Raw genomic sequence first — 113,284 nt, forward strand, 5'->3', positions numbered from 1 at the left:
ACTATTGGGAGCGCTAGGTATTCCGCTGCAAAAACCTGAAATGCCAGCGCACCTAAAAGCCTGGGCCGAAGCAGAGGACCGCCATATCGAAGCAGTCCTGCCAGTTAGATCTTAATATTTCGCAATACCTTATCGGCCTTTTCGAATTCCTCAGGGGCTACATAAATGCGGTCAATGATACGAGTGCCTTCGTAGCGGCGGAAGATTTCGGTCGATTGATTGATCGGAGTCGGGTGGCTCCAAGGATCCAATTGGTCGACGACGAAGATTTGCGAAGCGCGCTCTTCCGGAGAAGCCGTGTGGTATTTGGATAGACGTGCGTGGGAACTCGCCCAGATAACTTCCAGGCCTTCTTTTTCCAAAGCTTTCTTAACCAGCTCAGGACGATCGGATTCAGTTGTATTATGCTGCTCCAACAAAACCTTGAACGGACGACGTTGCGCGATTCTTTGAGCCCATGGATTGTTCGCAGAGCGCAAGTGTTCGTGCAGACGGTAGTCATTGTACAGGGTGTACTCGTCAATATTGCCGGGCAATTGGAATGTGCAATCAGGGGAAGTCAGATAACGATTCAGCATCTCTTCATAGATGATGCTCTTATGATGTCCGTAAACCATCAAATGCATGTGGTGGCGAGAAATCAAAAAGTCATCGAATGAATACAAGGCGCGGCGATTGATGGCTAGGTAAAGTTTATCTTCCACACGGTGGAAGGTCATGTTCTGAATCAGCCAGTGCGAGTCGATCTTGCCGTAGTTGGTGCCACAGAAATAAGAGTCACGCTCCAGATAGTCCATGCGATCGGCATCAAGTTCACTCGAAACCAATTGAGACAGAATCGGACGGAAGTCGACACCGTTATCGATAAAGAAATCATCAGGGCAGTGCAGGGCCTTATCAATCAGGCAGGCAATGTAAATCGGCGCGATATCAGGAAAGTTTTTTTCAATCGTGCTGGAGATATTGGAATCAGTAACATACTTAATCGTATAGTCCTCGTGATTCGCACGGCGATTCTTATACATCACTGTGTGCGCAGTATCTGCGTACTTAAGCTCTTCATCATAGAGTTTGATTTTAAGTTCAGAAAGTTGAGGCATCACAGTTTCAGTTGTGTGAGAAAGCGGACCGTGGCCCACATCGTGTAGCAAAGCTGCCAAGCGAACAGTCTGGCGGAAGCGTGCTTTCACCGTAGGTTTTGAAAAAGGATAAATGCGGAAGATGGAATCAAAAACTCTTCCCACCAAATGCGCGACACCCACAGAGTGCAGATAGCGATTGTGAGTCGCGCCAGGAAAACTCATCTCAGAGAATCCTAATTGTTTGATGGCGCGAAGGCGTTGGTATTCAGCAGTATCCAAGATAGCGACTTCAGGCTCTGCATAATAAATAGAACCGTGAATAGGATCCCGAATCTCCACAAAAACCTCCGCGAATAGTGCAGACATATATATGTGGGCTAAAAAAGGGGGTGTCAATCAACCCAAATCGCCTTGTTTTTGGGGTCCGGTGTCGACACTAGCTGTAGCCATGAGACGTTTTTGCGGTTCTAGATATAGGTCCGGGGTTACATTGATATGTAGTAATTTCAACAAGTTACGCCGCGTCGAAGTTGGTTCAGTCCTGTTCTTTAGGCCAGAAATGCATTTTTTTGAGACGTATCACTTTAGGAATTTTGAGACACACCGATCAGTAAGGGGAGAAATGAACTACCCAACGGCACCAGTAAGGGGCCTCGAGTTTCAAGGATCGAAACTCGGTAAATCTTCAAGGAGGAGGAATTATGGGTTTGAGAATTAACACGAACACAGCTTCGTTGAATGCACAGAGAGTTCTGTGGGGCACGAAGATCGGTCTTGATAAGAGCATGGAAAAGCTTGCTTCAGGATTCCGAATCAATAGAGCAGGCGACGATGCCGCCGGTCTAGCGATCTCTGAGAATTTAAAAGCTCAGGTTCGCGGTCTTAAACAAGCATCACGAAATGCTCAAGACGGTATCTCTCTAGTCCAAGTGGCAGAGGGTTCGATGAATGAGATCTCTGGGATCTTGATTCGTCTAAGAGAACTGTCTGTACAAGCAGCTTCTGACACGGTCGGACCGACTGAGCGTCAGTTCCTGAATGTGGAGTATGATCAATTGGTATCTGAGATCGATCGTATCGCAGAAGGTACAGAGTTCAACGGAACTCAACTTTTGGCGGGTGTCGGTTCCATCTTGGACTTCCAAGTAGGTACTAGAAATAATCCTGAAATCGACCGTATCTCTTTCGATGCTTCCAAAGCTGACGCAAACTCTGCGGCACTTGGTGTAAACTTGACGTCAGTAGCTGATAAAGCTTCTGCGCAAAATGCACTGGCAGCAATCGATACAGCAATCGTCAGCGTATCCGCGATGAGAGCAGACTTCGGTGCGATCCAAAATCGTCTACAATCAACTGTTTCGAATATCCAAGTTTCAGTTGAGAATATGTCAGCCGCTAACTCTCGTATCAGAGATGTGGATGTAGCTGAAGAGACATCTGAAATGACTAGAAATAATATCTTGTTGCAAGCAGGTACTAGCGTACTGGCACAAGCGAACCAACAAGCTAATACAGCACTTGGACTCTTGAACAAATCTTTCTCATAAGTTTGACGAGCTCTGACAGCAATGTCGGAGCCTGGACTCAGACCTAAGAAAAGATTCCGGTTCCCGATCTTATCTTCAATGATCAGATCACCCTCAAGAGAATCACCACTGCGGTGGTGGTTCCGAGTGTATACAAGCCCGAAGCTCTATTTATGAGCTGATAATTGATCTCTGTTTCCTGCGACGTGGCCCCACAGAAATGTGGGGTACCACATTTCTCGAGAATTGAAATTCGAGAATGGAAAATGGATTTGGTGCGGGGAGTTTTAACTCCTGGATTTTTTGATGACGGAGCAATCTGCTGCCGTGATTTTTAGCGACTTTCTTGTCGTGTCTTTTACGTTCTCTCGTGTGCTTTGCACACTCGTTTTTTGAAAAAATAGTTTTAAAAGAAAATAAAAAAATCGGAAGAAACTGGACTCGAGATGTTTCATTAGTTTTCCGATAAGTTAAGCGTCAGCTTCTATCGCAAGCAGACAATTTATTAATTTAACAGACGCACGGATCGCGTCTTATGCCAATGGATGGCACTACTTCACGGAGGAAGAAACATGATACACGGAGGATAGAATGGGATTAAGAATTGGTACAAACGTGTCAGCATTGAATGCACAAAAAAACCTCTACATGACACGAATTAACGCAGATAAATCAATGGCGAGATTGGCATCCGGTCAAAGGATCAATCAAGCTGCTGACGATGCCGCGGGACTTGCGATTTCAGAAAATTTAAAAGGCCAAATTCGTGGTCTGCGCCAGGCGAACAGAAATGCCAACGATGGTATCTCTCTAGTACAGGTGGCAGAAGGTAGCTTGAATGAAGTTTCTAACATGCTTATCCGCTTGAGAGAGTTGGGTGTGCAGGCAGCTTCTGACACTATCGGTGAAACAGAAAGAAAGTTCCTGGATGTTGAGTATCAACAATTGAAGTCCGAGATTCAGCGTGTAACTGAGTCGACGAAATTCAACGGATACGAACTTCTGAACGGAACAGGCGGAATGATCGATATTCAAGTTGGTGTTAACAATGATCCATTCCAGGATCGTATTAGCTTCAACGCCGGTGCGGCGAACTCCTCACTGGACTCCTTGGGTTTGACGGCAGAGTCTGTTGGCACCAAAGAGGGCGCTCAAACGAGCTTGAGCTTGATCGATAACGCTTTGACTTCGGTGAATGCGATTCGTGCGAACTTCGGTGCGCTACAAAATCGTCTGGTATCAACATCCAATAACTTGTTGATCGCAGATGAAAACTTGTCAGCAGCGAACTCGCGAATCAGAGACACTGACGTCGCGGCAGAGACCTCTGAAATGACAAGAAATAACATCTTGTTGCAAGCAGGTGTGTCTGTACTAGGCCAAGCCAATCAGTCCCAGAATCTGGCACTGAAGCTTTTGGGCTAATAACGCAAAGATTAAGAATGCGAAGCGTTCAACCCCCGGTGGTTAATTCCATTCGGGGGTTTGTTTTTTATTTCAATTGATTTTCAAGTCGCTGGAATCAGCCAATTCAGTGAATTTGTGGTTGCCTCACGTCCCCAAAACTGAAATATCGAGCCATGAACAAAATTGCGATCTTTTTGCTTAGCTGCCTGACTTCTTTTTCAGCCTTTGCGACCTGGGATTTGAACGATGTTTCCTACCTGTTTCCATTGCCGCGCAAGGTAGGGCAGGATCAATTGCTTAACATTAAATCCGTGGGTGTCGGGGGGGCAATCCTTCCGGTTCGCTTCATGGATACGATTCCGCCACTTTCTCCGGTAATGACTCCTGATCAAACCAACGATGCCTTGCGAGTGATCGCGATGCGTATCGATCCATGTTTTCCACTGCCAACTCCGATGAGCTGCCAACGTCAACTGCGTTTGGTGTGGCAACCTTTGGAAGAGGGACGCTTCAAGGCGCAAACTGTGGATGCTGCTTTGCACTCCTTCTACGTTTTGACCGATGAAGAATTTATTGCGCTTCTAAATGACCTGCAGAATTGGAAATACAAGTATCAGGTAAATACCACGGGCTTGCCTTTGCAAGTTCATCCGGTCTGGGCGCATACACAGGATAATGCTCCATCAATTGCTGATATGAATGCTATCATTCTGAAATATGCCGGATTCAAAAATTTAAGCAGAGTGACTGCGATGGTGTTGCGTGGTGCAGGGGACATGTGGGCATTCGGTGGCTTCGATGTTAAGAACGGCAAGCTGCAAATGTTCCGAATTCAACGCACCGATCGCATGGCACAGGCATTTATTAATCGTGCTGTTCCTGCAGATCACTTCGATCAGGGTATGATTTCGCCGGCACCAGCGGGCGACGATTCCATGAATAAGATCGTGGTTAACTCCGCAAACCTTCAGACAGGGAATGAAGAACTTATCCGTAAAGAAGTCTTGGCGGCATATCGCATAGAAAACCCCAAGAACTTTCATGCTGAAAATATGGACTGTGTGAGTTGCCACGTGGCTCAGCCTGCACGTGAGTGGGCTTTGCGTAAGCGTTCCGATATCAACTATACAGACCTATTTCAGGCAGCCGCTTATCAAAATGCCAAATACAATATGCAAAACGTCACTCCGATCCTGGCGCACACTCAAAACATCAGGGCTTTCGGATACTTTATTGAAAACGTGGCAATCAGCCAGCGTGTGATTAATGAGTCTGCGGAAGTGGCAGACGTCATTAATAAATTTGTGTCTGCTCAACGGTAACTATCAGTTTTATTTTATTCTACATGGACAGGCGGCAGAAATGCCGCCTTTTTCATGTCTTTCATCCTCATCGAGTTCATCGACTTGCGTCCTCGTCCTATCTAGTTCCGAATAAGAGTTACCAAAAAAGTAACTTCCAATTACGGAACATCCAACTAAGGAAAAAGGAGAGATTCATGAAGAAGCTGCTCGTTATTATGGCTGTGGGCTTGGCCGGCGTTTGGGCGAATGCGGAAACGACAGAAATGACACCAATGAATGGTGACATGTCTATGCAAGGCAATCGCACATGGGTGTGCGGTATGCATTTTAAAGGAACTTCAAAAGGTTTCAAAGTTATCGCAGGTAAGTTTAAAACAACTGCGTATGGTACTTTGAAATGCACAAGTTTCAAGGGCACTAAATGGAGCCGTCCTGTGAAAATCACTATGGGCGCGAAATGCTTCGGACCACAAGTGGGCCTTGGCTGGTTGAAATTCAAAGGCATCGGTACAGAGATCAGCTTGTTCAATGCAGATCCAGACGTAATCCTGGGTAAATATCTTGCTGTAAATGGTGATGCTGCGGTGATCATCGGTGCGGGTACATTCCGTGCAGTGAAAGTCGGCTGGCCACAATTGGCTATGAATATGGCTATCAAATTGGATAAAGGCTTCGGTGCGACCGTAGGTCTTGATCACCTTTACATCTCCGAAAACGGTGGTGAAGTGATCGAACCTCCAACTCCGAACTAAGAGTTTGAGATAATAGAAATAAAAAGAGGATCTGAAAACAGATCCTCTTTTTTTATTCCGAGATGGCTTCGGTGATATTTTCCCAAAGAACAGGATTCAGCAGCTCCGAACCAATCATCAGGACAGGTTCAGCATCTTTGGCTTTACCCCGTTTGGCTTCCGTTGGCAGATGGCCGGTTCCCCCATTGTCATTCAACCAGGAGCGACGCACGGACAGGGAATTTGATACGAAAATATGACCAAAACGCTCCAGCTCTTTTTTGTTGGCGCGACCGTACTCGAAGCTGGATAGAACCGCATAGGAATCATTTGATTCAATCAACTCCAGTTTTTGGAAGCCCAATTCGTTGAGGTATTTGAACTTCTGGCGTCCCGGTGACTTGGAGGTGAAAATTACATCCAGATTTCCGGATAGAAAGTTGGCCTCCAATTCGTTGAGATCAAAAATATCCAGAGTGATCTTTTTAACTCCCACTTGTTCAAAACACTGGCGGCAGGTATTCATGGCAAAATCAGAAAGGCCTTCCAAGGTGCCAATATGAAGTTCACCAACCATTTGGTTGTTGCTGATCCCTTGCATTTCGGTTTCAAGTCTGCGGATGGATTTCTCAAAGATCTCTGACAGTTGAAAGGCCACAGCTGTCCAGCCGGATTTGCGTTTCGCAGAACGGTCCAACAGGACGATCTTCAGTTCATCTTCGATTTTGGCGATGATGCGTGAAAGCTGGGGCTGGCTTAGGCCCACGTGCAAAGCAGCAGCTGAAAGATTTTTAAAGTTTACTGCTTTGGCCAGAATACTCATTTCATAATAAATTTGCTGCATCATTATACCTAGGGCTTCTTAATGTAGTTAATAAAAGCGACGAAACTGGTTCCTATCGCAAGCCCAAAACCGATGAAGCTCATTGTGGGGATACCCGCAATGTGGTTCTCAGTCGGGTGCACAGAGATATAAGCTGAGCTTAAGATAAGCGAAGAAATAATCACTCCCAGGAAAAGCAGGTTGAATGAAGACTCGACGGACTTTTTCAGGTCAGTCAATTCAGCCACTTTCAATCTGAAGGAATGATCAGGACTGTTGATTTTGCGGAAGTAAAAGTTCAGTTGTCTTGGCAGGGCGTTCAGGAAGCTGCGCGACTCGCGGGCTATCTGAGACATTTCATCCATGACTCGTGCCGGGCCCAATTGGGTTTTTGCCAGCTCGCCAGCAAAAGATAACGAATATTGAAGAAAGTCGAAATCTTTATGCAACTTTCTGCCGATGCCTTCAATCGATACGATGGATTTGAAAAACAACATAAGCTCGACCGGAACATTGATGTGGTGTCGGGCCGCTATTCCGGATGATCTAAGTAGCAATTTACCCAGGTTTACATTCTTAAGTGTCAGGCCGTAATAAGGCGCAATCAGTTCGCGCAATTCCTTGGCAAACAGATCCACGTTCACGCGGTCCGAGAATGGCGCAAGGTCCACGTACTCGAATGCCAGGCGTTCATAGTCTTCAGTGGATAGAGCCAATAGCATATTGGCGATCGCAGTCTGAGTGCGTTTGTTAAGGCGTCCGACCACACCAAAATCAATCAGGCCAATGTTGTTATCATTTAGAATAAAGAAGTTTCCGGCGTGCAGATCTCCGTGGAACAAGCCATCGGTGAAGACCATGCGCAGATAGGCCTGTAAAGCACGCTTAATCACTTCGTGGGAATCCACGCCTTCCCGAATTGTGCTTTCAGCACTTAAAGGCATTCCTGGAAGGGCTTCCATGATCAAAACGCGTTCCGTGGACAGATCCAGATACACCTTGGGGATTTTGATCGTGGAATCGTTCTTAAAGTTTTCCTGAAAGCGGCGAATGTTGTTGGCTTCGACGATAAAGTCCGTCTCTAGTTCCAGGGTTTTAAAATACTCTTGAACAATGGCCTGAGGATTGAAGGGACGACTTTCAGGAACATAGGTTTCCAGCAGTTCTGACAAAAGATACAGGACATTCAAGTCATCATTGATGGTTTGGATGATACCAGGGCGTTGAACCTTGATGACAACATCCTCGCCGGTGACCAGGCGGGCACGGTGGACCTGGGCAATGCTGGCGGATCCCAGAGGCTCAGGATTAATGCTCGCAAAGATACGATAAAGAGACTCACCGAATTCGTCCTTAAGAACTCCTTCGACGATTTCAAAGCTTATGGGTTGAACCCGGTCATGCAGTTTTTCAAATTCGTTGGTATATGGTTCGGGAACCAGATCAGGACGAGTGGCAAGGAGTTGGCCCAACTTTACGAATGTGGGCCCCAGTTCTTCAAAGCTCATCCGCATTCGCTCAGGCATAGAGTAAGACTCTATGTCTGAGGATGCATTCAGACGCTCAATGACGAACTTACCTAGTTTTACCTTTTCCGCGACCTTGTGAAACCCGTGTCTTGCGAACACCCCCACGATCGTTCGAAGTCTCGCCGCGTTTTTTAGCGTCTTTCCGATTTGGCTTCCGGTCTTTAAGGCTGTCACTGTTCTTCTCCGAGTATTCGTCATTGTCGCGAATTTTGCTTTGCTCTGCAAATTGCAGTTTTTTGCTTAGCTTGGGTTTATCTTCGGAATCCTGCCCTTGAGTTTTGCGGAATTCTGAAGGCCCCAGGATCATACGCAGCAAGTTTTCGTCAGGTCCTTTGCTGCGTTCTTCTCCTTCTGGTCGGAATTGGAAAGCCTTTTGGGCTTTCTGTACTTTTTCTTCCTGACCTTTTTGTTCAGAACGTTTATCGCCAAAGAATCTGGATTTTTGATTTGGATTTCGTTCTTCACGTTGTGCAGGTTTGGGGCCTCGCTCTTCATGACGACGACTTTTTTGGTCTTTACGTCCTTGGCGATCCTCTTTAAGGCTGTAGGACTTCTCATTGGGGCTGGAGCGACGATCGTTCGAACGGCGATCATTGCCGCGACGACGTTCCTCGCCCTGCCACTCTTTAGGCTCTTCTTTTTTGCGCAGACGATTCAAATACTTTTCAGCGGAGCGGGCTGCTGGGGATTTCTTGTCACCCGTTTCGTCATCGATGTCTTCGTCCATTTCGTCATTGATTTCCATGCCGGCTTTAACGAAATTGATCTGACCTAATTCAGGATCTGCTGCTGCAACCTGAATTCTGATGCTGTCACCGATATTAAAAGACATGCCAGAGCGTCTTGCTGTCAGGCGAAGATTCTCTTCGTCGAATTCCCATTTATCGTGGCCCAAATCGTCCAAGCGAACCAAGCCATCAATATCGTACTCACGCAAAAGAACGAAGATACCGAATTTTGCAACAGAGCTGATCATGCCATCAAATTCCTGACCCAGGAATTTCTCCATGAAGCGGGCTTTCTTGATGGATTGAACCTGGCGTTCCGCTTTGGTTGAGCGTTGCTCGGCAGCTGAAAGAATTGTCCCGGCACTTGCCAAATCATCTTCACTTATCAGGCGGTATTGATTGGATTTCACCACTTGAGTCTTTAGAAGGCGGTGAATGATCAAATCCGGATAACGACGAATTGGAGATGTGAAGTGGGCATAGTATTCAAAGCCCAAACCAAAGTGTCCTACATTGTTCGGACTATATTTTGCCTGACTCATTGATCTTAGAGTCAGGATATTTAGAATCTGTGCTTCTGGACGATTCTCAAACTCTTCCAAGGCTTTGGTTAAACGCTTTTGCAGTTTTCCCTGGCCCAGTTTGGTTTTTCCACCAAAGGTCGCCATGTACTTCTCTAAAGTGCGGATCGCCATTTCATTCGGTGGTTCATGGATACGATAAAGAGCAGGAACAGTTTTACCGTGCAGGAATTTTGCCACGGCCACGTTTGCCGCCAACATCATTTCTTCGATAAGTCTGTGGGCGAAAAGGCGTTCAGATCTTTGGATATCGATGGGCACACCGGCGCCGTCAATCACAAGTTCCGTCTCTGGAATTTCCAGATCCAAGGAACCTTCTTTAAAGCGTTTTGCCATAAGAATTTTTGCGAGGTCAGCCAAGCGCAGAATTCCATCTTTTACGTGATCGAACTTTTCTGCACCATTGCCGTCGATAACTTCCTGGGCTTCGCCATACGTTACGCGGGCTTTTGATTCCATGACAGCTTCATAGAAATCAGAGCGAGTCATCTCTCCGGTAAAGTCGAACTGCATTTCGGCCACCATACACAAGCGTGGCACATGAGGATTTAAGGAGCACAGTCCATTACTAAGAACTTCCGGAAGCATTGGAACAACGAAATTAGGGAAGTAAACAGAAGTTCCACGCTCGTAAGCATCACGGTCAATCGGGGAGCCGACTTGAACGTAGTGACTGACGTCCGCGATAGCGACATAAAGAAGGAATCCCTCTGGGTTGGTCTCCACATAGACGGCGTCATCGAAATCCTTCGCGGTGGCTCCGTCGATTGTGATCAGAGACATCTCACGAAGGTCTTTGCGGCCTTTGTAGTCTTTCTCGTCAGGGACTTCTTTGTAGTGCTTGGCCTGTTCAAGGGTTTCTGCGGAAAAATCCTGGGGGATTCCCGAGGACAGGATAACGCGTTTAATGTCAGTCAAAGGATCCAAAGCGTTGCCGATGACAGAAGTAACTTTTCCTGTGAACGACTTTCCATCCTCTGGGTAACTGATGACTTCTGCGGCGACAAGTTCCTTGTCCTTCGCATTCATTGAATCTTCGATTTTGATTTTTAAATCCTGGCCCCAGCCTTTGCCCTCATCGCGCAAAATTCCCAATCGGTCATTCAGGCGATAGAATCTGCCGACAAAGGTTTTTGTGCCACGTTGAACGACGCGAATGACTTCTCCACGAAAGCGTTCGCCACCTTTTTCTGGATAGACTTCGACCGTGACTTTGTCATTGGTCATTACGCCTTCCATGGAATTACGAGGGATGTAGACGTCAGGATGTTCTTTGTCTTCTGGGATGAAGAATCCGAAGCCATCTGGATGTCTTTTAATTGTGCCGGTGAGGATTTTCTTTTTTTGCGTGCTCAAGGTTGCTTCCTTTTACTAGGAACATGTTAGCACACTTGATCACGATGTAAAAAAAAAGGGACCCGAAGGTCCCTTTTTGACTTAGAAGCTTGCAAGCGCTCCCAAAGTTAACATGTGGGCGTATTTTGTGGGATTATTGTCAGAATCTTTGAAGGCCTGCTCATCCGCTTCATCTGCACGGAATTCAACGTAGGCATTGAAGTTTTCACTTAAACCGATTTTGTCTGAAAGAGTCAGGGAATTCACCTTGTCAGCGCCATTGTAAACACCAGCCAAGCCACCTTCGGACATATGCATTGCTCCACGGATCATTTCATAACGAGCGGACAATGTATTATTCCAAAGTTTATAGCTGATGAGGCCAATCGTTGAGTCACTCCAGCCACTCGTACCCAAGTCTGTGGAATATGTTTTTGAGTCGTAGGTTACAGCCGCCAAAAGATTTTCAGTGATTCTGTAAGAAGCCCAAACATTGGAAGCCGCATTTTGAACACGGTCATTGGCTGCAGTACCAGCGTCTTTACCGAAGTAGTAAGCCGCGAACCATTGAAGGTCACCCATAGTTCCATTCGCAGATAATTCAGTGGTCTTTGTCGGCGTATAGTCATCGCCATACATATTATAGTTGGACTGATTGTAAGTGCTTAGGGTTGCCGTTAATAGATCGTTTACGATGTACTTTGCGCGCAAACCTTCGCCATAACCCGGTGTGATTCCTTGGAATCCAATGGAGTATCCATAAAAGATATTTTCGGATCTTAAGACTGATTCATATCCCATAGTGGTCATGAAGCGACCGGCCCCAATATAAAGATTAGGGAGAGGTTTGTAGTAGATCTCCACTTGATCCAAGATGCCGAAATTGTTTTTGCTGGAAGAGCCTGGAGCTGATTCGTAGCTGATTGGATTGAAAACCAAACGAGCCAGCACGGAAAGCTTGTCTGTTTCCTTTTTTGCCAGAATTTGCGTGGTGTTCAGTCTATATGTACCGTCTTGAGCAGCCCCGGAAAACGGAACTTCTGTGCCACCGGCCACCGTTGGATTACCGCCGGTTGAATTGTATGTGTAGTCAAAAGCAATCTCACCGTTCACCGTAATTCCACCAATATCCGCTGCAAATACAGAAGAAGAGGTGAGAAGTGTTAAAGCCGCTATTTTGATAATACGCACTGTTGTCTCCTTGAAAATTGAATCCTTTATATTGGATTTGTTTACTTGTGGTTTGTCATTTACGGGCTTCATCCTAGGACTATGGTCTAGGTGTGTAATGTAAAATGAAAGTCAAACTCGACCATGATCCAGTCAGATGACAGTAAATTCGCTGTTGCGTCAATTAATGTGATTATGAGCGCAAAATCGCGTCGCATTTTTTGTGGATAACCTCAATTTCAGAGGGGAGTTGAGGAAAATATCAGGATCAATTTGTCTGCACAAAATTCGCTGCTGTCGCGGTTTTCATCGGCGAGTGGATGGATTTTTACTTCGTCTTTATATAAAGGAAACATAAAAATATTTGCGCGGATTTTTTCGCGAGGTCTAGCTAAGCAATTGCTCCACTTTTTAGTTCGCGGGATGTTTCCCGGCATTTTTGTTGTTGATCTTGCCGAAGGTCCTAATTAGCCTTTTTGTATAAAGATAAAACTTTTAAACGAATTGAAAGTTCATTTTGCAACGAAACGAAAGGATGCATCTATGAAAAAATTTTTGATGATCGCAGCTACTCTTGCAGCTAGCTCCGCATTCGCAGGCGTAAAATTGGAAGTACGTTCCGATTACGTTAACACAGCAGACTACTCAGCGGCAGATGGCGCTAACGTAGCGGGTAAATCTCTATTTACACCAAACGTAGCACGTCTTTACTTGAACGGTAACGTAGGTGAGGCAGTTGTTGAATCTGCTTGGAACCTTCGTGCATTCTCACCAGTTCTAGTTGGTGCAGACCTTTACAAAGTTATGACTGTAGATCAATTCGTTGATCATCTTTGGGCTGGTAAAGCTATGGGTCAATTCATGTTCAAAGCTGGTAAGCTTGAAGTGAACACTGGTGGTTTTGAGCGTCAAAAAAACCTTCACGGTGATACTTACCTAGTTTCTTTGGCTAACAACGGTGCTGGCGGTAACGTTTCTGCAGCTACTGCAGACGCAGCTTTGATCGCTAACCCAGAGAACTCTTCTGGTATCTCTGCTGCATACAGCATCGCTGAAAACCATAAATTGGAAGCGCAAGTAACTAACCAAACAAATTCAGTAACTGTTGATGGTGGTGTTGCTTCTACAGACAAACGCCACAACATGGGCTTGAACTACCTTGGTTCTTTCATGGATAAAATGTTGGTTCTTAACCTGAACTACACTTCTGGCGCTGGCGATGTTACTGGTACTGGTCACGCTCAAGAATTCATGGCTGCTTCACTTCGTGTTGCTCCAATGGCTGACTTGACGATCGATCTTGAGTACTTCGGTAACAAAGACAAAGCGACTACTGCAACTACAACTGCTGAAAACAAAACGAACTCTACTATCATTGAAGCTCGTTACAACATGAACGGTTGGGTTCCAGTTCTTAAGTACGAAATGTCTGAAAACAAAGCTGATGGCGCTGCTTCTAATAACAGCTTCAAACGCGATGCTTTCGCAGTTGCTCTTGAGTACGTACCTAAAGCTGACGAAGCTTTCCGTTACCACGTAGCATACTCTTCTTCAAAAGATAAAGACTACGGTGTTGCTACTGGCGACTCTAAAAAAGACATGATCGTAGTTGGTTTCAAATACACTGGCGACATGGCTAAGTAATTTGATTCTCACAAGCTGAGATCATAAAAAAAGCCCAGGGCTACCTGGGCTTTTTTGCGTTTACAGATCGGAAAAAGATCTATTTAGCAGATTGAATGCTGACTTCAAGGATGCGAGAAACCTCATCAGCGAACTTTTTATCGAACTTCTTGGTCAAAACAGCCAAGTCCGCTTCTGCAGCAAAGATAGCCTGACCACGGCTGACGATCTCTTTACCCACGCGAACTTCGTCAAGCTCAGAACCGTGTTCTTTAAGAGTAGTGATTTGATCACGAATTTTATCCAACGCTTTAACGCGAAGCATATCTTCTTCTGCGGCTTCGGTTTTACCGAAAGCAATTTCATTCATAGTGTCTTCAAAAGCCATGTTTTCCTCAGCAGCGGACCATTTTCCTTCGGCCATTTCCAAATCGGCAGAGGTTGCCATCGCTTTCACGGAACCCAAAACCATAACGATAGCCATCACAAGCATTACTCTCTTTTTCATAAATTCTCCCTTTAGGCGTATAAACCCACTGTTATAGTTGCTAGAGCCGTGCCTATACGGGAAGAAATACGGTGAATTTGAAGCGGCAGAGAATAGACAGGAGCCATTTTCTGGCTCCTGATAGAGTGGACTTGTCTCATTTTGAGATTAAGTTAAGTGCTTATTTTAAATGATAAATCTTGTGACTAGCTCACTTGACGTAGGCTTTCAGAGTGTCGAGTTCTGATGGTCAAGCTGCTCTCTGATTTAGTGGAACTGCCTTTGATTGCAGTAACGAGAGTCTGAATCACGTGAGCCAATGACTCCGCCTGAGCAGCCAGTTCTTCGGATGAAGCAGCAGCTTCTTCTGAGGAGGCTGCATTGATCTGAGTTGTTTGATCCAATTGATTCAAAGCCTTGGAGATTTGCGTAACCCCATTGGATTGTTCTGTACTTGCAGAGGCAATTTCCTGATTTATTTCGGAAACTTTTTTAACCGCAATCAGGATTTCAGCAAGAACATCGGCACTTCGGTCAGCCTGAGTATTACTCTGGCTGATGCGATCCACACTTGAGCGAATCAGGTCGCCGATATCTTTGGCGGCAGTTGCGCTTCGTTGTGATAAGGCGCGAACGGCTTCAGCAACCACAGCAAAACCTTTACCTTGTTCTCCCGCTCTTGCCGCCTCTACAGCTGCGTTTAGGGCCAGCAGGTTGGTTTGAAAGGCAATATCGTCAATGACGTTGATGATCTCAGACATTTTCTTCGAATCGGCTGCGATTCGAGTCATGGAATCAGATAGAGACTTCATCTCTGCTTCACCACGTCTAGCCAGGTCGCTGGTGTCTCCGGAAAATTTGGCAGCAGAATCCGCGTTGACTGAGTTTTGCTTGATCATAGAGGAAAGCTCTTCGATTGTGGCAACAGACTCCTCAAGGGAGGCAGCCTGCTCCGTTGTTGATTGGGAAAGTTCTGTGGCGGCAGTTGCAATCTGTCCTGATGCACCTGACACCTCCTTAGAGGCAGTGGAGAGGCTGTCTATAACCGCATTGATGGATCTACTCAGGCCCGCCAAGATCAAGCCACCAACTATACTTCCCAGAAGAATGGCACTGAGGCTGACCAAAATCATAACCAAGCGTGCCTCTTTATAGCTTTCCTCCATTTTTTCAACTTCGTGTTGCATCTGGCCTTCGTTGCGATCCACAGTGGAATCAATTATTTTTTCCCCGGAATGGCGTAGAGCTTTATTTTCAGTAACACTGATTTTTTCGGCATGATCCGCGTTGCCCGCTTGAACGTGATTGCGGATTGATTGGATGTTCGTCCACCAAGTTTCATAGATCTGTTTGAATTTACCCAGCTCCTCCTGCCCAGCGGGTGTGGAGATAGCATGAAGCTGATCCATGGCTTCCTCCATCTGGTCATGACGCTGTTTCATCAATGTGTCTACTGTAGAGCGGCCGTGATCGTCGTTGGACAGGATGTAGTTCTTTTCGTTGATCAATTGAATATAGAAAAGTGAGCGGATGTCCTTGACCATTGATACACGAGCGCTTTTTTCGCGCACAAGAATCTCAATAACATCATTCATCTTTTGCAGGTTGATTAGACCGATTGTAGCGATTGCTATGGATGAACCTGCCAACAGGGACATCACCAGGATCATCTTAAAATTCAAGCTTCTATTTTTCACCGAAACCTCATCAATTTTGTGTTTATTCGGTTTCAAGAGCAAAAACTTTATTAAGACGTGGAAATAATGCGGTTGGATTTCATCAAGATTTCTTGATGTCGAAGGGTCTATTTTGGTGTGAAATGCTGATTAATAAATGTGAAACGAAAAGGCCACGATTTCCGTGGCCTTCGAGGTGTTCCTATTTTTTTTCAGTTTTGCTGTCCGCTGGAATTGCGTAGTAGTCCGGCATCACGAAGTCCGGTGTGAATGGATACTTATAAGACTTATATGCCCCAATCTTAGGTCTGCCTGCTTTGGCGTAAGCATCATCCCATAAGTTCGCAAGCAACAGGGCTCCGCGGGCCATATCGGTGACGACAACGGGTTTCATTTTTTTGAAGGCAACACTTGCAGGTTTTCTTTCCGCACGAGTTTTGATTTCCATTCCGTGTTCTTTTTTAAGAACAGAAGGTTTTGTTACCGGATCCATCTTAAGAATTTTTGGAATCTCTGTATTTGAAATGATTGATAGAGCTTTCATCTTGTCGACGACCGTTGCTGGCTTCAAGAACGAAGGGTTCTTCATGGCACGAGCTTCTTTCAGGACCAACCAGTCAAGATCGCCATCGAATTCACCAACAACCGCATCTTCATAGTACGCGTGAATTCCACCATGTCCTGCCGCCCAGCCATCATAGTCAGCTGTCGTATGGAAAGGCTGGGAGATGTCGCCCACAAAGTGGCCCATCAATCCCATATCCACAATCATTTGGTATGCCAGCTTGTTGTAAGGAAGATTTTCGTCCTGCTCTTCTTTGAAGTTTGCTGGAGGTTTTGCCGCCGCAAAGTCTTTGTTTAAAGCAGCGATGCGATTTACGAACTGATCCGCTCTCCACCATGCAGAACCGAATTCCGTTGGAATGTCCTTGATGGTTGTGCCGTCATTTTTGAATTTGTTTTCTTTCCCGGTGTATTCAGTAATAATTTTTTTATAGTCTGAAGGGATGTCAGCCACTTTAAGACCGATGACTTCGATATCGATAAAGTGTGCGGGATTTCCATGCTTGTTGGCTTCGCCACCCAGGCTCTTCCAATAAAAGTCAGGAATGTTGCACAGATGACCCATCATTTGCGGTTTGTTGCGAAGATATTCTTTCAATCCTTCGTCTTTAACCAAGAAGACAGCAGCACGGCAGATAGCATCGTGGCCGCGGCCTCCCCAGGCAAATGCTGTGGATGATAACAAGAGCAATGGCAGGACAAGCTTCAACATGATGACTCCTTATTATTAAAGTTCGCGGCCCAGGGCCTTCGGAGAGCGACTGGCTCCCATAAATCCCGCAAGCGCAACGATAGTAACGATATATGGTAAAATTTGAATGAACTGAACGGGGATGGCAACTCCACCAACATGAACGCCCTGCAGGCGAATTTGAATGGCATCAGCGAAGGCAAACAACAAGCACGCAAAGAAGGCCGGCAATGGTTTCCATTTACCGAAAATCAACGCCGCCAGAGCCATAAATCCGCGACCACCAGACATCATCGGAGAGTAGGCCGATGCCAGGAATAAAGACAGACTCGCGCCACCCCAAGCAGCAAAGGCGCCGCTTAACGCAACCGCAGCCCAACGAACTTTGCGCACGCTGACCCCGGCGGCCATCAATGCATCCGGATTTTCACCGGCAAAAAGCAACCACAGGCCTGAGCGCGTTTTCTTAAGCCAGAATGCAAGTGCCGCAACCAGAAGGAAGGCCATCACCAAAGGCTCATAATTGAAGCGGTCATCAACCGGAAGCGGAGGCGTGGATCCGGTGGAATTAAAAAGGATTTTAGTGGCAAATGGAATCACACCCATCACCAAAAGATTGAAGGCCATACCTGTAACGATTTGATCGGCTTTCAATTCAATCACGAACAAGGCATAGAGTGCGCCGATAATCAGACCGGCAATCATGGCGGCTCCCCAGCCCAACCAAGCAGAAGAACTGGAGGTAGCAACGACGGACCCCGTAAAGGCGCCGATCAACATGAAACTTTCAAGCGCAACGTTCACAACTCCGGAGCGTTCGCTCATCATGCCACCCATAGAGGCAAAGATCAGTGGTGTCGCCAGACGAAGAGTGGCCAACAGCAGGGCAAAGATCATGAAAAATGTTTCCATTAGTCCTTCTTCCTTTGGCGGCGAACGCGGTATTCCCAATAGGCGCTGGCTGCGACACCCAATATGATAAATGCCTGGATGATGCGCGAGAAGTCGCGGGTGATTGTGGAAGTTTCAAGATCCAGGTCAGAGGCTCCCTTGTGAAGGGCGCCCATCAAAAAGCCGGCTGCGATCACACCAATGGGATTGTTAGCGGCAAGTAAAGCCACGGCGATTCCAATAAATCCATAATCAGGAGAAAAGCCCACACGGTACTGACCTGCGCTGCCGATAACTTCAGAAAGTGCGACAAATCCAGCACAGGCTCCGGCCAGTGCCATAGCGATAATTTGCATGCGCTTTGCCGAAATACCCGAACGTTGTGCTGCTTCGGGATTTGAGCCCACCGCCCGCAACTCGAAGCCCCACGTGGTTTTCCAGAGAAAAATCCACATCAAAACTGCCAAAATAATCGCAACCACCAAAGAGGCGTTGGCGGGGGTGTCAGGGAAAAGTCGAGCTACCAAATCATAGTCTTTAAACAAGTAATTTGAAGAGACCATGGCCGTTTCAGGATTTTGGGAGTTCGGATTTGGAATCACTTTCAGAGCGAACCAGCTGGCAAGACCTGCAGCAATAAAGTTCATCATGATTGTGATGATGACCTCGTGGGAACCGCGCAATGCTTTTAGGATACCAACGACCCAACCCCAAAAAGCACCTACTGCCAAGGCGCCCAGGAAGGCGACCAGTGGAGCGACAGGAAATGGAACGTTAGGAAAGAAAACACCGATAGCGGCAGCCGTGACGGCAGCCATGGTCAGCTGTCCTTCAGCACCGATATTAAACATCCCGGCGTGAAATCCGATAGCCACAGAAAGTCCGCAGAAAATCATCGGAGTCGCGTAAGACAAAGTCATACCAAAATCGTACATGGATCCAAAGGCACTCTTCATGAGGATCATGAAAATATTAAATGGATTTTCCCCGGCAAGCAGGGTCAAAAGCAAGGCGGTAACAAGTCCAATTAAAAATCCCAGAATGCGTTTCAATGCCCACCTCCCATTGCAGCTCCGATTTTGATTTCATCAAATTCATTGCGCGGGAATTCCGCAATCAGGCGACCTTTGTATAAAACTAAAATACGATCAGAAAGAGCCATTAATTCATCCAACTCGGAAGAAATCAGAAGGACGCCCGCACCGGCATCACGTGCCGCACGGATTTCATTATGAATAAATTCAATTGCACCAATATCCACGCCCCGCGTGGGTTGTGCGGCAATGACGGCTTGTGGTTGCTGCAGGAGCGCGCGGGCCACAACCAGCTTTTGTTGGTTTCCACCAGAGAAACGGGAAAATTCCAGATTCTCGTTGCGGGGACGAACATCATATTGCTCCATAGCCAAACGAGTGGCTTGAATGATGTCCTTCATTTTTAAAAAGACACCATGGGCGAATTTGGCGGTTCGCTGTTGACCCAAAAGATAGTTTTCAAAGGCAGGTCTGGTCGGCAAAACTCCAAAACGGAGGCGATCCTCCGGGAAAGATCCAACCTTGCCGTGGACTTGAACCTGACCCGAAATGTGTTTTTTTGAAAAGGCATGATGATCCAACAAAGCGCGAATCATGATATCTTGTCCATTGCCTTCAACGCCGGCAATGCCAACCACTTCGCGAGTATGAACCGTCAGATTCATGTTCTCCACTTTATGATTGCCCAATTGGGCGGATAGATTTTTTATTTCAATGACCGGCTTGGGATCAATCGAAGTGCCGCGCTCAACCGGATTTTGCAGTCGGCGGCCTACCATCATTTCCGCAAGATCAGCGATGGAGGTTTCAGCTGTTTTACGGCTGCCAATGACTTTACCAGCGCGAAAGACCGTCACTTCATCAGTAATGGCCATCACTTCCTTAAGTTTGTGTGTGATAATAAGAATAGTTTTGCCCTCAGCCTTTAGCTGGCGCAGATTCTTGAAGAAATCCTGCACCTCTTGCGGAGTCAAAACTGCTGTTGGTTCATCCAGAATCAGAATTTCTGAATCCTGCGAAAGAATTTTTAGAATTTCCACGCGCTGTTGGGCGCCTACGGAAAGTTCCTCGACTGTAGCATTCAAATCAACGTCAAAGCCATAACGGGCAGCAACGTCATTGAGTTTCTTTAATTGTTCCACACGCGGAAGCAATGAAAACGGCCCGCCATCTTGTTGCAGTAAAATATTGTCCAAAGCCGTCAGTGGTTCCGCCAGCATGAAGTGCTGGTGAACCATTCCGATCTTGGCTTTCATGGCATCAATGGAGGAGTGGAAGTGTTGGGTGGTGCCATGAACCAGAAACTCCCCATCAGTGGGAGTGTAAAGACCAAAAAGGATTTTCATGGCAGTGGATTTGCCGGCGCCGTTTTCGCCCACGATCCCGTGGATCGTGCCTGCTGTTACTTTGAAGGAGATATCTGCATTGGCGACACAGTCGCCGAATATTTTAGAGACACCTCGAAATTCAACAGCAGGGACTTGATTCATGGCGTTTACTTCTTCTTATAGTAATCTGGAACTTGAATCTGGCCGGCGATGATTTTCTTTTTGATATCGTCGACTTTCTTTTTCATTTCCGGAGTTATCAGTTTTTCGTTGTACTTATCCAGGGTGTAATCCACGCCGGAGTTTTTCAATCCAAAGCGGGCTATTTCCCCTTTGAACTTACCATCCTTTGTTTCCTTGATGGTTTCATATACAGCTACATCAACTGCTTTCATCATGGAAGTCAGGATTGTGCCAGGTTTCATCCAATTTTGGTTGGAGTCGACACCGATCGCGAATTTCTTCTTTTCTTCCGCAGCGTCAAATACTCCAGTGTTGGAAGCGCCTGCTGCGACAAAGATCACATCGACACCTTTGCCATATTGAGCGAGTGCCAGCTCTTTTGATTTGGCCGGATTGTTCCAGGCCTCGCCAGTAACGCCGACATAGTTCTCGGAGATTTTGATTTTTGGATTGATGAATTTTGCACCAGCGTCGTAACCCATCGCAAAGCGGCGGATCAGCGGAATATCCATGCCGCCGACGAAACCAACAGAGCCGGATTTGGAAGCCATTGCTGCCAATGCACCAACCAGGAAGGATCCTTCGTGTTCTTCAAACATCAAAGAGCGAACGTTTGCGGCAGTGACTTCGCCGTCAACGATGGCGAATTTAATTTTGGGAAATTGTGCGGAAACTTTTTTAACAGCATCAGTTTGTGCAAAACCAACACCGATAATCAGATCATAGTTTTTGCGAGCAAAGTTGCGGTGAAGATTTTCAATTGCGTTGGTGTCAGTTGCCTCAACGTATTTCAATTCAATCTTCAAATCTTTTTCGGCTTTGGTTGCGCCCATGTAGGCAGCGGAGTTGAAGGACTTGTCGTCTTTTCCACCTTTATCAAGGACTAGACCGACTTTAATGTTCGCGAATGCAGTGGTGCTGATTGACAGAAGAAGCAGCGTAACGAAAAACTTTTTTGTCATTTGATGATTCCTTCACACGCGCATAATTTCATGCGACTGCGCATTTAATAAGCGTTTGATTTCACAAATTTTTTAAGATTTTTTGTCGGGCTGAAAGTACGAGGCCGTAGAGTGTGAGTCAAGGCAAATCATTTCAATTACCTAATGGTCAACTCTTACAAGTCGGTTATGTCATAATTTCAATTAGGCTCTTGTTTTATACCAGTTTAGGATGGCCTAAACGTTAACAAACAACTCAGAAAAAGCACGGAGGACTAAGAGCATGGAATCGCAAACGATACTCAACGGCGGAGTTAACTCCCTAGGTTTTATGGGCCAACAGAACTTGAACATCCCAACAACTTCGAATGTCCCTTACGAAGTAATTCACCTCAAAGAAGAGGAGATGATCTTTAAGGAAGGGGATACTCCAAAAGGATTGTACTATGTGCAATCAGGATGTGTGAAAGTTGTCGTAAATCGTTCTCACGCACGAGGACGCACAACGACAAATGAATATGTGACAAAACTTGTTTCCCCTGGAGAATACTTTGGCTACAAAGCCTTGGTAAAAGGTGGCGTTGCAACATGCCATGCAAAAGCAGTGAAATCGACGGTCTTGTGGTTGTATCCACGTGAGTTGATTCAAGTTGCTATGGCACAAGCTTCACCGATGGTTAAATTGCTATTGAACCAATCTGTAAACGATTTGGAATCTTTCGAGAACACAAGCCAATTGCATTATTTGGCTTCAGTTCAAGAGCGCATCGCTTACCAATTGGTGATTTTGGCAGACCGCTTCGGCACACAAACTCCAAATGGCATTTCTTTGAATCTAAAACTGACACGCAATGAATTTGCTCAGTTGGCCAGCACAATTAATGAATCATTGTCCCGCCATCTGACGGAGTTCAAAAACGAAGGTTTGATTGATTTGAACGGCAAAGAAATCATCATTAAAAACCGCGATGGTTTGATGAGACGTTCAGGTAATTTTTAATACCTTCTCTTCAAAAAATTGAGAACAAGCGAAAGGCCGGTCTTAGGATCGGCCTTTTTGCTTGACGCGGCGAGCCCCCAAAAGGTACGCCGTACCTATGGAACCTATTGGGTATATTGAGAGTTGTTTTAAGGATAAGTTCGGCACTCCGCGCCAGCCTGGCTTGGTGAAGAGTGCGTGGGCAAAGTTGAAGATTCGTGCGGATCTTCAGCCGGAAGAAGCACTTCAAGGGCTCGAGGGTTTCAGTCATGTTTGGTTAGTGTGGGTGTTTCACCAGAACAAGGTGGCTCGCTATCACGCTAAAGTTCATCCGCCACGCATGGGTGGCAAGAGCATCGGTCTTTTCGCCACGCGCACTCCACATCGTCCTAATCCCATTGGCTTATCGTTGGTGGAGCTGGTGAAAGTCGAAAAAGACGGCATTATCGTTTCGGGTGCGGATCTTGTTGATGGCACGCCGATTTTGGATATCAAACCTTATTTGCCAGAGATCGAATCGATCCCGAATGCCCGAACAGGATGGACTTCAGAGGTTGTTAAAGATCCAATCCAGGTGGAGTTCACTGAGCACGCGTCAAAGATTTTAGCTCAGTGGCAAAAACAAAATCCTGATAAAAAACTGCAGGAAATCATAGAGGACACTTTGAAGTTGGATCCTCGCCCTGTGGTCTATCGTGGATATGAGGGAGATGAGGGCTCTCCGTACCGTAATAAGCATGCTGTGCGCTTGTTTGATGGGGATATTCACTTTGAGTTTGAGAACGCCACATTGGTTAGAGTTCTCGATATTCTTTTTACGCATAATTAGTTGCTGTTGCCTTTGGATTCAGCAACTTGGTATTGTCCCCTCAAGCTGAACACACTAAAGCCAATCCAAAGGGGATGATTATGAGAACGATCGAAACCAGCTCTCACGCAGAGAACAGTACACTTCGCAAAGTTCCAACATTGAGTCTTGCAAGTTATACGCAAGGTTCTGGATCCGACAAGGCCCGCTTCATCGATCAATTGTTTACCGGCCTTAAAGAATACGGTTTTATCATCCTTAAAGATCACAACGTTAATGCTGCTGATTTACATAAAGCTTACGAGTTGCTTGAAAAGTTCTATGCACTTCCTGAAGAAGTTAAAAAGTCTTACATCTCGCCAACAGCTGGTTTCCAACGTGGTTACACGCCGTTTGGCAAAGAACATGCGAAAGACTCTCCAGTTATGGATCTTAAAGAGTTCTGGCATGTCGGCCGTGAGCTGGCGCCAGCAAATGCTTTGAAATCCATTTACCCTGATAATATCTGGCCAGATAAAGAAATTCCTGAATTCAAAGATCACTTCCTGAAGTTGTTCGCAGCTTTGGAAGTGGCGGGTGATGTGATGTTGGAAGCTTTGACGATGCCTCTAGAGGTGGACAAGGATTTCTTTGCTCGCATGACGAAAGACGGAAATTCAATTCTGCGTCTTTTGCACTATCCACCGATCCCAGAAGGTGTTGATCCTCGTTGTGTGCGCGCAGCCGCTCATGAAGATATTAACTTCATCACAATTTTGCCTGCGGCAACAGCTTCAGGTCTTCAGTTGAAGGATCGTGATGGCACTTGGTTGGATATTGATTCTGAGCCGGACACTTTGATTGTGGACGTTGGTGATATGTTGGCACGTTTATCAAATGACGTTTTGCCTTCGACCACCCACCGTGTGATCAATCCACAAGACGGTACAAACTCCCATCGTTATTCGATGCCGTTCTTTATGCATCCTCATCCAGATGCAATGCTAAGTTGCCTGCCATCTTGCAAAGGTGCTGGGGCCAAGTATCCAGACATCACTGGGCAGGATTTCTTGATGCAGCGTCTTCGTGAGATTGGTTTGATCAAGTAGAGTTCATTGACCTGGCTCAGAGATAAACCGATAGTTAAGGAATGATGAATTCAAAACAAAAAATCATTGTTCCTATTATCGTTGTTCTGGGTCTGGCTGCATTCAGTCTTTTCATCTTAAAGCAAAGAGCGGGTCACGTGGGGCATTTTCCTGAGGATATGCCACCGATTGATTCCAATGCGGGAGTTTCCACTTCCGGTTTCATGCCGACATCCATGGAAAATCCGGATCGCTATGCAGCTTTGAATAAGAATATCAAAGCTATGGGTGAGTGCCTGGATATGAAGGTTCAGGAATTGTCTCCGCAGGATGATTTTAACTTCGAGATCATCGGTAAGTTGATTGCCCCGGACATGGGTAAAGTCATCAACATGCAAACTAAATGGACTTCCGTGGATTACAAAATGAAAGATGGCGAAACTCGCAGAGTCTTTGTTGAGTACGCCGGGGATTCCAATGCACCGGAGGCAGAGCCGGTTAAAACGGTTCATCACTATGTGATGTTGGTTTCGGGGAAAGTGCGAGATTTGCGATTGCCGCAGGAGCTTGAGCAAAATCCAAAAGAGTCTGATATTCAAAAAATTTATGAAAATACATACCTGCTGAAAACCTCCAGAGCGCTGTTGATCACCTATGAAAACGGTGACGAATTGAACTATGTGGAGCAAAACGGCAAAGCGTATTCGATTGTGGTCAGCCACCTTGGAAAATACTTCCGCTGTAAAGACGCGGACTCTGCGCAGATGTCCTGCTCTTGCAACTAGACCGAACTTGCAAAGTTGAGAAATAAAAAAAGGCTTCCAGTTACGGAAGCCTTTTTTATTTCTCTTTTTTCGTTCGAATTCCTATTGGAATCTGGTTAGAGCGTCTTTCAGGGAATCCAATTGTACTTTGGATTGAGAAAGTAAAGCGCGGTCTGCTGCGATGACATCTTCATCGGCGTTCGCCACGAATTTTTCATTCGACAATTTGCCGCTCAGGATTGAGATGTCCTTGTTCAGTTTTTCAATCGACTTGTTGATACGTTTGATCTCTTCATCGAAATCAACCAAACCTTCAAGTGGGATGATCACTTTCACGTTGGCATCTTTAACTGCCACCGGAGCCACAGCACACTTCATCAAGTTGCCTTCTGCTCCAATATCCATGTTTTCCAAGCGACCCATCGTCATAAGTGCCGTGCGGTTGCCGTTCAGGATCTTTTGAACCTGATCGTTTGCAGCGCCCAAACGTACATTTAGTTTGATTGCCGGACTGATGCGGTTTTCCCCACGGATATTACGCATAGCTGTGATCACTTCTTTCACGATATCAACTTCAAAGGCTGCTTCGTTGGAAGCCAGTGCCAGGAACTCTTTATCGTTACGAGTGTTCGGATATTGATCCACGATACAAGCTTCTGATTTGATCGGAAGCTTTTGGTAGATCTCCTCAGAGATAAATGGAGTGAACGGGTGAAGCAGACGCATGATGCGGTTTAGAACCTGCGCGATCACAAGCTGTGTCGCCGCCTTTTCTTCCGCGTTGTTACCATTCATGATTGGTTTCGTGAACTCGATATACCAGTCACAGAATTGGTTCCAGATGAACTGATACAAAGCTGTGGCCGCGTCAGAGAATCTTTCCTGCTCCATCGCTTCTTCAACTTCTTTTGTCACTTCAGCAAGCTTGGTGATGATCCATTTGTCGAAAACGCTAAGATGAGCTTTGTTTGGTAAAGCTTTTACGCCTTCCGCAGGAACTTTAAAATCAGAAAGATTGGAAAGAGCGAAACGAGCCGCATTCCAAACCTTGTTCATAAAGTTACGGTAGCCTTCAAGGCGTTGCTCGCTGAATTTAAAGTCTTTACCCGAGAACAAGTGAGCCGCGAATGAGAAGCGCAGGGCATCGGCACCGTGCTTTTCAATCATTTCAACCGGATCAATGGAGTTCCCCAAAGACTTGGACATCTTGCGGCCTTGAGAGTCACGAACCAAGCCGTGGATGTAAACCGTTCTGAACGGCACATCACGTTTGAATTCCAGACCCATCATGATCATACGGGCAACCCAGAAAAAGATGATGTCATGGCCCGTAACAAGGTAGCTGGTTGGGTAGAACGTTTTCAAGGTCTCAGTTTCATTTGGCCAACCCATTGTGGAGAACGGCCAAAGAGCAGAGGAGAACCATGTATCCAAAACGTCGTCGTCCTGGTGAAGATCGTGCTTACCGCACTTTTCACAAGCGGTGATGTCAGTTTCAGAAACATTTTGATGGTTACAGGAGTTGCAATACCAAACCGGAATACGGTGACCCCACCACAATTGGCGAGAGATACACCAGTCTTCGATGTTGTTCAGCCAGTGAAGGTAAACTTTTGTCCAAGACTCGGGCTCAAAACGGATAGTTCCGCTTTCAACCACGCGTTTCGCCGGAACAGCCAGTTGTTCCATTTTTACGAACCATTGTTCAGACAAGAAAGGCTCAACCACTGCGCCAGAGCGCGAGCAGTGACCCACGGAGTGAACGTGTGGCTCTTCTTTAACCAAAAGATTCAGGTTTTTCAGATCTTCGACAACTTTTTTGCGAGCATCTGCAACCTTAAGGCCGGCATACGGTCCCGCGTTTTCGTTCATCTCAGCTTTTCTGGTCAGAAGATTGATGAACTCAAGGTGGTGAGACTTGCCGATTTTGTAGTCGTTAAAGTCGTGGGCAGGAGTGATTTTAACCACGCCAGAACCAAACGCTTTATCAACGTAAGTGTCAGCGATGATTTTAATTTTTCTGTTGATCAACGGAATGACAACATTTTTGCCGATCAAGTGCTTGTAGCGCTCATCTTCTGGATGCACGCAAACGGCGGTATCGCCCAACATTGTTTCCGGACGAGTGGTCGCAACCGTCAGGAAGCCGGAACCATCTTCAAGAGGATAGTTGATGTGATAAAGCGCGCCCTTAACCTGTTTGTGTTCAACTTCAAGGTCGGAAATCGCAGTTTCAAGAGGACCTGACCAGTTCACCAGACGTTGACCACGGTAGATCAAACCTTTTTGGTGAAGAGTCACGAATACTTTGCGAACGGCTTTGGAAACGCCTTCGTCCAATGTGAATACAGCGCGATCCCAGTCACAGGAATCACCCAAGCGACGCATTTGAGAGTAAATGCGATTGCCGTATTGGTGCTTCCAGTCCCAAACTTTTTCCACGAATTTTTCGCGGCCCAGGTCGTGACGGGTAACTCCACCTTCTTTTTTCAGTTCACGCTCAACCACGGATTGTGTGGCGATACCGGCGTGATCTGTTCCTGGCAACCACATGGTGTTGAAGCCGTTCATTCTTTTCCAGCGGATAAGAATATCCTGGATTGTGTGATCCAGGGCGTGACCCATGTGCAGGAAGCCTGTGACGTTTGGTGGAGGCAATATAATTGAAAATGGAGGTTTGGTGGATTGATCCTGTGCTTTGAAATAGCCGGAGTTTTCCCACCATTGGTAAGTTCTGTTTTCTACATCTGCGGGATTGTAGCGATCTGATAATTGTTCTGACATTTAGTTACCCCAAGAGAGAGATTTTTAACCGTTTGAGTCTATCAGAATCAAGCTGTTTAGGGTAGATCCAGCTCCGCCAAAAACCGGCTGGCACCTTTTGGGTCTGCGGTGCGTTATCGGTGGGGTAAAAAGAAGGGAGGCTTCTTGGGGCCTCCCTCGATAAAAGTCGGTTCTGGAGCCAAAACCAGCCGCAAAACCGGCTGGCGCCTTTTGGCAATTTTATGACTATTTCAAGAAGTCAGCGTTCCAACGAGCGCCCACTGTGATTTGGTCAACTTTTGGATCGTTACCACCAGCGGCCAACTCTTCAGTCGTGTTGCTGTAGGCGATGTGGTAGCGGAAGTTTGTATCAACGATCGGTTTGTACTCAAGAACTGCGCCGTAGCCCATGAACTTGTTAGTGCCGTTGTTGGCAGCAGTTGCACTTGTTTCAACTTTCTCTTCAGAAGCGATAACTTCAAGACGCGGAGTCCATTGCTCCCAGCCTGTGAATGCCACTTTACCGATGATTGAGTAGATGGAGTCTTTCGCGCCATCTGCGTCTCTTTCATAAGCGGAATTTGTGTAGTCAACACCAGCCAAAACCATACCGCCGAAGTTGTAAGTCACGCCCGCAGAGTAAAGAGTGTACTTGTCATCAGTCGAAGGAACATAACCAGTACCCATGTGGTAAGAAGCCATGATTCTTAGATTTTTATCCATGAACAAACCTTTATAGATCAAACCTTCCATCATCGCGTTTGAATCCGCTTGTGCTGGAGCGATTGGAGTGCTTCCTGTTGGAGCGGCTACAGATGAGTTTGGTGTTTTGAAAACAACCAAGGAAAGATTTTGATCAGGCGTCATATTAAGGATCGCCTTTGCACCCATTACGTATAGTAGTGAGCTTGTGCTTAGGTATTCGCCGTTCAAGTTACCGTTAGGACCGGTCTTAGTGTACGCTTGAGAAGTAAGGTACAAATCAGCGCCGGAAGTTTGGCTCTCGATCGCGCCGTACTCAGAACCCAATTTACCAACTTGCAAAGAGAACATGTCGCCCATTTTATGAGTCAGGTAAGCGAACTCAAGTGCGGTTTGAGAGTTGTCGCCCGCGCCAGTCGTTTGCGTGCCATTTTTATTGTAGGCAGCACGTAGGCGGAAAGAAAGATCTTCAGTTGCTTTGCCTTGGTAGTCCAAGCGAACTGTTTTGAAATAGAACTGGCTTCCGTCTTTTTGTGTGGAGTCTTCGTACGTTTTAGAATCATAGTCCGCACGAGCGTCGAAGTTGATCGAACCTGCATTTGCAGCAGATACAGCTGTTGTTGTTGCCAAAGCGGCTAGTAAAAACTTTTTCATTAAATGTCCTTCTATAAAAGTTTTTGGTTAATGTTCTTTTTATCCTTGAACGATTTAATGATGCTATAGACTTAGGCCGAGGCCAACAACGGATTCCTATAATTTGTGATTTGACGGTGCTTTGCGCGATTACATTCTGACGAAATCATGACGAAGTGCTGACGGGAAATAAAAAAAGGGGGATTTTTAATCCCCCATTAATTCTTACTGCTGAGCTTTTTCTTTTTCGAGGCCGCTAAGCCCATCGCGAACTGTGTATACGTTATTGAAGCCTTTGGACTCCAGAGTTTGTACAAAAGGTGCATATTTGGATCCATCCTGATCAATGATCACGATGGGGTAGTGCGCTGGAAGTTTTCTATCGCTGATTGCTTTGGCAACCTCATCCGGGGTTCCCGTAACCTGGCAGTTATCCAGATGCAGCCCTTCGATGTGGCCATATTGTGATTTCAGCTCAACGCCAAGGTTGACCAGAATCATGGGGATTCTTCCTTTGATCAGGTTGTTGAATTGGAAATATCCAAGTTGTGTGTATTCCATAGTTAACCTACTCGTGCGTGATCCGGGATCAGCTTGAAATTAATAAGAATGATTGCCAGGGCGACAAAAGCCAGTCCACCGGAAACCCAAAATGGTGCTGTCATCGCGACACTTCCATAAAGTGCGCCGCCCACTGCCGGACCGATGATGCGACCTAATGAAGCCATGCTTTGAGTGACTCCCATTGCGGCACCTTGCTCCTTAGAGTCAGTCAGTAAACTGATACTGCCCAGGATGGACGGATTTGATAGTCCGTTACCCAGGGAAAGCAAAGTCATCGCAATACACATTCCAAACAAAGTGTCGGAGATAGCAATCGTCGTAAGACCGACGGCAAAGCAGATAAGACCCACGCGCAGAACCTGGCGTTCACCATACTTAGGCAGCATACGACGTACCAAGAAGCCTTGAGTGAAGATAATAATCACACCGATATAGGCAAAACCGAAACTCACTTGTTTGATCGTCCATTGGAATTTGTCACCCATGAATAAAATCAAAGTGGCTTCCATTCCCGACATCGCCAGTGAGGAAAGCAAGAACACCGTCATCAGTGCTCCCACAGTTTTGATGTTCAGATAGTGCCACATAACAGAGAAACGCTTTTTCTTAGCAGCGGATTCACTTTTCTCTGATAAAGATTCTTTTAGGAACTTGATGCCGAATAGGAAGTTCGCAAAACACAAGGCGGCAACCCAGTAAAATGAGAATGAAGTATCAAAGTGTGGAGCTGGATTGATGTGATTGCCCCAAACAGCCAGCAAGCCACCCAGAGCCGGGCCCACGACGAAGCCAAGTCCGAATGCTGCGCCAATCAAGGCCATGCCTTTGGAGCGCTCATGTTTTGGAGTGATGTCTGAAATGTATGCGGAAGCGGTGGAGAGGCTTGCACCAAAGAAGCCGGCAAGAATGCGCGCAACGAACAACCACTCAAGGCTGCGAGCCCAGGCAAACATGATGTACGAAAGACCTTCGCCAAAAAGGCAGAATAAAAGAATCGGTCTGCGCCCCATGCGATCGCTTAGTTTTCCCCAGAAAGGTGAAAATAAAAATTGCATCAAAGAATAAACTGAAAGCAGCAATCCTGTTTGCAGGGCAGTCGCTCCGAAGTTTTTGCTTAGAAGTGGAATAATCGGAATAACTACACCAAAGCCCACAAGGTAAAGGAAAACGGTGAAAAAGATGATTGCGAGCTGTGATTTGTTTGCTGTGCTGGTCATGAGCTTGTTATTATTAGGAACTTATGAAAATGGCAAATAATCTTCAGTGTTTGAGTGCGTTCTTGGTGACTTTGTTGATGGCGGGATCCGTGGCAAATGCCCTGGATAACTACAAGGAATTCCGCCGGGACCGCTGGGATTTTGAGTTGGGCACCAATTTCTTTTATTCAACTGCCAATTACGAAACCTTTGGTGACGGCAGTAGTAACCTAACCAGTGGAAACCATTACCAACTTTTGGATGTGGATTTCAGCACCCGTTATATGCCTTCCAGAACCTGGTCGGTTTTTGGTTCTGGAACATTCAGTTCAGCAGAAAGCAAAAACTCCGTCGCAACGCGCACGAATACGAGCTTTTCAGATGTGATGGGGGGCTTTGATTTTCTTGCCTATGACGGAATTGTGCAGCTCGTGCCAGAGTTCGGGATTTTGGTTCCACTGCAGGAGGTTGATCCTGCCGGAGATGATGCTCTAAATTCGGAGGGTGTTTTCGAGCTTTGGGGGCGTTTGATAGCGCAAAAAGACTTTGGATCTGCGCGAATTTACGGATGGGCGGGATTTGACTACCGCGCCGACGGAAGATCTTCTTTGGTGCCTTGGGGAGGTGGTTTGCAGCTAAAAGCAAATGCCTTCAAATTTGGTGGAGAGATCCTTGGTAGTCAGTCAGTGACTGATGATACCGACACCAGCAAACAATATGTTCGCAATGCTTATCTTCAAAACGTAAACGCTGGCTCATATAAGTTCTATTCAGTAAATCCTTCTTCGATTGATACACTTTTTTACGCGACATGGATGGTGAGTTCGAAGTGGACGATGCAGGTCAACGGTGGAACGACTATTGCGGGAGAGAACGCAGCGGCGGGATATCACGTGGGTGGATTTATTCGTTATAGCTTTGATATGTCAGAGGGCTACCATCAAGAGTCGTATCCGCTGTATAACACTCCTCCTTCTTCTCCAGCAACCACGGCTCCCTCAGGGAAATCGAATATGTACAATCGTTCTGACTCTGAAATCAGCACGCCCAATACGCGTCAGTTTCGTGAGGCGACGGATGATGGCGTGGATCAAAGTCAATTCAAGCCACGCCCTACAAAAAAGAAAAAGAAATCCAACGTGAATATTCAAGAGCAATTGGATCGTACGGAGTTCGAAGTGGAGTTAAAGCGCGGAGGCAACTAGCTTCTCGGCGTCATCTTTGCTGATGCCGGTTATCTCCACAACTTTGTGGCGACCAGTTTCGCCCTTTACGAGGGAAATATTTCGTTTTGCGACTTTGAATAATTTTGCCAGGTAGTTGATAAGTTCCGCATTGGCTTCGCCATCAACAGGCGGGGCGGAGACTTTAATTTTCAGCTCACCATTGTGGTTGCCGACGACTTGATTCTTGGAGGACTTGGGTTGAATAAAAAGGTGGAGTCTGACTCCACCTTTAATTTCCTCTATCACAGACGGGACTATTCAGCGGATAGCGGGGATACGTTCGTTGAACGATTGCCACCGTTATTGCCAACAGTCGTGTTGTTCGTAAAGGTTTGGTTTTGCAAATGCATTTGCGGCATGTATTTTTCGCCTTGTTCAAGCAAAGAAAGATGAGCTTGTGCCAATGCTTTCAAGTTTGCCTCAAACTGCATGCGCGCACGTTTTAGCTCGTTCACCTCTTGATACATTTTCTTCAAAGAATCACGGGAATCACGAGTGATGATTTCCGCCTTTTGATTGGCGTCTGCCGTGATAAGTTTGGCTTCGCGTTCTGCATCCTGGCGCAAGCGGTCTGCCATCTGAGTTGCAGTTGCAATCGTGTCTTTAAGAACTTGATCACGTTCTTTGTATTCCATCAGGGAAAGTTCTTTTTCGCGAAGTGCTTCTTTAAGTGAATTGCGATCCTGAATCAGGGCTTCCATTTGCGCGGCGACCTGTTGGAGGAAATCCATAACCTCATCAGTGTCGAGACCCATCATTTTTTTACCAAATGATTTATGAGCTATATCAATGGGTGTGATCTTCATTTTGTTCCTCCTTGAACGCTATGAGATTAAGGATAAAAGTCGTTATAGGGACCCGGCAAGGTTATTTGATCTCCCGGGCCATTTCTTTGTTTCTCATCGCCGCTTTTTCAAAGCTGATGCGGAGAGCGCGTTCAATTTCGAGCTCTCTCATGGACTGAAGTCCAGCTGCTGTGACGCCTTTTTTTGAAGTCACGCGAGCCTGAAGGTCCTCAACATTTTCACGGGCTTGTGCTGCCAGCAGGGAAGCTCCCACAAATGTCTCAATGGTCATCACGCGTGCTTCTTCAAGAGAGAAGCCGTGTTCCTCGATCCAATCCTGCCAGTACATCATCATTTCAAATACGAATCCTGTTCCGCTGGAGCAGGAAATCATCAGAGCTTCGAATTGATCCTCGTCGCTCACTTTGATCACGCGACCCAGTGGAGTGAAAAGATCTTCCACAGTGCTGTCGAGTGCATTGTCATCGTCATCATTCAGGAGATAGCCAATGACTCCGCGGCCGATCACTGAAGGAGTGTTCGGCATCACGCGTGCAAGGCGAGCACCGTTAATGAAGCGCTCCAGTTTTTCCATGCGCACACCAGCGGCCACACTGACGACGATTTTATGTTCGTCAAAGGCTCTGCCGACCGGCTCCAAAGCTGTCAGTAAATCCTGAGGCTTAACGGCCAGAATGATGATGTCACAAGAATCGATAAGTTCTTCGTTATTAGAGAGGGAATTGATTTTAAACTGTTCAACCAGTTTGACCAGTTTTCCTTCTGATCTGTTGGTAGCGTAAATATTTTTAGCAGGTATTCCGCCTTCGATAAGGCCTTTGATCATGGCTTGCGCCATATTGCCTGCACCCAGAAATCCGATTTTTTGAGTTTTGAGAAGTGGGTTCATAGAATCATCCTACCTTTAGCAAAGGCGTTCGCCAAATGAATTCATCCACTATGTCAGACTCCGCAGGGGGAGCTTTCGGTTAATCCCGGGCGCCAAAAAGAATTGTGCCCAAGCGAACCAGGGTGGCGCCTTCCTGGATGGCCACTTTGTAGTCGTTGCTGGTGCCCATGGAGAGTGTTTTTAGCGGGTGTCTTTCGGTATCAGTTGCTTTGGCAAGATTCCCTTGCAGTTCCTTGAGCTCGATAAAGTAACGACGCACCTCTTCGCCACTTTCAGTCAGGGGTGGCATGGTCATCAGGCCATCGATGGTAAGGTGGGGCAGCTGGCAGATCTCAGCCCATCTTTGAATGACGGTTTGCTTGTCAAAGCCAGTTTTGCTTTCTTCGTGCGCCAGGTTTACCTGAATCAGAATTCTTTGGGTCACATTCTTGGCTTCACATTGGCGATTGAGTGTTTGTGCCAGTTCCAGTGAGTCCACGGAGTGAATCAGGTGGAATTGACCAACCACGTGTTTGGCTTTGTTTTTCTGAAGGTGTCCGATGAGGTGCCACTCAATATCTGTCAGATCCTTCAATTGCTCTTTTTTGTCCAACGCCTCTTGAACGTAGTTTTCTCCAAAGCGGCGCTGGCCCTGATTGTAAAGATCGCGGATCTTTGCAACGGGTTGAAGTTTTGAAACCGCGAGAATTTTGTCGGCGCCGATCTCGGCACGGATTTCTTGAAAGCTCATGATTCAAAACCTAACAACCTTTATTCAAAACATCCACCGATGGCGCAATGCCGCGTCGTTAATTCATTGAAATTCACAAAATAAATACCATCGCTACTTTTTTATTGACGGGGGTTGGGGGTGCTCCTATAACATGTTTCATGTATAGCTCCTCCCGAATGGCGACATACAAATCTCACGACCCTCGGCTGCGTCTTTTGAGGCAGTTCGGGGGCGCGCTTTTAAAGAATAGCAATGCAAAATCAGCGAGGCCCATCAGCACCAAACACGCGATGCATGTGGTTCTTTGTTCTTCGCAAGCGGTGGGCGATTTTTCTTTCAGAAATTCCAGAAATTGGAAGCGAATCACAGAAATTCTGGTTCAGCAGGCGCAAAAGTATCGTGTGGAATTGCACGAGCAGGTCAATGGCGGCGATCAGCTGCAGATTTTGATCAAAGTTAAAAGCCGGGATTCATTCAATGGTTTTATCAGAGCCATCAGTGGGATGATTTCAATGGCGGTCACCGGTGCCGCAAAGACACGGGCTTTGAAAACAAAGTTTTGGAGCTATCGTCCGTGGAGTCGGGTAGTGCGATTGGTTCGCGGCTACCGAATTCAAGTGGATGAGGTTGTGCAGCAGTATGTTTTTGAATTGCGAACAGCGAAGCCCCGCAGGGCTCCAGCCTGATTCTTGCTAAATTTGTGCGAGCAGGTTTTTAACCATTTGCACGGGAAGTCCCACGACGTTGTCGAAGGGGCCTTTATATTTTTCTACAAATTTTCCACCCAAACCCTGAATGCCATAGGCACCCGCCTTGTCCATGGGCTCGCCGGTTTCAATGTAGGTCCAGATTTCCTGGTCCGTCAGATTCCTGAAATAAACTATTGTCGTTTCAATTTGAGACAGTTCTTTCCCTGTTGCCGAGTCGATGATGCAAACTCCGGTCTGGACTTCGTGAGAGTTTCCAGACAATCGTCGGAGCATATTATAGGCATCTTGTTTGTCAGATGGCTTTCCTTGCAATTCACCGGCAACGATAACTTCGGTGTCGGCGGAAATGAGAGTAAACTCCTGTTCTTTACTGGACTTTAGGTGAGCAAATGCCGCTCTCGCCTTACGTCTGGCAATGTCCAAAATTTGCTCGCTGGCATTCAGGTTTTTGTCAGGAATTTCCGATACTTTAACTGATGCTACGTCGAATGAAAAACCAGCTTCTTGAAGCAGTTGTTTTCGGCGTGGGGACTCGGAAGCCAGTATCAATGTTTTCATGAGTCTGAATTAAACACAAAGAGGCCAAAATGGGAAGCGCAGAGTTAATGCTGATTTTGGGTCTGCTCCTAGCAGGAGTAGCGGTCTTCCTATTCGTGAATTCCATCTTTGCCAGCAACGCAGACAAGCAGCAGTTGTCCTGGGCGAATAACGACGAACCGGCAAAATCGAAAAATCCGATTATTAACTTTTCACGTCCCTTGGTGCATCAGTTCACTTTGCAGCACGCATTAAGAATTCGCAGTGAAGGCTATCGCAAGAAAGTTCGCAGGTACATCAAGACCTCCGGATTGTCGCAGGAGCTGAACGAGGACGAGTTCATTGGTTTGCAGCTTTTGTGGGGCGTGATGTTCCCGATTTTCCTTTTGATCATGAACTTCTCACTGCAACTGGGGCTTTCGTGGTACATGTGTGTGGGTGTGGGGTTGATTGGTTTTTATCTTCCGCAAATTCACTCAACCGGTGAAAAGAAAAAACGTGAGTTGTCTGTTCGCGCTGATTTGCCATTCTTCATTGATCTGTTGGCATTGTCGGTTGAGGCCGGTCTGGACTTTTTCTCGGCGATTCAAAAAATCGTGGATAAGGCTCAGGGAACAAAAAGCGTGCTGGCGGATGAGTTCTCGATTGTTTTGAAAGATATTAAAATCGGTTCTTCAAAAACTCAGGCTCTGAAGGAGATGAGTGAGCGTCTGGACATGAACGAGATTACAAGTTTTGTTGCCGTGTTGATCGATGCCGAGGCGACGGGGGCCAGTATTTCGCAGGTTCTGAAGGATCAGTCAGAACAAATGCGTATGGAGCGCTTTGTGCGCGCGGAAAAGGCCGGTGCGAAAGCATCTCAGGCGATTCTGATCCCTTTGATGTTATTTATTTTGCCAGCCGTGTTCATTATGGTTTTTGGACCGGTTGCGATTTCATTTATGTATGGGCCGAAGTAATGATGAAGAAGCTTGAGAACGCCACAACCAAAGCCACACTGATTCCGAATCTGGAAGTCGCAGACACGTTCCAGACTCGTGGTGTGGGTTTATTGGGTCGCAGTTCTTTGGCGGAAGATCAGGCATTGTGGATTCTTAGATGCAATAGCATCCATACATTTTTCATGAAGTTCGCAATTGATTGCGTATTTGTGGATAAGAAAATGAAAGTAAAAGCCGTGCGCAGAAATATTAAGCCATGGAGATTGGTGCTTCCGGTATGGGGAGCAAGCTCAGTGGTGGAGATGGCTTCAGGGGTTAGCAGCAAGTTGAATATCAACGTGGGAGATCAACTCAATGTGGGCGCTTAGAATTTTGTCCGGCCCGCAAGCCGGAGGCATTTTAGAGCTTAAGATGGGCCGAAATCTGGTCGGTCGGGCTCCGCAATGTGATGTCAAAATCACCAGCCCTGGTGTTTCCAAAGAACACAGTGAAATCGTTGTTTACAGCGACAAGATTGTCGTCACGGATTTGAAATCAAGTAATGGTACATATTTAAACGGTGTGCGTATGCAGACCGGTTTGATGCGTTTGGGTGATAAGCTGGGCATTCATGATGTTCTGGTGGATATCATTCCAGCGCCGGAAAAACGTCCTCAAGCGCCAGCGCAAACTCCCATGATGGCTCAAGCCGGTTATGGAATTCCGCAAAATATGCCGGGAATGCCTCAGCCAATGGGGATGCCGCAACCTATGATGGGTGCGGATATGAATGGAGCTCCTCCAGAGGCGGCACCAGCTTATAATGCAGGTGGTGTGAAGGCTCTTTGGGATAAGTTCCTGGATTATTTGGATCGTGTGGCTTTGCCGGGTGTCTATAAAATTCCAACTTACCTGGAATTCCGCATGGTATTGCTGGGTTTCGTGGTGATCTTTATCTTTGTGACGACTTTGCTGGCGATGATTCCGATGGTGCAAATCACCAGAGCAAGTATCATCACCGAAAGTAAGCGTCGTGCGGCGTCCATTGCCAGAACTTTGGCAACTATCAATCAAGCGGCACTTTTGCAAAACAGCTATTCCTCATTGACCACCAATCAAGCGGAGTCAGAGGACGGCGTAACCCAGGTTCTGATTGTTCAACAATCTGATGGAATGATTCTGGCTCCGGCATCGCGTGCCGGTACCACTCCTGATTTGCCTTTCGTGCATCAGGCCCGCCGTGAGATGCGACCGGAAGCGGTTGAGGTGGATTCCTCCACTATTGGGGCAAGTTTCCCGATCGGTTTGTTTGATCCAAGCACAGGTGAGCAATCGGTGAAGGCCCATGCAATTGTTCTTTACGACATTGGCAGTATGGCTTTCGATGATGGCCGTGCGATCAGTTTATTCATGCAAACTCTGGTGATTGCAACTCTGGTTGGATTGGTATTGTTCTTCTTTATGTACAAGTTGGTAGAGTACCCGCTGGTCACATTGAATCAACAGCTCGATGCCGCGATGAGAGACAAGAACGACAATACCAGTGTGGATTTCATCTTTCCGCCGCTTCAGGCGTTAATTGGAAATATCAACAGTCTTTTGACCCGCTATATTCATGGTGAGGGCGGAGCTGAGGCCGGTGGCATCGGTGGCTTCGTCAATAAAGATGGTGAGGCTGAGAACCTTGTTCAGTTGATCGGCTTTCCTTCAATTGCGATTTATAAAGACGGTCGTATTATGGCGGGAAGTCCTTCATTCAGCCAGATTGCGCGCACCGAGGTTTCGGCCTTGGTTGGCCAGCAGTATCAGGCAATTCCGGATGTGGCTTTACAGCAGAATCTGACAGATCTGATGGCCAGAACCCGTGAAAATCCTCGTGTGATTCAAACAGATCAACTTGAATTCAATGGACACCCTTGTGTGCTGAGTTGTCAGGCCATGTCTTCGCAACCGCAGGAAGTGGATTACTTTGTAATCACGATTTCTCCTGCTGAGGGAGGTTCCTGATGGGGGCGGCTCCTAAAGTGAAAGACACATTGAAGTTTGATATCGAGGTTATAAAAGGACCGCACAGCGGTCTTCGTCTGTCATTTACCGGTGGTGCTGCCAAGATTGGCCGTGGCCCGGAGAATGATATCGTATTGGCGAATGATCCGCGTATCAGTCGTCAGCACGCGGAAATTCGTCAGCGTGGAAACGAATTCCTGATCGTCAACTTAAGTCAAAAGAACTTCGTCATGTTGAATGGCGAAAGCGTTCAGTCCGAAATCCTGAATAAGGGTTCGGTGATTCAAGTGGGTGATTCTGAAATCCGCTTTACACCAGAAGCTGCAGTGGTGGAGCCGGTAATTCCGGCGATGCCTTCAGTTCCCGATGTGCCGCCAGTTCCGGTTTTGAAACCAATGGCGCCACAAGGAATTCCAAATATGCCAGCGGCCGGTCGCCCACAAGTGCCGACAGGTCATGTGCGCCCGCAAATGCCAATGGGGCAACCTCAACCAGGTGCGAATCAGTATCGTCAGGCACGACCGGCGGCCGGGGCTGCAGGTGGTGGATTGCTGTCAAACCCACGTGTGCGCTTCTATGCCATTGTTGCAGTTCTTGGATTGGTTGCGTGGTTCCTGCTTTCACCTTCCAAAAAAGGTGCGGCAAAAGATCCGAATGCATTCAGATCATCTGCAATCAGTATGCAGGATGTATCTGACGCTGAAAAACGCACGGAAGAACTACGAGCCATCAAAAAAGAAAAGTATGATTCAGTTCAATACAAACGTGCTCAGGAAAACTTCATCCGTGGTTTCCGTGATTTCCAGCAAGGGCAGTATGCAAGAGCCCGCGAGTCTTTCCAGGTGGTTCTGAATCTGGATCCGGAAAATGAACTGGCAAAACGCTACTATCATCTTTCCAAGATCAAGTTTGATGAACTGGTTAAGTTTAACCTTATCCAGGGTGCACGCTATAGAGAAAAGAAGAACTGGCGCATGTGTCAGTCCAACTATTCCAATGTGATTACGATGTTACAAAGTCGCCGCGATGACCCAAGTTACAAAGAGGCCAAGCAGTTTTATGAGGAATGCACTTTGAATCTGGAAGGAGGACGACTCTAGTATGGCACATCTGATAGTTCGCCTTCGTGGTAAGACAGTTTATAATATGCCTTTGGAAGACGGCCGCTCCTATGTGGCAGGTCGTAAGGAAGACTGCGATATCGTATTGCAGCCGGAAAAAGGCATTTCCAGAGAGCATTTTAAAATTTCCTCTGAAAATGGCCAATGGACTTTGCAGGTTGTTTCACGTTATGGCGAAGTGATGGTCAATGGTGAGCCGGTTCAGCAAATTTCGTTGGATCACGGTTTTAATTTCACAATTCCACCTTATGAATTTGATTTCCTGAGCTCATCTGCCAATGTGCAACCCGCAGTTGTAGATGTGAACCCTGCACCGGCTCCGGAGGCAAGTTACTTGCCAGCGGTTCAGGGTGAAATGGGTGCGGAGAAAACCATTGTGGGTGCGGCTCCGACAGCGGCATTCATTAAGATCGTGGATGCATCAGGTGACGCCAAAGAACTTATCCGTTTGGATGAGGGAGATTCTTGGATTGCAGGTCGCGATGCCTCTTGTAATATTCAAATCAAAGATCAACGGGTCAGTCGTCGTCAATTTGAGCTGCGCAGGAATGGCAATCAGTATCAAATCATCGATCTGGGCAGTGTGAACGGAACTCTTTTGAACGGAAATCCGATTTCTTCCACTGACATGACGGCGATTCGCAGCGGTGATGCGATCACGGTGTTGGATAACTATCTGTACTTTGAGCTGCATGATGCTCACTTCCAGAGCCGTTTGGATATGGTGAAGGTGGCACCGCCGAATCCGCTGGTGCAAATGAACCAAAATGCGGTTCCTGCCGGTTACGATCAGGGCTACGGTATTGCGCCTTATCAGCAACAGGGCGGAGTTCCGATGCAGTATCAGCCGCAGTATGGCCAAATGCCAGGACCTGTGGCACCGCCGCCCGAAGGAAAAGGCAAATTTGATTTTCAAAAGCATCGTCCAAAAATTATTGGTGGTGCGGTCGCCGTGTTATTGGTGGCTTATCTGTTCAGCGGAGGCGAGAAGAAAACTGATGGGCCTAAATCCGCTGGTACGGTGGTGGCTCCGGGTTCCCCGCAAGAAGTGTTTAACAAGTTAAAGCCCGAGCAACAGGCCTTGGTTCGCCAAAGATATAAAGATGCCAAGAATCTTTATATGCAGGGTAAATATCAACTCGCGCAGGATGAAATCGTAAAGATTCACGAGATGGTGCCGGACTACGAGGACACCAAGGAAATTCAACGTCTTGCCAAAGAGGCCATCTACATCAAGCAGATGAGCGATCGTGAGGAAGAGCGGGAAAGAGCCAAAGCTGAGGCTGAGGCGAAAATTCAGAATCAGGTTGCTGTCTGCCAAAAGAAAATCACTCCAAACAGCACCATGGATGAACTGGATGAATGTTTATCCAGTGTGATGCAGTTCAATCCGGATCATCCTAAGATCATGGATTTGAAAACTCAAGTCGAGGTGATCACCACCAATCGTGAAGCGCAAAAGGCGCAAAGAGCTGAGTATCAGGCGCAAGTGGCCCGTTTGAAGGCTATTTATGATAAAGCACAGTCGATACATAAGAGCTCTCAAAAGCCACTGGATATCATCGAGGCTTATGAAAAAGTTTTGTCGTCAAGACTTCCGGATCCCAACAGCTATAAAGCGCAGGCGACCCGTAGCATTGCTTCGATTCGCAGTCAGATGAATTCAAAAACAGCGGCTCTGCAGGGAGAGGCTGAAAAACTTTATCAGGCAGGCAATTTGAAGGGGGCCATTCTGGCTCTTAGAAAAGCCAAGGGGATTGATCCGGAAAATCCAGAGTTGCCAGAGAAAATTGATCGTCGTGTGACAGAATTGCGCAAGCAAATGATGACCCTGTATCAAGAGGGTATTCTGGAGGAAAGCTTCGGTAACGTCGATGGCGGTGAATCCAAAGCTGGTGCCAAGGATAAGTGGAAGAAGATTTTGGAGCTGGATATTCCTGATGGTGAATACTACCGTAAGGCTCATATTAAATTGAAAAAATATGGAGCGCTGTAAATGAAGCTTCAAGAGCGGTCCTATAGTGGAAAAATCCTGCGTCCTAAACCCCTGATTCACGTTGAAGAGGATGGGTCACTCATTGTGGTGGTCACATCCTGGGGACAGCCTGAACATGGCGAAAGAGCGCTGAACGAAGTGGTTAAGTATGTCAGTGCCGCAAAAGCCGACGTTGAAGTGACTTCGCCATTTGAGTTTCTGACTTGTATCAGTGATGAAGCCAACTACGTTCGTACAGCTTTGATGATTGCAAACGATGCTCTTTATCGCGGCGAGAACCGCAAAGAGTACGCATCAGGCGTCGAGGTTTTGGCGTTGTTCAAACGCGGCTCCCAGGTTGCCTGGGCGCAAGTGGGGGCACCCAGTATTTTTGTGCAAAGATCGAATCAGCGTTTGCAGCCTTTAAGTATCGCCACGGATCTTGCGTCTGAGTTGCGCGATCGCGAAGCCTTGCCGCCATTGCCGGCCCAGCTTTTGGGGCTGGATCCAACGTGCAACATACAAACGGGTCATACCCATGTTGCCGAGGGTGATAAATTGGTTTTATTTGCAGGTACTTCCGTCGCAACGGCGTTGTGGGGATTGAACTCTTACGAAACCGATTTGAATCTTCTGACCCACGCCATGGTTCAGGAAGAGCCCGAGTTGCCGTTTTGGATGGGCATGATCGCAGTTTAGTTGTCTTCCTTGTCAATTGTCGTCATTGATTTGTAAACCTGAGTGCGAATTTTCGCATTTTCAGGAAGGTGTAAAGCCAGTTCGGCACGAGACGGTGCGTAGAGATTTTCCCGTGACGTATCCCAGATTAATCCCAAAGCGATGTTGTTGCGCTGAATTTCCTGATCGAGCATATAGTTCTTAAATGAACGCTCGAATTTTTTGCGTTGGGTATCCTTGGCCAGTCCACGCACATCGGCACGCAGCCAGTCGACCAAATCCAGGAACAAAGGATCATTGCAATTTTTCATACGAGTCGCATCCACTTCTTTGGAAGTGAGCAGTTCGATGCAGGGATCTGACGTCTTTGGATTCTTGGCATTAAGATTCTTTTCGCCGACATACTGCCAGACGCTTACGCCATTTTTTATTCCCAGGTTCTTCAGGGTTTCCCAGTCTCTTTGGTTCAGGGAGACTTGCGCAGTCCAATTTAAAATATTCAGATTTTTATAAGCGTGGTTGTTGCCCAGTCGTTTTAAATCACGCAACAGGAACGGCTCCTGATCCGGGCGAGTCCAGCGGTTATAGGGAATGGATAACTTGGCCAGCCACTCCGAGTTCAAAGGCGTGTAGGCGGGGAATTGGTTCTTTTTGATCAGGCTTTGCAGGCGGTTTGTCGTGGGTAAAAGACTTTGCTGTAACAGTGGCAGAGGTGTCGCCTCCATGCGGTCCACCAGAGTATTGTAAAGCTTCGGAACTTCATCGTTGATGTAAAGAACGTGTTGAGAAATGACTGCGACCCGCAAAGGACCGGCATTGCGCCACAGAGCCCACGCGGACTCTATGGGAAAAGGACGATCCTCTGACCAATTGGCTTCGGGGCTTTTTAGTACACCCGTTAAAGAGTGAACCGGGAAGTCACCACCGTCATTTTCGACCACACTCTCGCCAAGGAGTTCAAACAGTGTCTTGCCGACATCAGCCAAAGTGACGTTTTGATCGGCTTTCCAATAGATGGGTTCGTCGCCCTTTTTCTTTTTTTGCGCAGGCTTGATTAAAAGGGCCACTTGAGTGTTTTCAGAATTCAGATTCAAGGTCGGGAAGTCACGACGATCCCGGCGGTCGCCGTTGTTGTGGCCACTCAAGCCAACCAGAATCACGGTGGTGTTTTCCCACCGGCGAGCGGACTTGATCTGTGTGATCAGCTCATAAAGGCTTTCATCAAACTCATCCACTTGGGACTCAAAGCTCAGATTTCTGGTTTCGCCAAGCTCCGTGGTTGTGACGGTATTGGTAAATTGCAAATCGGGAGCATAAAGGACACTGAAGTACGGTTCGTTGCCCACGTCGTGACGGAGCCACTGCATAAAGTTTTCGGCGCTCTTCTTAAAGGGGCGGTAAAGACTTGAAAATCCCGGGGTGATGCTGTCATCAAAAAGTTCGAAGCCCTGATTTAGTCCGGAGCGTCGAAATATCGGAGCTCCTCCGGTAAAGAAACTGGTGCGGTAATTTTGATAAACAGCAGCTTCGGATGCCAGTTCAATTTCGGCGGCCAAGCCGGGCCCCCCATTGTGTCGCACCTTGTGCTGATACGGGTAAAGACCTGTCAGGATGGAGCCGAGTGCAGGGGTGCTAAGGGTGGAGGTTGTAAATGCGTGGGTAAAACGGACCGACTCGTTGCAAAGCAATTGAAAGCCAGACTTAGTACCTGCGTGTCCATCGCTCGAGCAATTGACATCAGACACAGCAAAATTATCTGCAGCGATAACGAGGATTGAACTCTTGTCACTTGATTGGCAACCAATCTGGACCAAGCTCAATACGCACAGTGTGAAAGCTAAAATGATTCTCTGCATATCTTGACCGTATGACATTGATCTAGAGATAATGGATCAATAATTTTTGCTAGTCAAAGTTTTGAAAGGACATCTCGATGCTTGCAGAGAAAGTTTTTGGAGTTGCACATTTAGCCGATCAGGTTGTGTTGTGGTTATTGTTGGTTCTGAGCATTCTAAGTATCGGAATGATTTTGGAAAGATTCTTTGCGTTAAGAAAAGTGAACTCAGAGTCACAACGTGTTCGCGCTAAAATTAAATTGGCGATTCAAAGCAATAGCGTTGAAGACATTGAAGACCTGGCGAAAGATCCGGACTCTTTGGAGGGTCGTGCTGCAGGACAGGCAATGAAACATTTGCGCGCAACTGGCAGCAAAGGTTTGGAAGAGATCTTTAACACATTCGCACTGACAGAGCGCCCGGATTTGGAAAGATATCTGAACTTCCTGGCTACTTTGGGTTCGAACGCTCCGTACATTGGATTGTTCGGTACGGTTCTGGGTATCATGAAAGCGTTCAACGACCTGGCAACAGCACCGGAAGCAGGTCAGCAAACGGTAATGGCAGGTATCTCCATGGCCTTGGTCGCTACGGCGGCAGGTCTTTTCGTGGCGATTCCGGCAGTTATTGCTTACAACTACTACAGCAAACAAGTGCGTGGCATCTTCAACTCTCTTGAGAGTGTGAAAGAGCTGACTCTTGCTTATGCTAAGAAAAAAGGTATCTAAACCATGGCAATGAAGAATGGGGAAAACAACGAAGCCATAGCGGACATTAACGTTGTCCCATTGGTGGATATCATCCTGGTGGTTCTGATCATCTTCATGGTGACAGCGCCCATGTTCATCAAGCCGTCAATTAACGTGAATCTACCAAAGGCAGCCAGCGGGGACCAAACAGCACCAAGTAAACTGAATATTTCCCTGACAGCAGATGGTCGAATTAATCTGAACGGAGCTTTCGTCGACGAAGCCACGGTTAAAGCCAAGGCGATGGAAGAAGTGACTAAGAATACAGAAGTTCAGGCCATTATTTCAGCGGATAAAGATGTGCCTCACGGTAAAGTGGTCGGACTACTGGACATCGTCAAAGGTGCCGGGGTTAAAAAGTTCGCAATCAGTATTGATAAAAAATAGTCTCAATTTGAAGACCCTCCACAACGGAGGGTCTTTTCTTTTCAGCTCTGGCTGCGGTTCTTGGCGGGACTTACGCCGAAAAATTCAAAATTTTTTCCGCCTCAGTTTCGCTCTTAAAACTTCCATTGCCCACCAATTGTAATTCAACAGATTTTTCCCGACCTACGAGGGGGAGTTTGCACTGTTTCTCAAATTGATACGGCTAAAGTCCTGCTACGGAACTCCGATCAAGGAAGCATGTTTAAACGTGCTGCCTCTGAAGTTCAATTTATTGCAATTACATTCGTCCTGGTTTTACTCCTGGGGGTACGTACATTTGCAAGTTTGACAGAAGAGGATGCTGCCGTTCAAGACGAGCAGCAGGTTGCAACAACTGTCATTGCTAAAGAAACCAATCGTCGTCCCGCTTCAATTCCTGCGACGACTGTGGCTCCACAAAAAATCGGTTCTTCCCTGCATGAGTCCGCTGACGTGGATTTGAATTGCAAAGGTAAGACAGGTCAACTTGAAGTGAACGCTGGTTATATTCAATTCAAAGGCAAAAACTGCACGACCGGTGTAAGCGTTGGACAGATTCAAATCGTTAACAAGAGCAACGGCTATACAGCATCTGTATTTGATCGTGGTTCTGATCGTTACCAAACAGATTTGATTCAGTTGCAACCTGGTCAGAACGAAATTGCCATCCGCTATGAAAAAGCCGGTCGCAAGGTCGAAGAAATCATTCGCATCAGCTCGACCAAGATTTAATTCATCATTTCCTTTTTAAGATATTCTTCGCAAAATAAAAGAACCACCAATAGAGGATCTTTTATGCGCGTGTTTTTGCTCGCCTTCGCCGTTTTGCTTGTTCAATGTACTTCCGTAAACAGGGAAGCAGAATCCATCAAGCGCTCCGCGGCCTCATCTCGCATGGTTTTGGATAAAAGTGGTTACCTTTATGATCCAACGGACAGATCTTGTGATGGTTTTCCGCGCTTGATGGTGGAGACTATGCCCGGAACATGTCTGGGGATGGTGATACCACGTGATCGTGCATTGGATCCGGCAACCAACAAAGGTTTCATCAAGCCGCGCACTATTTTGCAAATTGCCAATTCAAATCAATTTCTGGTTGTGGATATGGGAGGCTGGGGGCCAAAGAATGGTCGTCTGTTCTTGTTGAAACCTGGTTCCGGCGGCACTTATCAAATCACGTTGTTGAAAGCGGGTTTGGATAATCCTCACGGATTGAGATTGGGGCCGGATGGATTCTTTTATATCGGCGAGAAAAATCAAATTTCAAAATTTCAGTTTAATCAGGGAAAACTAATAAATTGGAGACTGGTGTTTTCCAATCTGGATCGAAAAACTGGTTACATGCACCCACTGTCGCAATTCGTTTTTGATCCGCGAAACGGAGACATGTATATCAATTCAGGCTCACCAAGTGATCACTGCACCGTTGAGGGTACTGGCGAATACAAGTACTGCAGCGAAGTCGAGGCTGAGGGTAATGGCGCTATCTACCGAATTCCTGCAACCAAACTAAGAAATCTGCCGCCAGAAGGTATTGAAAACTATGAAGTGACAGCTGCGGGACTTCGCAACTCCATGGCAATGGCGATTTCGAATGCAGGATTCCTGGTGCAGGGTGAAAACGGCCGGGACTTTCCGGAGTTGGAAGAACCCTATGAAGAGATCAATGTCATAGATTTGGAAAGCGGCACGACCGGGAATTACGGATGGCCGTATTGCTATAACTTTCACGCGACCTCTCCAGAGTGGGAGTTCCCGGAAAACAGCAAGCTTCCGATTCACAAACAGTTTCGCAAGCCCATCAACTGTGCACTCAAAGATGCGAGGGGAATGGGAGAGTATCGTGCGCCGTACATTCTGATGCCTCCGCATGTGGCTCCTCTGCATATGGACTACTATCGTGGTGGCATGTTCAGTGATTTGATCGGCGGAAAACTATTGGTCACCTGGCATGGTTACCAACCAATGGGACAAAGAATTGTGGCCTATACGGTGGATGAAAAAGGTTTGCCGGTATTGGAATCACAGACCAAGGCGTCCTATCAGTTCAATCAACCGGGTGCCTGTCCTATTTCCAAACCATTTCAACCCCGAGGTGGTATGGAACGACATTCTTCATACGTGGAAGTGATTTCCAAATGGAATGAAGTGAAGGGTGTACGTCCCAAGGGTGCTCCGGTGGCATTCACCGAAGCCAGTGACGGATCGCTTTGGATCGTGGAAGATCGCGAAAGTCGCACCATTGTCAGATTGGCCAGAACAAATTCAGCAAACTATCGCGAGCCTTGTGATCGCTCCACAGTGGTGTTTGATCCTCAGGTGCAAATGCTTGCATGGAGATCGGCGATTAAAAACAATCCGGAACTGGACAAAGGCTATCGTGCCGTTCAGACTCAGCTAATCCAAAACAACTGCCTGGGTTGTCACGGCAATCTGCAAGCAGATGATGTGGCCAAGGATCGATTCAGCAACCTGGATTTCCTGGTTAAAAATGGATGGATTGTTCCTCAGGATCTGGAGCGCAGTAAGTTGTACGGTTCGATTGCTCGACTGGAAGGTTACACGCCGATGCCACCCTTGGATAAACCCCAGTTTTTTGGCACACCGGAAGGGGAGCGTTTGAATGCCTTGGTCTCCAAGTGGATTGGTGGTTTGCCCAAGGATGTTGATTCCAGCTATGCCAAATTCACTTCAAAAGATAAGCGCAATATTCGCCTTCAACCATCCACCAAAGCAAAAGCTTGTGGGCAGTTGAATCCTGGAGATATTGTGTTTATTGATCCAAGACCAGGAAAAGTAATTTCCCAGGATGGCTACCAGTGGAGGCGAGTCTATCTTGTGCCTGCGCACTCTCGCCTGTTTAAGGATGCGTGCCCCGCACCTGAAGTCGGCGTGTACTACATCGCCCAATAAGAATAGCTCAGTAAGAAAGAATTTATGATCAAGGCTCTTCGACAACCGCAACTGCAACGACTTTGGCTGGGGCAGGCGTTTTCATCCATTGGTGATGAGATATACCGGGTCGGCTTGACGTGGTTTGCTGTCAGTTTGATGGGAGCAAACACCGGTTATCTGGCGGCAGGCCAGACGGCTTCGTTGATGTTGCTAAGTTTTATTGGTGGCAAGTGGGCGGATCGTTGGAATCCCCATCAAACAATGATCCGGGTAGATCTGGTGCGCATGGTGATCGTGCTCATTCCTGTTTTCGTTTCTTTTTTTATTCCGGTGCCTCTGTCGCTGTTGATTGTGATGGCTTTGATATTGTCTTCATTAAGCGCTTTCTTTGATCCCGCGACCCAAGCGATGATTCCGATTTTGGCAAAAGATTTTGAAACAATGCAATCCACGAATGGCTTGATGGCAACGACAATTCGCGGAGCACGCATGGTGGGGCCTGCTGTCGTGGGTTTGCTTGCGGCAATCGTTCCGATGATTCATTTTTTTACGATCGATGCTTTTACATTTTTGATCTCGGCAGTTTCCATTTGGTCTTTGAAGAAATACCTGCCGGAAAACATCGTACAGCCCAAGGGCCGAATTGGTTTTGGTGATGCCATTATGGCGGGATTTAAGTTGATCGAAGGACATGTCGGCATGAGATATGTTTTTGTTTCGCGCGCTCTCACTGCAGGAGCCTGGAATTTGGCGGTGATTGTCGGGTTTGCATTGTTAATCCATGAAATCACCGGTGGCGATGCTCGAATGTTTGGTTTGGTCATGGCAACTTATGGTGTGGGAAATTTATTGGGGGCGGTGTATTTCGGCAATCTAAAACGGGCGGGACATCGTTTGTTGTGGTTGATGTATTTGGGTTATGTGTTGTGGGGAGTTGGAGTTGTATGGATTGGCTTGGCTCCCACCGTAACTTGGATTGCAGTGGCTTCAATCTACACTGGTTTTTTGGGGCCGATGAATGACTTGGCTTTTATTGATCTCATGCAAAGAAAGTTTCAGGTCGCTGATTTAACCAAGGTGTTTCGTTTACGCATGGCTTTGGAATCCTTTGGAACATTGTTGTGCACTTTGGCTTCACCGTGGCTGATTAAAATGACTTCTGTTCGGGCCGTTATTTTGGCTTGCGGAGTTTTGTGGATTGTATGCGGCGGAATAGGGTTGTTGCTCAAATCAACTCGCGCTACGACTCAAACAACATAATCTCTGAAATTTTACACAATATTTGAACTGGCTGATTTGCATTACATGAGCTAATTCATTGGGTTGATGCATGCGGCTAGAGTAGTATCATTTAAATTGATCTTGCTCATTTGAGCCTTTAAGTTGAGCACGAATGATTACAGAAGGATTCTTGAACTTGGTGGACTTAAAAAAGCGCTCGGACATTCACTATGCTCGAAAAATTTGGCATATGTCTGCCGTTTTCGCCATGTTTTTGGCCTTCGTTTATTTGCCAGAAAAGGTTTCTTTGACACTTCTGGTTGTTGCTTGGATCTTGTTCGTTCCTTTTGATTTCTTGCGCCATCGTTATCCCGCGCTGAACGATATTGCAGTTCATGCTTTCAAGCCCATTATGCGCCAAAGCGAAGTAAAAAAACTCGCAGGTACGACTTTTTTACTTACTGGTGTTCTGATTGTTTACGTTATTTTTCCGCGTCCCATCGTTGCTTTGACGTTATTGTTCTTGGCTTTTGCAGATCCAATCGCCAGCTATTTTGGCATCTTGTACGGTAAGGACAAAATCTTTGGGCACAAGTCCATTCAAGGCTTTATGGCAGCATTCTTCGTCTGCATGGGTCTTACATTAGTATTCTTGTTATATCACAACTATCTAACGGATCGCGTGATTGTGATCAGTTTGCTTGCGGGCCTTGTTGGCGCATTTGCAGAGCTGATCCCCGTTGGAAAGCTTGATGACAACCTGACGCTGCCGTTGATGAGCGCCGTGGGTCTTTCCATCCTCTTTTATTTCTTTGGATTTTTCGCCAATGTCGGATAAAACCGATACATGGCAAATGAACACACAGCACATCATCCCAATCTAGATACAGAAGAGGCACGCGCACAACGCCTGCACATGTATATTTATATTCTTCCTAACTTGATGACGACCGGAAACCTGTTCTCAGGCTTCTTCGCTGTTATTCAATCCATCAACGGGAACTATCTATGGGCCGCATACGCAATCGTCGTAGCTGCAGTATTTGACCAGTTGGATGGCCGCTTGGCGCGTTTGACTCGTTCAACTAGTAAGTTCGGTGCGGAATACGATTCACTTTGTGACCTGGTTAGCTTCGGTATGGCTCCGGGTGTATTGTTGTTCTTGTGGGCGTTGCAACCATTCGGTCGCTTGGGCTGGGTTGCCTGCTTCTTGTTCGTGGCCTGCGGAGCACTTCGCTTGGCGCGTTTCAACGTTCAGGCGAACGTGGTCGAGAAAAACTATTTCCAAGGTCTGCCAATTCCAATGGCGGCTGGTATCGTGGCTTCTTCAGTTCTGGCATTTAAAGATCTGGAGTTGGAGGCCATGGGGAACTACGGTTTGCTGGTGATGACAATCTTGTTGGCGCTGGTGATGGTTTCCAATTTCCGTTTCCGCAGCTTTAAAGACTTGGATTTGAAAGAGCGTCTGCCATTCCGTTATTTGATTTTGGGTGTCGGCGTTCTGGTAGTTGTAGCACTTCGTCCAGAAGTGATGCTGTTTGTTCTGTTCATGAGCTACGCAGCTCTTGGTGCAGTCTTCGGTGTTTTCAAACTGGGCAAAAACATCCGCAAGATCAAGCCTTCGGTATATGCTCCAGGGCAGGTTCATGAGAGCGACTTGGTCTATGAAGAAGATGAGGAAGAGACCAAGAAAGATGAAAAGAAAACTTAAAGTCGGTGTCGTCGGCGCGACCGGTATGGTCGGCCAAACTTTTATGACTCTTCTGGAAGAGCGCGCATTCCCTATCGCGGAACTGCGCCCTTTCGCATCTGAAAATTCCCTTGGAAAAAAGATCGAATTGCAAGGTCAGCAATGGCCCGTGCAAGTATTGAAAGACGGTTGTTTTGACGGTCTGGATCTGGTTTTCTTTTCATCCGGTGATGATATCTCTGCCGAGTGGGCTCCGAAAGCTGTTCAAGCCGGGGCATTCGCGGTTGATAATTCCGCGGCCTTCCGTATGGATCCAAACACAGTTTTGATCGTTCCTGAAGTGAACGGTCACTTGGTAAATAAAGACTCCAAACCACAAGTTATCGCAAATCCCAACTGTTCCACTATTCAATTGGTGGTGGCTTTGAAGCCACTTGCTGAAAAATTCGGTTTGGATGAGGTGCGCGTTAGCACTTATCAAGCAGTGAGTGGTGCCGGGCAGGGTGGATATGATGAGTTGATGGAGCAAACCTCCAAGCATTCTCATGATAAGCACGAACCAAAAACATTCCCTCACACGATTTTGTTCAATTGTATTCCGCAAATTGGTTCTTTCAATGATCAGGGCTTCTGCAGTGAGGAAGTGAAAATCATGAAGGAGACGCGCAAGATTTTGGGATTGCCTCAGTTGAAGGTATCCGCTTTCACAGTGCGTATTCCTGCATTGAATGCTCACAGTGAATCTGTTTGGGTGACTTTGAAAAAAGATGCAACCCGCGAAGCGGTGACCGAGGCGTTGGTTTCCCATCCTGGAATTGTTGTTCAGGATGATCCTAAGCGCAGTATTTACCCGCTGGCGCGCGAAGTTTCCGGCAAAGACCCGGTTTATGTGGGGCGTATCCACCGTGATCCGGAGGATTCCAAGCTTTGGATGATGTGGGTCGTGTCTGATAACATCCGTAAGGGTGCAGCGTTGAACGGTATTCAGATAGCCGAACAAATATTCTTCTAAGGGCCTTGTAAAAAGGCTCCAAAATGGTGCGACGAAGGTCTGGGCAGGCTGGTTACTTTGACTAATGGCTCGTCCAGTGGTTCGATTAAGATATGCGCCTGTTGAAGCAATTAGCTTTATTTTCTACATCCTTATTAATATCCAAAGTGGCTTTGGCGACTTTGACCTATGGATCTGTGGGTGGCGCAACTTCGGTTGATATTGTAACCACACCTACTAAACCTGTGATTTACGGTGGCTTCGCTGGAACTTGCGATACAGTTACCAGTGGCAGCACTTGCGATACTTGTACTGGTACGGGGTTGGTTCCTTGTAATAAGAACGCTGTTTATCCAGAACTGAATTTAACGATCGTTTTGAACAGTTCTACGACGATTGGGTCGACGAGTGATATTTCGTTGAAAATCGATTCGACAACCGTAAATCCAACATCGATCAGTTTGGGTTCTGGTTCTTTCACGATCCTCGTTCCATGGAGTGAGATCTGCAATAAAGCAATCAATGATTCGACTTGTTTGGCAGACAAGCTTAATCACGATTTAACGATCACAGCAACTTCCAGCACCGGTACTACCACGGGTGGCACGTTTACTCTTCACTTCACTTCTTCTGTCGCGCCCAGCGCGCCATCGGACTATACGGACTGTCCTGAAGGCGTTCAAGCTCCAGCAAATACCGGATTCTGTAACTTCACGGCGTTCCCAGGGGACGGAAAAGTATATATCAAAAATCCGGGTGTATCAGAGGACTATCCGGCCAGCACGACGGGTGTGGATTTTAAAAGTATCGTGATTTTTTACGAGAAGCAAAACCCGGGCGATTCTGATGCGACAACTCGTGGTAGCATCACAAATAAATCCAATTTCTTTGAAATTCCGATCAATACTTCAGTTAAACCGCCAGCAGATCCAAAGGCCTATGTTTCGGGTTTAACTAATGGCGAAAGATACTGTTTGGTCATGGCGAATCGGGATCTGACGGGGAATATTTATTACTTCACGCCAAGCTCTGTTTCTGACAGCACGCTCTGTGCTGCAGCTCTGCCGGTTGCGGGACTGCTTGATGATAAGAGCTGCTTTATTGCAACGGCCGCCTTTGGCAGCGATATGGCCCCCGAGGTTCAAAGTTTCCGTGATTTCAGAAACAAGTATTTGCTTCCTTATTCCTGGGGCCGTCAGTTTGTAAAAACTTATTATAAGTACAGTCCCCACTACGCCAATATGATTGCACAAAGTGACACAGCTAAAATTGCAGTTCGTGGAGTTCTGTGGCCGATGCTGTATTTTGCTCGTATGAGCGTGGCGATTGGCTTCTGGTATGCATTGGGCTTTGCTGCTTTCGCAGGGCTTACATTGTGGGGATTGTATCGTCGCTTGATCCTTGGTCGTAACGTTCGGGGTGAACTGTGAAATCACTATGGTTCGTATTAGTGGCTCTTTTGGCAGTCACAATGTTTCACACAGCGCACGCTCAGGAATCTGCTCCGCAAGAGCCGCCCTTTGTTGATGAAAGTGAATTTGATTCTCAAGCAGATCCGTTGAAGGCTGAAACCGACGACGCTCTAAGCATCGAGGACGAGATCCTGCAAAGTGGCGGTCAACCAGTTCCACCTCCGGCGCCAACAAATGCGCCACCAGCTGCCCCAGCAGGAAATGGAAGTGGTAATACAGTTGATCTCAATCAAATGGTTCCTGAGGCGGGTTCCTCCGAGGACTTGCTTTTGGAAGATGAAGAACCAGTTATCGCCGCTCCTTCCAGTGAGATTCCCGAAGGGGAGATTCTGCTTGATGAGCCAACGACTCCAGTGAAAGCGGCAGCTCCTGTCTATGCGGAGGAAGTCGTCAGCAAATCACGCTCCGGCGGTATCGAGTACATCCGCCATCCACAGTCAGCGGTAGGTTTGGTTCGCATCGAAAAAGACGGCACTTACGTTTATAAAACGAGCGAGAAAAAAGGTTACAGCACAACCGGTGCGTTTCGCTTCGGTATGATGGATGCCCCTAAGATCACAGCAGCTGACGGAGTGACAACTTTCGAAACCATGTATACGGGACCTCAAGCTCCGTTGCTGATGTTTGATTATGACTGGCAGCCGTTCAAGGCTTCCCGCAATTTCAAAATTCAGGCGGGAATTGGTTTCATGATGCAAACGGGTAAGGGTCGCTTCACCGAATCCGATCCGACAACGGGAGATCCCGCTGCGGGTGATGAAGCCATGGAAGAATACACATTCCTGGCCGTCCCTTTGAATTTGGGTTTCTCTTATCGCTTTCAATATATGGATCGGCAAATCCTGGCACCCTACGTGGTGGGCGGTGGTTCCTATATTCCAGTCGCGGAACTTCGTGACGATGGCAACTCGACTAACTTTGTCGGAACACCAGCAGCCTACGGCGGCGGTGGCTTGATGATCAACATCGGCGCCATGAGCAAAGACACAGCCTACACACTTCGCACCGAATACGCGATCGCCAATCTGTGGGCGACGTTGGAGTACCGCTATCTGTACTCCTTCAGCGAAGACGTAGATTTCTCATCAAATATCATCTCCGCCGGCATCACCCTCGATTACTAACGGACTGGTGAAAAACCGCCAACTGCTTCGTTGATCCTCGTCGGCGTACGGGGAGTACGCCTTCCTCGTCGCGCCTTGCATTTGACGGTTTTTGACCAGCCTCACTCGTTTCGTGGGGCTGGCTCGCTGGCCTTCGCCAGTCGTGGGTTGTTAGTTTTTGTTTTGGAAGTGCATTAGGTAGGTGCCTAGTTGGACTAGTTCATCGCAGTCTTTTTGGGATTGGGACCAGCCTATGATTTCGTCTTGGAATTGGCGCATTTTTTCTTGTAGCTCTGGCAGCTTGGATTTCGGGATTGGGATGTTTAGTAAGCCCAATTCTTGGTTCTTGTAGCCTAGCTTTTCGATGTTCTGTGACCACACTTTCAATGTTTGAGCATGGTACGCTTGCATGAAATCGTGGTTGAAGATGTCGACGCCGGTGTCTAGTACGGGTTCGCATTGTTCGTACTTGCCGCCGTTATTTTTCAAATAGCCAGAGCTTAGTAGAAACTTAAGTGAACGTTCGGCTTCTTCGGCATTGATGATACCGTTCATTCTTTTAGAGATGTATTCACCGCTGGCTTCGAAATCTTTTAGTAAAACCATTTCGCGAATTAGCAGGTGATACCACTTGTTCAGAATTTCGCTGGCGTCTTCTTGAACGAATTGCGCCAGAAGTTTTCTAAGGCACGCATGCACGTTTTTTTGTGCCTTTACCTTCTCAAGATCGTTTTCCGCGTTCTGCAGTCGAATCAACGCTTCAAAGTAATTTATTTCTTTGGCGTTTAACTTCAATGCCTCTGCCAAGCGACGGCCCGTCGTCTCAGTCAGATTGCGCTTTTCCTGAATCACCAACTGCAAGTAGTTCGGGCTTTTCAATCCCACCAGACCTGCAAACTGACGATACGAAAACCCCGAGCGCAAAGATTTCTTATATTCAAAGAAATCACGCAAGAAAGCGCGGTAACAAGTGTACCGCGCTATTTCTGGATATTTGATTTGAGGCTTGGCCAGGGCTACTGCTTCCATGCGCAACTTCCCGGTGTAACTCTAAGTGATCCCAACATTCCGATCATGGCTTGGTCGACGTCTGGAAGATTTAGACCTTTTAGTACAAATCCTTTTCCAGCGCCCCATGTTCCGATGTATGCGACAATTTTGGGGTCGTTGTTTTTCATGATGATTGCACAATCAGATTCCGAAACGAGTCTCCATTTGGACTGCTCAAGGCGTTCGCGGATTTCAAGTGCCGAGTAGTTTGTGAAGTCAGCAAACTCATCTTGAAACTCTGTGATGTCCACGAACTGTGTGGTCACTCCGCGACCGTAAACATAAACAGGGGGACCTTCGGCTCGAACACTTTCTGTACGAGTTGCGAAGAGATTCGTAAAGTTTTGCGGAACAATCATTTCAAAACCAGATGAGAGGCTGCTTATTTTGCCACCACCAACACGCGAGACGGCTCTTGAAAGAGACGTCCACGCAATTAGAAGTGTTATAGCGAGAAGTGTTTTTCTCATTATAGAGACTCGTATTCAACAGTGGCACCAAAAGCTACTGGATTGAAAATTTGGCAGTTGTCTTTCGTTTGTTTATAAGGCAACGCGCGGCTGACCTTAGCTTGTCCCTGCTCCAAGCAATAATAGCTTTGCTTCGGTGCCAACATAAAAATCATGCTTTTAAGGTCAAGTTGTTTGGTCGCACCCATCATTCTGTCAGGTATAACAATGTTTGATGTATTTGATTCAGGTCTGTTACCCACAGACATACTGGAGTAGTACGATTTGAAGTCTTGGTGATTGTGCTCTACCATGGAGTAAATCCAAACATTCAAATCAAAGTTTATGTTTTCAAAAGTTGCCGGGCAGCTAACGTTAGAAAGTGCTGGCATTGCGGTTTGGCCATTGCTGTGGCGCACATCTGGTACTTCGATCGTAACTTCTTTTTTGCAGATGTCTTCTGTTCGTTCTTGAAAGGTATCGCCCACTCGTTCAATGGTTCTTTTATAGATACTAACCGTTACTTTCGTGCGTTCAAAAATTACGGGAGGGAGGGGGCCGCCGGGATTCTGGTTCGGTGGTTGGTTTTGCGATTGGGCAAAGGATGAGCAGGACATAATAAGTGCGAGTAAAGCGATTGAGTATTTCAAGTTGGACCTCGTTGTTTAAGTTTAAAGTTTTAAATTCAAAAAATCAGTGGCGCCTGAAGATGAGGCTATCTCACCCAACCGGAGAGTCAACCGATCCAGAATACATTTTGAAGACACCTTGTCTTCACTGGCCATTCGAGGTGCGTGAAAAATCTGCCGCGAATGGTGCGCGGATCAGCAAATAGATGCTTGGCCTCTGAACTTGTGCTAAACCCTCCCGCATGCAAACGACCAAAGTTAAATTCACAGTGGCATACGACGGCACAGGATACTGTGGCTGGCAAAAACAGAAACCCGAGGATCAGGTTTCTGTGGCCCAGGTTATCGAAGAAGCACTTTGCCGTATCTTCAATGAAAAGATCGTGTTGTTTGCATCCGGCAGAACCGATGCCGGGGTTCATGCCCTGAATCAGGTTTGCCACTTCTCGACCTCCCGTAAAATTGATCCGGCTAAGAAATGGGACCTGTGTTGGGCTTTGAATTCCCAGTTGCCGGCCGGAATCGTGGTAAAAAAGGCCTGGATCGCGCCCCAAGAGTTTCACGCAACTCTTTCGGCGACCCATAAAACGTACCGCTATCTATTAATGAATAAACCCCGCAAAAGTGCCCACTTGTCCCGCTACGCGGCTTGGGAAAGAATGCCGATTGATATCGAGCATCTAAAGCAAAGTTCTAAATTTCTGTTGGGAAATCAAGACTTTAAGAGCTTTCAGTCGGTCGGAACACCGGTTAAAGACACCATCCGTGAGATCTATAAAGCGGACTGGGAGTGGCGCAGATCCGGGGTTTTGCAATTTACGGTGACCGGCAGTGGATTCCTGAAACAGATGGTACGGAACATCGTGGGCACGTCCTTGATGATCGAGAAAAAAGGGCTAAGTCCTGAATATATGAAGGAAATTATCGCTGCCCAGGATCGTAAAAAGGCCGGTCCGCCAGCGCCCGCTGAGGGCCTGTACCTTATGAAGGTTTATTATCCCAAGAACCTTGACAATGGGTGCCTAGAACTTTAAAACATCCCTTCCCGCAAACATAGTGTAAGAGCCCGTTGTTAAACTCAAACATCATATTTGCCGAATGCACGGACGGTAAACCCGGACATTCAAATTAAACTGGAGAACCCTAATAATGAAAACTTTCAATGCAAAAGCAGAAGAAGTTGAAAGAAAATGGTTGATCGTTGATGCCGCTGACCAAAAAGTTGGTCGTGTAGCTACACACGTTGCAAACATTCTTCGTGGTAAAAACAAAGCTATCTACACTCCGAACGTAGACACTGGTGACTTCGTTATCGTGATCAACACGGACAAGATGGAACTTTCTGGAACTAAATGGGATGACAAAAAATACTACCGTCACTCTCGTTTCTTCGGTTCTATGAAAGAAATGACAGCAGCTCAAGCGAAAGAGAAAGATTCAACTTTCATCATTCACGAAGCTGTTCGCGGTATGCTTCCAACAAACAAGCTATCTCGTCATATCATCATGAAAATGAAAACTTACACTGGCGCAGAGCACCCACACGCTGCTCAAAAACCAGAACTTCTAACACTTCCAACTAAGAAGTAATTGGAGAGGATAGAATATGGCAGCAGCAGAAAAATTCTTTTATGCAACTGGAAGAAGAAAAACGTCATCAGCACGTGTTTTCTTGAAGCCTGGTAAAGGCACTATCACTATCAACGGTAAAAAATCTGAAGATTACCTTAGCCGTATGCAATCTCGCATGGTTATCGTACAGCCTTTGGATCTTTTGAATCAAATCGGTAAGTTCGACGCAAACATCACTGTAGCAGGTGGTGGTGAGTCTGGACAAGCTGGTGCGATCCGTTTGGGTATCACTCGTGCATTGATCGCTTTCAACCCAGAGTTCAAAGCAACTCTTAAGAAAGCTGGATTCATCACTCGTGATCCTCGTATGGTTGAGCGTAAAAAATACGGTAAAGCCGGCGCTCGTCGTAGATTCCAATACTCTAAACGTTAAAATTTGGAGTGTCCGAATCTGGACCAGAACAGAAAAGGGAGCCTATGGCTCCCTTTTTTTATGTCTAAAACACATCCCCATGTTTATATCTGCTTAATGAATTCCGCGTAACTGGGCATTGATTGCCACAATGGTAACTTCATCCTCAATCGAGATCGAGGGTGTATGAAGTTTGCGATCGCAATAATCATTTTGTTCCTGTTAAATCTGGCCGCTCAGTTGGCAAATGCCACACCGGTGAATGACACTTGGACGGGAGTTGTGGCCCGGGCCGGGGAGTGCAAGGCAGTTATTGTTCAAGATGCCTACTTTACGTATTTCGGTAAAAACGGTGAGGTTGGTAAAGCCCTTATTGTGAAAGCTCAAATTCGCAACGATGCCTACCACAAGACAGTTCATATGATTCACGAAAATGGACAGACCGATTTGGCAGAGAACTCGCCCAGTGCTTCCCGCGTGCGTATCGACTATCAAGGTCAGGTTGGCAATATGGATCAAGTGGAGCTGACTGACAGAACTGTTGGTCTGGAGCTTTCAGGATTGTACCGTCTGGCGGTGACGATGGCGGGAGTGACTTCTGATTGTGTCTTTCAAGTCGATCGAAAATAAAAAAAGCCCCGACATTTCTGTCGAGGCTTGTCTTGTGAAAATAAAGTCCTATTTCAATTTTTCCCACAGGTAAGTCGTCTTTAGTGACTCCCACAAAATACTCTGCTCGATATTTGCATTTCCGGCGTGGCCGCCTTCGATGTTTTCATAGTAGTACACGGGATGCTTTTGCTCTTTCATGCGAGCGACAAATTTTCTTGCGTGACCAGGGTGAACGCGGTCGTCCTTGGTGCTGGTTAGAACCAGAACTTCCGGATATTTCGCGGAAGGGCTGAGCTTTTGATAGGGCGAGTATTTCAAAATAGCCTCGCGCATTTTCGGGTCATCGGGGTTTCCGTACTCATCCATCCAGCTCGCACCAGCCAGAAGTTTGTGGTAGCGAAGCATATCCAGCAATGGCACGGCGATGATCGCCGCATTGTACAGATCAGGGCGAAGTGTGATTGTTGCTCCGACCAGAAGTCCTCCGTTGGATCCTCCGGAAATTGCCAGATGATCCGGGGAAGTGATTCCGCGTTTGATCAGGTCTTCAGAGACAGCGATATTGTCTTCATAGACTTTGTAGCGATTTTCTTTCAACACAGCTTTGTGCCAATTTGGACCGAACTCTCCACCACCGCGAAGATTTGTCAGAACGTAGACGCCGCCTTTTTCAGACCAGACTTTACCAAGAGCGCTCATATAACTCGGGGTCATGGAATATTGAAACCCACCGTAGCCATATTGAAGAGTTGGATTCTTGCCATCCATTTTCATGTTCTTTTTGTGAACAACGAAATAAGGGATTTTCGTACCATCTGCGCTGGTGGCTTCATAGCGGGACGTCGTGAGAGTTGATGAATCAAAACGTCGAGGTGATTCCTTTAACAGCGTAAACTTATTGGTTGCGTCTGAGGCGTCGCCCACAAATGTGGAAGTGGGAGTCAGGAAGTCCGTGTAAGAAGCCAGGTATAAGTCAGACTCTTCATCGGAGTCATAACAGGAAGCCATGCCGTTTTCACCCAACGCAACGGATTCTGTTTTCCAGGTGTTTGGAGCGGTGAATGTGACTTTCTCCATCTTGGTCAAAATATTATCTGAAACTACTGTGATAAGATGATTCTTTGTGTAGCAAGCTGTTTCAATAAAACGTTTATCTGTCGGAGCGAAAACCACCTGCAGGCTATCCAAAGCGGAATCGCCCTTGCTGATTTGATCTAATGGAAGGGCCAGTAAAGAACCTGATTTGAAGTTCCTGAAATCAGATCTTAGTTCGATGAACAAATTGCCTTTGAAAAGGCCCCAGGTCTCAGCATCCTCAGGTTTGGGAATCTGAATGCTTTTTCCAGTAGGATCCAGGTACCAATTTTTAGTGGAAAAAAAGCCTTTGCGAACTTGATAGAAATGGTGGGGCTTGCCTTCGTCGTATTGAGTGTAGGCATAGGCTGACATATCAGTTTTGTTGGCTTCTACCAAAGTTTCAGCTGAACTAAGAGGTGTACCGCGCTTCCATGTTTTTACGATACGAGCGTAACCAGAGTCAGTCAGAGATCCTGGACCCCAGTCAGTGCCAACGAAAAGAGTATTTTCGTCTTTCCAATAGGCGTTGGTTTTTGCTTCGGGAATCTGGAAGCCATCTTTTACAAAGGATTTTGTTTTTAGGTCGAACTCACGAACCACGACAGCGTCTTTTCCGCCGCGGGACAAGTGAAGAAGGACTCGGTCATATCCGGGTTTGCGGAAGCTTGCGCCTTTCCATACCCAGTTTTCCTTTTCAGATTTGGCCAATTGATCCAAATCCAGAATGACTTCCCATTTCGGATTTGCTGTTTTGTAGCTATCAATGCTGGTTTTGCGCCATAGTCCGCGGGAGTTCTTTTCATCCTGCCAGAAGTTGTAAAGTTCCCCATTTGTCAGGGAGACGGCGGGAGTGCGGTCTTTCGCAAGGAAGATTTTGCGATAGTCAGCTTCGATGCTTTTGAATGCGGGATCATTTTTGAAATGCTTAAGCGTGATGTCGTTCTCGGATTTCGCGAAATCCAGGGCTTTTTGTCCCTCGACTTCCTCGAGCCAAATATAAGGATCTTGAGATTGCATGGACATGAGTTCTTGCTCCTTTTGGACAGAGGAGCTGGTGCAGCCTGAAACCAAAATGGCTGCAATCAAGAATTTGAAACGAGAAGAGGGGTTCATTTGCGCTCCGATGTGATCTAAAAATTAAAGATCAGATCGGAGCCGGAGACAAGGATTGCGCTTTACGCCGCAGCTTTTTCTGTATCCCAACCGGCCTTTTTGCGGCCGTTCAGCATCAAATTAAGCTCGTCAGTTGCTGCGCTTAGCGATTCGGCTTCGCCCATCAGTACACTGGAGGATTGAGACAGGTCTTCTGCCACGGCTGCGTTAGTCTGAGTCGTTTTGTCGATCTCACTCATAGCCTGGCTTAACTGCTTGATACCCAATGCTTGCTGTTGGCAGGCTTCGGAAATCTCGCCATTCAGGGCAGAAACCTTTTCGATAGAAGTAATAATTTTAGTCAGTGCTGAGCCGGAGTTGTCCGCAACTTTAGTTCCGCGTTCCGCTTGCCCAACGCTCTCTTTGATCAAGCCACTGATTTCTTTGGCAGCATTGGCAGATCTTTGTGCCAGAGTTCTGACAGCGTCTGCGACGACCGCAAAACCTTTTCCTTGCTCGCCAGCACGTGCGGCTTCAACCGCTGCATTCAGAGCCAGAAGGTTGGTTTGGAAGGCGATGTCATCAATGACGGAGATAATTTCCTCGATTTTTTTAGAACCGGTGTAGATCTCTTTCATATAAGTGATCAGTTGTTCGATTTCTTTACCACCTTCGGTGGCAGCGCGATTGCTTTCCGTGGAAAGTGTCGCAGCCGTGGCAGCGCCCTCGGCATTTCTTTGGATCATGCTGGACATTTCCTCCAAAGAAGCCACGGTCTCTTCGATTGAGGCAGCTTGAGTTGTTGATGACTGGGAAAGCTTCACATTTGATTCAGAGATGCTTTGTGATTTTGAAGTGGTTTCGGTCACAGAGTGATGAACACGGTCTACAACAAGCTTCAATGCATTGACCAGGCGTTTTTGGAACAGGAAGCCCATGCTGATAACCGAAAGAACCAGTACACAGATCATCCCAAGAAGTATTTGTTTTTTCTGAGTGCTGTCTTTGTCAGCTGAAGCCAGAAGTTCTGCTGTTTTTTTGTCAGTCTCTGTTGCAGCTTTATCCATTTGTTCAAATATTTTTTCTGCAATCGGATTTAAATTGTTCAGGATCTTGTTGGCAGATGTTGGTAAGTCGTTTTTAGCCAAGGAAGCTTGTATGTCAGTCCAGCTGGCTTCGTATTTTTCCAAGTCAGCATTGATGCTGTTGCAGTTTTCACCGCACTTTGCTTTCAGGGATTTTAATTCCTTTAAGAAGCCACCTACCAGCTCAACACGGATATCACGTGAATCTTTGTCAGTATCAGCAGCAATTGGCAGGATGTTGGAGTGAACCAAAGCCATGGATTTAATGATTTTATTTTGAATCGACAAAGAGGAAATGCCAAATTCACTGACGCTTCCAAGTGTCGTAAGCGCTTTTTGGCTTGTGTAAAAGAAAGCGCATCCTACTAGCAATACAAAAGATGCAGATGCAAATACATACAGTAACAATGATTTCCCGATGCCGATTTTCTTGAACACACGAAACTCCTTAGCATTTCTACCTATCTTTGATCGGTGTTGAGGACGAAAACTTAACCGAATTTTAAACACCTTTTCGTTGCAGATCGTTCATTTTCAAGACCTTGGTCATGTAAACTTGGAGTGTTTTACGGATGTTGGTCCTGAACCATCAAAACTAAAGTCGGGGTTAATCTCTTGACCTTCGTCAAACAATGTCAAGATTCATTGACCGAAAATCGAGGGAACTTCAGGCTTTCATGAGGACACCAAATGGAGGATGTTTATGGCAAAATGGGTCTTGATGACTCTGGCTACTGTGACACTTTTCTCTGGCCACGCAATGGCACAAGGCAAAGTTGAACTGGTTCAAGCGGCAGTTAAAAAAGCATGCAGCAAAGATATGGCGAATGACGAAGCTCTAAGACAAGTTAAGAATCTTTTCTTATCTTGTGTACCAGGGGACAAAGTCGACGTGGATGGCTGTAAAGTTCCATGTTTGAAAGAAAACGCTGGCGCCGTTGTTGGTCAATAACATCTCAAGGAAATTAACATCATGAAAAACAATTTTAAAAAAATCTCAGCAGCATTTATCGCAGGTATGTTGATGGTTCCGACAGTTAACGCGGCTACTCTTGAAGAACGCGTTTCTGAGTTGGAAGCAAATCAATCCCTGAACATCTTTAACTTCAGCGGAATGTTTCAAACTCGTTTTGATGATATTCTTAAAGCGTCACAAACTACCCCGAATACAGCCGGGAATCCGGCGTTTGATAATAGTGATTTGACGTATCTTCGTATGAAGTTTCAGTTTAATGTCGATGCCAATATTTCAAAAAATGTTAAGTTCTATTCGCGCTTAACCACGACGAAGCACTTCAATACGTTCTATCAGCAGGATCTAGCGGCAGCGACTGATTTGACATCTGCCAATTCTTACCGCGACTCCCATGTTGTGCTTGAAAAAGCTTACGCGGATTTCACGATCCCAGATACGGGCCTAAATTTCTTCATTGGACGTCTGCCAACAGTTGATGGTCAGCCACAGAATTACAAAGACGGTCGTGCCCGCATGGGTACTTACCCAATGTTGAGCTACAATTCCGTACTTGATGGTATGGGTTTATCTTATAAATTGGATCAATATATGCCAGAAGGTCACCAGTTGGCATTACGTGGTCTTTATACTCCATTTGGTCAATACTATGCAGGCTCGAACGGCACATATACGAATGCGCCAACAAACGGGCAGGGTGCAAATGTGAAAACAGCTGCGCCTGGCTATGGACTTATGATCGACTACGCTGTGAAGGATTTGAGCTGGGCTGACAATATGGGCTTGGTTTTGTTGAACTTCCAAAACTCCGATCTATATATTCCGGCTTCGGGAGGATTGTCTGACACCGGTAATCTAACAATCGGCATCGGTGGAACTACTTTGGCTTGGGAGTTAAACGGAATCGCACATTCGGGTTGGGATTTGTCATTGAGTTACCTTGCCAGCAAGTTGAAATCTAACGGTATCCTTAGCTCGGGCGCGCCAGTTGGTTTTGACACGAACTCATCCAGTGACGAAAATAAGGGAGATGTGTTCTTGTTATCAACTCGTTATACGCTGGGGACGTGGATCCTGGGTGGTGAATGGGTTCATGGTTCAGAGGATTCGTTTTACTATGCAACTGCTGCAGAAGAACTTACTAACTTCTATGGTACGCGTGGTGAGGGTTACCATCTTTATGTGACAAAAAAATTCGCCCAAAATGTCGCTTTCCGCGTGGGTTATATGTTGCAAGACTATGACTATACGCCGGCAACTGTCGGTGCTGCGTCCGCGACAGATCGTAAGATCGAAACTGCTTACGCAAATCTTCGTATGGATTTCTAATCGAATTAGTTTTCGTTTCCTGATTTGATAAAAAAAAGGCCGGTGCAATTGCATCGGCCTTTTTACTTTGGACAGAGTGTGTCCGCAATATACTAATTACTTAGTGCAAGAAACTGGGTAGATGTTGCCGTTAGCAGCCATGAAGCCAGAGTATGAACCATTGTCAGCGCTAACACCGAAGAAACCAGTGTTTCTGATTACGCCGTCATCAGTTTGCGCAGACTTTTCAGTCAAAGCCAAAGTTTGCAAGTAACCTTGTTTCAATTGGTTCGCAACAGTGCCTTTATCCAATTGAGCGAAGAAAGTGGAAGAACCAGTTTTTTCTTTAACTTCCATAGTCAGGAAATCAACAGAAGTATCGTCACCGATAGTGATGTTGATTGTTGCTGCTTTACCTTTGGAAGGTGCAGAGCATTTCAAAACAGTGGCATCAGCAAAAGCTGTAGAACCCGCAAGAACAAGAGCTGCTACGATCATTTTTTTCATTGAAGTCTCCTTAGTTGTTTAATTATTCAGTGGACCAGAACGAGGCTATTTCACCGACTATGGTCTAGCAACGCAAATGCATTGCGCAATATATGCGACTTGAACTCTATCACTGTAAGAACACACAGAATTTCGCAGTACCAAGGTCAAGTTCCTTACAGTCTTACCGATAGGTCATAAACGGGGGATAGTGATGAATAAAGGCGGATTGGTAGTTCTGGCCGGGTGTCTCATATTGGGATTTCAAAACTGCAGTCAGTCGAATCTGTCTGCCTCTGAGCTTCCTTCTCCTTCCAGCCATGTGGTCACTCCTGCATTAGGTGCTGACGCTGAATCATCTGCCATCACATCCGTTGAAGTTCCCGTCCCACAAGGAATCTTGTCGATTGATTCAAAGACTGGCCGAATTCAAGTGATCGATTCCTCGCAATCAGTGATCGAAGAATCCTGTCTGCAGCCTGCCGACTTGGCGGAACTACAAAGCTATCTGAAAGCGGGAAGTATCTGTGGCAAGCCAGTTCCTGAAGAGGACGTCATGTGTGCGCAATCTTATAGTGCGGGGTATGTATCGCTGATTCTCAATGATCAAAAAATGAATCTGGGCGAAAGCTATGATTCATGCGGCAGAGGTTATAAAGATATCTGTGATGAACAGGTAGCTCAATCTTTCCGCGGCCTGGTGGCATATATCCAGAAGAATTTCCACGGCATGCTTTGCGAATAGTACGAAAAAAAAAGGCCAGTGCAAATGCACCGGCCTTTTTTGTTTTTTGAATAAAGTAAGTCCTTACCTTAGAGGCCCAGCGTGCTGCGAACTTTTGTGAAGGCATCGCCCAGCTTGGAGCGATCCGGAGCTGCACCTTGTGCGAAATCCGGTCTGCCGCCACCTTTACCGCCCATGATTGCGGCTACTTCCTTCAGAACGTCTCCGGCTTTGTGGTCGCCAGTAATGTCTTTGGAAACAGATACAATAATAGGGTTTGAGCCATCACCTTGACCCACGACCACAACAATTCCGGATTGGATTTTGTTTTTCAAGTCGTCAGTGACTTTTGCCAAAACTTCGCGGTCATCCATCGGCACATCTGCCAGAACAAGTTTGGCGGCAACGCCGGATTTGGATTTAAACGTCATCGCTTTGCCAGCCAACTCGTCAACATTCACTTGGCCACCTTGAAGTTTCTTGATTTCCTTCTCAAGGGATTTGACCTGCTCTTTGATAGTCTCAACACGGTTTGCAAGTGTTGCCTTTTCGCCAGTGATTTCAAGGTGCTTCAAGTAGTGAGCGGATTTTTGCAATCCTGCCGCAGCCAATGCTTCATCCAAATGAACAATGGAGTTCATTGCGTATTTAACCGCTGCATCGCCAGTGATGGCTTCCACGCGACGAACGCCAGAGCTTACGCCGGATTCAGACACGATTTTAAAGAAGCGGATGCTGGAAGTGTTCTTCACGTGAGTTCCACCGCACAGCTCGCAAGAGAAATCCCCCATAGTCAGAACGCGTACGTCTGTGGAGTATTTTTCACCGAACAAGGCCATAGCCCCTTTTTCGATGGCTTGTTTGTGTGGCATCAACTCAGTTTGCACATCCAGGCTGCGAGCGATCTGCTCGTTCACCATGTCTTCGATCTTGCGGATCTCTTCTGTGCTTACCGGTTTGTTGTGTGTGAAGTCGAAGCGAGTTTTTTCAGCATCAACCAGGGAGCCCGCTTGTGTCACGTGAACACCTAGAACTTTACGAAGTGCTGCGTGCAACAAGTGAGTTGCGGAGTGGTTGCTGGCTGTGTTTCTTCTTTCAACAGGATCAACGCCAGTCACCACTTTTGCGCCGACCTTGAAGGAACCGTGTTCCACTTCCACATGATGAAGAACAATGTCGTCAATTTTAGTCGTATTGGCAACGCGGGCACGGTTGGTATCAAGCATGATGTAACCAACGTCGCCGGCCTGGCCGCCGCCTTCTCCGTAGAATGTTGTCGCATCAAGGATGATCAAGCCGGTGTCGCCCGTTTTAAGCTCGTTAACAACGGATTGACCGTTGGACAGGGCCATCACCGTACCATCACCGATAGTGCCGTTGTATCCCAGGAATGTTACGGATTTTCCGGACTGCAAGTAGTCCTTTGCAAACTTAATCATGTGAGCTTCGTCAGCTCCCATGGATTTGCCTTTCCAAGAAGCCTTGGATTTGGCGCGATTTGCTTCCATCTCTTTTTCGAAAGCCTCTTCGTTCACTTCGATGCCGTTTTCATTCGCAATCACGCGAGTAAGATCAGCAGGGAAGCCGTAAGTGTCGTACATGCGGAATACCACTTCGCCGGAAAGTTCTTTTGTTCCAGCTGCTTTGGCTTTGGCAAGTTCTGTAGTCAGGATCTCAGTGCCTTTATCCAGCGTCGCCAAGAAACGATCTTCTTCGTCACGGATGGTATTCAGGATATGATCACGACGAGTCACAAGCTCAGGGTAAACGGCACCCATGGAGTCGATCAAAGCTTCAGCCATACCTGGCAAGAAAGACTTATCAGCAGAAAGCTTACGACCATAACGAATCGCACGTCTCATGATTCGGCGAAGAACGTAACCACGGCCTTCGTTTGATGGCAATGCACCGTCAGCAATCAGGAATGAAGTGGAACGGCAGTGGTCAGCAAGAACGCGAAGTGCAGATGTTGTTTCTGCGGCTTTTGCGTCTGTTGCCAATACCTTTTTGTCTGAGATGTATTTTACGTTTCCGATTTTGCAAGCAAGTTGAATCATCGGTTGGAACAAATCCGTATCGTAGTTGTTGAACTGACCCTGCATAGCTGCAGTCACGCGCTCCAGACCTGCACCTGTGTCCACAGACGGTTTTGGCAGTGGAGTCAAAGTTCCTGGAGGATTTTCAAAGTACTGCATGAATACCAAGTTCCAGATTTCCACGAAACGGTCTTCACCAGCTTCGATACCTTTGAACGGATCTGCAATTGTTCCAGCGTCAGGGCCGTGATCGTAGAAGATCTCTGTACAAGGACCGCAAGGACCGGTGTCGCCCATTTTCCAGAAATTGTCTTTGTCGAAGCGGAAGATGCGATCGCGAGGGATGCCTTCCTGGTTGTGCCAAATGTCGGCTGCTTCATCGTCAGAAATGTGAACCGTTACATAAAGCTTTTCTTTTGGAATCGCCAAAGTTTTTGTCAGGAATTCCCAAGCAAAGTGAATCGCGTCTTTCTTAAAGTAGTCACCAAAAGAAAAGTTACCCAACATTTCAAAGAATGTGTGGTGACGTGCTGTGAAGCCCACGTTTTCCAAGTCATTGTGTTTACCACCAGCGCGCACGCATTTTTGCGAAGTCACGGCACGAGAGTAATCCCTTTTCTCAAGACCCAGGAAAGTGTTTTTGAACTGATTCATTCCGGCGTTTGCGAAAAGCAACGTCGGATCGTTCTCAGGGATCAATGAAGAAGAGGAGACAGCTTTGTGTCCGTTCTTCTCGAAGTATTTAATAAAAGCATTTCTGATCTCAGAGCTTTTCATAGATAACCTTTCTAACGGTCTCGGAATCAAACCCACGGGCAGCAAGCAGGCGTCCTACGCGCGCTTTGTCCTCATGGGAAAATTTAAAATCTTCATCAAACTTGTTGGCAACAATGGCCAGTGCCTTTTTCAGTTCAAGTGCACTGTCGGTCTCTATTGAAGGAAGGCCTTTTTCCTCAAGGTAACCGTTAATATAGTTTATACCTTTGTTGCGCAGGTGGAGCATGTCTGCCAATCGATAGGCAAGTTCCGAAGGCTCCTCCAACCAATTCTTATCCTTGGCATAGGAAATGGCTTCTTCGATTGCTTCGAGTCCACCCTCAACATCTGCAAACTTGCCGGACAATTTCGTTCTGAGTTCTGCTTCAGAATGTTCGCGACGTGCAATTATATCCATGATCTTGCGTTTGGCAGCGATCTTGGTTTCCTTGCTTTCATCCAGTTTTTGTTGCGGGTCTTTTTGTTCAGACATAGGCAGTTCCAAACTACTGTTACTGCCTAAGCAAGTCATGCTTTTTTCAGTGTAATTTCGGTCAGTTCGCAGAAGGTGCCAAGCCGTAAACTAGGCCCCCAGTAACCCGTTCCTTGATTGACATAGAGCTGCATATTTTTAATGCGGTAAAGGCCTTTCGGGTAGCGCTGAAAGAAAACGATCAGGAAGTTCCAAGGGAAGAACTGTCCACCGTGTGTATGCCCGGAAAGTTGCAGATCGAAGCCTTTGTCGCAGGCTTTGTCGGCAATGGCGGGTTGATGCGCCAGGAAAATCTTGAAAGCCTCAGGTTTCTGTTCGGAAACCAGCTTTTCAAGGTCGGCGGGTTCCTTGCCAAACTGGCGGGCCGCCGGGTCAGCGATTCCTGAAATCTGCAAGGTCGCGCCGTTGATTTCAAGGGTTTCGGTTTGATTCACAAGTACGTGATAACCGATGGAGCGGAATGCGGCTAAGCCCTCGTCAATATTCCAGTAGTACTCGTGGTTGCCGGCCACAAAATAGCAACCATGCTTTGCGCGAACAGTTTTAAGCAGATCAAATTCGGGCAGATGGCGAATGGCGTGATCGTCCAGAATGTCACCTGTGAAAACCACAATATCAGCATCCAGTTGATTGATCTTGCTTACTAAATTGCGCACGAAATTGACCGGCAGGCCCGCTGCCAGATGCAGATCTGTAACGTGCACGATGCGCAGATTGTTTAAGCCCGAAGGCAGTTTGTCGAATTGAACATTCAGTTTGATGACCTTGGCGCCCAATCGGACCACCAAAGTTCCCAGCAAAAGTAAAATAAATGGAACCACCAAAAGAATTCCCGTGGCCTGGGCGCTGTAAAGCTGGGTGCCGACAAACTCAGGCTGGGTGAAATTCAAAATAAAACCCACCAGATCACGCAGTATTACGAAGGAAAGTAAAAAGCTCATATAGGCCATCGAGAAATGGGCGGCGCTGAAATAGGGATCATGCCATGGTTTCGGCGTGGAGCGTGCCTCACTTCGCGACCAGAAAAACAATGGCATTGAGATGACGATGGCAAACAAAGTCGCAACGAATCCGACAACAAACAGGGCTTGTCCGATTGAAAGATCAGCATGCCTTACCAATTGATGGGTTATGTAAATAAAAATCGCAAAGAACAAACCGACGATAATCGCTTTAAATGCTGCCATTCCATTTTTATATCACGGGGGATTGTGTTTGCACAGGAAGTTGCAAAAACACAAATCCTCGAAGAGGCGCGTCAGTGATAAAATTTTATGAATGGTGGAGGTGTGTAGTGGCAATGAATAATGACTTCAAACAAGCTCGGGACTTTCTAATTTTGCATCGTGCGGATTACGACTATGCCACCAGAGAGTTTAAATGGCCGGAGCTGGTGAATTTTAATTGGGCCTTGGATTACTTTGACCCGATGGCTGAGGGCAACGGCAATCTGGCTTTGTGGATCACAGGTGGGGAAGGCAAGGAAGAGAAGTACACTTTCGCAGACATGTCGGCCCGCTCCTCTCAAGTGGCAAATTATCTTCGTCGGCTGGGGTTGAAGCGTGGGGATCACGTTTTGATGTACATGGGAAACGAAACGGCTTTGTGGGAATTGATGCTGGCTTGCATGAAGCTGGGTGCGGTGATGATTCCGACCAGTCCCTTGGTTTCATTGGATGAACTTCAGGATAGATTGGTTCGCGGCGAAGTGAAGTTGATTGCAACCACAGTGCGCGATGCTGGGAAGTTTGACGTTCAGACGCCGTCGGCAATCAAGCTGACAGTGGACGGGTCTTTCGAGGGCTGGCAGAACTATGCCGATGCCACTCAGGAAAGTGCGGAGTTTAAACCTGACGGTGATACCAAGGCGACAGATCCACTTCTGCTTTATTTTACTTCGGGAACGACGGCGAAACCCAAAATTGTTGAACACTCTCATCAAAGTTATCCGGTGGGACATTTATCAACGATGTATTGGATCGGTTTGCGTCCCGGCGACATTCACATGAATGTCAGTTCTCCGGGTTGGGCCAAGCATGCATGGAGCAGCTTCTTTGCTCCATGGAATGCAGAAGCGACGGTGTTTATCCATCGCCATGAACGCTTTGACGCCAAAATCATGATGGAGACGATGGAAAAAAACCGCGTCACTTCGGTGTGCGCGCCACCCACAGTATGGCGAATGTTGGCTGCGGAGGGTTTAAATCAGTACAAAATGAATTTGCGTGAAGCGGTCAGCGCCGGAGAGCCTTTGGATGCGGAGATCATTCGCACTTATCAGGATGCGTGGAAGGTGACCTTGCGTGATGGCTATGGTCAGACTGAAACCACTGCGCAAATAGGAAACTGTCCGGGTCAGGAAGTGCATCCAGGTACAATGGGAAAACCATTGCCGGGTTATAAAATCGCTCTCTTGGATCGGGACAATAACCCCGCTGACGAAGGGGAAGTTTGCATTGATTTGGGTGCCCGTGCCATTGGTGTTATGACGGGATACCGGGAGTCTGATATTGCGAAAAATACGACGGCCTCCTACTACCGAACTGGTGATATGGCGGCAAAGGGTGAGCACGGTGATTTTGTTTTTGTGGGACGCGGAGATGATGTGTTTAAGTGTTCGGACTATCGCATCAGTCCGTTTGAAATTGAAAGCGTGCTGCTTGAGCATCCGGCTGTGCGCGAGGTGGCCGTGATTCCAAGCCCGCATCCGTTGAGGCAGAATGTCCCGAAGGCTGTAATCTTTTTAGCTAAAGGTATGGAGCCGACCCGGGAGCTCGCATTGCAAATATTGAATCACTCACGTTCACGTTTGACCCCATTTAAACGTGTACGCCGTCTTGAATTTGGTGACTTGCCTAAGACTGCCTCAGGCAAAATTCGTCGGGTGGAGTTGCGTGTTCGTGAGCAAAAACGAGTAGCTGCGAATGAAAAATCCCAATATGAGTTCTGGGAGGAGGATTTCAAAGCGGTCCTGCCTGAAAGTTGGTCTCAGGATCTGCCATAGGTAGTGTGGACTAATATGCACTCGCATTCGAAAAATATTGGACGTAGTTCCGGCGCAGATGTCCTCTTTTCTTGATTAAATTGAAGTCACCAACCTGGAGTGGAGATCTTGGTTGGTGATGTTCATAAACAACTGGAGAGAGGTTATGTTGGAGCAAGAGAAGGAAGTTGCAAGAGAGACGGGAAAAAAAATCTTACATTCTATTTTGCATGAGATGTTGGATCATGCGGAGAAGGTCGTTGTGAACTACTCAGTGGGCGAACGCACGACGGTCTACAGAGTCGAGTGTCATCCACAAAGTCTGGGTCAGCTGATTGGCTCAAAGGGAAAAAACATCGGCGGCATCCGTGCGGTGATTTCAGCAATGATGGCAAGAAAAGGCATTCGCGCTATTATCGAGATCCCTTATGTGGCCCAGAACAATCGAATGGAATTTGCAGAGTAGTGTTCAGATTGGCGAAGCTCTCTCGAAGTGCAAGTCTTCCGTGGCACTTCGTAAAGAGAGAGAGCCTCGCTTCAAAATATAATCAAAAGCGGACCTTCAGTATTAGGCAGGTCCGCCGCCAAAGTCGAATCGCTAATTTTAATACCACCCATAAGTTTAACTCGTTGCGACACGCCTAAGTATTGGGCGCTCAAACCCCGCCGAAGCGCAGCGAAGGAGGGATTGGGATTGCCTCCTTTTAGGGGGCGTCGTACCTCTGTGGAATGAGAAAATTCCTTCTTAAATTGGCTACATTTTTTGGCGTCGGCCTGAGTCCCAAGGCGCCGGGAACCGTTGCTACAATTGCTACAGTCCCAGTGGTTTTGCTTTTTAACTGGGCGGGCCCGTTGTTTTACATGGTCGCAACTGTGATCTTGTTAGGTTTGGGAATTTTGGCGGCGCAAGCCTACGAGGATGTTAAGGGTGGTCATGATCACAGCGAAATCGTTATCGATGAAGTTGTTGGTTTTCTGGTCGCAATGGTTTGGATGCCTTTGACGTGGCAGGCCATTCTAATTGGTTTTGTGTTGTTCAGATTGCTGGACATTACGAAGCCTTTATTCATAGGATATTTAGATAAGAAGATCCAAGGAGGTCTTGGTGTGATGGTTGATGACGTTGCCGCTGGTATTGTTGTCAGTCTGATCATGCAGTTTCTTTACACTCAAACCAACTGGTTGGGTGCACAGGTTTTGGTCGGTTAAATGACTGAGTCACGTGATAAGAAGCTCCAAGAGTTCATTCGATCCCTTCGCGACCAAAAACTCACAGTGGGTTTTGCGGAAAGTTGTACTGGAGGTGCACTTTCGGCTTTTTTGACAGAGCAAGCAGGTATATCCGACATCTTTTTAGGCTCTGTGGTTTCTTACTCTAACGAGGCGAAGGTGGATCTTCTGGGGGTCCGTCGAGACACTCTCATGCAAGAGGGTGCGGTGAGCGAGTCAGTCGCTCGTCAAATGGCGCACGGAGTGCGTCGACAGCTGAAAACAGATTGGTCTGTGGCAGTTACAGGTATTGCTGGTCCGAGCGGTGGAACACCGACGAAGCCAGTGGGCACTGTATGCTTCGCCATTGTTGGTCCGGGCTTTGAAAGCTCTCGAAAGGAATTCTTTTCGGGAGATCGCAAAACCATCCAGCAAGCGGCAGTGGACTTGTCCGTAAGTTGGCTGTGTGAAGTTCTCGACAGGAAATAAAAGAAAGTAGCCCCCGGCTGCTAAAAATTAACAATAAGAATTGTGGTGAGGAACCACATAAATAGAGAGGGACTAGGCAGATGGCAAATACAACTGTTGCAGATGCAAAAGCACAAAACGAGAAAAACAAAGCCTTGGAATTGGCAGTTTCGTCTATCGAAAAGCAATTCGGTAAAGGTTCAATCATGCGTCTGGGCGCGAACGACTCTTTGGTTAAAGACGTTGAAGCGATCAGCACTGGCGCGTTGAGCTTGGACTTGGCTCTTGGTATCGGCGGTCTTCCTAAAGGTCGTATCGTGGAAATCTACGGACCTGAATCTTCTGGCAAAACAACTCTTTGCTTGTCCGTTATCGCTCAAGCTCAGAAAAAAGGCGGCGTTGTTGCATTCGTGGATGCAGAGCACGCTTTGGACGTAAACTACGCTCGTAAATTGGGTGTTAACACTGAAGACATGTTGATCTCTCAACCAGACACTGGTGAGCAAGCTCTTGAGATCGTGGAAACTCTGGTTCGCTCTGGCGCGATCGACGTACTAGTTGTCGACTCCGTAGCGGCTTTGGTTCCTCGCGCAGAGATCGAAGGCGACATGGGTGATTCTCACGTGGGTCTTCAAGCTCGTTTGATGTCTCAAGCTCTTCGTAAATTGACAGCAGCTGTGAACCGTTCAAACACACTGGTTATCTTCATCAACCAACTTCGTATGAAAATCGGTGTGATGTTCGGTAACCCGGAAACAACTACTGGTGGTAACGCGTTGAAATTCTACTCTTCTGTTCGTTTGGATGTACGCCGTGTGGGCGCGATCAAAAACGGTGAGGACGTAACTGGTAACCGTACAGCAGTTAAAGTTGTGAAAAACAAAATGGCTCCTCCGTTCACTAAAGTTGAATTCGACTTGATGTACGGTGAAGGTATTTCTGAAGAAGGTGACTTGCTGGATTTGGCAGTGACTGCAAACATGGTTGAAAAATCTGGTGCATGGTTCTCCATCAATGGCGAGCGCATGGGTCAAGGCCGTGATGCTGCTAAGAACTTCTTGAAAGATCACCCAGAGTACATGACTGATCTTCGCAACAAAATCCTGGCTGCAAATGGTATCGGCAAGCTTTTGATCGATGCTGAAGGTAACAACGGCGAAGACCATGAAGGTACTGAGCCAATGGAGATGCCAACTGAAGATGCAGCTCCGAAAAAAGAAAAAGTAAAAAAGGCTAAGCACTAGTTGCTGCCGAAAGATATGAACATTGGAAACCCGCTCTTAAAAGGAGCGGGTTTTTTTATTTCATTGCCTGCCCCCAGTGATGGGCTTATTTTGGGTAAATGAAGTTTTGGTTTGTTGGAGTCATTCTTTTAATTCTTAGTGCCCCTTCCGGAGTGGTGTTGGCGGCCGAGCGCCAGGAGGTCTCTGTTGGGGCCTATGGGTTTGCTCCTTACTACGATATGGAAAAGGGTCGCGGAATTATTAATGACGTCTTAAAACAGCTGAACGACATGCAAAAGGATTTTGAGTTCAAATTATTGGAGATTCCAAGTCGCCGCCGCTATCAAAGTTTCACTGAACGTAAAATAGACATGATTTTCTTCGAAGATCCTCGATGGAGCTGGAAGGGGATTGAGCATTACTCCTTGCCATTGAAGATTGATGACTCTGAGGTTTACATAGCTCATCGCAAACGGGCGAAAAAACAAAGTTACTTCCATAAATTGGAAGGTAAAAGAATTGCCGGCATCGTGGGTTACCATTACCGTTTTGCTGAATTTAAAACGGACGAGCAGTTTCTTCGTTCCAAGTTCGATATCATTCTGGTGAATCACAATCAGGCCACGGTAAGAATGGTGCTGAATGATCGCGTGGACGTGGGGGTTGTGCCGCTATCCTATATCCGTCAGTATTTGCGCGAAAATCCTGAAAAGAATGATGAGATTCTAATTGGAGATAAAGTTGATCAGGATTATGACCTGCGCCTGATTGCAAACCCCAAGGCGGTGATTTCCAAAGAACGGCTGACCAAGTTAGTGGAAGGTCTGGTAAAAAAACCTTCTTATAAGGATCTGTTCTAATAAAAAAACCCGCTTCATCGAAGCGGGTTTTTTCGTTTTTAGCGTGCGAATGTTCCGTAAAGATAAACCGGATCCTGCACCCAAGTGCAGTGTTCATACGGTGGGCGGTGGTTGTCGCCAGGGTACCAGCGGCAGTCGCGGCGTTGGCGCATTTCGCGAAGAACTGAAACCTTCAGTGTGGTTGCGCCATTTTTCTCTTTGAAATCAATGTACATGCGGCGACCTTGAACCATCAAAGAGCAGCGGCCGGAATTGAAATCAAATTCGATGGCATCCACTTTGGGATTGGATTTTTTTCCAGTGATATGCACGGTCTTCAAGTTGCCGAAATAGGACTGGCAATTGTTATTCAAAATGTCAGTGCCCATTTCATTACGGAAGGACATGACAGGCTTGTTGCCTTCAAAGTTCAGAATAAGTTCCCCAGCCACTCCATTGAAGCGACCCGAATAAATGCCTTCGTATTTTTTTGCTTTTGAAAGATAAGCATTTGGCACGCGACCATCTTTGATTTCAACTGTCTTACATCCAACGGCTGCAAACAGCACCAAGCTGGCAACCAATACCTTAGCAAATGTCATTTTGACCCCCTTGCAGGAATGACTAAATCACAGGCATTGTTAGAGGGCAAAGAGAATCATCGAATCCGTGGTGCTTAAATACATTGGTGACTTGATTGCCTGTAATTCGCCCTGGGAACAAGATAGAGGCGTTCCACTGAACCAACATAAAGGAGTTCACATGAAAATCTTGGTTATCGCAGCGATGTTAGCCGGTAGCACTGCATGGGCCCAAATGCCAGATACTGGCAAAATGATGGATCAAGCCAAAGGCAAAGCCGCGGATGTAATGGCTGCTTGTAAAGAGGATAAGATCAAATTCTGTGACAAGATCACAGAAATGAATGCGATCAAAGAATGTTTGAAGAAAAATAAGGACGGATTGAGTGATGGATGTAAATCCACTTTAGGAGTAAAATAAAAAAACCCGCTCTTAGGAGCGGGTTTTTACTTTCAGGAGCTTTCGGAAACTATTTGTTCAATGCAATCTTTTGCTGTCTGCCCATCATGCCACTGGATTTCTTGGGTGATGATGCACGCACCACCTTTGCCATCCCGGCTTGATAAGGACTTAAGCTTGAAATTTTTTGGGTCTTAGTAATCGGTTTGGACTTGGGAGCCTTGATCGTCATTGGCTCAAGAACCAAAGTTTGATTCGCGGTCATCGTTGGTGGATTGTAAGCTGCTACAGGCGCCACAGGGGCTGTCTGTACGGCGGCCTTTGCGGACTTACGCAGAGGCATTTTTACGCTGGCCAATTTTTGAGTTTTCGCCACCACTGGTTTCGCAACCACGGGCTTTGCGAATGAAGCAGGCATGCGTTTTTGTGTGGGATCCACATAAGTCTTAACCAACAGTGGCGGATTGTTGGTTTTGGAACCCTTGGTCTCCGGAGCCTTGTAAACCACACGACGAGCGGGATAAATGCTCCAAGATTTTACAACGCGCTTTTGTTTCTTATAACCGGGCTCTGCTTTTAACGTAACTTTAAGATCATCGGAAGAAGACGATGTTCCCTGTGCGAATGCACAGAGTGGAGAAAGTGCCAGAAGTATCAAAACGATGCTATGTCTCATTTGAAGAACCTCAACATGGAAATCTATAAACGAATATGCAAGGCAAATGCCGTCTATAAACTATTCAGGTGTCAATGGAGGCATATAGTTGGCGAAGGATTGGACACTGTCTAAAATAAGTTAGGCAGTCAAAGTGATGCATTCATTATGAGTCAGTTAAAGTGGTGTCGCTTGTATTTGTCGCCCTGTTTCCCAGTGGCAGACCAGAGTCAAAATGTCCCTGAAATTTTCTGACATTCGCGTCAAATCAAACACCTTTCAGAAGAGTTATTTGAGACCTTGGCAAACAATTTGTATATGGGATCTTCGCGAGATAAAAAAACACCACTTAATCCGGGGGGATTTGAAATGAAAAAATTTGTTACTCTGTTTATGGTTCTGGCTTTTGTATCCACTTCATTCGCGGGTCGCGGGCATGGCGGTCACCATGGTGGTGGTCGCGGCGGACATCACGGTGGCGGTCATCATGGTCCTCCTCCACGTCATGGTGGTGGCAGCGATGATGCCGGTTTGATTGCAGCTATCTTCTTGTCTGTGTCTGGCGTTTTGTTGACGTCATCAACTGCGTGCGACAGTTCTCAGTCTTGTGCTTACAAGCAAATTATCGCGGACTCCAAGGATGATGCGGCTTTGTATGTTGCTACTGAAGGTGAAGTGAAGGGCGTGAAATTAGTGCGTTCTTTGGAACTTCTGCGCAACATGGCTCCAGAAGTAGCGAGCTCCGACATGGAACTCGCTTATGAGATCATCAACTGGTAATCCAAACTAAAAAGAAACGCGTATGCCCACGTTCAAGTCAACTTGGGCGTACGATTTTAGATCACGTTTTCCAAGGTTTGTCGGACTGCTGATTTCGGCAGATCCGACAATTTCTGAAGTTTCATTTACAGAGGTACGCATTCCTGCGGCCATCGAAATCAAATCCGAGCCATAAAGGTTTCCGCCACTACTGCCGCTGTTATTGCTGTAGGTCAGATCCTGGCTGCAGTTGTAATTCAGTGAGAAATTCAAATTAAGATCGCCAGTTAGTTCTGCGAAAACACTGGCACCGAAAACGTCACCACCTTTGGAATCATACTTGGTGGTCGTTCCGCTGGAAGTGGACTCGACTTTTCCTTCGGCCTTTTTTTCGTAGGTTGTTAATGCTCCCAGCTCAAGTGAGCCGACGGGCACCACGAATCCCAAAGTTCCTATAAGCGCACTTTGGCCTCTGGAAGTGGAGATATCAGCGGTATTAATGTCGCCTTCAACTTTCAGCGGACCAGCAGGCAATGAAAACCCACCATGGAAAAACAACGTCGAAGAGCCGGCTTCATAATTTCCTTTATAGAGGAAAGTGACATTCTCCAGTCCTTTGAAATTTATAGTTTGATCGGGATCACCTGTTTTCTTATTGGTGAATTTCTGCCCGAGGTACTTTGTTGATACTCCGATCGCATTGTTTTCACCAAAACCATAGTAATATGAAAGTGCCAGACCAAGTCCGGCCCCGGTTGTCTTGGCGTCGGTTTCTGATTCTGAAGCAATTGATTGCAAAATCCCCTGGCCGATGAATTCACTTTTTTGATTTTCGGGAATTAGATTTTGTTGGGTGATGGTGACGGCAGAAGCCGTGCCAGAGATCAATGTTGCGATTGCGACTACTAAAACCTTCACTGCAGGAATCCTTTCCATAAGATTCCTCTAGTAAATCATCGGATATGCCTAAGAGGCAATTTTCTTTTCGTAGTGATCGATGATGGCCTGAGTTCTTAAGTACTCATTGTAGCGGGGATTGCCTTCGTGATCCTCGTAAACCTCTGTCCATGATTGGCTGGGTGTATAGACAACCGTGGCATACAGTTCCTTGCTTCCAAAAGAGAACATGCTGTCCTTGCCAGTGGCATCGACGCCGCAGAATGTATCATAATCCGGGAACTTGGCGATGAAATCCTGAGTGTGATCGTGATTCACGCCCTGAAGGTTGTCGTCGATCCTGAATTCAGTTTCAGAGATCTTTTTAAAGTGAAAGATCGTGAATGTTTGCGGAGTAAAATCCTCGAAGCGAATCTCGGATCTGACTTTACCGTAAAGTTCGAACACATCTTTTGCTTGTATGATTTGTCCCTTTTTCATGTTGGACTTATCGGCACGCCCGACCAGGGTCTAGAGTGAAATTTGAAAGATTGGAATTGTGTCGAAATAGTAGTCGAAATTGGGCTCGGATTCCCAAAAAACAAAAACCCGCTCGAGGGGGAGCGGGTTATTGAGGAATTCAATAATCTTATTTAAAAGACTAGTGGTTCAATTGTGCGCAAGTAGAGTAGTTGTAACCTTGAGCTACGCACTCATTGATTGCCGCGTTTGATTTGTAAGAACGTGGGCAAAGAGAAGCTGCGCGAGAGTAGTCATAACCAGTTTCAGCCATGATAGCGCTTACGTTACAAGTTGCAGTAGTGCTTTTTGTGCAAAGAACTTTTGCTTGATCCAAGAAGTAACCTTGTTGAAGAAGAGAAGAGATACAAGAAGAGTTTGAAGCGAAAGCTGGAGCTGCTGCAAATACGGAAAGAGCGATAACTAGTGATTTCATGTGATATCCTTTTTTAAAAGTTTGTTTAAACGTTAATCTCGATGGACATGATTTCGTTTATTATCGCTTTTTAGTCAATACGGTGAAGTCACTATCCCTTCACCGTGCCTGTGAACAGGCTTTCACAAGGTTTGTGAAAACCTTGTGAAACAATGGGGTAAGTGGTTGATTTCCCTCTTAGGAGAGGGCTTTTTGGATGTCTGCAACCAGATCCTGGGGTTCATCCTTGGGTGCAAATCTTTTTATGACCCTGCCATCTTTACCTATTAAAAACTTTGTAAAGTTCCACTTGATTAGTTCGGTGCCAAGAATTCCCGGGGCTGATTCCTTCATCCATTTCCAGAGGGGAGCGGTGTCGCTGCCATTGACATCCACTTTCCCCATGACCGGAAATTGCACGCCATAGTTCAATGAGCAGAATTGTTGAATCTCCTCATTGCTTCCCGGTTCTTGGGAGCCAAACTGATTGCAGGGAAACCCCAGAATCACAAAGCCCTGGTCCTTGAATTTTTCGTAGACCTCCTCAAGGCCCTTGTATTGGGGAGTGAAGCCGCACTTGCTGGCAACATTAACAACCAAGACCACTTGGCCTTTGTATTTTTCCAAAGAGATGTCCCGGCCGGCGGAATCTTTTACCGTGAAATTGGGAAGAGAGTGCTCCATCAAATTCTCCTGTTCAGTGTTGGCTGCGTATCTATTTCAACCTATTAGAGAACAGAATCAGGGCTGTATCAATTTGAGATTTTCCAATCGGAGCAGGTGCTAAATTGATCAAGTTAATCCTATGTGATGCCGATAGGTTACCTATGGGAATGAACATCTTTTTTCGCGCTTTTTTTATAGTTCTGTTTTTGGTTGCGCAAGTTGTGGTGGCTGAAGCGGCCTATCAAAGATCTGATTGTAATGGAGATTGCAGAAGTGGCTATTCCTGTAAAGCCAGTGGGTCTAATACTTATACCTGTCAGGCCAATCCAGCTTCTGGATCCTCTGCATCGGCGGCCAGTGTTTGCAGTGTTCAATTCCAAAGACTGATGACTCAATGTCAAAATCAAATCTCTTCCACGGATTCAAACTGTGAGGAAAGAAACAATCAAGGTATGACTGATGTTACCAGCATGGCAGGGCAAGTGGCTTTGGCTTATGGCGCTCAGTCAGCTGCAAGTATTCAAGCGGCTTGTTCCAGTGCAGCGGCTTTGTCGGCTGCCGCCAATGGAGCCTTGGCTGCGTACCGATTGACATGTTCCAGCGCAATCAAGAGTTGCGTTTCCACTTGTGATTCAGCGATCACCTACCTGCGTTCAACGCCATCCTGCCAAACGGATCAGGCTGCATTCAGTTCCATGTTGGGCCAGGCTACGAGTTCACGAAATCAGTGTTCAAACTACACGGCAAAAGTGAATGAAGCCCAGGCGGCGATTAATAACATCGCGCAAACGGCGGCGAATGCAACTCAATGTGCTTCGTTGACTTCAGCAGATGGTTCCACTCCGTCAATTGAGCTTTGTACCGCAAATCCCTCGATGGCGGGTTGTTCAAATGTTCTGATGGATTGTAATAATCCTTCAATGGCTTCCAATAAAGTGTGTGTCTGCGACAAAAATCCAAGTGACCCGGTTTGTCTGGGGACTGCCAGTATTTCTGGTGGGGATTCAGGTATGATATCCACAAACACCTCGGATCGTCTTACTGGGACAGCGAACGCTGAAGATTTTGGTGGAGACATGTTTGGAACTCCAGAGATTGCCCAGGCCGAGATGCCATCAGGCGGTGGTGAAGCCGGAGTCGATGGCAAGCAGGGTGGCGGTGTTGCTTTTGGAAGCTCTTCCGGTGGTGCTGGCGCAGGCGCAGCAGGTCGTTCTGGTGAGGGCGATCCCACAGATCCAAATGGTTCTGCAGTGAATGCCGGATACTATGGTTCTGGTGGCGGTGGGTCTTTCGGTGGTGGTGGATCTGGCGGTGATGGCAGAGGTGGCGGACTATTGGATTCCGCAGCGAATGCTCTGGCTGCCAAAGGTGGACCGGATTTACGTCAATTCCTGCCAGGTGGAAAACTGGCGCCGAACTCTCGCGGAATCGCGGGAGCAACAGGGCCTGACGGCATCACAGGACCTCACACTGATATTTGGAAGAAAGTCCAAAACAGATATCAGGTTATGCAGCCGTCTTTACTTCCTTAAATCAAAGCATGAAGAGCGTCGATAGTTTCTTTTCTTGTGGTGGCGTCCACCACGACAGTGACGCTCATGGCACTCATGATCAGCTTGTGCGCTTGCAGTTGCGCCTTGTCCATTTTTTCCAGAACCTGTTGTGGGATTTCCGGTGAGGTCGCACCTGTGCAAGTCAGTGTTACAGTAGAGTAGTCCTGCGGGTGCAGACTGAAGTTCTTTTGACTTTGTATTTCGCGCTTCACTGCTCCCATGATCTCCTGCGGACCAGTCAGCAGAATTTCAGCGTGATCTTTATTGATTTCACAATGCAAGAGTTGCGGGAAAGCGATTTGCTTTTCTTCGAATAGTGTCTGCAGTTGCTTCAAAGCTTTTGCCGTGTTTTTTTCCTGGGATTTGATTTCCAGGACTGTTTCATGGGAGTTCAAAGAAAGGGCTTTGCAGGACTCAAACATATTCAATCCTTTTTTAACGAGAGTGCCGTCAGAAGTTTTATTGGAAGCGGGCCCGATGTACAAAGTGACATCACGAATTTTTGCCAGTTCCACAGAACGATAGTGCAGAACTTTGGCGCCCCAGAAGGTCATTTCCATCAGTTGATCATAATTCAATTCTTGCAGCGGCTTTGCCGCTTTTACGATGTTCGGATCAGCTGAAAATACAGCCGGAACATCCTTCAGGATCTCGCAGCGTTCAGCATTGAACGCGGCTGCCATGGCAACGGCCGATGTATCAGAACCACCGCGACCCAGAGTTGTGATTTCCTTGGTCGTTGGTGAAACACCTTGGAATCCTGCCAGGATGACAACTTTTTCCGACTTAAGAGCTTCTTCCACGCGGAACGCTTTAACATCCTTGATGAAGGCATTGACGTGAGAGTCATCTGTGAAGATTCCTGCTTGGCTGCCGGTAAAGCTGATCGCCTTGCAGCCTTGATCATTCAAGGCCATTGAAACCAGGGACATGCTGATACGTTCGCCAACGGTCAGGAGCATGTCCATTTCGCGGCGTTGAGGGTGAGCGGAAACCTGACTGGCCAAATCAATCAATGAATTTGTTGTTTTGCCCATGGCGCTTACCACGACAATCAGAGAATTGTCCTTGGCTTGTTTTGCCACGCGCGCGGAGACGGCTTTGATCTTTTCTGGATCAGCAAGTGTGGCTCCGCCGTATTTTTGCACGATAAGGGGCTTCATGGCTGCAACCTCAAAAGTCTTTTGCACTCCGGCTTCGCCGGAGTTGGATATTCTAATAAACGGATTGAGAGCGGCTTGCAAAGTTGGATGTCATATTCGAAGCTCCCTTGGGAACACGAATGGCATGCTTTGCAACCTGACGAGGAATGTATCCTAGATACAGCTCAGCATTCAAATCTTTTAGTGATTTTCTTGTGACGCCCAGGTGATCTGCAAGTGAATTGAGCTCGGTGCCGCCAGGTACATAAACTGTTTCGTACTCAAGCGGATCCATTTTCTCCAGATCTCTGAAGCCATAGAGGTTTGGAGCTTTCGAAATTAACATGGCTGCAAGAATCTTTGGCACGTACTCTTGAGTTTCAACAGGAAGTGCAGAAAGTTTAATGAGCGTCCAGTAATCCTTGGTGCCGTATTTTTTAATCTGTCTGCGCAGACCGTTCTCGCCCATATTGTAACTTGCTGCCACCAAATACCAAGAACCGAACTCCTCATAGAGGTCTTTCATGTATTTAATGGCCGCCGTTGTACTTTTGTGCAAGTCGCGGCGTTCATCAAGCCACCAGTTTTTACTCAGACCGTATCTTACACCTGTCGGTTCAATAAACTGCCAAGGGCCCACGGCCGCGGCTGTGCTGACCGCGTGAGGAGAAAAGCCGCTTTCGATCATCACCATGTAGGCAAGGTCCGTCGGCATGTTGGCTTTTCTAAGTTCGGCTTGAATGAAGGGCATGTATTTGTAGGAACGTTGCAGCCACTCTCGGAACCATTTGTTGCCTTTGACCTGATAGTGGGAAACCCACTTGCTGACCTGCTTGTTGTAGGTGACCGGAAGATCAAAAATCAGATTGTCGGATTGGACGTGCGTGGATCGTGCCGTCAGCGATTTCAACTTTTCTTTTAATGAGAGTGCCGTCGGTTGAGTGACGACAGGCTTGGTATTTGCGAAAGCCATAGCAGACGCGTGAAATGTGATGAAAGCAGCGAGCAACGTTCTTCTCATAGAATCTATTATGAAGTCGATTCTTTGACACTGTCGACAAAGAATTGCCAGCAAGGTGACACCATCGACGAAGGTCCCTGCACCGGTCAAATCGCAGAAAACTTGAGTCCATAAAAATTCTTCCAGACAGAAGTCCAGAGTGGAGAAGTTTTCCTAGACTAAGATCGGTCCTGTCAAACTCTGGCATACACCTTGCTGCTCAACATGGTGGGGGAATCTAATGAGTGTAAAAGGCGTCTATACTGCACTAAGTGGAGCGATGGCTCAAAGTACAAAACTGGATACGATCGCCAATAACTTGGCGAACGTGAACACGCCTGCATTTAAGCGGGATCAACAGCTATTCCAGGAATATCTGACGGCCAATGAAAAGCCACCTGAAGTTATTCAGGTTCCCCGTGATGTGGCTTCCATTGAAAGCTTCTATAATATGCAGGGTGGCGACAAAAGCTACGTCGATACCAAAGGTACGTTCACAGACTTTTCTCAGGGCGGTCTAAAGCCCACAGGTAACACATTTGATGTCGCGATTGATGGCAAAGGATTTTTCGAAGTTGCCACCCCCGGTGGTGTGAAACTGACTCGTGCCGGAAATTTTTCATTGGATGGCAATGGACAATTGGTCACTAAAGATGGCCACCCGGTGCTAAGAGCTGACGCTGCCGGTGGAGCTGATCCTGCTTCTCGTGTCTTTCGTTTTGAGCCTAATGGTGGTGCCGTGAATATCGCAGATAATGGTGATGTTTTTCAAGGCGGCAACAATCTGGGGAAACTTTCTCTGGTGAATGTGACGGATCCGGATTCCTTGCAAAAAATGGGAAGCTCTCTTTATGGCTTCAAACCCAATATGAATGCGGAAGTGAACAATATTGCAAACCCAAGCGTTCGTCAGGGTTTCCTTGAAACTTCAAATGTGAACGTGGTCCAGGAAATGACGGACATGATTCAGACCAACCGTGTTTTTGAAAGCACGCAAAAGGCTATCTCAGTTTATGACCAGATGGCTGAAAAGATGGTCAACGTAGTAGGTAAGGTTTCGCCTTAGCGAAATCTCGAGAATCGAAAATAGAAATTAGAAATTAGAGTTTTAGATACAGGGGGAATTGATGATTAAGAGTTTGAATACAGCGGCTACGGGGATGGCGGCGCAACAGACGAATATGGATGTTATTGCCAATAATATTGCCAACTCCTCGACGGCGGGTTTTAAAAAGTCCCGTGCTGAATTTGAAGACTTAATGTATCAAACTCAAAAAGAGCCGGGTGCGGCGACGGGTATGAATTCAGTTTCTCCGAATGGTGTACAGACCGGTTTGGGTGTGCGTACAGCGGCTATTCAAAAAGATTTTGAAAATGGTTCCGCTCAGGTGACAAAAAACCCATTTGACCTTCAAGTTGAAGGCGCGGGTTTCTTCCGCGTGATGACTCCGGATGGTGAAGTTGCTTACACCCGTGATGGTTCATTTAAAAAAGATCCAACGGGACGCCTGGTTGATAAAAACGGAAACACATTGCAGCCGGAAATCACTATTCCAATCAATACCTCAGGAGTTGAAATCACTCCTTCCGGTGAAGTTCGCACTGTGGTTGGCACGGGCGATGCCCCTCAAGTGGTTGGAAATATCGATTTAACAAACTTTGTAAATCCAGCAGGTCTGAAAGCCATGGGTAAAAACCTGTTCATGCAGACACCGGCAAGCGGTCAACCTGTGACGTCTCGTCCAGGTTTGAATGGAACGGGCTATTTGGCGCAAGGTCAGATTGAGTCAAGCAATGTGAACATCGTTGATGAAATGGTGAATATGATCACGGCTCAACGTGCTTACGAAACCAACTCCAAAGTGATTCAGGCGTCAGATCAGATGCTTCAATCCATTAACAACTTGAGATAATTGCTGATGAAGTTGTTGGTAGCTGCTTTCTTGATGATCGGATCCCAAGCCTTCGCAAGGCCTGAGGTTTCCATTCCGGCAACTGTCGAGGTTTCCCAGCGCCCTTTGTTGCGCTTGGGTGATGTGGCAGTGGTTAAAGGTGCAAGTGAATCCCTGGTGGCCAAGCTTGATGCCATTGTGATTCGTGAGGACGCCCGCGAACTTTTAATTTCTCAAAAATTGGAATCCAAAGAGGTTCTTAAAATTCTAAGAGCCGAGATGGAAAATGATGATGAGCTGCGCGCTGCAAAGCCCGCTTTCATCATTCCAAGTCTGGTTAAGGTGGAGTTCGCAAAAAATCCGGTTTCACGCGAAGAGGTTCAGCGCAAGATCCTGAATCACCTGACTGCGCGTTGTTCGGAATGTGAATACAAGTTAACGATTCAATCCACTCCGGTGCCGGCAAATCGCTCCTGGGATCTGGATTTAACGCAAATGACCACAAAGGGTGGTTTCCTTGTGCCGATCCGCGACGGGGACTCACGTCAAATTAAATGGATTTCCGGTACAATTCGCGTTTCGAAATTAACCCCCGTAACCAAGAGATTGATCTCACAAGGAGAGAGGGTCACTGCCCAGGATCTTCAAATGCAAATGGTGGATGTCACCTTTGCCAAAGACAATGGTCTTAGAATTGAAGACGCCACTGGCCAGTTGGCCGCTCGTGCACTTCCCGTCGGAACTCCAGTATGGACTTCTGATCTTCAACGTGAACCGGCAGCTAAGAGGGGACAAATTGTTAAAGCCATTATCGGCGACGACAGTTTTGAAATCTCTGCCAATGTCCAAGCGGAGGACACTGGCTTCGTCGGTGATGCTATTAAAGTTAAAAATCTGGACACTCAGAAAGTTCTGTCTGCGGTTATCATTGAAAAAGGCGTGGTGAAGTTACAATGATGAATACTGGTAAAACCCCATTTATTAAATTTACAGCTGTGATGGCTATTTTCACGGCGATGATCCTGGCGACGGGTTGCGCGACAGTGAATGACTTCGTTGGTTCCTTAAGTGGTGACAAAGAGGAAGTTAAGCCCCTGGAGCAAATCAGCAAGGCTCCAAAATATTCTGATTCCACGAATCTTCGTGTGCCGACGGATCGTCAATATAAACGAATGACGAAAAATCGCATGGAAGATGAATCAGAGCTTCAATCAAATGCGGGCTCCGCATGGGTGATGGAAGGTCAGGGCGCTTATTTGTTTGCACAAAACAAAATGCGTCGTGAAGGCGATATGGTTAACGTGAAGCTCGATGGTTCAGCTCAAAAACAGGTTGAAACCAAAGTCAGTGTTATCAAAGATCTATTGAAGCAGCTGGAAGAGCAGGAAAAAGGAACACAAGCGCCACTTGGCAATGGCCTGGCTGCGAATGCAGAGGGTGGTCGTGCCCCGGCGGCAGCAGCACCGGCTCCGGCAGCTCCTGCGCCTGCAGCGGATGGCAAAGACGATGCCTTGGCTGATGTTCAGAATATCCCTTCCAAAATTGTCGAGAAACTTGCCGATGGAAATTACCGCGTGAAAGGTCAACAGCCTTTCATGATCGGAAAACGTGAATACAAAGTGATCCTGACTGGGTTGTTGCGTCCCGAGGACTTCAACGACGAAGGCATCACTTCAGGAAAACTACTTGATCCTCAGTATGATGTCGTAAGCATCAGAAGGAACACCGCAAATGAATAAAGTTTTTAAAATCATCTCTTTGGGAATGCTTTTGCTTGTGACTTCTGTCGAAGTGGCCCAAGCGGCACGTTTGAAGGATATCGCCTCGATCCGTGGTGTGCGCGAGAACCAGTTAATCGGATACGGTATCGTGGTTGGTCTTAAAGGCACCGGTGACGGCAAGAACGAATTCATGAGCAAGTCCATGGTTCGAATGTTTGATAAACTGGGTGTGAAGCTTGAAAATCAGGATTTCACCAGCAAGAACGTGGCTGCGGTTATTATCACAGCAACCATGCCAGCTTTCGGTAAATCGGGAAATCCGATAGATATCACGGTCAGCGCGATCGGTGATGCTTCATCACTGGCTGGTGGTACGCTATTGCAATCCCCACTTCGCGCAGCGAATGACGAAGTCTATGCAGTGGCTCAGGGGTCGATCATTATTGGTGGCGATCCGAAGGATGCGCATACGACTTCTGGCAGAATTCCAAATGGTGCAACCATTGAAAGAGATATGTCGGCCGATTTTGCGAGTCGCAAAATGTATCGTCTGACTTTGATCAATCCTGATTTCACCACAGCGGCGCGTTCAGTGTTAACCATCAACAAGGAACTGGGTGGTCACTACGCTTCGGCAAAAGACAGCGGCACGATTGATATCATCACACCGTTTGCTTATGAAAATCGCGGTGTGGAATTGCTTGCGACGATTGAGTCAATTGACATCAATCCGGATATGAAAGCGCGAGTGGTTGTGAATGAAAAAACCGGCACAATCGTGATCGGTGACAAGGTGAAGATTTCAAAAGTTGCGATCTCTCATGGGTCCCTTGCGGTGAAAGTGAGTGATGGCAAAAAAGGAACTGTCGATGAAAAGGTGGCAGTTCTTGAAACAGGTGTCAGCGTTGGGGAGTTAGTACAGGCTCTGAATAAGATGGGCGTCACGCCTAAAGACCTGATTACTATACTTCAGTCCATTAAAGCAGCGGGTGCTTTGCATGGAGAACTCGACGTCCTATGAAATTTTTGTTTCATAATGACGCACCTTTTAATAAACTGAATTTATATGTCTTAGACACATGGAAGTGTTTAGGACGCGGGGAGGGTGAGGAAGAGATCGCGAACCATGGATGGTCAAGAGTCAAAGTTTTCTCGCAGGAAACAGAAGCAAAAGATCAGCAAGGTCACGGAGTGACCGAATTGAGCCGAAGCTACACTCTAAAGAGTCAAGTGCAGGATGCACATGATTCTCCGACTCAACTCCCCTTTTTTTCTTCCTCTTTTACGTTCGAAATTTCCAATGACAACTGCAATGACGACGACGGATTGGCGAAGAAGGGCTCCCAGCGGAGCTTTTCTCTTCGGACAGTCCTCGCTCTTGAGGGGTCTGCTTCGTTATGATGATTCGTCGTTCGATGATTTCTTTTCTTTCTTTTTTTTCCACAGCACTGCGGAACTTGATAAAAGCTCCGCTGGGAGCCCTTCTTCGCCAATCCTCGATCCTTGCTTTTTTTATTGCTTCCTCGATTGCTTCGCAATCTTGGGCGGAGATGATGGATGTGCCGCTTCAGCAGAATCCGGCGGTGCAGGCTCAGGTGGAGGCGCGGGAGAAAGCTGTTGCTGCTGCTGCTGCTGCGCAGGCTGCGGCTCCGGCGCAGGCTGGTGTTGATCGAAGTAATTTTAAGTCTTTGCCTTCGCGATTTATGGGGCGGCCTAAGCAGAAGCCGGCTGATGAGAAATTGCGGGATGTTTCCAAGATGTACGAGAAACATTTTTTGGGTGAGATGATGAAGGCCATGCGCTCGACGGTTCATGAGAGTGGATTTATTCAGGTGAATCAGGCTGAGAAGATTTTTCGAGAGCAACTTGATGGTGAGTATGTTGATAAGTGGAGTGAGAAGGGCGGCATCGGTCTTTCCAATTTGATTTATGATCAATTGGTCGATCGTTATGGCGCGCAACTTGGAATTAAAAAAAATCAACTGAAGCCCATGGGTCCTTTGGCTCTGGATGATAAGAGTAATTTTACTGCGCGACAATTTCGTCATCCTGGTCGCAGTGCAGATTCAATGTCATATCGCATCTCGCGCACGGCACCTCCGGTTGCTGGTGCACAAGCGGTTCAGGCAGATGAAAATCAGGTGAAAGCCCCATGGGGCGGGACTTTGCGGGCTGTGCGTAACTTGGTGGATAACCAAACTATGGTGGAAATCGAGCACGACAATGGTCTAAAAAGTCAGGTCGTGTTTAAGGGGCAAATGTCTCAAATTGAGACAGGCAAAAAGGTGCAAGCTGGCGAGACCCTTGGGATTTTGAGCTCAGACGCAAAAAGCTTGTATTGGACGGTGGAACCAGACCATTCGACAGGACAACAAACTGTCTCAGAATGATTTGGTAGAAATGTCTCGTTATGGTACTATGTTAAGAATAGAAAGAGTGTTTTATAACACTCAAGAAAGAGGAGCTGTCGATGAAGATTACGCACAATAAAGTAGGTCAAAATTTGAACCTTACTGATGCTGGTAAATCCGACAAAGCTGCAGGCGTAGCAGGGAATGCTGCAAGCAAAATTAATAATGCAAAAGCTGATGCATTGACTGAAGCACAAGCACAAAATGAATCCACGAAAGTGGAATTGTCTCCTCGTGCTCAAGAAGCAAAACGCATCAAGGAGTTGGCAATGAACACTCCGGATGTTGATGAAGCGAAAGTTGCGAAGTTCCGCGATATGATCGACAAAGGAACTTACAAAGTTGACGCTAAGTCTATCGCTGACCGCATGGTTGACGAACACCTGAAATTCTAATTTAGAAACTCACAGTGTGCGGGAGTCACACGATAATACACTCCCACCACCAGCCAAGGATGACTGATGGAACTATCCAAGAAACCTCCTGAAGACACATGCGGCCTGTCCGCCGAAGCTTCAGCGAAGGGGGAAGGAAAAAGTACAATGGACGTAGCAGTAGCAGAAAGAGCGTTTCAGAAGCTCGAAGCCAATCTTGAAGAACTAACAAAAATTTATCGCACTCTTCTTGATCTTGTTCGTAAGGAAAAGGAAATCCTGATCCGTGCGGACCGTGAAGCATTGGACGAAAACAATTCAATCAAAGAAGAGTTGCTATACAAACTAAGAGCTCAGGATTCCCTGCGTTCCCGTTATGCAATGGATCTTGCGGGTATCGTGGGCGGTGATGTTGAGAATCCTCGTTTGTTGGAGCTGGCTCAAAAAATGGCTTTCAATCCAACCGCAGCAGATCGTCTGCGCACTCAACACTCGGCATTGGATATGTTGATTAAACGTATCACGGATATCAACAAAGCCAATGAAGAGCACGCACAAACAGCTCTTAGCACCTTGAATGGCGCTTTGGATAATATTAAAGAAACTTTGTCCGGTAAGAAAACTTACGAAAAAAAGGGCGGTTACAAATCCGGCCCGCAGGTTTCCGGGAACTTCGTTAGCAAAGAGGCTTAGAATAAGCTTCGTCAACCAAGAAGCGTAACGAAGCAGGTTTTCACTCAGCCTGAAATTTGAGTGAGAAACGAACCACACCCACAGATTGCCAGGATGGCGATCTCTAGGAGACAGAATGTCGAAGATTTCGGCAATGATGGACACGGGTAAGCGATCGCTGATGAATTCTCAGACAGCGTTGCAAACTGTAGGTCATAACATCGCCAATAAATCCACGGAAGGTTTCTCTCGTCAAAGAGTGGAACTTCTTTCGAACGTTCCTATTGGTGAGGGTGGTTTGCAAATCGGTATGGGTGCCCGTGCCGGCGTCGTGACTCGCGTAAATAATCCGTGGTTGGAAAAGCAGATTCAAAAAGAAGGCATGAGCATGGGGTATGAAGATTCCCGTGCAGATGCTCTTTCTCGCGTAGAGCAGGTTTATAACGAACAGAATAACAAGGGCCTGAATCAGTATGTGACTGATTTCTTCAATGGTTTCCGTGAACTTTCCAATAATCCGGAATCGCTGGCATCCCGTACAATGGTGCGCGAGGCATCGGTAGGGATGGTTAAGGACTTCGCTCGCGTAACGTCCCAGCTGCGTGGTGTTCAGGAAGACCTGGATGCGCAAATTAAAACCACGGTTGGTGAGATCAATGAGATCACCAAAGAGATCGCTGATTTGAATGAAAAAATTCAAACGGTGGAAGTCTCCAAGATTCCGGCCAATGACGAACGTGACCGTCGTGACCTATTGCTTAAAAAACTGGGCGACAAAATCGATATCACTTGGGCTGAAGGTAAAGACGGGATGGTGTCTGTGACTTCGGGTCGTACTGCGATCCTGGTTTCCGGTACATCTTCCTCTGAATTAAGAGCCCGTCAAACGGACACTCGTGACCGTATGGAAGTTTTCTATCATGGTACGGGAACTCCAGCCAATGTGACTGAACAGATTTCCGGTGGTCGTATCGGTGGTGCCTTGAATGTTCGTGATCAGGTGATTGAAGAATTGATCGGTCACGTGGATCAGTTGGCATACACATTAACAACTGAAGTGAATAAAGCACATATCGAAGGTTTTGACCGTCATGGTAAGAATGGCGTTCTGTTCTTTGAGCAACCAAATGGTGTCAAAGGTGCAGCGACGAACATGGCTTTGAACAAGACAATCTTCAATGACGTTTCCAAAATCGCAGCTGCTTCCCGTCCGGATGCAGCTGGTGATAATACTATCGCAAACGTGATCTCAGCTTTGCAATACAAGCAGGTCATGGATGGTGATACCGCGACGATGGACGACTATTACAACACGCAAGTGGGTCAAGTCGGTGCCATGGTTCAAAGAGCCATCAAATCCCAGGAATCCCAGAAGAACGTTATGAGTCAGTTAACCAACATCAGGGAGTCAATCAGCGGTGTTTCTTTGGATGAAGAGACAACAAAAATGATTGAGTTCCAAAAAACTTACGATGCATCTGCGCGTTTGATTAAAACTGCGGATGAGATGTTCGACACTGTTCTTAACTTGAAGCGACTATAGAAGTAAAAAAAGGGTAGAGACGTGAGAATCGCGGATAAAATGGCTTTCAATCAGGTAAATAAGAATGTGAGCAAGAATCGCTCAGACATGTCTGATTTGCAGAACCAAGCCGCAACTCAAAAGCGTATCAACAAGCCTTCGGATGATCCGTTGTCTTCAGCTCGCGTGCTTGCTGCTCGTACGGAAGAACACGGGAATTCCCAATTCATTAAAAATATCAATAACGCGAAATCCTTCCTGGAGTTTTCGGATCAATCACTGGGTGAGTTGTCCGATATCCTGGTTCGTGCCAAGGAACTTGCAGTCAGTCAGTCGAATGATGCCAGCGGTAACGCTGAGACTCGCATGGTGACCGCTTCCGAAATCGAACAGATTTACAATCAGGCCGTACAAATCGGAAATCGTAAATTGGGTGAGCGCTTTGTGTTTGCGGGTTATAAAACTCAAACGACTCCCTTTGACCATGAAGGTAATTACTACGGCGACGACGGGGATATGAAGATTCAGACCCACAAAGACTCCTTTGTGGCCATGAATATCGCCGGCAATAAGGTTTTCACGGGACGTGGTTTGGACGGGGATGGCGTGGTTCGCCCTCGTTATGAGACCCCGACGACCGTTGACGAGGTCAAAGAGTTCCAGCAGGAAGAAATTGAGCGCATTGAGAAAAATAAAGACATGGAGCGCAATTTCCTGATGACTCGTGGTCCCGCGAGTGAGTTTTCAGCCAATAATAAGCACAAGCAAGACCCGGTTAGCGGATCCCAAGGGGTGAACCTTTTCAACATCCTAAGGGGCTTGGAAACCAGTCTCAGAGCCAATGACAAGGCCGGTGTCCAAGAGTCTCTGGACTTGATGGATCAGGCAATTTCCCAAGTGGTTCTGGCTCGTTCTGAAGTTGGGTCCAGAATTATGTCAGTAAATAACACGGTCGATTCCTTGCAAAAGGCGATCGTGGATAACAAAACGACGGCGTCCCAATTGGAAGATGCGGATGCCTTCCAGGTTATTTCCGATATCAATAAAACCGATAGCACCCTTAAGGCGACTCTCGAAACGTCGGGGAAGCTAATTCAACCAAGCCTTCTTGACTTTCTAAGATAAAAATAATACCTACAGTTCCGCTAAATTTTACCGATAACGACTGCAGCAAAAGGAGTTGTCATGCTGGTTCTCACACGGAAGTTGGGTGAAAGCATCGCTATCGATGATCACATTAAGATCAGAGTAGTACAAATCAAAGGGAAACAGGTTCGTCTAGGAATCGAAGCCCCTAAAGATACCAAAATTCATCGCGAAGAAGTTTACGCTGCGATTCAGGACCAAAACGTTCAGAGTGCTGATGTTTCGGCGGATAAGACTCGGTCGGTCGCAAAGTTGTTGAAGCCCTAGGGGCTTCAAAGAGGGATGTGCCGCTAAATAGGCACTTCCTGCGTTGCTGCGTCGTCGCTGTACAGGTAGTACAGCTTCCTCCTTGCGCCTTGTAATTGCCTATTTATCGACACATCTGTTTTGCGTTCTCTGGCTTCCGCTTCGCGGGTTCGCCTTTGTTGCGCGTCAAATACGTTAAAATCTATTGAGTCTCCCTGGATTTAGGTCCAGATTTATAGGTGTACTTACCCATATTATATCCTAGCGTGTCTAAGATAAGGGTAGGTCCGCTTTGTTTAGAGGGGGAATTGAATGATCATTTCAACATCGAGATTCGGCCAAGTTGAGCTGAAACAAGAAGATGTTCTGACTTTTCCAGAAGGCCTTTTGGGCTTTGCGGATCTAAGAAAGTTCGTTCTTCTCGATGATCCAAGTGATGAGATCTTCGCTTGGTTGCAAAGCTGCGAATCTTCTCATATCGCATTCCCGGTTCTTGAGCCTGAGTTGTTTGCCCCGGCTTACAAAGCAAACCTTACCAAAGGTGATATGGAAGCGATCAAGCTGACTGCGGCTGACAAGCCTCGTTTCTTCTCTATCGTGACTATTCCAGATGATCCAACGCAAATGACAGCAAACTTGAAAGCTCCAGTGGTTATCAATGTGAATGAAAAAATCGCTCGTCAGTGTGTTCTTCAGGACAATAACCTGGCGATCCGCGAGCCGATCTTCACGAAGTTGCAACAACGTGTTGTGCAAAATCCAGCGGTGGCGATCAAAAACCAATCCACTGGAATTGATGTCGCAACGAAACTGAACGTTATCCGCGACGCTGAACTTTAAGATTTCTTCAAACCGAGTTACATGGAACAGGCTTCAATCGAACTAAAGATTGAAGCCTTTTTTATTACTGCGCGAAAAGCCTTTTCTCCTCTGATAAGCGTGTTATCCTTTTGTTCCTTACGGAGGATTTTGCCAGATGAGATTTTGGGGTTCTTTGTTACTGCTCACATGCAGTCTAACTTTAACGATGAGGTTGCCAGCGATGGCATCCACCGTGCCTCATATTTCTTTGTTCTGGGAAGTTCAAAACTGGGAATCCGCATTGGGAGTTGTGACTGCGGCAACAGGTAACGACAAGTTCGAAAAGGGCAGTCGGGATATTTTTAAATCCCAAAAAATCGATTTGAATCAGCCTTTTCCAAAATTGGAATTCGACGGCAACAAGATCCGCATGGCTGGTTTAAACGAGCCATTGATAGTGGGTGAAACCGCTGCTGAATTCACCTACCAGACAGTGAGCTTCGTTTACAATCCGAACAAGAGTGTGCGCACGAATTACGAAAACATGCGCAAAGCCTGGAAGCAGTTCCCTGAGCTTAATTTCCCGTTGAATCTTTCCACTCGCAAGCTGGCCAGCACGACAGATCCTGTCTATGCCACTTTGTTCACTGTGATCGGTGCTTCGGCCACTCTCGGGGATGCAGGTATTCCTGTAGGGGGATATTTCGGATTCAAATGGTACAAGAACACATCGGATCCGATCTTGCTTGAATGCTCCACTGGGGAAATCGCTCAGGTGAAGGGCAAGGATCGTTTGGTCATTGATACTTTACCAACGGGGCAGCAGGTATTCTTCAGTGAATCCGGCGGCCAGAAAGGTATTCAAGGGGAGCTAGAAAAGATCACTTTGCGTGGCAAAGAAAGTTTCGCCATCACGAACGGTAACGTCGCTGTGAATGAATTGCGAATTGCCGATGCGGTCGAGCTAAATAAAAAATTAATGGCGATGAAAACCATGTGTGCAAAACCTGAAGAGGTGGATCACTTCAATCTTTCTTCTCGCCGCATCCAAGAAGCGATCAACTCGGGTAAAGTCAAACTGGCTTTGGATCACCGTGCCTCGCCATCCACCCAAGATCCCGATTCAGTCAGCGGAGTTCGTTAAGTACGGCGTACCGTTCTGTTTTATTTCTCTTCCTGATTCAAAGCTTCCAGTAAATTTACAAGGCAGCCACGCAGTTCGTCTTCAGAATGTTGCTGACGGATCAATTCAGAAAGCACCACTTCGCTATCTAGGGCCTGCTGCAGGGCTTTTTTGAATTTTTCAACCGAGTGATTGCCTGGATTCAAAAGTTGCTTTTCCATCACTTTAACCAGAACCGCCGTGCTCTTAGGGCTGGAGGGATTTTTGTGTTGTTTCACGAGTTCAATCAGGCGGATGACCAGAGGATTTATTTCACTCATCGAGAGTTTCCTTTAGTAAATTAGTTAAGCAAAAATCTTGCTTCAGGTTTGTACCCTTAAGGCACGAATTCACCAAGCAGGATTTTCCGGCATTCACGTCTTTCGCTCTCGTCGAATGTGATTTACTAATAAATCACGTTGGATGAAAAGACGACGCCAATCCCATCATAAGGGGATGCTTCGTCACGTTTGGGTTTGTTTTTTTGATAGTAAAACCCAAAGGCGCTTAAGTTTTGTCGATGCTGCATAGTAAAGCCGGCTGTATACAGATGGGCTTCGGAGTGCCCCTGGTCTGTATAGGAAGCTCCCGCCAGCGGGCGGAAACTTTTGTACAAACTGCCGCGCCAGCTCAATCCAAAATCTTTTGTTTCATTTGTGGTTACCGTTGCGCCATCCGAGCTTTTCTCTTCATAGGAACCGCTGTAATTGATGTCCAGAAAAAATTCCTGATTGAGGGCTTTAAATCTTTGTCCAATCGCGAGTTTGAAAGATGGCGTCGTGCCGGGGTTGTAGACGACCAGAGTTTCTCTGACATCCATGGGGGTGGCAGAGTTTGTAATTGAGTTGTATTCAAGGCCTTCGGCAAAAATATTGGGTAGCAGGACAGATGCAGTCGCGCCCAGGAAATAGGAGTTGGTGACTTTCCATAGAAATCCTGGAGTGATAAAGGGCTGAAGGCTTTTTAGTCTTTCATGATCGTAGGTGGTTATCGCCGTGGTTGTGTCATTTGTGTATCTGTAGCCGTTGATTTCCTGCAGGGTGTAGTTTCCTCCCGCCGAAATACCCCAGCCCATTTTTTCATTGATGGGGTGGGCGTATGCAAGGCCAGCGTTGATAATGCTGGAGTTGATGGAGAGACGGGTGTGATTGATGTTGCCACCAGTTGAGCCCATATTGCTTTGTAGGATGTTGACTGAAATTGGATTTGAAACATAGGCCGAGGCATAACCATTTTCGACCGGTACGATAAAGTTCGCAATAGTGGGACGGATGTTACTTTGCTCATCATCGGCATCCAGTCCGTCCAATTCAAAGCGCATTTGTTCCAGGGCGTTTCCGCTGACGGTGATGCTTAAGCCATCCAGCTTAAAGAAAGCCATGCCCGCAGGATTAAACAAAGGGTTGCCCGCAGATTCAGGCAAGGCAACGCCCACATTGGCCATCAAAGCTTCTTCGTGTCCAATCGGAAACGGCAAAGCCTGGCTGATAACGGGAATAGAAAACACCGCGAGTAGAATTTTTAAAAAGTTCATCGCTGATCTAAGCATGTGACCAAGAATATCCAACGAATTCGTTGGTGGTCACATGACAACGCGTTCATGGAAAGGACATTGTACTTTCTAAGTTGTTTCCAACTGGGGCAATGATTTTTCAGTTTTTGCTCCCAAGCGTTTCAAGTCTTCGACTTGATCCATCAGGTTGCCGCGGCCGTCAGAAAGTTTTTTGGTCACTTCTTCGTGGGCTTTCTGGGCGGCGCCCAGTTTTTCACCCAAATTCTGAATGTCCTTCAAAAGGTTCGCGAACTTTTCGTAAAGAAGACCACCACGTTTTGCGATCTCAAGCGCATTCTTTTCCTGGCGATCCTGTTTCCAAAGGGCTGTTACCGTTCTTAAGGTCGCAAGCAACGTCGTAGGGCTTACGATAGCGATATTGCGCTCCCAAGCGTATTGGAAGATGTCTGGTTTTAATTTAAACGCCAGAGCGAACGCCGGCTCCAAAGGCATAAACAGAATCACGAAATCCGGGGAAATCAATTTATCAGCTGCGTGGTATTTCTTTTCTGACAAGCCATCGATGTGTTTTTTCAGGGAATCGATATGGAATTTACCAAAGCGCTCCTGGTCTTCGATGGTTTCTGCAGAAGAGTACTGTTCGTACGCCACTAAAGTCATTTTCGAGTCGACGATCAGGTGTTTGTTGTCGGGAAGATTCACGATCACGTCGGGGCGAAGGATTTGTCCGTCGTCACCACGCAAATCCATGTCTGTTCCTTGGATGGTGTATTCCTCGCCCTTGCGCAGACCCGAGCGTTCCAGGATGTTTTCCAGGATCAACTCACCCCAATTACCTTGGGTTTTAACTTCGCCTTTAAGGGCTTTGGTCAAATTCTGGGTTTCCGTGGACATCACTTTGTTCAGTTCCATCATCTTCGTCAGTTCGCCACGCAAGATGCCGCGCTCGGAACGTTCGGTGGAGTAGGATTCTTCGACTTTCTTTTCAAAGTCCTTGATGCGTTCTTTAAGGGGTTCCAAAACGGAGGAGATGTTCTTGTGATTTTGATCGGTGAACTTTGCGGACTTTTCCTCAAAGATCTTTTGCGCCATGTTTTCAAACTGAGCGTTCATGCGGGTCGCAAGTTCCTCTTGCTGTTTGCGAGCTTCGTTCATGAGAGACTTGGTTTCAGAGAGGTTCTGCGTCAGAAGTTCGTTCTTCATTTGCAAAGACTGAAGATCTGCCTGCATTTGGGCCTTTTCAGTCATGGCCTGAGCCTTGGATTTAAAGTAAACCACAATACCGGCGATTAAAGCGCCTGCGACAAAAGCGATCACGGTTCCTAAGTTCATCTAAGTTCTCCCTCTGATATCCAAGTCCGTTTTTGCCATAGAGAAGTCCTTTTGGTCACACGAAAAACAGTGTATGATGCGCCCATGAGTCAATTTAAGAGTGTTATTTTAGCTTTCCGTCCTAAAACCCTGACTGCGGCCCTGGTTCCTTGCTTGGCTGCCACCGCTTTGGTGAAAGCCATCGGACTTTCCTGGGATGGCGCTGTTTTGTTTTATGCCCTAGCTGCATCTTTCCTGATCCAAATCGGTACCAACTTGGTGAATGATGCCGTTGATTTCAAAAAGGGTGCTGATACTGAAAAGCGTATTGGTCCACAGCGTATTACACAGGCCGGAATTCTTTCCGCCAATCAGGTTATGATTCTGGGTTCACTTTGTTTCGCCTTGGCCATTGCTTGTGGCATCCCTTTGGTTATGAAGGGTGGAGTGGCGATTGTGATTATCGGTATCGCTTCGGTTTTGATGGGTTACTCTTACACAGCCGGTCCGTTCCCTTTAGCTTACCTGGGCTTGGGTGATTTGTTTGTGATCTTGTTTTTTGGATTGCTGGCCGTGATGGGGATGGTCTTTCTTAACACCGGTGACTGGATGATCGAAGCCTTTGTTCTGGGACTGCAAATCGGTTTCCATGCAACGACCTTGATCGCCATCAACAACCTTCGTGACCGCGAGGGTGATAAGCTGGTGAACAAAAAAACCATGGCCGTACGTTTTGGGGTCAAATTCTCCCGCTACGAAATTGCAGCAATGGCGTTTCTGCCATTTGTACTAAATCTTTACTGGTGGTTTGAGGGTTATAAGATCGCAGCCATCGTTTCGATGTTCGCGTTGCCATTGGCTGTGAAACTGACAAAAAATGTTTTTCAAACTGAGCCCGGTCCTGCTTATAATAAGTTTCTGGGGCAAGCTGCCGGCTTGCACTTGGTATTTGGACTTTTAATCACCTTAGGATTTGCACTTTGATTAAATTGAGCTACCACGAATACAGCTTGAAGCCCTTTACAAATCTAAACTCTGTGAGTGCGGGGCTGCCGCGCAGTGGAGCATTGATTAAAGTGGAGTGGCCTCAGGGACTCGTGGGCTATGGTGATTTGCATCCTTGGCCAGAGCTGGGTGATATGATGCTGGCTGATCAATTGGCGGCTCTAAAAAAAGGCAAGATCACTCCACAGATGGAGCAAACGATCTGGCTGGCTCGCAAAGATGCAGACCTTAGAAAAAAAGGAAAAACCATTTTAAGTTCGGGCGAAAAGGTTCGTAACAACTATCTGGTTTCCAATTATGCCGAAATCGTTCCTGGATTTCTGGATGAGTTAAAACGAGCTCAATTCTCTACGATCAAATTGAAAATGGGACGTGACTTGGCTGCTGAAGCCAATGCTGTCACTCGTATTGCAGCAGCTGGATTTAAAATGCGACTGGATTTTAACAGTGCCTGCAGTTGGCAATCATTTGAAAGATTTTTCAGCGGATTGTCTCCACAGGAAAAAGTGTGGATTGAATACGTCGAGGATCCTTTTCCTTTTGATCCGGATACATGGATGGATGCAAAGAAGCTGGTCAAAATTGCGCTGGATTCAGCCTACGACAAAGTTGATTGGGATAAAATGACCAAGGCTCCATTTGATATTCTGGTGATTAAGCCTGCTAAAATGGATGTCGATAAAGCCATCGAGCGCTGCAAGAAGTTTAATCTGAAAGCCACCGTGACCAGTTACATGGATCATCCCGTGGGTTCAATGGGGGCTCTTGCTGTCGCGATGGAGTGTAAAGAAAACTATCCCAACTTGATGCTGGATGCAGGTTGTATGACGTATCGATCTTACCAAATGGATCAGTTCTCAGCGACTTTAAATACCTCAGGTCCTTATTTCTCCAGCATCAAAGGTTCCGGGGTTGGATTTGATCTGATCCTAAGAGACTTAACGTGGCAGAAACTCAATTAGCTCTGGATTTGAAATCCGACGACAATCTGATTTTGCTGAATCCGCGTTGGCCAAAAGGGGACTTTCAAAAACTGAAGTCACTGGCTGAAGCCGTCCAGGCAGAGCGCGGATTGAAGGGGCACGTGTGGATTGCGACGTCTGGCTCCACAGCGGAATCAGCCAGCGCAACCAAGTTGGTGGCGCTTTCCAAGAAAGCGATCATCTCGTCGGCCGAATCCGTTAATAAGCATTTGAATTCAACCGCGGCTGATGTGTGGACCCAGGTCCTTCCGCATTTTCATGTCGGGGGATTTGGTATTGAGGTGCGTGCTTTGTTAAGTGGTGCCCGTGTGGTGCCTACACTTCAAGATTCCAAGTGGAATGTCGATCACTTTTATCAAGTTCTGATTGATGAAAAGTGCACTCTCTCCGCATTGGTACCGACTCAGGTTTTTGACCTGGTGGAGAAGGGATATAAATCGCCAAGCTCGATGCGCGCGATTGTCGTGGGCGGCGGTGCATTGGACCCGGCTTTATTTGATCGGGCCCGCGCCTTGGGTTGGCCACTCTTGCCAAGCTATGGAATGACCGAAACTGCCTCACAGATCGCGACGGCGAATTTGGACTCGCTGGCAGGCTTCGAGTATCCTGATATTAAGCTGCTTCCCCATGCGGATGCCCGTGTCAATGAAGCCGGCTTTTTAGAAGTGACGGCGCAGTCCTTGTTCACTTGTTATGCGCAAAATACCTCAGAAGGTATGAAGCATTGGGATCCAAAAAAAGAAAACTGGTTCACAACCGAAGACCGCGGGGAGGTTGTGGGTCGAGCACTAAAAATCCAAGGCCGTAGCAAAGACTATGTTAAAATCGGAGGCGAGGGGACGAACGTCGCAAGACTTCGGACTTTGCTTGAACAAGCGGTGATGGACCTAAATCCCCAATGGGTGATGCAGGTGACCTTGCTGGATATGCCTTCAGAGCGATTGGGGTCTGAGATTCATTTGGTCAGCACTTTGTCAGACGACGCCAATCGCAAGATTGCAGAATCTTATAGTGCAAAAGTTTTGCCGTTTGAAAAAATAAGAAAGAGCCACACTGTCGCGCAGATTCCGCGCAGTGATCTAGGCAAGATTCTGTGGCAGCAGCTAAAGAAATTATTGTAGGAGAAAGCCATGATTCGCAAAGAAGAAAATCCCTGGAGTGAAGCCATCGTCATGATCTGCACCAAGTGCGGTAAATCGATCTCCGGTATGAAAGAGGCGAACGTCGCTGACAACCTTAAGATGTTTTATAAGAAAAGCCTGAAAGAAAGCGGTGACGGCAAAAAGATCCGTGTCGTGACTGCAAGTTGTCTGGATATCTGTGAGGACGAGTTTCAGGCGATCACCATTGCCACCAATGACAAGGTCGAATCCTTCATCATGCACCCCGAAAAAGACCGGGATGCATTCCTGGAAATGTTGAAAAAGAAAATCTAAGGAATTGGCAAATTGAAGTACATGAAGAACGGCTGAGCATTAAAGAGTGCTCCGGACGTGTTCAAATTCCAATTCAACATCGTATCTGTATAGGCGCCGTTCACCTTCATATAGAACTTATATTCGTTCACTGAATAAGGGTTTACGATGAAGGCTGAATTTTCCTGGTAGGCAACTGAGCAACTAGGATCCGTGTAAAGGTGCACGTTGCCGAACGCACCAGCAGAAATTGTATAGAAGGACAACTGTATTGGTGTGCTTGCTGGGATTGGTACGTTGGCACTATCCAAATATGTCAGCATGATGTACGAACATGTGTCACGCAGTGGAGAGTTGTAAACCGCCATTGAAATTGCAAAGTTTGTGGCTTCAACGGTCACAGTAATATTGCGGGATACAGCCGTTAGTGAGTTCGGCGACATCGTCACTGTTGCTGGAGAATTCTGACCTGCCGATGATTTTACCCAGAATTTTTTGAAGGTTTGTCCCTGTGGAACCACGACCGTGCTAACCGGGGTAGAGCAATATTCATCTGAATAGAACTGCAGACCGGCAGTAGAGCTTGAGCTGGTCAGGCCGACGTCATAGTCCTTGTCAGCGGGAATTGCCGTCCAATTGCTATTGGCCGTGGTGATTTTGTACTGATAGCACTGACTGCGACCGATGTTGGTTGGTCCGCCGAAATCCATTTTCGCAACGACTGTATCATTGGAAAGATCCACTCTAACCACGTAAGACGGGTTGTCGTAATTGCTGTCAGACACCGTATGGTTTAAGTTGATCTTAACCTGATTGTTCGAAGCCGTTCCTGCATAGGTGTATTTTATGTAGGTAGTAACGGTTGAAACTGCTGAGGCAAACGAAATTGTGGATGTTTTTGCACTGGAATTACAATCGCTCTCGGTGAAGAACTCAAGTTTTGCATCTGAAGGTGCCACGTTCACCGTCAAGCTGGCGCTATCATACGCTGAAGTTTTATAGTAATTCATGCGCTGTAGAGTGATTGGCTGGCAGACATTTTTGTAAATGGTCCCCGGAGCATCCAGGAGTGCAATAAAGCGTCGGGTAGAGGTTGGGTCACGCAAAGTTACAGTGGTTGCGGAACCTGCTTGGAGACCGCCGCTTGCAATAACTGGTGTAAAAGCAATCGTGGAATCCAGTGGAGTTGCCGGCATGCGGGCATAGACTGTGATCATGCCTTGTTTGGCCGGAATGGAAAATAAAGACACCGAGTTTGCGGAAGACGAACAGTCGCTGCTGGTTTGGAAGTAAGTCACGCCCGAGTTTCTGGAGTCTTGTATTGAAAATGTGACGGCAGAATTAGCAGAGGTTTCATTTCCGTTGGCATCAGTCACGTAAGCGTTAAACATTTCACACTGATTGGCGCCAGCAAAACCAGCAGGGAATACTTTTCGCAAAGTCACGTGTGTAGCAACGGTATTTCCACTTCCAGGTGTTCGATTGTTGGTGATCGTCAAAGTACGAGTGTCACCAAACCACGTTTCACCCTTGATCAGAATATGCTCGACATCGTCATTATCATCAGTTGCGTCGATACCCCAGATGCTTAATAGATCAGTCGAAGTCAGATAGATATCAAATGATCCGTCAGAGCAGTCCGAGTCATTGGTAATGCTACCAAGAGAAGTGCCCGAAGTATTCGGAGAAACAGGTGGTGAATGGAACGAGTCTTCGTTGAAGCCAATTACGACCGGTCCCACGCGAGTGTCGCAGGAACCTGAAATACGAACGTAGCCCTGCACTTCCATGTCCTGATCAAATGGACTGGAGCTGGATAATACGGGGGCAGCAAGCTTTCTGCCTAAAGTTGAAACTGCCACTTCCGGATCTTTACATCCAGATAAAAAGGCTGCTGAAAGCATTATAAGTAAGAGTGATTTTCCACTTACGTTCATCATGGAATACTCTTCGACATGCTAAGCTTTGGTCTTAAGACTTAGATTGAGAAACTTTCAGATTGTAAGGTTGCCGTCTCAGGGTGAGACGGCGAAGTGGATCAATTCATAACAGGGTTTATTTTCCCCAGCCTTTTTCACTTTCGATCTGTTCGCGAATTTGACGCTCAATTGATTCTGCAGGAACCAATTTGCCTTTACCCACGCCAGGGCAGAAGGCTTTCACATCTTTTGCCCATGATTTTGCATTCATCACTTCCGGCCAAAACGGCCAAGTACGGCATTGTGTAGGGCGAGCCTCGTAAACTCCGCAGCCCTTGCCTTTAAGGAACATGCAATCGGTATTTTTTGGATCCTCTTTCAAGTGCCAGATGCCGCCGGTTTTTTCGCAGTAACGGCGAGTGAAGGCAGAGGTGCTGATATTCAAATGTTTCGCAAAACGCTGACGGTCTTCAAGATTCAAATACACGAAACCGTACTCACCATGAGAAGTGCAACATTTGCCGGAGCCGGTGCATTCAAAGCGTACGCCTTCGCGCCACCATTCTTTGCCTGTAAATTGAAACTCTTCCATTAGTTTTGCTCCAAATAAGGTTCCAGGCGCGATTTCATCAGCGCCGGAATCGCTGCTTTTTGTTTGGTCTTCATATCCAAAACCGAATGAACCATTGTAACCACGGCGTGGGTTTTGGAACCTTGAGTGAACACATACTTCATCTTGAATGAAGTTTCACCGAAACTTGCCACGTTGACGGCGATTTCATAAGTCTCACCCGGGAAAAAAGGGGCCAGGTAATTGGCTTCAGAGTGACGAAGAGGAATCGCATAGTCGGGACCGTTGAAATACTCTTTCCAGGTGTAGCCGGCGTCCACGATGAATTGTTCAAAGGCGTCGTGGGCGAACCCGTAAATATTCCCAAAAAACATGATTTTAGCGGGGTCCGCTTCCCTGAAAGTCAGGGTCTTTTTCGTTCGGAAGGTTTTATTCATAATGACTGGAACTTTAAGGCTGTTCTGCCCTTGACAGCAAGCGCGAATATCAGCATTTTGGGGCCTCATTAGGAGTCTTAATTGTCGCGCAATGTCATTGATCTGAAAGTCTATGATTCCAGGGATTTCCCTGCCTACTTACCAAAGCTGAATAAGCTTTATGATGATCTCTTTTCTGGAGGCAAAGGCTTCCGCGCGAAATTGATTCGTATGATGGCTTCAAGCATTTCTCTGGATGGAAAGTCCGAGCATCTGCTGGCGCAAACGATCGAGTTCATCCACAACGCATCTTTGTTGCATGATGATTTGATTGATCGCTCCCATCTTCGCCGCGGAAAAACCACAGCATGGATGAAGTACACACCTGAATACGCAGTCCTTGCCGGTGATTACTTGCTGGCGCGTGTGATGGTGAACCTTTCCGGTCACGGCAATATCAAACTGGTTCAATACACAGCTGAAATCATCTCCGACCTTTTGGAAGGCGAGTGGTTGCAGGATTCTGTTGTCGGTGACTACTTCGTCACTCTTGAGCAGTTGGATCGCATTCATAATCTAAAAACAGCTTCTTTGTTCAAATGGTGTATTCGTGCACCATTCATCGCACAAGAGCGCTACGATTCTGAACTTCATCAGATTCTGGAAGAGATGGGCACTTTATTGGGCCAGTTGTTCCAGCGTTCAGACGATTTGTTGGACTATGACATCCGTAACGAAGAGGGTAAAGCGATCCTGGGTGATTTGAAATCAGGTTACCTGAACTCATTTGGTGCTTACATCACTTCCGGTCGTTCCCGTCAGGAAATTGATCAGATCGTAAAATCCAAAAACCTGGAGCAGTACTACGCAAGTATCGGTGGCAAGGAAGTCTTTGATCAAAAGGTGCAGGCCTTTGATGAAATGAACAAATCCCTGATCGCCATGTACGACCATCACCTTGAGCGTTTGAAAAAACACATAAAGCCGGGTGAGGAAAAACTGATCGATCAGCTTCGTCCGTTGACGGAAATTCTATACTGGAGAAGGAAGCCTTCTTCGTGAATGAGTTCGTTACTCTAAGTAAGAGTTCCCCACAGTTTGAATCTTATTTGCTGGGCACGTTTTCGAAAGAAAAACGTGCTTTGCCTGTTCAGACTTTGAATGTGAACTCTGCTTCAGAGACGGTGACGTTTAAAATCGTTCCGGTCAGCTCCCTGGAGTTTCCTCCGCGCCTTGTGCGCATTCTGCAAACAATCAAGATCAGAAGTTTTCTGTTCATCCTGGTTCCTCTATTTTTGCTTTTGACAAAAAATATTGCCGATCAAACATTGCGTGATCCGATTTCAACTGTGATCGCGACCGTGGGATTGATCTTCGCATTTATTTCCGTGAATCTGCGCAACGACTACACCGATCATATTCGCGGCGTGGATCGGATCTTAGAGCGCAGTGGCAGCCGGGCCATTCAAAATGGCTGGACGACAGCAGCACACATCAAAAGTCTTTCCACAGTCTTCCTGCTGTTGGCTTTTGCATGCTCAGTGCCTGTGATGGTGACTTACACCGATGTCGCCTATCTGGTGGTGGCTGCGGCCTCGATTGGATTGTGGGCACAGTTTCAAAAACGTGTTTCTTTCAAATACCAAATCGGTGGTGAGATCTGTCTGTTCCTGTTGTTCGGACCGCTTTTGACCGTGTCCTACCAACTATCGATGGGAGCACCTTACGATATTGAATCCTTGTGGATCGGTGTGGTCTGGGGTTGGGCAGTTTTGTTTGTGGTTCACTTGCGCAATTTCATCAATATTTTGCCAAGCTCCCAAGCGGGATTCCGTAACACCGTCAATTGGCTGGGCTTTGATCGCTCACGTCGTTTGATTGCCATTTGGTGGTTTGTCTACCTGGTTATTAATTTGTTCTATCATGCGGTTTATGCCGGAAAGTATTGGGGAGTTTACGTCAGCGTAGCCCTGGTGCTGTTGTCCTTTAGTTTCATTGCCAAGCTAAAAGCACTTTCCAGTCCGGTGGGCGGCGATGTTCGCCAGGTCTTCAAATACGGTTTCACATTGTTCTTGTTCACTATCGGACTGTGGGTGTTTGAATGTCTTTGGTATCTGTTTCTGACCAGATAAAAAACATCTGCGTCGTTGCAGATGAATCCGGTCTTGCAAAAGGGCAGCATTGGGCGAAATTCCTTGGCTGTCCGTTAAATCCTCCCTCATTGGATCCTTACTATTTTCGCTTCAACGTTGAAGGCGATCGTGTGTACGTGCGCGATCAGGACAAACGAAAGCTGGAGATCAATTTCGACGAAAATCATCTGGATTACGAACGCAAAGGTCACCGCGGCAAGCAGGAGATCATCGCCAAAGCACTGGGCGCAGCCAAGGGCTGCAAGAAGGTTTTGGATCTTTCTGTGGGGATGGGGATCGACAGTGTGTTTTTGACTCAGCTGGGATTTCAGGTGACGGGAGTCGAGCGCTCGCCCGTGTTGTATGCATTGTTGAGCGAGGCTTTTGAAAATACTCAGAAGGAATATTTAAAATCCTATCAGCTTCATTTTGCCAACAGTCTGGAATTTTTGCGCGAGCAAAAAGGCAAAATTGAAATCGATTCCATTTATTTTGATCCGATGTATCCGCATAAAAAGAAGTCGTCTTTACCCAAGCAGGAGATGGTCGTTTTCCGCGATTTGGTGGGGCACGATGACGACGCTGCGGAAGTTTTGAAGGAAGCGTTGAAGTGGCCTGTGCGCCGTGTGGTGGTGAAAAGGCCGATCCATGCAGAGCAGTTGCTGCCTGGAGTGATTCACTCCTTTGAAGGAAAGGTGGTTCGTTATGATTCTTATGTGGTTGGGTAGTTTCGTCCTGATGATGTTGGGTCTGACGATGTCGCAAAAAAATGCGGCTCAGCTTTTACAGGGATTTCAAAAACATTTCCTGGATAAGAATTTGGATCAGCCCAAAATGACCAAAATGTTTCAGTACTGCCTTGATGTGGTTCTGCTGGACGTGTCTCCGCAAAAATCACTGTATGCGGGAATGGCGATGTACAATCTGCGTATTGCAGGTTTGCGCTCCAGTGCTTTGGTGATGTGCCTGTCCACGCTGGGTGCGTGGTGGGTGGCATTGTTGGGGATGCTTTTTCTAAGCTTTAATGGTTCGTTCTTGTTGGGTCTTTGCTTTTTGGGACTTGTCTCCGTGGTGATGACTCCCAATGTTCGCACTATTCTGAAATGGATTTTGGGCGCGGGCATCTTTTTGATTGGCGGGGAGTTGATGCTAAAAAACTCCAACGTCCTGATTATGGCGCTGGGGCAAAGTGATTTCGCTTTTTTCCTGGCTGATGGGCGCTTCCCAGCCGTGGCCTCCATTATGTTGGCAGCAATCGTGATTAGTCTTGCTGTGCGTGTGGAGTTCTGGTCCCTGGTGCTGGCTTTGTCGCTGGTTTTTGTGAATGTGATTTCCATCAATGGGGCGATAGCATTGATTGCCGGTGAGCGTATCGGCCGCATGCTTCTTTTCTGGTGGCATTCCAGAGCTTTGAATCAGGATTGCCGTCGTGTGGGGATGCAGTTTTCATTGGCGTCCATTGCAGGTGTTATCTTGGGTCTCTTGCTGGCCGGTGAAGTGCGTGTGACCATGAACATGGGATACACGGCAGAGATGACGGCTTATCAGGAAAAGAGTCTTCAGTTGGTAATCTTGTTCCTGATCATCCTGGGTGTGCAGTTTGTCGCCCAAATGGTATGGGGTCACTTCGGTGGCAACTCCAAAGTGGACGAATTGCAGGATGCTAAATACATTTCCAAGGTTTGGCTTTCTGAAGAGTACGCTTCCCCAGGAGTGTATGCGTGGGCCAAATCTAAAATTCATAAACGTCTGAGTGAAGTTCGATACCATTTGCAAGGTTTGGGAACACTTCAAGAGGGACAAGTCCCGGCACACATTCAAGGACGTCTGAAAGAGGAAGAACAGCAGCTGGCGCAGCTTGAATCCTTGATGGTTTCACTTACGCAATAATCATAATTTTGTTTCCAATTTTGGGCTGCTGTCGATAGTTTAAGCAGCCCGGTTCATATTTAATGAACCTTGTTGGTGGTCCGCGTGTTGCAAATGAACTGGCGAACCTGAATCCCAACGATAAAAGAAGGAAGTAAAATGAAATCAATCTTATTTGTCCTTGTGACAGCTTTATCAATGAATGCGATGGCGTTGGAGATTACGACGTCCGTAAAAATCACTCAGGCAAACCAAGCTGAAGAAGACTACAAGCGTATTTTGATTGGTGCTCAGGATGATGCAGCGATGTTTATCGCGACAGATGGCCAAGTGCGTGGACCAAACTTGCAAGCGGCTCTGGAAGCTGTTCGCCACGTTAACAGAACCACGGCAAACGATCTGCAAATTGCAGAAGAGATTTTGAAGCTAAAATAGACTTTTAAAGTTCAAATCTTTGAAAAAGCCACCCATCAGGGTGGCTTTTATTTTGAGATAGGCGAAGCATTTTCGCTGCCCAAAACCGGCACCTGTTCATCTTTCAAGCATCTAAAATGGCTTATAAACGATTGGTTCTATTTGAGAAAGTCTTCCGATGGCAGGGAGTTTGAAGGTTGTTGGGAATGATGAAAACACCCAATTTCAAACATTTGCTAGCCATGACCCTTCCGCTGTTTACTGTGGTTTCGGCCCAGGCTTTTGAATACCAGGTGGTGACTCCACTTTCTTCATCACAAAAACTAGCTGTTCAGGACTTGTTAAAGCAAGCTGAGCAGAAGCTTCCGGAAACTTTGAAATCCGCACTTGGAACCGTTGCGGTTCGCTTTGATAAACTTCCATCATTTGGTCTGCAGTCGGCCCTGGGTAAAGCCAGCTTCCAAGGTCGTGACCTGACTCTGGATAACAGCACTTTGGGTGAAATCGTCAAAGGTCCTCTTAATTCCAAAAAGACCGATCGCAAACATAAAACCATGTATGCGGAAATTCTTGCGACTGTTTTGCATGAAACCACTCACCTGTATGATTTTGCCAATGTTCACAGTGATTCTGAAAAGGAAATGATCAGACGCTGTGATACCAAATTTGCAAAATCCAAGGATGATCGTATCCGTGATGGAGCTCGTCCCTATGCCTGCAAATACTACGAGGACATGACAACGTCGTTCTCTAAAAATCCGTATTTCCTTCAGGTCGCAGGTTGGGCTGGTCAACCAGAGAACGGTTTGAATCAACGCACTCCGGATCTTTATGAGTTGCAAAATCCAAAAGAGTATCTTGCAGTGAATATGGAATACTTCCTTATGGATCCGCAGTTTAAATGCCGTCGTCCAGGCATGTACAAAGTATTGTCCAGCCAGTTCCAGCATATTCCTTTCAAGGATGTGACTTGTGAGCAGGAGTTGGGCTATGTGATTCCAAACAGCTCCTATAAATTGGCACAAGTTCTTTCAATTGATCCGAATCGCGTTTACCAGGTTCACTATCTGTTTGCCGAAAAAGGCAGTGACCTTTCCGCCGGATGGGGACATGCGATGGTGCGTTTGGTTACTTGCTCGCCACAACGTAAGTTTGTGGGACCGGATTGCCTTCGTGATGTCGAATATCATCTGGTTCTTAGCTATCGCGCATTCGTCGACTCTTTGCAGTTGAATGCTTGGGCGGGATTGGTTGGAGACTACCCTTCGCGGTTATTTATTCTTCCTTTGAATCAGGTAATTGATGAATACGCGAAAACTCAGTTCCGTGCTTTGCGCAGTTTGCCTTTGGCCCTGACGCGTGCACAGATTCAGAATCTGATTGAGCGTTCTGTTGAAATTCACTGGGGCTACAACGGCCAGTATAAGTTTATTACGAATAATTGTGCGACCGAGACCATGGATTTGTTGCAGTCGGTTCTATTGTCGCCAGCCATCATGAATACGGAAATTAAAACGCCAAAAGGCCTGTATGATGTTCTTTTAAAGCAAGGCATAGGCAATGAACGCGTGTTCTTTGATATGAAATCCGCGTTGGAATTGGGCTACTATTTCGATTCCTATGAAGAGCGCTACAGTAAGACTTTCCAGATAATTCATGAAGCTGGTTTGACAGGCGCCAAGGATTTTAAACAATGGGTGGAATCAACTGCGGCTTATCGTAGTGGAATCATCAAAGGCATTAATAAATCTCAAGCCAACTATAAGAAAGTTACGGCATCTTTGTTCGTGTTGGAGCTTGCAGCACAAAGACAGCTACAGAATGCGATCATGCAGGAATTGACTCAAGTGATTTCTGAGTCACAGAAGCAGAGTGGAAACTCAAAAAGCACCGGGGTGAAGGCAGCGGATAACTATCTTGCGCTTTCTCAACTTTTTGCGAAGCCATCCTCCTTTTTGCCAAGAGGTTCCGGCTATGGTTTGCCGGACTCCAAAGAAATGTCCCAGGCATCGGCTTTAGTGGATCAAAAAGCCGACGAGTCCGTGGAGATTTCCAAGGAAACTCAAAGGATAGCTGATCAGTTGACGGATCCGATGCTTCTGAAAGAAGTCGAAACAAGTAACGAAAATATTAAATTGCTACAGACGCTGCTTCGCGAGAAGTAGGAAAGGGTGACCCTATGAAAAAAGCGGTTTTAACAACAATCATTTTGCTTACTGGTGTATCTGCGATGGCTCAATACTATCCAGGTCCTGTCCCACCTCCGGCTCCAGGCCCGGTATACTACCCAGGTGGCGGTGGTCATGGTCATGGTGGTGGACATCACGGTCGTTCCAATGAAGACGAAGCCATGTCGGCGATGAGTGCAGCGACGGGTGCCATGTTTTTATCTTTGGCGAGTATCTGCTCAACAGGTCCAGGCTGCCACTACAAACAGTTGATTAACAGCGCGAAAGACGACGCGGCTTTGTTCCTTGTGGACGGAACAAAAGGTGCCAAACTGGTAAAAGCTCTTGAGGAATTGCGTGCAGCGGTTCCAACAGATAAGAGTTCTGATACGCAGTTGGCGGAAGCGATCCTGAACTTCAACGAATAGCCGCATCTCGACCCGACCAAGGACCGAGTCAGGAATCACTGCCTGACTCGGCCTGAAAACAAATCTAAAATAAGAGCGCTATGTCGAATGATCCAAACG

114 protein-coding genes (2 of these 114 cut by a window edge) are annotated in these 113,284 nt (G+C 46.8%); 69 read left to right on the plus strand and 45 right to left on the minus strand.

What is annotated here, in order from left to right; genetic code table 11:
• On the plus strand, positions 1-115 hold the 3' end of the coding sequence (locus tag AAAA73_RS11855; RefSeq protein WP_340598528.1) for an acyl-CoA thioesterase. It extends 428 nt beyond the left edge of the window; the window shows 115 of its 543 coding nt (coding positions 429-543); its start codon lies off the left edge, out of view; it ends in the stop codon at positions 113-115.
• On the opposite strand, the gene AAAA73_RS11860 is transcribed toward AAAA73_RS11855, so the two are convergent.
• Complete coding sequence (locus AAAA73_RS11860; RefSeq protein ID WP_340598529.1) at positions 105-1,448, minus strand: HD domain-containing protein; 1,344 nt, start codon at positions 1,446-1,448, stop codon at positions 105-107. The two genes, AAAA73_RS11855 and AAAA73_RS11860, sit on opposite strands and share 11 nt — an antisense overlap.
• Before the next feature lie 335 nt (positions 1,449-1,783).
• Between AAAA73_RS11860 and AAAA73_RS11865 the strand changes: the two genes are divergently transcribed.
• From AAAA73_RS11865 to AAAA73_RS11880, 4 genes are all read left to right on the plus strand, one after another.
• Positions 1,784-2,629, plus strand: coding sequence for a flagellin N-terminal helical domain-containing protein (locus AAAA73_RS11865; RefSeq protein ID WP_340598530.1), 846 nt, complete (start codon positions 1,784-1,786; stop codon positions 2,627-2,629).
• Between the two features lie 570 nt (positions 2,630-3,199).
• Positions 3,200-4,033: a flagellin N-terminal helical domain-containing protein gene (locus AAAA73_RS11870; protein WP_340598531.1), complete on the plus strand. Its 834-nt coding sequence runs from the start codon at positions 3,200-3,202 to the stop codon at positions 4,031-4,033.
• 155 nt (positions 4,034-4,188) lie between these two features.
• Positions 4,189-5,337 (plus strand): hypothetical protein, encoded by a 1,149-nt coding sequence (locus AAAA73_RS11875; protein ID WP_340598532.1) that lies wholly within the window; start codon positions 4,189-4,191, stop codon positions 5,335-5,337.
• Positions 5,338-5,513: 176 nt separating this feature from the next.
• Complete coding sequence (locus AAAA73_RS11880; protein ID WP_340598533.1) at positions 5,514-6,071, plus strand: hypothetical protein; 558 nt, start codon at positions 5,514-5,516, stop codon at positions 6,069-6,071.
• 52 nt (positions 6,072-6,123) lie between these two features.
• Here AAAA73_RS11880 and AAAA73_RS11885 read toward each other — a convergent pair whose 3' ends face one another.
• The 4 genes from AAAA73_RS11885 to AAAA73_RS11900 all read right to left on the minus strand — a co-directional run bounded on the left by AAAA73_RS11885 (position 6,124) and on the right by AAAA73_RS11900 (position 12,237).
• Positions 6,124-6,897, minus strand: a complete 774-nt coding sequence (locus AAAA73_RS11885) for a LysR family transcriptional regulator (RefSeq protein ID WP_340598534.1) — start codon at positions 6,895-6,897, stop codon at positions 6,124-6,126.
• A gap of 5 nt (positions 6,898-6,902) precedes the next feature.
• Positions 6,903-8,399 (minus strand): ABC1 kinase family protein, encoded by a 1,497-nt coding sequence (locus tag AAAA73_RS11890; protein WP_340598535.1) that lies wholly within the window; start codon positions 8,397-8,399, stop codon positions 6,903-6,905.
• 49 nt (positions 8,400-8,448) lie between these two features.
• Positions 8,449-11,067, minus strand: a complete 2,619-nt coding sequence (gene rnr / locus AAAA73_RS11895) for a ribonuclease R (RefSeq protein WP_340598536.1) — start codon at positions 11,065-11,067, stop codon at positions 8,449-8,451.
• A gap of 81 nt (positions 11,068-11,148) precedes the next feature.
• The gene (locus AAAA73_RS11900) at positions 11,149-12,237 is read right to left on the minus strand and encodes an outer membrane beta-barrel protein (RefSeq protein ID WP_340598537.1); all 1,089 of its coding nucleotides are present in this window, start codon (positions 12,235-12,237) and stop codon (positions 11,149-11,151) included.
• A 522-nt stretch (positions 12,238-12,759) separates the two neighbouring features.
• On the opposite strand from AAAA73_RS11900, the gene AAAA73_RS11905 reads away from it, so the two are divergent.
• Positions 12,760-13,860 (plus strand): hypothetical protein, encoded by a 1,101-nt coding sequence (locus tag AAAA73_RS11905; RefSeq protein WP_340598538.1) that lies wholly within the window; start codon positions 12,760-12,762, stop codon positions 13,858-13,860.
• A 79-nt stretch (positions 13,861-13,939) separates the two neighbouring features.
• On the opposite strand, the gene AAAA73_RS11910 is transcribed toward AAAA73_RS11905, so the two are convergent.
• From AAAA73_RS11910 to AAAA73_RS11940, 7 genes are all read right to left on the minus strand, one after another.
• Positions 13,940-14,347 carry a hypothetical protein gene (locus AAAA73_RS11910; RefSeq protein ID WP_340598539.1) on the minus strand — a complete coding sequence of 136 codons (408 nt, stop codon included), beginning with the start codon at positions 14,345-14,347 and terminating at the stop codon, positions 13,940-13,942.
• 185 nt (positions 14,348-14,532) lie between these two features.
• On the minus strand, positions 14,533-16,023 hold the full coding sequence (locus AAAA73_RS11915) for a methyl-accepting chemotaxis protein (RefSeq protein WP_340598540.1): 1,491 nt from the start codon (positions 16,021-16,023) through the stop codon (positions 14,533-14,535).
• 181 nt (positions 16,024-16,204) lie between these two features.
• The gene (locus AAAA73_RS11920; RefSeq protein ID WP_340598541.1) at positions 16,205-17,278 is read right to left on the minus strand and encodes a hypothetical protein; all 1,074 of its coding nucleotides are present in this window, start codon (positions 17,276-17,278) and stop codon (positions 16,205-16,207) included.
• A gap of 15 nt (positions 17,279-17,293) precedes the next feature.
• Positions 17,294-18,169, minus strand: a complete 876-nt coding sequence (locus AAAA73_RS11925; protein ID WP_340598542.1) for an ABC transporter permease — start codon at positions 18,167-18,169, stop codon at positions 17,294-17,296.
• Positions 18,169-19,200, minus strand: a complete 1,032-nt coding sequence (locus AAAA73_RS11930) for an ABC transporter permease (RefSeq protein WP_340598543.1) — start codon at positions 19,198-19,200, stop codon at positions 18,169-18,171. The genes AAAA73_RS11925 and AAAA73_RS11930 overlap by 1 nt, the downstream gene beginning before the upstream one ends.
• Positions 19,197-20,672, minus strand: a complete 1,476-nt coding sequence (locus AAAA73_RS11935; RefSeq protein WP_340598545.1) for an ABC transporter ATP-binding protein — start codon at positions 20,670-20,672, stop codon at positions 19,197-19,199. The genes AAAA73_RS11930 and AAAA73_RS11935 overlap by 4 nt, the downstream gene beginning before the upstream one ends.
• A gap of 5 nt (positions 20,673-20,677) precedes the next feature.
• Positions 20,678-21,655, minus strand: a complete 978-nt coding sequence (locus tag AAAA73_RS11940; RefSeq protein ID WP_340598546.1) for a BMP family lipoprotein — start codon at positions 21,653-21,655, stop codon at positions 20,678-20,680.
• A gap of 262 nt (positions 21,656-21,917) precedes the next feature.
• Between AAAA73_RS11940 and AAAA73_RS11945 the strand changes: the two genes are divergently transcribed.
• The 4 genes from AAAA73_RS11945 (at position 21,918) to AAAA73_RS11960 (ending at position 25,273) form a co-directional block, all read left to right on the plus strand.
• Complete coding sequence (locus AAAA73_RS11945; protein WP_340598547.1) at positions 21,918-22,634, plus strand: Crp/Fnr family transcriptional regulator; 717 nt, start codon at positions 21,918-21,920, stop codon at positions 22,632-22,634.
• A 97-nt stretch (positions 22,635-22,731) separates the two neighbouring features.
• A complete protein-coding gene (tsaA, locus tag AAAA73_RS11950) occupies positions 22,732-23,442 on the plus strand; it encodes a tRNA (N6-threonylcarbamoyladenosine(37)-N6)-methyltransferase TrmO (protein WP_340598548.1) in 711 nt (236 codons plus the stop codon).
• 80 nt (positions 23,443-23,522) lie between these two features.
• Positions 23,523-24,509, plus strand: a complete 987-nt coding sequence (locus AAAA73_RS11955; protein ID WP_340598549.1) for an isopenicillin N synthase family dioxygenase — start codon at positions 23,523-23,525, stop codon at positions 24,507-24,509.
• A 41-nt stretch (positions 24,510-24,550) separates the two neighbouring features.
• Complete coding sequence (locus AAAA73_RS11960; RefSeq protein WP_340598550.1) at positions 24,551-25,273, plus strand: hypothetical protein; 723 nt, start codon at positions 24,551-24,553, stop codon at positions 25,271-25,273.
• Positions 25,274-25,354: 81 nt separating this feature from the next.
• On the opposite strand, the gene AAAA73_RS11965 is transcribed toward AAAA73_RS11960, so the two are convergent.
• From AAAA73_RS11965 to AAAA73_RS11980, 4 genes are all read right to left on the minus strand, one after another.
• Positions 25,355-28,036 carry a valine--tRNA ligase gene (locus AAAA73_RS11965; RefSeq protein ID WP_340598551.1) on the minus strand — a complete coding sequence of 894 codons (2,682 nt, stop codon included), beginning with the start codon at positions 28,034-28,036 and terminating at the stop codon, positions 25,355-25,357.
• Between the two features lie 225 nt (positions 28,037-28,261).
• A complete protein-coding gene (locus AAAA73_RS11970) occupies positions 28,262-29,371 on the minus strand; it encodes a porin (RefSeq protein ID WP_340598552.1) in 1,110 nt (369 codons plus the stop codon).
• 204 nt (positions 29,372-29,575) lie between these two features.
• Positions 29,576-29,911, minus strand: a complete 336-nt coding sequence (locus AAAA73_RS11975; protein ID WP_340598553.1) for a rhodanese-like domain-containing protein — start codon at positions 29,909-29,911, stop codon at positions 29,576-29,578.
• Positions 29,912-29,913: 2 nt separating this feature from the next.
• On the minus strand, positions 29,914-31,131 hold the full coding sequence (locus tag AAAA73_RS11980) for an MFS transporter (RefSeq protein WP_340598554.1): 1,218 nt from the start codon (positions 31,129-31,131) through the stop codon (positions 29,914-29,916).
• A 23-nt stretch (positions 31,132-31,154) separates the two neighbouring features.
• Between AAAA73_RS11980 and AAAA73_RS11985 the strand changes: the two genes are divergently transcribed.
• A complete protein-coding gene (locus AAAA73_RS11985) occupies positions 31,155-32,315 on the plus strand; it encodes a hypothetical protein (protein ID WP_340598555.1) in 1,161 nt (386 codons plus the stop codon).
• On the opposite strand, the gene AAAA73_RS11990 is transcribed toward AAAA73_RS11985, so the two are convergent.
• The 4 genes from AAAA73_RS11990 to AAAA73_RS12005 all read right to left on the minus strand — a co-directional run bounded on the left by AAAA73_RS11990 (position 32,295) and on the right by AAAA73_RS12005 (position 34,761).
• Positions 32,295-32,582, minus strand: coding sequence for a DUF167 domain-containing protein (locus AAAA73_RS11990; protein ID WP_340598556.1), 288 nt, complete (start codon positions 32,580-32,582; stop codon positions 32,295-32,297). The two genes, AAAA73_RS11985 and AAAA73_RS11990, sit on opposite strands and share 21 nt — an antisense overlap.
• 8 nt (positions 32,583-32,590) lie before the next feature.
• On the minus strand, positions 32,591-33,142 hold the full coding sequence (locus AAAA73_RS11995) for a DivIVA domain-containing protein (protein WP_340598557.1): 552 nt from the start codon (positions 33,140-33,142) through the stop codon (positions 32,591-32,593).
• A 61-nt stretch (positions 33,143-33,203) separates the two neighbouring features.
• Positions 33,204-34,031 carry a pyrroline-5-carboxylate reductase family protein gene (locus AAAA73_RS12000; protein ID WP_340598558.1) on the minus strand — a complete coding sequence of 276 codons (828 nt, stop codon included), beginning with the start codon at positions 34,029-34,031 and terminating at the stop codon, positions 33,204-33,206.
• A 79-nt stretch (positions 34,032-34,110) separates the two neighbouring features.
• On the minus strand, positions 34,111-34,761 hold the full coding sequence (locus AAAA73_RS12005; protein WP_340598559.1) for a YggS family pyridoxal phosphate-dependent enzyme: 651 nt from the start codon (positions 34,759-34,761) through the stop codon (positions 34,111-34,113).
• Between the two features lie 158 nt (positions 34,762-34,919).
• On the opposite strand from AAAA73_RS12005, the gene AAAA73_RS12010 reads away from it, so the two are divergent.
• Positions 34,920-35,429, plus strand: coding sequence for a hypothetical protein (locus AAAA73_RS12010; protein ID WP_340598560.1), 510 nt, complete (start codon positions 34,920-34,922; stop codon positions 35,427-35,429).
• 6 nt (positions 35,430-35,435) lie between these two features.
• Here the strand turns inward: AAAA73_RS12010 and AAAA73_RS12015 are convergent, their stop codons facing one another.
• Positions 35,436-36,011, minus strand: a complete 576-nt coding sequence (locus AAAA73_RS12015) for a nucleoside triphosphate pyrophosphatase (RefSeq protein ID WP_340598561.1) — start codon at positions 36,009-36,011, stop codon at positions 35,436-35,438.
• 29 nt (positions 36,012-36,040) lie between these two features.
• On the opposite strand from AAAA73_RS12015, the gene AAAA73_RS12020 reads away from it, so the two are divergent.
• From AAAA73_RS12020 to AAAA73_RS12045, 6 genes are read left to right on the plus strand one after another with little or no spacing between them, the layout of a single operon-like run.
• The gene (locus AAAA73_RS12020) at positions 36,041-36,949 is read left to right on the plus strand and encodes a type II secretion system F family protein (protein ID WP_340598562.1); all 909 of its coding nucleotides are present in this window, start codon (positions 36,041-36,043) and stop codon (positions 36,947-36,949) included.
• Complete coding sequence (locus AAAA73_RS12025) at positions 36,949-37,299, plus strand: DUF192 domain-containing protein (RefSeq protein ID WP_340598563.1); 351 nt, start codon at positions 36,949-36,951, stop codon at positions 37,297-37,299. The genes AAAA73_RS12020 and AAAA73_RS12025 overlap by 1 nt, the downstream gene beginning before the upstream one ends.
• A complete protein-coding gene (locus AAAA73_RS12030) occupies positions 37,286-38,917 on the plus strand; it encodes an FHA domain-containing protein (RefSeq protein WP_340598564.1) in 1,632 nt (543 codons plus the stop codon). Before AAAA73_RS12025 ends, AAAA73_RS12030 begins: the two co-directional genes overlap by 14 nt.
• The gene (locus AAAA73_RS12035; RefSeq protein WP_340598565.1) at positions 38,917-40,017 is read left to right on the plus strand and encodes an FHA domain-containing protein; all 1,101 of its coding nucleotides are present in this window, start codon (positions 38,917-38,919) and stop codon (positions 40,015-40,017) included. Before AAAA73_RS12030 ends, AAAA73_RS12035 begins: the two co-directional genes overlap by 1 nt.
• A gap of 1 nt (position 40,018) precedes the next feature.
• Complete coding sequence (locus tag AAAA73_RS12040; protein ID WP_340598566.1) at positions 40,019-42,034, plus strand: FHA domain-containing protein; 2,016 nt, start codon at positions 40,019-40,021, stop codon at positions 42,032-42,034.
• On the plus strand, positions 42,035-42,712 hold the full coding sequence (locus tag AAAA73_RS12045) for a hypothetical protein (protein ID WP_340598567.1): 678 nt from the start codon (positions 42,035-42,037) through the stop codon (positions 42,710-42,712).
• Here the strand turns inward: AAAA73_RS12045 and AAAA73_RS12050 are convergent.
• Positions 42,709-44,565, minus strand: a complete 1,857-nt coding sequence (locus tag AAAA73_RS12050) for a sulfatase-like hydrolase/transferase (protein WP_340598568.1) — start codon at positions 44,563-44,565, stop codon at positions 42,709-42,711. The genes AAAA73_RS12045 and AAAA73_RS12050 overlap by 4 nt on opposite strands.
• 59 nt (positions 44,566-44,624) lie before the next feature.
• Between AAAA73_RS12050 and AAAA73_RS12055 the strand changes: the two genes are divergently transcribed.
• The 10 genes from AAAA73_RS12055 to AAAA73_RS12100 all read left to right on the plus strand — a co-directional run bounded on the left by AAAA73_RS12055 (position 44,625) and on the right by AAAA73_RS12100 (position 55,073).
• Entirely contained in the window at positions 44,625-45,254 is a 630-nt protein-coding gene (locus tag AAAA73_RS12055; RefSeq protein WP_340598569.1) for a MotA/TolQ/ExbB proton channel family protein, read from the plus strand.
• 3 nt (positions 45,255-45,257) lie between these two features.
• Entirely contained in the window at positions 45,258-45,662 is a 405-nt protein-coding gene (locus AAAA73_RS12060) for an ExbD/TolR family protein (RefSeq protein WP_340598570.1), read from the plus strand.
• A gap of 237 nt (positions 45,663-45,899) precedes the next feature.
• Positions 45,900-46,412 carry a hypothetical protein gene (locus AAAA73_RS12065; RefSeq protein ID WP_340598571.1) on the plus strand — a complete coding sequence of 171 codons (513 nt, stop codon included), beginning with the start codon at positions 45,900-45,902 and terminating at the stop codon, positions 46,410-46,412.
• 63 nt (positions 46,413-46,475) lie between these two features.
• Positions 46,476-48,593 carry a PQQ-dependent sugar dehydrogenase gene (locus AAAA73_RS12070; RefSeq protein ID WP_340598572.1) on the plus strand — a complete coding sequence of 706 codons (2,118 nt, stop codon included), beginning with the start codon at positions 46,476-46,478 and terminating at the stop codon, positions 48,591-48,593.
• A 24-nt stretch (positions 48,594-48,617) separates the two neighbouring features.
• Positions 48,618-49,835, plus strand: a complete 1,218-nt coding sequence (locus AAAA73_RS12075) for an MFS transporter (RefSeq protein WP_340598573.1) — start codon at positions 48,618-48,620, stop codon at positions 49,833-49,835.
• Between the two features lie 211 nt (positions 49,836-50,046).
• Positions 50,047-50,634: a diacylglycerol/polyprenol kinase family protein gene (locus AAAA73_RS12080; RefSeq protein WP_340598574.1), complete on the plus strand. Its 588-nt coding sequence runs from the start codon at positions 50,047-50,049 to the stop codon at positions 50,632-50,634.
• Positions 50,635-50,643: 9 nt separating this feature from the next.
• Positions 50,644-51,507 (plus strand): CDP-diacylglycerol--serine O-phosphatidyltransferase, encoded by an 864-nt coding sequence (gene pssA, locus AAAA73_RS12085; protein ID WP_340598575.1) that lies wholly within the window; start codon positions 50,644-50,646, stop codon positions 51,505-51,507.
• Entirely contained in the window at positions 51,491-52,498 is a 1,008-nt protein-coding gene (locus AAAA73_RS12090) for an aspartate-semialdehyde dehydrogenase (RefSeq protein WP_340598576.1), read from the plus strand. Before pssA ends, AAAA73_RS12090 begins: the two co-directional genes overlap by 17 nt.
• Before the next feature lie 92 nt (positions 52,499-52,590).
• Entirely contained in the window at positions 52,591-53,907 is a 1,317-nt protein-coding gene (locus tag AAAA73_RS12095) for a CFI-box-CTERM domain-containing protein (protein WP_340598577.1), read from the plus strand.
• Positions 53,904-55,073 (plus strand): hypothetical protein, encoded by a 1,170-nt coding sequence (locus tag AAAA73_RS12100; protein WP_340598578.1) that lies wholly within the window; start codon positions 53,904-53,906, stop codon positions 55,071-55,073. The genes AAAA73_RS12095 and AAAA73_RS12100 overlap by 4 nt, the downstream gene beginning before the upstream one ends.
• A gap of 150 nt (positions 55,074-55,223) precedes the next feature.
• Here AAAA73_RS12100 and AAAA73_RS12105 read toward each other — a convergent pair whose 3' ends face one another.
• From AAAA73_RS12105 to AAAA73_RS12115, 3 genes are read right to left on the minus strand one after another with little or no spacing between them, the layout of a single operon-like run.
• Positions 55,224-56,081 carry a TIGR02147 family protein gene (locus tag AAAA73_RS12105; protein ID WP_340598579.1) on the minus strand — a complete coding sequence of 286 codons (858 nt, stop codon included), beginning with the start codon at positions 56,079-56,081 and terminating at the stop codon, positions 55,224-55,226.
• Complete coding sequence (locus tag AAAA73_RS12110; protein WP_340598580.1) at positions 56,069-56,572, minus strand: hypothetical protein; 504 nt, start codon at positions 56,570-56,572, stop codon at positions 56,069-56,071. The genes AAAA73_RS12105 and AAAA73_RS12110 overlap by 13 nt, the downstream gene beginning before the upstream one ends.
• Positions 56,572-57,201, minus strand: coding sequence for a hypothetical protein (locus AAAA73_RS12115; protein ID WP_340598582.1), 630 nt, complete (start codon positions 57,199-57,201; stop codon positions 56,572-56,574). The genes AAAA73_RS12110 and AAAA73_RS12115 overlap by 1 nt, the downstream gene beginning before the upstream one ends.
• A 221-nt stretch (positions 57,202-57,422) precedes the next feature.
• On the opposite strand from AAAA73_RS12115, the gene truA reads away from it, so the two are divergent.
• From truA to AAAA73_RS12135, 4 genes are all read left to right on the plus strand, one after another.
• Positions 57,423-58,214: a tRNA pseudouridine(38-40) synthase TruA gene (truA, locus tag AAAA73_RS12120; RefSeq protein ID WP_340598583.1), complete on the plus strand. Its 792-nt coding sequence runs from the start codon at positions 57,423-57,425 to the stop codon at positions 58,212-58,214.
• Between the two features lie 115 nt (positions 58,215-58,329).
• Positions 58,330-58,770 carry a 50S ribosomal protein L13 gene (rplM, locus tag AAAA73_RS12125; RefSeq protein ID WP_413583374.1) on the plus strand — a complete coding sequence of 147 codons (441 nt, stop codon included), beginning with the start codon at positions 58,330-58,332 and terminating at the stop codon, positions 58,768-58,770.
• 16 nt (positions 58,771-58,786) lie between these two features.
• Positions 58,787-59,185: a 30S ribosomal protein S9 gene (gene rpsI, locus AAAA73_RS12130; protein WP_340598584.1), complete on the plus strand. Its 399-nt coding sequence runs from the start codon at positions 58,787-58,789 to the stop codon at positions 59,183-59,185.
• Between the two features lie 165 nt (positions 59,186-59,350).
• Positions 59,351-59,794, plus strand: a complete 444-nt coding sequence (locus AAAA73_RS12135) for a hypothetical protein (RefSeq protein WP_340598585.1) — start codon at positions 59,351-59,353, stop codon at positions 59,792-59,794.
• A 48-nt stretch (positions 59,795-59,842) separates the two neighbouring features.
• Here AAAA73_RS12135 and AAAA73_RS12140 read toward each other — a convergent pair whose 3' ends face one another.
• Together AAAA73_RS12140 and AAAA73_RS12145 are read right to left on the minus strand one after the other, a co-directional pair.
• Positions 59,843-61,966 carry a prolyl oligopeptidase family serine peptidase gene (locus tag AAAA73_RS12140; RefSeq protein WP_340598586.1) on the minus strand — a complete coding sequence of 708 codons (2,124 nt, stop codon included), beginning with the start codon at positions 61,964-61,966 and terminating at the stop codon, positions 59,843-59,845.
• Positions 61,967-62,028: 62 nt separating this feature from the next.
• Positions 62,029-63,468, minus strand: coding sequence for a methyl-accepting chemotaxis protein (locus tag AAAA73_RS12145; protein WP_340598587.1), 1,440 nt, complete (start codon positions 63,466-63,468; stop codon positions 62,029-62,031).
• Positions 63,469-63,733: 265 nt separating this feature from the next.
• On the opposite strand from AAAA73_RS12145, the gene AAAA73_RS12150 reads away from it, so the two are divergent.
• The gene (locus AAAA73_RS12150; protein WP_340598588.1) at positions 63,734-63,982 is read left to right on the plus strand and encodes a hypothetical protein; all 249 of its coding nucleotides are present in this window, start codon (positions 63,734-63,736) and stop codon (positions 63,980-63,982) included.
• A 21-nt stretch (positions 63,983-64,003) separates the two neighbouring features.
• Complete coding sequence (locus AAAA73_RS12155) at positions 64,004-65,332, plus strand: DUF3373 family protein (RefSeq protein WP_340598589.1); 1,329 nt, start codon at positions 64,004-64,006, stop codon at positions 65,330-65,332.
• 96 nt (positions 65,333-65,428) lie between these two features.
• On the opposite strand, the gene AAAA73_RS12160 is transcribed toward AAAA73_RS12155, so the two are convergent.
• The gene (locus AAAA73_RS12160) at positions 65,429-65,818 is read right to left on the minus strand and encodes a hypothetical protein (RefSeq protein WP_340598590.1); all 390 of its coding nucleotides are present in this window, start codon (positions 65,816-65,818) and stop codon (positions 65,429-65,431) included.
• Positions 65,819-66,011: 193 nt separating this feature from the next.
• On the opposite strand from AAAA73_RS12160, the gene AAAA73_RS12165 reads away from it, so the two are divergent.
• Positions 66,012-66,542 (plus strand): hypothetical protein, encoded by a 531-nt coding sequence (locus tag AAAA73_RS12165; RefSeq protein ID WP_340598591.1) that lies wholly within the window; start codon positions 66,012-66,014, stop codon positions 66,540-66,542.
• A gap of 68 nt (positions 66,543-66,610) precedes the next feature.
• Here the strand turns inward: AAAA73_RS12165 and alaS are convergent, their stop codons facing one another.
• Genes alaS through AAAA73_RS12180 form a run of 3 tightly spaced genes read right to left on the minus strand, consistent with a single transcriptional unit; the run spans position 66,611 to position 70,993 of the window.
• On the minus strand, positions 66,611-69,334 hold the full coding sequence (alaS, locus tag AAAA73_RS12170) for an alanine--tRNA ligase (RefSeq protein WP_340598592.1): 2,724 nt from the start codon (positions 69,332-69,334) through the stop codon (positions 66,611-66,613).
• Positions 69,321-69,806 carry a regulatory protein RecX gene (locus AAAA73_RS12175; RefSeq protein WP_340598593.1) on the minus strand — a complete coding sequence of 162 codons (486 nt, stop codon included), beginning with the start codon at positions 69,804-69,806 and terminating at the stop codon, positions 69,321-69,323. Before AAAA73_RS12175 ends, alaS begins: the two co-directional genes overlap by 14 nt.
• A 35-nt stretch (positions 69,807-69,841) precedes the next feature.
• Positions 69,842-70,993, minus strand: coding sequence for a metallophosphoesterase (locus tag AAAA73_RS12180; protein WP_340598594.1), 1,152 nt, complete (start codon positions 70,991-70,993; stop codon positions 69,842-69,844).
• 113 nt (positions 70,994-71,106) lie between these two features.
• Here AAAA73_RS12180 and AAAA73_RS12185 point away from each other — a divergent pair, with 113 nt between their 5' ends.
• The 6 genes from AAAA73_RS12185 to AAAA73_RS12210 all read left to right on the plus strand — a co-directional run bounded on the left by AAAA73_RS12185 (position 71,107) and on the right by AAAA73_RS12210 (position 76,549).
• Positions 71,107-72,810, plus strand: a complete 1,704-nt coding sequence (locus AAAA73_RS12185; protein WP_340599373.1) for an AMP-binding protein — start codon at positions 71,107-71,109, stop codon at positions 72,808-72,810.
• Between the two features lie 145 nt (positions 72,811-72,955).
• Positions 72,956-73,255, plus strand: a complete 300-nt coding sequence (locus AAAA73_RS12190) for a KH domain-containing protein (protein WP_340598595.1) — start codon at positions 72,956-72,958, stop codon at positions 73,253-73,255.
• Positions 73,256-73,518: 263 nt separating this feature from the next.
• The gene (locus tag AAAA73_RS12195; RefSeq protein WP_340598596.1) at positions 73,519-73,998 is read left to right on the plus strand and encodes a phosphatidylglycerophosphatase A family protein; all 480 of its coding nucleotides are present in this window, start codon (positions 73,519-73,521) and stop codon (positions 73,996-73,998) included.
• Positions 73,999-74,487, plus strand: coding sequence for a CinA family protein (locus tag AAAA73_RS12200; protein ID WP_340598597.1), 489 nt, complete (start codon positions 73,999-74,001; stop codon positions 74,485-74,487).
• Between the two features lie 80 nt (positions 74,488-74,567).
• Positions 74,568-75,710, plus strand: coding sequence for a recombinase RecA (recA, locus tag AAAA73_RS12205; protein ID WP_340598598.1), 1,143 nt, complete (start codon positions 74,568-74,570; stop codon positions 75,708-75,710).
• 98 nt (positions 75,711-75,808) lie between these two features.
• On the plus strand, positions 75,809-76,549 hold the full coding sequence (locus AAAA73_RS12210) for a transporter substrate-binding domain-containing protein (RefSeq protein ID WP_340598600.1): 741 nt from the start codon (positions 75,809-75,811) through the stop codon (positions 76,547-76,549).
• Between the two features lie 38 nt (positions 76,550-76,587).
• Here the strand turns inward: AAAA73_RS12210 and AAAA73_RS12215 are convergent, their stop codons facing one another.
• On the minus strand, positions 76,588-77,130 hold the full coding sequence (locus AAAA73_RS12215) for a hypothetical protein (RefSeq protein WP_340598601.1): 543 nt from the start codon (positions 77,128-77,130) through the stop codon (positions 76,588-76,590).
• A gap of 160 nt (positions 77,131-77,290) precedes the next feature.
• Here AAAA73_RS12215 and AAAA73_RS12220 point away from each other — a divergent pair, with 160 nt between their 5' ends.
• On the plus strand, positions 77,291-77,530 hold the full coding sequence (locus AAAA73_RS12220) for a hypothetical protein (protein WP_340598602.1): 240 nt from the start codon (positions 77,291-77,293) through the stop codon (positions 77,528-77,530).
• Positions 77,531-77,579: 49 nt separating this feature from the next.
• On the opposite strand, the gene AAAA73_RS12225 is transcribed toward AAAA73_RS12220, so the two are convergent.
• Positions 77,580-78,185 (minus strand): hypothetical protein, encoded by a 606-nt coding sequence (locus AAAA73_RS12225; RefSeq protein ID WP_340598603.1) that lies wholly within the window; start codon positions 78,183-78,185, stop codon positions 77,580-77,582.
• 348 nt (positions 78,186-78,533) lie between these two features.
• On the opposite strand from AAAA73_RS12225, the gene AAAA73_RS12230 reads away from it, so the two are divergent.
• Complete coding sequence (locus tag AAAA73_RS12230; protein ID WP_340598604.1) at positions 78,534-78,944, plus strand: DUF2388 domain-containing protein; 411 nt, start codon at positions 78,534-78,536, stop codon at positions 78,942-78,944.
• Positions 78,945-78,950: 6 nt separating this feature from the next.
• Here AAAA73_RS12230 and AAAA73_RS12235 read toward each other — a convergent pair whose 3' ends face one another.
• The 4 genes from AAAA73_RS12235 to AAAA73_RS12250 form a co-directional block, all read right to left on the minus strand.
• The gene (locus AAAA73_RS12235; protein ID WP_340598605.1) at positions 78,951-79,859 is read right to left on the minus strand and encodes a hypothetical protein; all 909 of its coding nucleotides are present in this window, start codon (positions 79,857-79,859) and stop codon (positions 78,951-78,953) included.
• A gap of 30 nt (positions 79,860-79,889) precedes the next feature.
• Positions 79,890-80,300 (minus strand): hypothetical protein, encoded by a 411-nt coding sequence (locus AAAA73_RS12240; protein WP_340598606.1) that lies wholly within the window; start codon positions 80,298-80,300, stop codon positions 79,890-79,892.
• A 160-nt stretch (positions 80,301-80,460) separates the two neighbouring features.
• Positions 80,461-80,754: a hypothetical protein gene (locus AAAA73_RS12245; RefSeq protein ID WP_340598607.1), complete on the minus strand. Its 294-nt coding sequence runs from the start codon at positions 80,752-80,754 to the stop codon at positions 80,461-80,463.
• A 177-nt stretch (positions 80,755-80,931) separates the two neighbouring features.
• Positions 80,932-81,417 (minus strand): glutathione peroxidase, encoded by a 486-nt coding sequence (locus tag AAAA73_RS12250; RefSeq protein WP_340598608.1) that lies wholly within the window; start codon positions 81,415-81,417, stop codon positions 80,932-80,934.
• A 149-nt stretch (positions 81,418-81,566) separates the two neighbouring features.
• On the opposite strand from AAAA73_RS12250, the gene AAAA73_RS12255 reads away from it, so the two are divergent.
• Entirely contained in the window at positions 81,567-82,931 is a 1,365-nt protein-coding gene (locus tag AAAA73_RS12255; RefSeq protein ID WP_340598609.1) for a hypothetical protein, read from the plus strand.
• On the opposite strand, the gene AAAA73_RS12260 is transcribed toward AAAA73_RS12255, so the two are convergent.
• Both AAAA73_RS12260 and AAAA73_RS12265 read right to left on the minus strand, forming a co-directional pair.
• Positions 82,928-84,115: an aspartate kinase gene (locus AAAA73_RS12260; protein ID WP_340598610.1), complete on the minus strand. Its 1,188-nt coding sequence runs from the start codon at positions 84,113-84,115 to the stop codon at positions 82,928-82,930. The genes AAAA73_RS12255 and AAAA73_RS12260 overlap by 4 nt on opposite strands.
• A 52-nt stretch (positions 84,116-84,167) precedes the next feature.
• Positions 84,168-85,115 (minus strand): lytic transglycosylase domain-containing protein, encoded by a 948-nt coding sequence (locus AAAA73_RS12265; protein ID WP_340598611.1) that lies wholly within the window; start codon positions 85,113-85,115, stop codon positions 84,168-84,170.
• A 220-nt stretch (positions 85,116-85,335) separates the two neighbouring features.
• Between AAAA73_RS12265 and flgF the strand changes: the two genes are divergently transcribed.
• The 13 genes from flgF (at position 85,336) to AAAA73_RS12330 (ending at position 97,023) form a co-directional block, all read left to right on the plus strand.
• Complete coding sequence (gene flgF, locus AAAA73_RS12270) at positions 85,336-86,160, plus strand: flagellar basal-body rod protein FlgF (protein ID WP_340598612.1); 825 nt, start codon at positions 85,336-85,338, stop codon at positions 86,158-86,160.
• 61 nt (positions 86,161-86,221) lie between these two features.
• Entirely contained in the window at positions 86,222-87,007 is a 786-nt protein-coding gene (gene flgG / locus AAAA73_RS12275) for a flagellar basal-body rod protein FlgG (protein ID WP_340598613.1), read from the plus strand.
• Positions 87,008-87,013: 6 nt separating this feature from the next.
• A complete protein-coding gene (flgA, locus tag AAAA73_RS12280) occupies positions 87,014-87,943 on the plus strand; it encodes a flagellar basal body P-ring formation chaperone FlgA (protein ID WP_340598614.1) in 930 nt (309 codons plus the stop codon).
• On the plus strand, positions 87,940-88,725 hold the full coding sequence (locus tag AAAA73_RS12285; protein WP_340598616.1) for a flagellar basal body L-ring protein FlgH: 786 nt from the start codon (positions 87,940-87,942) through the stop codon (positions 88,723-88,725). The genes flgA and AAAA73_RS12285 overlap by 4 nt, the downstream gene beginning before the upstream one ends.
• Positions 88,718-89,728 carry a flagellar basal body P-ring protein FlgI gene (locus AAAA73_RS12290; protein WP_340598617.1) on the plus strand — a complete coding sequence of 337 codons (1,011 nt, stop codon included), beginning with the start codon at positions 88,718-88,720 and terminating at the stop codon, positions 89,726-89,728. Before AAAA73_RS12285 ends, AAAA73_RS12290 begins: the two co-directional genes overlap by 8 nt.
• A 376-nt stretch (positions 89,729-90,104) precedes the next feature.
• A complete protein-coding gene (locus AAAA73_RS12295) occupies positions 90,105-91,097 on the plus strand; it encodes a rod-binding protein (protein ID WP_340598618.1) in 993 nt (330 codons plus the stop codon).
• Positions 91,098-91,177: 80 nt separating this feature from the next.
• Complete coding sequence (gene flgM / locus AAAA73_RS12300) at positions 91,178-91,513, plus strand: flagellar biosynthesis anti-sigma factor FlgM (protein WP_340598619.1); 336 nt, start codon at positions 91,178-91,180, stop codon at positions 91,511-91,513.
• A 147-nt stretch (positions 91,514-91,660) separates the two neighbouring features.
• Complete coding sequence (locus AAAA73_RS12305) at positions 91,661-92,185, plus strand: flagellar protein FlgN (RefSeq protein WP_340598620.1); 525 nt, start codon at positions 91,661-91,663, stop codon at positions 92,183-92,185.
• A 115-nt stretch (positions 92,186-92,300) separates the two neighbouring features.
• Entirely contained in the window at positions 92,301-93,707 is a 1,407-nt protein-coding gene (gene flgK / locus AAAA73_RS12310) for a flagellar hook-associated protein FlgK (protein ID WP_340598621.1), read from the plus strand.
• 21 nt (positions 93,708-93,728) lie between these two features.
• Complete coding sequence (gene flgL, locus AAAA73_RS12315; protein ID WP_340598622.1) at positions 93,729-94,811, plus strand: flagellar hook-associated protein FlgL; 1,083 nt, start codon at positions 93,729-93,731, stop codon at positions 94,809-94,811.
• Positions 94,812-94,871: 60 nt separating this feature from the next.
• Positions 94,872-95,099, plus strand: a complete 228-nt coding sequence (csrA, locus tag AAAA73_RS12320; protein WP_340598623.1) for a carbon storage regulator CsrA — start codon at positions 94,872-94,874, stop codon at positions 95,097-95,099.
• 291 nt (positions 95,100-95,390) lie between these two features.
• On the plus strand, positions 95,391-95,918 hold the full coding sequence (fliW, locus tag AAAA73_RS12325; protein ID WP_340598624.1) for a flagellar assembly protein FliW: 528 nt from the start codon (positions 95,391-95,393) through the stop codon (positions 95,916-95,918).
• Positions 95,919-96,120: 202 nt separating this feature from the next.
• The gene (locus AAAA73_RS12330; RefSeq protein ID WP_340598625.1) at positions 96,121-97,023 is read left to right on the plus strand and encodes a hypothetical protein; all 903 of its coding nucleotides are present in this window, start codon (positions 96,121-96,123) and stop codon (positions 97,021-97,023) included.
• A 20-nt stretch (positions 97,024-97,043) separates the two neighbouring features.
• Here AAAA73_RS12330 and AAAA73_RS12335 read toward each other — a convergent pair whose 3' ends face one another.
• The 3 genes from AAAA73_RS12335 to AAAA73_RS12345 form a co-directional block, all read right to left on the minus strand.
• Complete coding sequence (locus AAAA73_RS12335) at positions 97,044-97,322, minus strand: hypothetical protein (protein WP_340598626.1); 279 nt, start codon at positions 97,320-97,322, stop codon at positions 97,044-97,046.
• A gap of 125 nt (positions 97,323-97,447) precedes the next feature.
• The gene (locus AAAA73_RS12340) at positions 97,448-98,590 is read right to left on the minus strand and encodes a hypothetical protein (protein WP_340598627.1); all 1,143 of its coding nucleotides are present in this window, start codon (positions 98,588-98,590) and stop codon (positions 97,448-97,450) included.
• Between the two features lie 72 nt (positions 98,591-98,662).
• Positions 98,663-99,886, minus strand: a complete 1,224-nt coding sequence (locus AAAA73_RS12345; protein ID WP_340598628.1) for a DNA recombination protein RmuC — start codon at positions 99,884-99,886, stop codon at positions 98,663-98,665.
• An 84-nt stretch (positions 99,887-99,970) separates the two neighbouring features.
• Between AAAA73_RS12345 and menA the strand changes: the two genes are divergently transcribed.
• From menA to AAAA73_RS12365, 4 genes are read left to right on the plus strand one after another with little or no spacing between them, the layout of a single operon-like run.
• Positions 99,971-100,849: a 1,4-dihydroxy-2-naphthoate octaprenyltransferase gene (menA, locus tag AAAA73_RS12350; protein ID WP_340598629.1), complete on the plus strand. Its 879-nt coding sequence runs from the start codon at positions 99,971-99,973 to the stop codon at positions 100,847-100,849.
• A complete protein-coding gene (gene menC / locus AAAA73_RS12355; protein ID WP_340598630.1) occupies positions 100,846-101,832 on the plus strand; it encodes an o-succinylbenzoate synthase MenC in 987 nt (328 codons plus the stop codon). Before menA ends, menC begins: the two co-directional genes overlap by 4 nt.
• The gene (locus AAAA73_RS12360; protein ID WP_340598631.1) at positions 101,814-102,974 is read left to right on the plus strand and encodes an AMP-binding protein; all 1,161 of its coding nucleotides are present in this window, start codon (positions 101,814-101,816) and stop codon (positions 102,972-102,974) included. Before menC ends, AAAA73_RS12360 begins: the two co-directional genes overlap by 19 nt.
• Positions 102,975-102,983: 9 nt before the next feature.
• Positions 102,984-103,289 carry a (2Fe-2S) ferredoxin domain-containing protein gene (locus tag AAAA73_RS12365; RefSeq protein WP_340598632.1) on the plus strand — a complete coding sequence of 102 codons (306 nt, stop codon included), beginning with the start codon at positions 102,984-102,986 and terminating at the stop codon, positions 103,287-103,289.
• On the opposite strand, the gene AAAA73_RS12370 is transcribed toward AAAA73_RS12365, so the two are convergent.
• The 3 genes from AAAA73_RS12370 to AAAA73_RS12380 form a co-directional block, all read right to left on the minus strand.
• Positions 103,286-105,208 (minus strand): hypothetical protein, encoded by a 1,923-nt coding sequence (locus tag AAAA73_RS12370; RefSeq protein WP_340598633.1) that lies wholly within the window; start codon positions 105,206-105,208, stop codon positions 103,286-103,288. The two genes, AAAA73_RS12365 and AAAA73_RS12370, sit on opposite strands and share 4 nt — an antisense overlap.
• A gap of 115 nt (positions 105,209-105,323) precedes the next feature.
• Entirely contained in the window at positions 105,324-105,779 is a 456-nt protein-coding gene (locus AAAA73_RS12375) for a YkgJ family cysteine cluster protein (RefSeq protein ID WP_340598634.1), read from the minus strand.
• Positions 105,779-106,195, minus strand: coding sequence for an acyl-CoA thioesterase (locus AAAA73_RS12380; protein ID WP_340598635.1), 417 nt, complete (start codon positions 106,193-106,195; stop codon positions 105,779-105,781). Before AAAA73_RS12380 ends, AAAA73_RS12375 begins: the two co-directional genes overlap by 1 nt.
• Before the next feature lie 81 nt (positions 106,196-106,276).
• Here AAAA73_RS12380 and AAAA73_RS12385 point away from each other — a divergent pair, with 81 nt between their 5' ends.
• The 8 genes from AAAA73_RS12385 to AAAA73_RS12420 all read left to right on the plus strand — a co-directional run.
• Entirely contained in the window at positions 106,277-107,236 is a 960-nt protein-coding gene (locus AAAA73_RS12385) for a polyprenyl synthetase family protein (RefSeq protein WP_340598636.1), read from the plus strand.
• Positions 107,233-108,306: a prenyltransferase gene (locus tag AAAA73_RS12390; RefSeq protein ID WP_340598637.1), complete on the plus strand. Its 1,074-nt coding sequence runs from the start codon at positions 107,233-107,235 to the stop codon at positions 108,304-108,306. Before AAAA73_RS12385 ends, AAAA73_RS12390 begins: the two co-directional genes overlap by 4 nt.
• Complete coding sequence (locus tag AAAA73_RS12395; protein WP_340598638.1) at positions 108,276-109,034, plus strand: class I SAM-dependent methyltransferase; 759 nt, start codon at positions 108,276-108,278, stop codon at positions 109,032-109,034. The genes AAAA73_RS12390 and AAAA73_RS12395 overlap by 31 nt, the downstream gene beginning before the upstream one ends.
• The gene (locus AAAA73_RS12400; RefSeq protein WP_340598639.1) at positions 109,012-110,196 is read left to right on the plus strand and encodes a hypothetical protein; all 1,185 of its coding nucleotides are present in this window, start codon (positions 109,012-109,014) and stop codon (positions 110,194-110,196) included. The genes AAAA73_RS12395 and AAAA73_RS12400 overlap by 23 nt, the downstream gene beginning before the upstream one ends.
• Before the next feature lie 138 nt (positions 110,197-110,334).
• Positions 110,335-110,610, plus strand: coding sequence for a DUF2388 domain-containing protein (locus AAAA73_RS12405; protein ID WP_340598640.1), 276 nt, complete (start codon positions 110,335-110,337; stop codon positions 110,608-110,610).
• Between the two features lie 185 nt (positions 110,611-110,795).
• On the plus strand, positions 110,796-112,754 hold the full coding sequence (locus AAAA73_RS12410; RefSeq protein ID WP_340598641.1) for a DUF7844 domain-containing protein: 1,959 nt from the start codon (positions 110,796-110,798) through the stop codon (positions 112,752-112,754).
• Positions 112,755-112,768: 14 nt separating this feature from the next.
• Positions 112,769-113,185: a DUF2388 domain-containing protein gene (locus AAAA73_RS12415; RefSeq protein WP_340598642.1), complete on the plus strand. Its 417-nt coding sequence runs from the start codon at positions 112,769-112,771 to the stop codon at positions 113,183-113,185.
• Positions 113,186-113,265: 80 nt separating this feature from the next.
• A protein-coding gene (locus AAAA73_RS12420; protein WP_340598643.1) for a PP2C family protein-serine/threonine phosphatase crosses the window boundary here: on the plus strand, positions 113,266-113,284 show its start. The gene runs 875 nt beyond the window's last position; 19 of the gene's 894 nt are visible here — the first part of the coding sequence; the start codon lies at positions 113,266-113,268; the stop codon falls past the right edge of the window.

The sequence above is a fragment of the Bdellovibrio sp. GT3 genome (assembly GCF_037996765.1).
GTDB lineage: Bacteria > Bdellovibrionota > Bdellovibrionia > Bdellovibrionales > Bdellovibrionaceae > Bdellovibrio.

What these genes read in the sequence shown, in the direction of transcription:
- AAAA73_RS12105 (WP_340598579.1), bottom strand. Translation starts at nt 56,081, where the DNA reads ATGGAAGCAGTAGCCCTGGCCAAGCCTCAAATCAAATATCCAGAAATA.
- flgA (WP_340598614.1), top strand. Translation starts at nt 87,014, where the DNA reads ATGAAGTTGTTGGTAGCTGCTTTCTTGATGATCGGATCCCAAGCCTTC.
- flgF (WP_340598612.1), top strand. Translation starts at nt 85,336, where the DNA reads ATGAGTGTAAAAGGCGTCTATACTGCACTAAGTGGAGCGATGGCTCAA.
- AAAA73_RS12220 (WP_340598602.1), top strand. Translation starts at nt 77,291, where the DNA reads ATGAAAATCTTGGTTATCGCAGCGATGTTAGCCGGTAGCACTGCATGG.
- AAAA73_RS12110 (WP_340598580.1), bottom strand. Translation starts at nt 56,572, where the DNA reads ATGAGAAAAACACTTCTCGCTATAACACTTCTAATTGCGTGGACGTCT.
- AAAA73_RS11955 (WP_340598549.1), top strand. Translation starts at nt 23,523, where the DNA reads ATGAGAACGATCGAAACCAGCTCTCACGCAGAGAACAGTACACTTCGC.
- AAAA73_RS12135 (WP_340598585.1), top strand. Translation starts at nt 59,351, where the DNA reads ATGAAGTTTGCGATCGCAATAATCATTTTGTTCCTGTTAAATCTGGCC.
- AAAA73_RS12265 (WP_340598611.1), bottom strand. Translation starts at nt 85,115, where the DNA reads ATGAGAAGAACGTTGCTCGCTGCTTTCATCACATTTCACGCGTCTGCT.
- AAAA73_RS12075 (WP_340598573.1), top strand. Translation starts at nt 48,618, where the DNA reads ATGATCAAGGCTCTTCGACAACCGCAACTGCAACGACTTTGGCTGGGG.
- AAAA73_RS11860 (WP_340598529.1), bottom strand. Translation starts at nt 1,448, where the DNA reads ATGTCTGCACTATTCGCGGAGGTTTTTGTGGAGATTCGGGATCCTATT.
- AAAA73_RS12405 (WP_340598640.1), top strand. Translation starts at nt 110,335, where the DNA reads ATGAAATCAATCTTATTTGTCCTTGTGACAGCTTTATCAATGAATGCG.
- rpsI (WP_340598584.1), top strand. Translation starts at nt 58,787, where the DNA reads ATGGCAGCAGCAGAAAAATTCTTTTATGCAACTGGAAGAAGAAAAACG.
- alaS (WP_340598592.1), bottom strand. Translation starts at nt 69,334, where the DNA reads ATGAAAAGCTCTGAGATCAGAAATGCTTTTATTAAATACTTCGAGAAG.
- AAAA73_RS12250 (WP_340598608.1), bottom strand. Translation starts at nt 81,417, where the DNA reads ATGGAGCACTCTCTTCCCAATTTCACGGTAAAAGATTCCGCCGGCCGG.
- AAAA73_RS12410 (WP_340598641.1), top strand. Translation starts at nt 110,796, where the DNA reads ATGATGAAAACACCCAATTTCAAACATTTGCTAGCCATGACCCTTCCG.
- AAAA73_RS11940 (WP_340598546.1), bottom strand. Translation starts at nt 21,655, where the DNA reads ATGACAAAAAAGTTTTTCGTTACGCTGCTTCTTCTGTCAATCAGCACC.
- AAAA73_RS12155 (WP_340598589.1), top strand. Translation starts at nt 64,004, where the DNA reads ATGAAAAACAATTTTAAAAAAATCTCAGCAGCATTTATCGCAGGTATG.
- AAAA73_RS12200 (WP_340598597.1), top strand. Translation starts at nt 73,999, where the DNA reads ATGACTGAGTCACGTGATAAGAAGCTCCAAGAGTTCATTCGATCCCTT.
- fliW (WP_340598624.1), top strand. Translation starts at nt 95,391, where the DNA reads ATGATCATTTCAACATCGAGATTCGGCCAAGTTGAGCTGAAACAAGAA.
- AAAA73_RS12185 (WP_340599373.1), top strand. Translation starts at nt 71,107, where the DNA reads ATGAATAATGACTTCAAACAAGCTCGGGACTTTCTAATTTTGCATCGT.
- flgK (WP_340598621.1), top strand. Translation starts at nt 92,301, where the DNA reads ATGTCGAAGATTTCGGCAATGATGGACACGGGTAAGCGATCGCTGATG.
- recA (WP_340598598.1), top strand. Translation starts at nt 74,568, where the DNA reads ATGGCAAATACAACTGTTGCAGATGCAAAAGCACAAAACGAGAAAAAC.
- AAAA73_RS11965 (WP_340598551.1), bottom strand. Translation starts at nt 28,036, where the DNA reads ATGTCAGAACAATTATCAGATCGCTACAATCCCGCAGATGTAGAAAAC.
- AAAA73_RS12050 (WP_340598568.1), bottom strand. Translation starts at nt 44,565, where the DNA reads ATGTCATACGGTCAAGATATGCAGAGAATCATTTTAGCTTTCACACTG.
- AAAA73_RS12030 (WP_340598564.1), top strand. Translation starts at nt 37,286, where the DNA reads ATGTGGGCGCTTAGAATTTTGTCCGGCCCGCAAGCCGGAGGCATTTTA.
- AAAA73_RS12370 (WP_340598633.1), bottom strand. Translation starts at nt 105,208, where the DNA reads ATGATGAACGTAAGTGGAAAATCACTCTTACTTATAATGCTTTCAGCA.
- AAAA73_RS12415 (WP_340598642.1), top strand. Translation starts at nt 112,769, where the DNA reads ATGAAAAAAGCGGTTTTAACAACAATCATTTTGCTTACTGGTGTATCT.
- AAAA73_RS12025 (WP_340598563.1), top strand. Translation starts at nt 36,949, where the DNA reads ATGATGAAGAAGCTTGAGAACGCCACAACCAAAGCCACACTGATTCCG.
- AAAA73_RS12380 (WP_340598635.1), bottom strand. Translation starts at nt 106,195, where the DNA reads ATGAATAAAACCTTCCGAACGAAAAAGACCCTGACTTTCAGGGAAGCG.
- AAAA73_RS12150 (WP_340598588.1), top strand. Translation starts at nt 63,734, where the DNA reads ATGGCAAAATGGGTCTTGATGACTCTGGCTACTGTGACACTTTTCTCT.
- AAAA73_RS12285 (WP_340598616.1), top strand. Translation starts at nt 87,940, where the DNA reads ATGATGAATACTGGTAAAACCCCATTTATTAAATTTACAGCTGTGATG.
- AAAA73_RS12040 (WP_340598566.1), top strand. Translation starts at nt 40,019, where the DNA reads ATGGCACATCTGATAGTTCGCCTTCGTGGTAAGACAGTTTATAATATG.
- AAAA73_RS12335 (WP_340598626.1), bottom strand. Translation starts at nt 97,322, where the DNA reads ATGAGTGAAATAAATCCTCTGGTCATCCGCCTGATTGAACTCGTGAAA.
- menA (WP_340598629.1), top strand. Translation starts at nt 99,971, where the DNA reads ATGAGTCAATTTAAGAGTGTTATTTTAGCTTTCCGTCCTAAAACCCTG.
- AAAA73_RS12375 (WP_340598634.1), bottom strand. Translation starts at nt 105,779, where the DNA reads ATGGAAGAGTTTCAATTTACAGGCAAAGAATGGTGGCGCGAAGGCGTA.
- AAAA73_RS12010 (WP_340598560.1), top strand. Translation starts at nt 34,920, where the DNA reads ATGGCGACATACAAATCTCACGACCCTCGGCTGCGTCTTTTGAGGCAG.
- AAAA73_RS11905 (WP_340598538.1), top strand. Translation starts at nt 12,760, where the DNA reads ATGAAAAAATTTTTGATGATCGCAGCTACTCTTGCAGCTAGCTCCGCA.
- AAAA73_RS11935 (WP_340598545.1), bottom strand. Translation starts at nt 20,672, where the DNA reads ATGAATCAAGTCCCTGCTGTTGAATTTCGAGGTGTCTCTAAAATATTC.
- AAAA73_RS11885 (WP_340598534.1), bottom strand. Translation starts at nt 6,897, where the DNA reads ATGATGCAGCAAATTTATTATGAAATGAGTATTCTGGCCAAAGCAGTA.
- AAAA73_RS12055 (WP_340598569.1), top strand. Translation starts at nt 44,625, where the DNA reads ATGCTTGCAGAGAAAGTTTTTGGAGTTGCACATTTAGCCGATCAGGTT.
- AAAA73_RS12295 (WP_340598618.1), top strand. Translation starts at nt 90,105, where the DNA reads ATGATGATTCGTCGTTCGATGATTTCTTTTCTTTCTTTTTTTTCCACA.
- AAAA73_RS11890 (WP_340598535.1), bottom strand. Translation starts at nt 8,399, where the DNA reads ATGCCTGAGCGAATGCGGATGAGCTTTGAAGAACTGGGGCCCACATTC.
- AAAA73_RS11970 (WP_340598552.1), bottom strand. Translation starts at nt 29,371, where the DNA reads ATGAAAAAGTTTTTACTAGCCGCTTTGGCAACAACAACAGCTGTATCT.
- AAAA73_RS11960 (WP_340598550.1), top strand. Translation starts at nt 24,551, where the DNA reads ATGATGAATTCAAAACAAAAAATCATTGTTCCTATTATCGTTGTTCTG.
- AAAA73_RS12210 (WP_340598600.1), top strand. Translation starts at nt 75,809, where the DNA reads ATGAAGTTTTGGTTTGTTGGAGTCATTCTTTTAATTCTTAGTGCCCCT.
- AAAA73_RS12225 (WP_340598603.1), bottom strand. Translation starts at nt 78,185, where the DNA reads ATGAGACATAGCATCGTTTTGATACTTCTGGCACTTTCTCCACTCTGT.
- AAAA73_RS12060 (WP_340598570.1), top strand. Translation starts at nt 45,258, where the DNA reads ATGGCAATGAAGAATGGGGAAAACAACGAAGCCATAGCGGACATTAAC.
- AAAA73_RS12195 (WP_340598596.1), top strand. Translation starts at nt 73,519, where the DNA reads ATGAGAAAATTCCTTCTTAAATTGGCTACATTTTTTGGCGTCGGCCTG.
- AAAA73_RS12080 (WP_340598574.1), top strand. Translation starts at nt 50,047, where the DNA reads ATGTCTGCCGTTTTCGCCATGTTTTTGGCCTTCGTTTATTTGCCAGAA.
- AAAA73_RS11945 (WP_340598547.1), top strand. Translation starts at nt 21,918, where the DNA reads ATGGAATCGCAAACGATACTCAACGGCGGAGTTAACTCCCTAGGTTTT.
- AAAA73_RS12400 (WP_340598639.1), top strand. Translation starts at nt 109,012, where the DNA reads ATGATTCTTATGTGGTTGGGTAGTTTCGTCCTGATGATGTTGGGTCTG.
- flgG (WP_340598613.1), top strand. Translation starts at nt 86,222, where the DNA reads ATGATTAAGAGTTTGAATACAGCGGCTACGGGGATGGCGGCGCAACAG.
- AAAA73_RS12140 (WP_340598586.1), bottom strand. Translation starts at nt 61,966, where the DNA reads ATGAACCCCTCTTCTCGTTTCAAATTCTTGATTGCAGCCATTTTGGTT.
- AAAA73_RS12260 (WP_340598610.1), bottom strand. Translation starts at nt 84,115, where the DNA reads ATGAAGCCCCTTATCGTGCAAAAATACGGCGGAGCCACACTTGCTGAT.
- AAAA73_RS12255 (WP_340598609.1), top strand. Translation starts at nt 81,567, where the DNA reads ATGAACATCTTTTTTCGCGCTTTTTTTATAGTTCTGTTTTTGGTTGCG.
- AAAA73_RS11865 (WP_340598530.1), top strand. Translation starts at nt 1,784, where the DNA reads ATGGGTTTGAGAATTAACACGAACACAGCTTCGTTGAATGCACAGAGA.
- AAAA73_RS12215 (WP_340598601.1), bottom strand. Translation starts at nt 77,130, where the DNA reads ATGACATTTGCTAAGGTATTGGTTGCCAGCTTGGTGCTGTTTGCAGCC.
- AAAA73_RS12365 (WP_340598632.1), top strand. Translation starts at nt 102,984, where the DNA reads ATGATTCGCAAAGAAGAAAATCCCTGGAGTGAAGCCATCGTCATGATC.
- AAAA73_RS11880 (WP_340598533.1), top strand. Translation starts at nt 5,514, where the DNA reads ATGAAGAAGCTGCTCGTTATTATGGCTGTGGGCTTGGCCGGCGTTTGG.
- pssA (WP_340598575.1), top strand. Translation starts at nt 50,644, where the DNA reads ATGGCAAATGAACACACAGCACATCATCCCAATCTAGATACAGAAGAG.
- AAAA73_RS12095 (WP_340598577.1), top strand. Translation starts at nt 52,591, where the DNA reads ATGCGCCTGTTGAAGCAATTAGCTTTATTTTCTACATCCTTATTAATA.
- AAAA73_RS11870 (WP_340598531.1), top strand. Translation starts at nt 3,200, where the DNA reads ATGGGATTAAGAATTGGTACAAACGTGTCAGCATTGAATGCACAAAAA.
- csrA (WP_340598623.1), top strand. Translation starts at nt 94,872, where the DNA reads ATGCTGGTTCTCACACGGAAGTTGGGTGAAAGCATCGCTATCGATGAT.
- AAAA73_RS12305 (WP_340598620.1), top strand. Translation starts at nt 91,661, where the DNA reads ATGGACGTAGCAGTAGCAGAAAGAGCGTTTCAGAAGCTCGAAGCCAAT.
- flgM (WP_340598619.1), top strand. Translation starts at nt 91,178, where the DNA reads ATGAAGATTACGCACAATAAAGTAGGTCAAAATTTGAACCTTACTGAT.
- AAAA73_RS12165 (WP_340598591.1), top strand. Translation starts at nt 66,012, where the DNA reads ATGAATAAAGGCGGATTGGTAGTTCTGGCCGGGTGTCTCATATTGGGA.
- AAAA73_RS11975 (WP_340598553.1), bottom strand. Translation starts at nt 29,911, where the DNA reads ATGGAATACACACAACTTGGATATTTCCAATTCAACAACCTGATCAAA.
- AAAA73_RS12015 (WP_340598561.1), bottom strand. Translation starts at nt 36,011, where the DNA reads ATGAAAACATTGATACTGGCTTCCGAGTCCCCACGCCGAAAACAACTG.
- AAAA73_RS12045 (WP_340598567.1), top strand. Translation starts at nt 42,035, where the DNA reads ATGAAGCTTCAAGAGCGGTCCTATAGTGGAAAAATCCTGCGTCCTAAA.
- AAAA73_RS11985 (WP_340598555.1), top strand. Translation starts at nt 31,155, where the DNA reads ATGAAAATGGCAAATAATCTTCAGTGTTTGAGTGCGTTCTTGGTGACT.
- AAAA73_RS12330 (WP_340598625.1), top strand. Translation starts at nt 96,121, where the DNA reads ATGGCATCCACCGTGCCTCATATTTCTTTGTTCTGGGAAGTTCAAAAC.
- AAAA73_RS12180 (WP_340598594.1), bottom strand. Translation starts at nt 70,993, where the DNA reads ATGGCAGCATTTAAAGCGATTATCGTCGGTTTGTTCTTTGCGATTTTT.
- AAAA73_RS12020 (WP_340598562.1), top strand. Translation starts at nt 36,041, where the DNA reads ATGGGAAGCGCAGAGTTAATGCTGATTTTGGGTCTGCTCCTAGCAGGA.
- tsaA (WP_340598548.1), top strand. Translation starts at nt 22,732, where the DNA reads ATGGAACCTATTGGGTATATTGAGAGTTGTTTTAAGGATAAGTTCGGC.
- AAAA73_RS12235 (WP_340598605.1), bottom strand. Translation starts at nt 79,859, where the DNA reads ATGGAAAGGATTCCTGCAGTGAAGGTTTTAGTAGTCGCAATCGCAACA.
- AAAA73_RS12290 (WP_340598617.1), top strand. Translation starts at nt 88,718, where the DNA reads ATGAATAAAGTTTTTAAAATCATCTCTTTGGGAATGCTTTTGCTTGTG.
- AAAA73_RS12035 (WP_340598565.1), top strand. Translation starts at nt 38,917, where the DNA reads ATGGGGGCGGCTCCTAAAGTGAAAGACACATTGAAGTTTGATATCGAG.
- AAAA73_RS12065 (WP_340598571.1), top strand. Translation starts at nt 45,900, where the DNA reads ATGTTTAAACGTGCTGCCTCTGAAGTTCAATTTATTGCAATTACATTC.
- AAAA73_RS11875 (WP_340598532.1), top strand. Translation starts at nt 4,189, where the DNA reads ATGAACAAAATTGCGATCTTTTTGCTTAGCTGCCTGACTTCTTTTTCA.
- AAAA73_RS12345 (WP_340598628.1), bottom strand. Translation starts at nt 99,886, where the DNA reads ATGAACTTAGGAACCGTGATCGCTTTTGTCGCAGGCGCTTTAATCGCC.
- AAAA73_RS12340 (WP_340598627.1), bottom strand. Translation starts at nt 98,590, where the DNA reads ATGCTTAGATCAGCGATGAACTTTTTAAAAATTCTACTCGCGGTGTTT.
- AAAA73_RS12090 (WP_340598576.1), top strand. Translation starts at nt 51,491, where the DNA reads ATGAAAAGAAAACTTAAAGTCGGTGTCGTCGGCGCGACCGGTATGGTC.
- AAAA73_RS11995 (WP_340598557.1), bottom strand. Translation starts at nt 33,142, where the DNA reads ATGAAGATCACACCCATTGATATAGCTCATAAATCATTTGGTAAAAAA.
- AAAA73_RS12240 (WP_340598606.1), bottom strand. Translation starts at nt 80,300, where the DNA reads ATGAAAAAGGGACAAATCATACAAGCAAAAGATGTGTTCGAACTTTAC.
- AAAA73_RS11925 (WP_340598542.1), bottom strand. Translation starts at nt 18,169, where the DNA reads ATGGAAACATTTTTCATGATCTTTGCCCTGCTGTTGGCCACTCTTCGT.
- AAAA73_RS12005 (WP_340598559.1), bottom strand. Translation starts at nt 34,761, where the DNA reads ATGAGCTTTCAAGAAATCCGTGCCGAGATCGGCGCCGACAAAATTCTC.
- AAAA73_RS12000 (WP_340598558.1), bottom strand. Translation starts at nt 34,031, where the DNA reads ATGAACCCACTTCTCAAAACTCAAAAAATCGGATTTCTGGGTGCAGGC.
- truA (WP_340598583.1), top strand. Translation starts at nt 57,423, where the DNA reads ATGCAAACGACCAAAGTTAAATTCACAGTGGCATACGACGGCACAGGA.
- AAAA73_RS12395 (WP_340598638.1), top strand. Translation starts at nt 108,276, where the DNA reads ATGTCTTTGGTATCTGTTTCTGACCAGATAAAAAACATCTGCGTCGTT.
- AAAA73_RS12160 (WP_340598590.1), bottom strand. Translation starts at nt 65,818, where the DNA reads ATGAAAAAAATGATCGTAGCAGCTCTTGTTCTTGCGGGTTCTACAGCT.
- AAAA73_RS12245 (WP_340598607.1), bottom strand. Translation starts at nt 80,754, where the DNA reads ATGAAATCACTAGTTATCGCTCTTTCCGTATTTGCAGCAGCTCCAGCT.
- AAAA73_RS12175 (WP_340598593.1), bottom strand. Translation starts at nt 69,806, where the DNA reads ATGTCTGAACAAAAAGACCCGCAACAAAAACTGGATGAAAGCAAGGAA.
- AAAA73_RS11920 (WP_340598541.1), bottom strand. Translation starts at nt 17,278, where the DNA reads ATGTTGAAGCTTGTCCTGCCATTGCTCTTGTTATCATCCACAGCATTT.
- AAAA73_RS12190 (WP_340598595.1), top strand. Translation starts at nt 72,956, where the DNA reads ATGTTGGAGCAAGAGAAGGAAGTTGCAAGAGAGACGGGAAAAAAAATC.
- rplM (WP_413583374.1), top strand. Translation starts at nt 58,330, where the DNA reads ATGAAAACTTTCAATGCAAAAGCAGAAGAAGTTGAAAGAAAATGGTTG.
- AAAA73_RS11980 (WP_340598554.1), bottom strand. Translation starts at nt 31,131, where the DNA reads ATGACCAGCACAGCAAACAAATCACAGCTCGCAATCATCTTTTTCACC.
- AAAA73_RS12070 (WP_340598572.1), top strand. Translation starts at nt 46,476, where the DNA reads ATGCGCGTGTTTTTGCTCGCCTTCGCCGTTTTGCTTGTTCAATGTACT.
- AAAA73_RS11910 (WP_340598539.1), bottom strand. Translation starts at nt 14,347, where the DNA reads ATGAAAAAGAGAGTAATGCTTGTGATGGCTATCGTTATGGTTTTGGGT.
- AAAA73_RS12230 (WP_340598604.1), top strand. Translation starts at nt 78,534, where the DNA reads ATGAAAAAATTTGTTACTCTGTTTATGGTTCTGGCTTTTGTATCCACT.